General features: G+C 69.9%; 120 protein-coding genes, 4 tRNA genes and 1 pseudogene (1 of these 125 only partly in view). 36 read left to right on the forward strand and 89 right to left on the reverse strand.

Annotated elements, in window-relative coordinates; translation table 11 throughout:
- A protein-coding gene (locus ACGFRF_RS23080; protein ID WP_393742789.1) for a UDP-glucose dehydrogenase family protein crosses the window boundary here: on the forward strand, positions 1-111 show its end. Its footprint begins 1,233 nt before the window's first position; only the last 111 of its 1,344 coding nucleotides appear in the window; the start codon falls outside the window, past its left edge; it ends in the stop codon at positions 109-111.
- A 199-nt stretch (positions 112-310) separates the two neighbouring features.
- On the opposite strand, the gene ACGFRF_RS23085 is transcribed toward ACGFRF_RS23080, so the two are convergent.
- A complete protein-coding gene (locus ACGFRF_RS23085) occupies positions 311-817 on the reverse strand; it encodes a CGNR zinc finger domain-containing protein (RefSeq protein ID WP_393742791.1) in 507 nt (168 codons plus the stop codon).
- Between the two features lie 83 nt (positions 818-900).
- On the opposite strand from ACGFRF_RS23085, the gene ACGFRF_RS23090 reads away from it, so the two are divergent.
- Together ACGFRF_RS23090 and ACGFRF_RS23095 are read left to right on the forward strand one after the other, a co-directional pair.
- Positions 901-1,260: a VOC family protein gene (locus ACGFRF_RS23090; protein ID WP_393742793.1), complete on the forward strand. Its 360-nt coding sequence runs from the start codon at positions 901-903 to the stop codon at positions 1,258-1,260.
- 21 nt (positions 1,261-1,281) lie between these two features.
- Entirely contained in the window at positions 1,282-1,674 is a 393-nt protein-coding gene (locus ACGFRF_RS23095; RefSeq protein WP_393742795.1) for a VOC family protein, read from the forward strand.
- Between the two features lie 255 nt (positions 1,675-1,929).
- On the opposite strand, the gene ACGFRF_RS23100 is transcribed toward ACGFRF_RS23095, so the two are convergent.
- Entirely contained in the window at positions 1,930-2,289 is a 360-nt protein-coding gene (locus tag ACGFRF_RS23100) for a MerR family transcriptional regulator (RefSeq protein ID WP_393742797.1), read from the reverse strand.
- A 59-nt stretch (positions 2,290-2,348) separates the two neighbouring features.
- On the opposite strand from ACGFRF_RS23100, the gene ACGFRF_RS23105 reads away from it, so the two are divergent.
- The gene (locus ACGFRF_RS23105; protein ID WP_393742799.1) at positions 2,349-3,497 is read left to right on the forward strand and encodes an alkene reductase; all 1,149 of its coding nucleotides are present in this window, start codon (positions 2,349-2,351) and stop codon (positions 3,495-3,497) included.
- Here ACGFRF_RS23105 and ACGFRF_RS23110 read toward each other — a convergent pair.
- Genes ACGFRF_RS23110 through ACGFRF_RS23120 form a run of 3 tightly spaced genes read right to left on the reverse strand, consistent with a single transcriptional unit; the run spans position 3,437 to position 6,296 of the window.
- Positions 3,437-4,633: a dipeptidase gene (locus ACGFRF_RS23110; protein WP_393742801.1), complete on the reverse strand. Its 1,197-nt coding sequence runs from the start codon at positions 4,631-4,633 to the stop codon at positions 3,437-3,439. The two genes, ACGFRF_RS23105 and ACGFRF_RS23110, sit on opposite strands and share 61 nt — an antisense overlap.
- 5 nt (positions 4,634-4,638) lie before the next feature.
- On the reverse strand, positions 4,639-5,160 hold the full coding sequence (gene purE / locus ACGFRF_RS23115) for a 5-(carboxyamino)imidazole ribonucleotide mutase (RefSeq protein ID WP_393742803.1): 522 nt from the start codon (positions 5,158-5,160) through the stop codon (positions 4,639-4,641).
- Entirely contained in the window at positions 5,157-6,296 is a 1,140-nt protein-coding gene (locus ACGFRF_RS23120; protein WP_393742805.1) for a 5-(carboxyamino)imidazole ribonucleotide synthase, read from the reverse strand. The genes purE and ACGFRF_RS23120 overlap by 4 nt, the downstream gene beginning before the upstream one ends.
- A 183-nt stretch (positions 6,297-6,479) precedes the next feature.
- On the opposite strand from ACGFRF_RS23120, the gene ACGFRF_RS23125 reads away from it, so the two are divergent.
- Positions 6,480-6,989, forward strand: a complete 510-nt coding sequence (locus ACGFRF_RS23125) for a GtrA family protein (protein WP_393742807.1) — start codon at positions 6,480-6,482, stop codon at positions 6,987-6,989.
- 79 nt (positions 6,990-7,068) lie between these two features.
- Here ACGFRF_RS23125 and ACGFRF_RS23130 read toward each other — a convergent pair whose 3' ends face one another.
- Positions 7,069-8,340: an ATP-binding protein gene (locus ACGFRF_RS23130; protein WP_393742809.1), complete on the reverse strand. Its 1,272-nt coding sequence runs from the start codon at positions 8,338-8,340 to the stop codon at positions 7,069-7,071.
- Between the two features lie 54 nt (positions 8,341-8,394).
- Complete coding sequence (locus ACGFRF_RS23135) at positions 8,395-9,072, reverse strand: response regulator transcription factor (RefSeq protein ID WP_030653180.1); 678 nt, start codon at positions 9,070-9,072, stop codon at positions 8,395-8,397.
- Positions 9,073-9,564: 492 nt separating this feature from the next.
- On the opposite strand from ACGFRF_RS23135, the gene ACGFRF_RS23140 reads away from it, so the two are divergent.
- Complete coding sequence (locus tag ACGFRF_RS23140) at positions 9,565-11,103, forward strand: peptide MFS transporter (protein WP_393742811.1); 1,539 nt, start codon at positions 9,565-9,567, stop codon at positions 11,101-11,103.
- Positions 11,104-11,617: 514 nt separating this feature from the next.
- Here the strand turns inward: ACGFRF_RS23140 and ACGFRF_RS23145 are convergent.
- Positions 11,618-12,187, reverse strand: coding sequence for an ATP-binding protein (locus ACGFRF_RS23145; protein ID WP_393742813.1), 570 nt, complete (start codon positions 12,185-12,187; stop codon positions 11,618-11,620).
- Between the two features lie 321 nt (positions 12,188-12,508).
- Complete coding sequence (locus ACGFRF_RS23150; protein ID WP_393742815.1) at positions 12,509-12,886, reverse strand: STAS domain-containing protein; 378 nt, start codon at positions 12,884-12,886, stop codon at positions 12,509-12,511.
- 247 nt (positions 12,887-13,133) lie between these two features.
- Here ACGFRF_RS23150 and ACGFRF_RS23155 point away from each other — a divergent pair, with 247 nt between their 5' ends.
- The 4 genes and pseudogenes from ACGFRF_RS23155 to ACGFRF_RS23170 all read left to right on the forward strand — a co-directional run bounded on the left by ACGFRF_RS23155 (position 13,134) and on the right by ACGFRF_RS23170 (position 17,262).
- A complete protein-coding gene (locus ACGFRF_RS23155) occupies positions 13,134-14,030 on the forward strand; it encodes an RNA polymerase sigma factor SigF (RefSeq protein ID WP_393742817.1) in 897 nt (298 codons plus the stop codon).
- A gap of 250 nt (positions 14,031-14,280) precedes the next feature.
- Positions 14,281-15,813: a ricin-type beta-trefoil lectin domain protein gene (locus ACGFRF_RS23160; protein WP_393742819.1), complete on the forward strand. Its 1,533-nt coding sequence runs from the start codon at positions 14,281-14,283 to the stop codon at positions 15,811-15,813.
- Positions 15,814-16,070: 257 nt separating this feature from the next.
- Positions 16,071-16,211 (forward strand): annotated as a pseudogene (locus ACGFRF_RS23165) (2OG-Fe dioxygenase family protein); the annotation flags it as partial.
- Between the two features lie 82 nt (positions 16,212-16,293).
- Entirely contained in the window at positions 16,294-17,262 is a 969-nt protein-coding gene (locus ACGFRF_RS23170) for a DMT family transporter (protein ID WP_393742821.1), read from the forward strand.
- 121 nt (positions 17,263-17,383) lie between these two features.
- Here ACGFRF_RS23170 and hutI read toward each other — a convergent pair whose 3' ends face one another.
- The 4 genes from hutI to hutU all read right to left on the reverse strand — a co-directional run bounded on the left by hutI (position 17,384) and on the right by hutU (position 23,017).
- Entirely contained in the window at positions 17,384-18,559 is a 1,176-nt protein-coding gene (gene hutI / locus ACGFRF_RS23175; RefSeq protein ID WP_393742823.1) for an imidazolonepropionase, read from the reverse strand.
- Between the two features lie 38 nt (positions 18,560-18,597).
- A complete protein-coding gene (locus ACGFRF_RS23180) occupies positions 18,598-19,959 on the reverse strand; it encodes a formimidoylglutamate deiminase (RefSeq protein ID WP_393742825.1) in 1,362 nt (453 codons plus the stop codon).
- Entirely contained in the window at positions 19,956-21,158 is a 1,203-nt protein-coding gene (locus ACGFRF_RS23185; RefSeq protein ID WP_393743246.1) for an allantoate amidohydrolase, read from the reverse strand. Before ACGFRF_RS23185 ends, ACGFRF_RS23180 begins: the two co-directional genes overlap by 4 nt.
- Before the next feature lie 194 nt (positions 21,159-21,352).
- Positions 21,353-23,017 (reverse strand): urocanate hydratase, encoded by a 1,665-nt coding sequence (hutU, locus tag ACGFRF_RS23190; RefSeq protein ID WP_393742827.1) that lies wholly within the window; start codon positions 23,015-23,017, stop codon positions 21,353-21,355.
- Positions 23,018-23,157: 140 nt separating this feature from the next.
- Between hutU and ACGFRF_RS23195 the strand changes: the two genes are divergently transcribed.
- The 5 genes from ACGFRF_RS23195 (at position 23,158) to ACGFRF_RS23215 (ending at position 26,834) form a co-directional block, all read left to right on the forward strand.
- Positions 23,158-24,555: a diaminopimelate decarboxylase gene (locus ACGFRF_RS23195; protein WP_393742829.1), complete on the forward strand. Its 1,398-nt coding sequence runs from the start codon at positions 23,158-23,160 to the stop codon at positions 24,553-24,555.
- A gap of 178 nt (positions 24,556-24,733) precedes the next feature.
- On the forward strand, positions 24,734-25,117 hold the full coding sequence (locus ACGFRF_RS23200; RefSeq protein ID WP_393742831.1) for a hypothetical protein: 384 nt from the start codon (positions 24,734-24,736) through the stop codon (positions 25,115-25,117).
- A complete protein-coding gene (locus tag ACGFRF_RS23205; RefSeq protein ID WP_393742833.1) occupies positions 25,114-25,914 on the forward strand; it encodes a transcriptional regulator in 801 nt (266 codons plus the stop codon). The genes ACGFRF_RS23200 and ACGFRF_RS23205 overlap by 4 nt, the downstream gene beginning before the upstream one ends.
- Positions 25,915-25,945: 31 nt before the next feature.
- Positions 25,946-26,449 (forward strand): roadblock/LC7 domain-containing protein, encoded by a 504-nt coding sequence (locus ACGFRF_RS23210; protein WP_393742835.1) that lies wholly within the window; start codon positions 25,946-25,948, stop codon positions 26,447-26,449.
- A 10-nt stretch (positions 26,450-26,459) separates the two neighbouring features.
- On the forward strand, positions 26,460-26,834 hold the full coding sequence (locus tag ACGFRF_RS23215; protein ID WP_393742837.1) for a hypothetical protein: 375 nt from the start codon (positions 26,460-26,462) through the stop codon (positions 26,832-26,834).
- Here the strand turns inward: ACGFRF_RS23215 and ACGFRF_RS23220 are convergent, their stop codons facing one another.
- The 3 genes from ACGFRF_RS23220 to ACGFRF_RS23230 all read right to left on the reverse strand — a co-directional run bounded on the left by ACGFRF_RS23220 (position 26,835) and on the right by ACGFRF_RS23230 (position 30,126).
- Positions 26,835-27,419: a hypothetical protein gene (locus ACGFRF_RS23220; RefSeq protein ID WP_393742839.1), complete on the reverse strand. Its 585-nt coding sequence runs from the start codon at positions 27,417-27,419 to the stop codon at positions 26,835-26,837.
- Positions 27,420-27,508: 89 nt separating this feature from the next.
- Complete coding sequence (locus tag ACGFRF_RS23225) at positions 27,509-28,345, reverse strand: MurR/RpiR family transcriptional regulator (RefSeq protein ID WP_393742841.1); 837 nt, start codon at positions 28,343-28,345, stop codon at positions 27,509-27,511.
- A 272-nt stretch (positions 28,346-28,617) separates the two neighbouring features.
- Entirely contained in the window at positions 28,618-30,126 is a 1,509-nt protein-coding gene (locus tag ACGFRF_RS23230; RefSeq protein WP_393742843.1) for an aromatic amino acid ammonia-lyase, read from the reverse strand.
- 141 nt (positions 30,127-30,267) lie between these two features.
- Here ACGFRF_RS23230 and ACGFRF_RS23235 point away from each other — a divergent pair, with 141 nt between their 5' ends.
- From ACGFRF_RS23235 to ACGFRF_RS23260, 6 genes are read left to right on the forward strand one after another with little or no spacing between them, the layout of a single operon-like run.
- Positions 30,268-31,302, forward strand: a complete 1,035-nt coding sequence (locus ACGFRF_RS23235; RefSeq protein ID WP_393742845.1) for an ABC transporter ATP-binding protein — start codon at positions 30,268-30,270, stop codon at positions 31,300-31,302.
- Positions 31,299-31,940, forward strand: a complete 642-nt coding sequence (locus ACGFRF_RS23240) for an ABC transporter permease (protein ID WP_393742847.1) — start codon at positions 31,299-31,301, stop codon at positions 31,938-31,940. Before ACGFRF_RS23235 ends, ACGFRF_RS23240 begins: the two co-directional genes overlap by 4 nt.
- Before the next feature lies 1 nt (position 31,941).
- On the forward strand, positions 31,942-32,604 hold the full coding sequence (locus tag ACGFRF_RS23245) for an ABC transporter permease (protein ID WP_393742849.1): 663 nt from the start codon (positions 31,942-31,944) through the stop codon (positions 32,602-32,604).
- An 8-nt stretch (positions 32,605-32,612) separates the two neighbouring features.
- On the forward strand, positions 32,613-33,545 hold the full coding sequence (locus ACGFRF_RS23250; RefSeq protein WP_393742851.1) for an ABC transporter substrate-binding protein: 933 nt from the start codon (positions 32,613-32,615) through the stop codon (positions 33,543-33,545).
- On the forward strand, positions 33,546-34,961 hold the full coding sequence (locus tag ACGFRF_RS23255; protein WP_393742853.1) for a purine-cytosine permease family protein: 1,416 nt from the start codon (positions 33,546-33,548) through the stop codon (positions 34,959-34,961).
- A 10-nt stretch (positions 34,962-34,971) separates the two neighbouring features.
- Complete coding sequence (locus tag ACGFRF_RS23260) at positions 34,972-35,421, forward strand: hypothetical protein (RefSeq protein WP_393742855.1); 450 nt, start codon at positions 34,972-34,974, stop codon at positions 35,419-35,421.
- A 20-nt stretch (positions 35,422-35,441) separates the two neighbouring features.
- Here ACGFRF_RS23260 and ACGFRF_RS23265 read toward each other — a convergent pair whose 3' ends face one another.
- Complete coding sequence (locus ACGFRF_RS23265) at positions 35,442-36,203, reverse strand: SDR family oxidoreductase (protein ID WP_393742857.1); 762 nt, start codon at positions 36,201-36,203, stop codon at positions 35,442-35,444.
- Positions 36,204-36,354: 151 nt separating this feature from the next.
- On the opposite strand from ACGFRF_RS23265, the gene ACGFRF_RS23270 reads away from it, so the two are divergent.
- Positions 36,355-37,203, forward strand: coding sequence for a helix-turn-helix transcriptional regulator (locus ACGFRF_RS23270; RefSeq protein WP_393742859.1), 849 nt, complete (start codon positions 36,355-36,357; stop codon positions 37,201-37,203).
- A gap of 19 nt (positions 37,204-37,222) precedes the next feature.
- On the opposite strand, the gene glmS is transcribed toward ACGFRF_RS23270, so the two are convergent.
- Positions 37,223-39,070, reverse strand: a complete 1,848-nt coding sequence (gene glmS / locus ACGFRF_RS23275) for a glutamine--fructose-6-phosphate transaminase (isomerizing) (RefSeq protein ID WP_393742861.1) — start codon at positions 39,068-39,070, stop codon at positions 37,223-37,225.
- A 187-nt stretch (positions 39,071-39,257) separates the two neighbouring features.
- Here glmS and coaA point away from each other — a divergent pair, with 187 nt between their 5' ends.
- Both coaA and ACGFRF_RS23285 read left to right on the forward strand, forming a co-directional pair.
- Positions 39,258-40,226 carry a type I pantothenate kinase gene (coaA, locus tag ACGFRF_RS23280; protein ID WP_393743248.1) on the forward strand — a complete coding sequence of 323 codons (969 nt, stop codon included), beginning with the start codon at positions 39,258-39,260 and terminating at the stop codon, positions 40,224-40,226.
- Positions 40,227-40,257: 31 nt separating this feature from the next.
- Positions 40,258-41,205 (forward strand): DUF389 domain-containing protein, encoded by a 948-nt coding sequence (locus tag ACGFRF_RS23285; protein WP_393742863.1) that lies wholly within the window; start codon positions 40,258-40,260, stop codon positions 41,203-41,205.
- 88 nt (positions 41,206-41,293) lie between these two features.
- Here the strand turns inward: ACGFRF_RS23285 and glmM are convergent, their stop codons facing one another.
- The 3 genes from glmM to rplM form a co-directional block, all read right to left on the reverse strand.
- A complete protein-coding gene (glmM, locus tag ACGFRF_RS23290; protein WP_393742865.1) occupies positions 41,294-42,652 on the reverse strand; it encodes a phosphoglucosamine mutase in 1,359 nt (452 codons plus the stop codon).
- Positions 42,653-42,831: 179 nt separating this feature from the next.
- Positions 42,832-43,344, reverse strand: a complete 513-nt coding sequence (rpsI, locus tag ACGFRF_RS23295) for a 30S ribosomal protein S9 (RefSeq protein ID WP_103812805.1) — start codon at positions 43,342-43,344, stop codon at positions 42,832-42,834.
- Between the two features lie 42 nt (positions 43,345-43,386).
- The gene (gene rplM / locus ACGFRF_RS23300) at positions 43,387-43,830 is read right to left on the reverse strand and encodes a 50S ribosomal protein L13 (protein WP_014674395.1); all 444 of its coding nucleotides are present in this window, start codon (positions 43,828-43,830) and stop codon (positions 43,387-43,389) included.
- Positions 43,831-44,118: 288 nt separating this feature from the next.
- On the opposite strand from rplM, the gene ACGFRF_RS23305 reads away from it, so the two are divergent.
- A complete protein-coding gene (locus ACGFRF_RS23305; RefSeq protein ID WP_393742868.1) occupies positions 44,119-45,000 on the forward strand; it encodes a hypothetical protein in 882 nt (293 codons plus the stop codon).
- Between the two features lies 1 nt (position 45,001).
- On the opposite strand, the gene truA is transcribed toward ACGFRF_RS23305, so the two are convergent.
- The 33 genes from truA to ACGFRF_RS23470 form a co-directional block, all read right to left on the reverse strand.
- On the reverse strand, positions 45,002-45,853 hold the full coding sequence (gene truA, locus ACGFRF_RS23310) for a tRNA pseudouridine(38-40) synthase TruA (RefSeq protein WP_393742870.1): 852 nt from the start codon (positions 45,851-45,853) through the stop codon (positions 45,002-45,004).
- A gap of 107 nt (positions 45,854-45,960) precedes the next feature.
- The gene (gene rplQ, locus ACGFRF_RS23315) at positions 45,961-46,461 is read right to left on the reverse strand and encodes a 50S ribosomal protein L17 (protein WP_393742872.1); all 501 of its coding nucleotides are present in this window, start codon (positions 46,459-46,461) and stop codon (positions 45,961-45,963) included.
- A 174-nt stretch (positions 46,462-46,635) separates the two neighbouring features.
- Complete coding sequence (locus ACGFRF_RS23320) at positions 46,636-47,658, reverse strand: DNA-directed RNA polymerase subunit alpha (RefSeq protein ID WP_003966937.1); 1,023 nt, start codon at positions 47,656-47,658, stop codon at positions 46,636-46,638.
- A 153-nt stretch (positions 47,659-47,811) separates the two neighbouring features.
- A complete protein-coding gene (gene rpsK, locus ACGFRF_RS23325; protein ID WP_003956432.1) occupies positions 47,812-48,216 on the reverse strand; it encodes a 30S ribosomal protein S11 in 405 nt (134 codons plus the stop codon).
- A gap of 65 nt (positions 48,217-48,281) precedes the next feature.
- Entirely contained in the window at positions 48,282-48,662 is a 381-nt protein-coding gene (gene rpsM, locus ACGFRF_RS23330; RefSeq protein ID WP_023547369.1) for a 30S ribosomal protein S13, read from the reverse strand.
- A gap of 185 nt (positions 48,663-48,847) precedes the next feature.
- A complete protein-coding gene (gene rpmJ, locus ACGFRF_RS23335; RefSeq protein ID WP_003998809.1) occupies positions 48,848-48,961 on the reverse strand; it encodes a 50S ribosomal protein L36 in 114 nt (37 codons plus the stop codon).
- A 59-nt stretch (positions 48,962-49,020) separates the two neighbouring features.
- On the reverse strand, positions 49,021-49,242 hold the full coding sequence (gene infA / locus ACGFRF_RS23340) for a translation initiation factor IF-1 (RefSeq protein ID WP_003948620.1): 222 nt from the start codon (positions 49,240-49,242) through the stop codon (positions 49,021-49,023).
- Positions 49,243-49,404: 162 nt separating this feature from the next.
- A complete protein-coding gene (gene map / locus ACGFRF_RS23345; protein WP_393742874.1) occupies positions 49,405-50,241 on the reverse strand; it encodes a type I methionyl aminopeptidase in 837 nt (278 codons plus the stop codon).
- 123 nt (positions 50,242-50,364) lie between these two features.
- Positions 50,365-51,030, reverse strand: a complete 666-nt coding sequence (locus ACGFRF_RS23350; RefSeq protein ID WP_393742876.1) for an adenylate kinase — start codon at positions 51,028-51,030, stop codon at positions 50,365-50,367.
- Entirely contained in the window at positions 51,030-52,343 is a 1,314-nt protein-coding gene (gene secY / locus ACGFRF_RS23355; RefSeq protein WP_393742878.1) for a preprotein translocase subunit SecY, read from the reverse strand. Before secY ends, ACGFRF_RS23350 begins: the two co-directional genes overlap by 1 nt.
- Positions 52,344-52,577: 234 nt before the next feature.
- Positions 52,578-53,033: a 50S ribosomal protein L15 gene (gene rplO / locus ACGFRF_RS23360; RefSeq protein WP_014674382.1), complete on the reverse strand. Its 456-nt coding sequence runs from the start codon at positions 53,031-53,033 to the stop codon at positions 52,578-52,580.
- A gap of 2 nt (positions 53,034-53,035) precedes the next feature.
- Positions 53,036-53,218 carry a 50S ribosomal protein L30 gene (gene rpmD, locus ACGFRF_RS23365; RefSeq protein WP_003998814.1) on the reverse strand — a complete coding sequence of 61 codons (183 nt, stop codon included), beginning with the start codon at positions 53,216-53,218 and terminating at the stop codon, positions 53,036-53,038.
- A 2-nt stretch (positions 53,219-53,220) separates the two neighbouring features.
- The gene (gene rpsE / locus ACGFRF_RS23370; RefSeq protein WP_009190144.1) at positions 53,221-53,826 is read right to left on the reverse strand and encodes a 30S ribosomal protein S5; all 606 of its coding nucleotides are present in this window, start codon (positions 53,824-53,826) and stop codon (positions 53,221-53,223) included.
- Between the two features lie 41 nt (positions 53,827-53,867).
- Positions 53,868-54,251: a 50S ribosomal protein L18 gene (rplR, locus tag ACGFRF_RS23375; protein ID WP_324789181.1), complete on the reverse strand. Its 384-nt coding sequence runs from the start codon at positions 54,249-54,251 to the stop codon at positions 53,868-53,870.
- A 3-nt stretch (positions 54,252-54,254) separates the two neighbouring features.
- On the reverse strand, positions 54,255-54,794 hold the full coding sequence (gene rplF, locus ACGFRF_RS23380; RefSeq protein WP_393742881.1) for a 50S ribosomal protein L6: 540 nt from the start codon (positions 54,792-54,794) through the stop codon (positions 54,255-54,257).
- 24 nt (positions 54,795-54,818) lie between these two features.
- On the reverse strand, positions 54,819-55,217 hold the full coding sequence (gene rpsH / locus ACGFRF_RS23385) for a 30S ribosomal protein S8 (protein ID WP_014674378.1): 399 nt from the start codon (positions 55,215-55,217) through the stop codon (positions 54,819-54,821).
- 216 nt (positions 55,218-55,433) lie between these two features.
- Positions 55,434-55,619, reverse strand: coding sequence for a type Z 30S ribosomal protein S14 (locus ACGFRF_RS23390; RefSeq protein ID WP_003948630.1), 186 nt, complete (start codon positions 55,617-55,619; stop codon positions 55,434-55,436).
- 5 nt (positions 55,620-55,624) lie between these two features.
- Positions 55,625-56,182, reverse strand: coding sequence for a 50S ribosomal protein L5 (gene rplE / locus ACGFRF_RS23395; RefSeq protein ID WP_030345436.1), 558 nt, complete (start codon positions 56,180-56,182; stop codon positions 55,625-55,627).
- Positions 56,182-56,505 (reverse strand): 50S ribosomal protein L24, encoded by a 324-nt coding sequence (gene rplX / locus ACGFRF_RS23400; protein ID WP_061920721.1) that lies wholly within the window; start codon positions 56,503-56,505, stop codon positions 56,182-56,184. The genes rplE and rplX overlap by 1 nt, the downstream gene beginning before the upstream one ends.
- 2 nt (positions 56,506-56,507) lie before the next feature.
- Positions 56,508-56,876, reverse strand: coding sequence for a 50S ribosomal protein L14 (gene rplN, locus ACGFRF_RS23405; RefSeq protein WP_003998823.1), 369 nt, complete (start codon positions 56,874-56,876; stop codon positions 56,508-56,510).
- Positions 56,877-56,972: 96 nt separating this feature from the next.
- Entirely contained in the window at positions 56,973-57,260 is a 288-nt protein-coding gene (rpsQ, locus tag ACGFRF_RS23410; RefSeq protein WP_020941675.1) for a 30S ribosomal protein S17, read from the reverse strand.
- Positions 57,257-57,481, reverse strand: coding sequence for a 50S ribosomal protein L29 (gene rpmC / locus ACGFRF_RS23415; RefSeq protein ID WP_007494763.1), 225 nt, complete (start codon positions 57,479-57,481; stop codon positions 57,257-57,259). Before rpmC ends, rpsQ begins: the two co-directional genes overlap by 4 nt.
- The gene (rplP, locus tag ACGFRF_RS23420) at positions 57,481-57,900 is read right to left on the reverse strand and encodes a 50S ribosomal protein L16 (RefSeq protein WP_009190136.1); all 420 of its coding nucleotides are present in this window, start codon (positions 57,898-57,900) and stop codon (positions 57,481-57,483) included. Before rplP ends, rpmC begins: the two co-directional genes overlap by 1 nt.
- A gap of 5 nt (positions 57,901-57,905) precedes the next feature.
- Positions 57,906-58,727 (reverse strand): 30S ribosomal protein S3, encoded by an 822-nt coding sequence (rpsC, locus tag ACGFRF_RS23425; RefSeq protein WP_014674374.1) that lies wholly within the window; start codon positions 58,725-58,727, stop codon positions 57,906-57,908.
- Positions 58,727-59,074 (reverse strand): 50S ribosomal protein L22, encoded by a 348-nt coding sequence (rplV, locus tag ACGFRF_RS23430; protein ID WP_006130776.1) that lies wholly within the window; start codon positions 59,072-59,074, stop codon positions 58,727-58,729. The genes rpsC and rplV overlap by 1 nt, the downstream gene beginning before the upstream one ends.
- 43 nt (positions 59,075-59,117) lie before the next feature.
- Positions 59,118-59,399 (reverse strand): 30S ribosomal protein S19, encoded by a 282-nt coding sequence (gene rpsS, locus ACGFRF_RS23435; RefSeq protein ID WP_095748093.1) that lies wholly within the window; start codon positions 59,397-59,399, stop codon positions 59,118-59,120.
- A 12-nt stretch (positions 59,400-59,411) separates the two neighbouring features.
- A complete protein-coding gene (rplB, locus tag ACGFRF_RS23440) occupies positions 59,412-60,248 on the reverse strand; it encodes a 50S ribosomal protein L2 (protein WP_031167077.1) in 837 nt (278 codons plus the stop codon).
- A gap of 40 nt (positions 60,249-60,288) precedes the next feature.
- Entirely contained in the window at positions 60,289-60,708 is a 420-nt protein-coding gene (gene rplW, locus ACGFRF_RS23445) for a 50S ribosomal protein L23 (RefSeq protein WP_393742885.1), read from the reverse strand.
- A complete protein-coding gene (gene rplD / locus ACGFRF_RS23450) occupies positions 60,708-61,361 on the reverse strand; it encodes a 50S ribosomal protein L4 (RefSeq protein WP_393742887.1) in 654 nt (217 codons plus the stop codon). Before rplD ends, rplW begins: the two co-directional genes overlap by 1 nt.
- A gap of 8 nt (positions 61,362-61,369) precedes the next feature.
- Positions 61,370-62,014, reverse strand: a complete 645-nt coding sequence (gene rplC, locus ACGFRF_RS23455) for a 50S ribosomal protein L3 (protein WP_020135811.1) — start codon at positions 62,012-62,014, stop codon at positions 61,370-61,372.
- A gap of 17 nt (positions 62,015-62,031) precedes the next feature.
- Positions 62,032-62,340, reverse strand: a complete 309-nt coding sequence (gene rpsJ / locus ACGFRF_RS23460; RefSeq protein WP_003948644.1) for a 30S ribosomal protein S10 — start codon at positions 62,338-62,340, stop codon at positions 62,032-62,034.
- Positions 62,341-62,789: 449 nt separating this feature from the next.
- Positions 62,790-63,299, reverse strand: coding sequence for a hypothetical protein (locus tag ACGFRF_RS23465; RefSeq protein ID WP_393742889.1), 510 nt, complete (start codon positions 63,297-63,299; stop codon positions 62,790-62,792).
- Positions 63,299-63,565: a hypothetical protein gene (locus ACGFRF_RS23470; protein ID WP_393742891.1), complete on the reverse strand. Its 267-nt coding sequence runs from the start codon at positions 63,563-63,565 to the stop codon at positions 63,299-63,301. Before ACGFRF_RS23470 ends, ACGFRF_RS23465 begins: the two co-directional genes overlap by 1 nt.
- 369 nt (positions 63,566-63,934) lie before the next feature.
- On the opposite strand from ACGFRF_RS23470, the gene ACGFRF_RS23475 reads away from it, so the two are divergent.
- Positions 63,935-64,804 (forward strand): helix-turn-helix domain-containing protein, encoded by an 870-nt coding sequence (locus ACGFRF_RS23475; RefSeq protein WP_393742892.1) that lies wholly within the window; start codon positions 63,935-63,937, stop codon positions 64,802-64,804.
- Positions 64,805-65,016: 212 nt separating this feature from the next.
- A complete protein-coding gene (locus tag ACGFRF_RS23480) occupies positions 65,017-65,178 on the forward strand; it encodes a hypothetical protein (RefSeq protein WP_393742894.1) in 162 nt (53 codons plus the stop codon).
- Between the two features lie 24 nt (positions 65,179-65,202).
- On the opposite strand, the gene ACGFRF_RS23485 is transcribed toward ACGFRF_RS23480, so the two are convergent.
- The 18 genes from ACGFRF_RS23485 to ACGFRF_RS23570 all read right to left on the reverse strand — a co-directional run bounded on the left by ACGFRF_RS23485 (position 65,203) and on the right by ACGFRF_RS23570 (position 89,655).
- Complete coding sequence (locus tag ACGFRF_RS23485; protein WP_393742896.1) at positions 65,203-65,742, reverse strand: hypothetical protein; 540 nt, start codon at positions 65,740-65,742, stop codon at positions 65,203-65,205.
- A complete protein-coding gene (locus ACGFRF_RS23490) occupies positions 65,739-67,796 on the reverse strand; it encodes a hypothetical protein (protein WP_393742898.1) in 2,058 nt (685 codons plus the stop codon). The genes ACGFRF_RS23485 and ACGFRF_RS23490 overlap by 4 nt, the downstream gene beginning before the upstream one ends.
- 16 nt (positions 67,797-67,812) lie before the next feature.
- Positions 67,813-68,133, reverse strand: coding sequence for a hypothetical protein (locus tag ACGFRF_RS23495; RefSeq protein ID WP_393742900.1), 321 nt, complete (start codon positions 68,131-68,133; stop codon positions 67,813-67,815).
- Between the two features lie 65 nt (positions 68,134-68,198).
- On the reverse strand, positions 68,199-71,216 hold the full coding sequence (locus ACGFRF_RS23500; protein ID WP_393742902.1) for a glycosyl hydrolase 115 family protein: 3,018 nt from the start codon (positions 71,214-71,216) through the stop codon (positions 68,199-68,201).
- A 194-nt stretch (positions 71,217-71,410) separates the two neighbouring features.
- Positions 71,411-72,604 (reverse strand): elongation factor Tu, encoded by a 1,194-nt coding sequence (gene tuf / locus ACGFRF_RS23505; RefSeq protein WP_356940766.1) that lies wholly within the window; start codon positions 72,602-72,604, stop codon positions 71,411-71,413.
- A gap of 156 nt (positions 72,605-72,760) precedes the next feature.
- The gene (gene fusA / locus ACGFRF_RS23510) at positions 72,761-74,887 is read right to left on the reverse strand and encodes an elongation factor G (protein ID WP_393742904.1); all 2,127 of its coding nucleotides are present in this window, start codon (positions 74,885-74,887) and stop codon (positions 72,761-72,763) included.
- Between the two features lie 39 nt (positions 74,888-74,926).
- A complete protein-coding gene (gene rpsG / locus ACGFRF_RS23515; protein WP_003998848.1) occupies positions 74,927-75,397 on the reverse strand; it encodes a 30S ribosomal protein S7 in 471 nt (156 codons plus the stop codon).
- 2 nt (positions 75,398-75,399) lie between these two features.
- Positions 75,400-75,771: a 30S ribosomal protein S12 gene (rpsL, locus tag ACGFRF_RS23520; protein ID WP_003948652.1), complete on the reverse strand. Its 372-nt coding sequence runs from the start codon at positions 75,769-75,771 to the stop codon at positions 75,400-75,402.
- A 530-nt stretch (positions 75,772-76,301) separates the two neighbouring features.
- The gene (locus ACGFRF_RS23525) at positions 76,302-80,201 is read right to left on the reverse strand and encodes a DNA-directed RNA polymerase subunit beta' (protein WP_393742907.1); all 3,900 of its coding nucleotides are present in this window, start codon (positions 80,199-80,201) and stop codon (positions 76,302-76,304) included.
- 97 nt (positions 80,202-80,298) lie between these two features.
- Positions 80,299-83,784, reverse strand: a complete 3,486-nt coding sequence (gene rpoB, locus ACGFRF_RS23530; RefSeq protein ID WP_393742909.1) for a DNA-directed RNA polymerase subunit beta — start codon at positions 83,782-83,784, stop codon at positions 80,299-80,301.
- Positions 83,785-84,372: 588 nt separating this feature from the next.
- The gene (gene rplL, locus ACGFRF_RS23535; protein ID WP_351246405.1) at positions 84,373-84,762 is read right to left on the reverse strand and encodes a 50S ribosomal protein L7/L12; all 390 of its coding nucleotides are present in this window, start codon (positions 84,760-84,762) and stop codon (positions 84,373-84,375) included.
- Positions 84,763-84,878: 116 nt separating this feature from the next.
- On the reverse strand, positions 84,879-85,409 hold the full coding sequence (rplJ, locus tag ACGFRF_RS23540; RefSeq protein ID WP_356940777.1) for a 50S ribosomal protein L10: 531 nt from the start codon (positions 85,407-85,409) through the stop codon (positions 84,879-84,881).
- 348 nt (positions 85,410-85,757) lie between these two features.
- Positions 85,758-86,669 carry a hypothetical protein gene (locus ACGFRF_RS23545; protein WP_393742911.1) on the reverse strand — a complete coding sequence of 304 codons (912 nt, stop codon included), beginning with the start codon at positions 86,667-86,669 and terminating at the stop codon, positions 85,758-85,760.
- A 168-nt stretch (positions 86,670-86,837) separates the two neighbouring features.
- The gene (gene rplA / locus ACGFRF_RS23550) at positions 86,838-87,563 is read right to left on the reverse strand and encodes a 50S ribosomal protein L1 (protein WP_393742913.1); all 726 of its coding nucleotides are present in this window, start codon (positions 87,561-87,563) and stop codon (positions 86,838-86,840) included.
- 96 nt (positions 87,564-87,659) lie between these two features.
- Positions 87,660-88,094 carry a 50S ribosomal protein L11 gene (rplK, locus tag ACGFRF_RS23555; protein ID WP_003998857.1) on the reverse strand — a complete coding sequence of 145 codons (435 nt, stop codon included), beginning with the start codon at positions 88,092-88,094 and terminating at the stop codon, positions 87,660-87,662.
- Between the two features lie 168 nt (positions 88,095-88,262).
- Entirely contained in the window at positions 88,263-89,111 is an 849-nt protein-coding gene (nusG, locus tag ACGFRF_RS23560; protein ID WP_393742915.1) for a transcription termination/antitermination protein NusG, read from the reverse strand.
- 80 nt (positions 89,112-89,191) lie between these two features.
- Positions 89,192-89,476: a preprotein translocase subunit SecE gene (gene secE, locus ACGFRF_RS23565; RefSeq protein ID WP_393742917.1), complete on the reverse strand. Its 285-nt coding sequence runs from the start codon at positions 89,474-89,476 to the stop codon at positions 89,192-89,194.
- A 106-nt stretch (positions 89,477-89,582) separates the two neighbouring features.
- Positions 89,583-89,655 (reverse strand) — tRNA-Trp (locus ACGFRF_RS23570).
- A 262-nt stretch (positions 89,656-89,917) separates the two neighbouring features.
- Here ACGFRF_RS23570 and ACGFRF_RS23575 point away from each other — a divergent pair.
- Complete coding sequence (locus ACGFRF_RS23575) at positions 89,918-91,144, forward strand: pyridoxal phosphate-dependent aminotransferase (protein WP_393742919.1); 1,227 nt, start codon at positions 89,918-89,920, stop codon at positions 91,142-91,144.
- Between the two features lie 129 nt (positions 91,145-91,273).
- Positions 91,274-92,314 (forward strand): adenosine deaminase, encoded by a 1,041-nt coding sequence (locus ACGFRF_RS23580; RefSeq protein WP_393742921.1) that lies wholly within the window; start codon positions 91,274-91,276, stop codon positions 92,312-92,314.
- Here the strand turns inward: ACGFRF_RS23580 and ACGFRF_RS23585 are convergent.
- Together ACGFRF_RS23585 and ACGFRF_RS23590 are read right to left on the reverse strand one after the other, a co-directional pair.
- Entirely contained in the window at positions 92,259-92,969 is a 711-nt protein-coding gene (locus ACGFRF_RS23585) for a hypothetical protein (RefSeq protein ID WP_393742923.1), read from the reverse strand. The two genes, ACGFRF_RS23580 and ACGFRF_RS23585, sit on opposite strands and share 56 nt — an antisense overlap.
- Before the next feature lie 45 nt (positions 92,970-93,014).
- Positions 93,015-93,626: a TetR/AcrR family transcriptional regulator gene (locus ACGFRF_RS23590; protein ID WP_393742925.1), complete on the reverse strand. Its 612-nt coding sequence runs from the start codon at positions 93,624-93,626 to the stop codon at positions 93,015-93,017.
- 104 nt (positions 93,627-93,730) lie between these two features.
- On the opposite strand from ACGFRF_RS23590, the gene ACGFRF_RS23595 reads away from it, so the two are divergent.
- On the forward strand, positions 93,731-94,363 hold the full coding sequence (locus tag ACGFRF_RS23595; RefSeq protein ID WP_393742927.1) for an NAD(P)-dependent oxidoreductase: 633 nt from the start codon (positions 93,731-93,733) through the stop codon (positions 94,361-94,363).
- A 437-nt stretch (positions 94,364-94,800) separates the two neighbouring features.
- Here the strand turns inward: ACGFRF_RS23595 and ACGFRF_RS23600 are convergent, their stop codons facing one another.
- The 9 genes from ACGFRF_RS23600 to ACGFRF_RS23640 form a co-directional block, all read right to left on the reverse strand.
- On the reverse strand, positions 94,801-95,856 hold the full coding sequence (locus ACGFRF_RS23600; RefSeq protein WP_393742929.1) for a UDP-N-acetylmuramate dehydrogenase: 1,056 nt from the start codon (positions 95,854-95,856) through the stop codon (positions 94,801-94,803).
- A 241-nt stretch (positions 95,857-96,097) separates the two neighbouring features.
- The gene (locus ACGFRF_RS23605) at positions 96,098-96,478 is read right to left on the reverse strand and encodes a DUF3291 domain-containing protein (protein WP_393742931.1); all 381 of its coding nucleotides are present in this window, start codon (positions 96,476-96,478) and stop codon (positions 96,098-96,100) included.
- A 29-nt stretch (positions 96,479-96,507) separates the two neighbouring features.
- A complete protein-coding gene (locus ACGFRF_RS23610) occupies positions 96,508-97,965 on the reverse strand; it encodes a DHA2 family efflux MFS transporter permease subunit (protein WP_393742933.1) in 1,458 nt (485 codons plus the stop codon).
- 84 nt (positions 97,966-98,049) lie between these two features.
- The gene (locus ACGFRF_RS23615) at positions 98,050-98,619 is read right to left on the reverse strand and encodes a TetR/AcrR family transcriptional regulator (RefSeq protein ID WP_393742935.1); all 570 of its coding nucleotides are present in this window, start codon (positions 98,617-98,619) and stop codon (positions 98,050-98,052) included.
- Between the two features lie 115 nt (positions 98,620-98,734).
- On the reverse strand, positions 98,735-99,163 hold the full coding sequence (locus tag ACGFRF_RS23620) for a MaoC family dehydratase (RefSeq protein WP_393742938.1): 429 nt from the start codon (positions 99,161-99,163) through the stop codon (positions 98,735-98,737).
- A gap of 7 nt (positions 99,164-99,170) precedes the next feature.
- Positions 99,171-99,623, reverse strand: a complete 453-nt coding sequence (locus tag ACGFRF_RS23625; RefSeq protein WP_393742940.1) for a MaoC family dehydratase N-terminal domain-containing protein — start codon at positions 99,621-99,623, stop codon at positions 99,171-99,173.
- A gap of 158 nt (positions 99,624-99,781) precedes the next feature.
- Positions 99,782-99,946 carry a 50S ribosomal protein L33 gene (gene rpmG, locus ACGFRF_RS23630; protein WP_003948671.1) on the reverse strand — a complete coding sequence of 55 codons (165 nt, stop codon included), beginning with the start codon at positions 99,944-99,946 and terminating at the stop codon, positions 99,782-99,784.
- A 91-nt stretch (positions 99,947-100,037) separates the two neighbouring features.
- A tRNA-Met gene (locus ACGFRF_RS23635) sits at positions 100,038-100,110 on the reverse strand.
- Between the two features lie 46 nt (positions 100,111-100,156).
- Positions 100,157-100,229, reverse strand: a tRNA-Thr gene (locus ACGFRF_RS23640).
- A 417-nt stretch (positions 100,230-100,646) separates the two neighbouring features.
- Between ACGFRF_RS23640 and ACGFRF_RS23645 the strand changes: the two genes are divergently transcribed.
- Positions 100,647-101,912 carry an amidohydrolase family protein gene (locus ACGFRF_RS23645; protein ID WP_393742942.1) on the forward strand — a complete coding sequence of 422 codons (1,266 nt, stop codon included), beginning with the start codon at positions 100,647-100,649 and terminating at the stop codon, positions 101,910-101,912.
- A 357-nt stretch (positions 101,913-102,269) separates the two neighbouring features.
- Positions 102,270-102,926: an NAD(P)H-binding protein gene (locus ACGFRF_RS23650; protein WP_393742944.1), complete on the forward strand. Its 657-nt coding sequence runs from the start codon at positions 102,270-102,272 to the stop codon at positions 102,924-102,926.
- A gap of 58 nt (positions 102,927-102,984) precedes the next feature.
- On the opposite strand, the gene ACGFRF_RS23655 is transcribed toward ACGFRF_RS23650, so the two are convergent.
- The 4 genes from ACGFRF_RS23655 to ACGFRF_RS23670 form a co-directional block, all read right to left on the reverse strand.
- Positions 102,985-103,197, reverse strand: coding sequence for a hypothetical protein (locus ACGFRF_RS23655; protein WP_393742946.1), 213 nt, complete (start codon positions 103,195-103,197; stop codon positions 102,985-102,987).
- Between the two features lie 42 nt (positions 103,198-103,239).
- Positions 103,240-103,464 (reverse strand): hypothetical protein, encoded by a 225-nt coding sequence (locus ACGFRF_RS23660; RefSeq protein ID WP_356940795.1) that lies wholly within the window; start codon positions 103,462-103,464, stop codon positions 103,240-103,242.
- A 44-nt stretch (positions 103,465-103,508) separates the two neighbouring features.
- Positions 103,509-103,862: a DUF6233 domain-containing protein gene (locus ACGFRF_RS23665; protein WP_393742948.1), complete on the reverse strand. Its 354-nt coding sequence runs from the start codon at positions 103,860-103,862 to the stop codon at positions 103,509-103,511.
- Positions 103,863-103,998: 136 nt separating this feature from the next.
- Positions 103,999-104,080 (reverse strand) — tRNA-Tyr (locus ACGFRF_RS23670).
- A 225-nt stretch (positions 104,081-104,305) separates the two neighbouring features.
- On the opposite strand from ACGFRF_RS23670, the gene ACGFRF_RS23675 reads away from it, so the two are divergent.
- Positions 104,306-104,794, forward strand: coding sequence for a YajQ family cyclic di-GMP-binding protein (locus ACGFRF_RS23675; protein WP_073940588.1), 489 nt, complete (start codon positions 104,306-104,308; stop codon positions 104,792-104,794).
- A 121-nt stretch (positions 104,795-104,915) separates the two neighbouring features.
- Here ACGFRF_RS23675 and ACGFRF_RS23680 read toward each other — a convergent pair whose 3' ends face one another.
- Positions 104,916-105,182: a GlsB/YeaQ/YmgE family stress response membrane protein gene (locus ACGFRF_RS23680; protein ID WP_393742950.1), complete on the reverse strand. Its 267-nt coding sequence runs from the start codon at positions 105,180-105,182 to the stop codon at positions 104,916-104,918.
- A gap of 155 nt (positions 105,183-105,337) precedes the next feature.
- On the opposite strand from ACGFRF_RS23680, the gene ACGFRF_RS23685 reads away from it, so the two are divergent.
- Together ACGFRF_RS23685 and ACGFRF_RS23690 are read left to right on the forward strand one after the other, a co-directional pair.
- Positions 105,338-106,621, forward strand: a complete 1,284-nt coding sequence (locus tag ACGFRF_RS23685) for an APC family permease (protein ID WP_393742952.1) — start codon at positions 105,338-105,340, stop codon at positions 106,619-106,621.
- 104 nt (positions 106,622-106,725) lie between these two features.
- On the forward strand, positions 106,726-107,127 hold the full coding sequence (locus ACGFRF_RS23690) for a YccF domain-containing protein (RefSeq protein ID WP_393742954.1): 402 nt from the start codon (positions 106,726-106,728) through the stop codon (positions 107,125-107,127).
- Between the two features lie 81 nt (positions 107,128-107,208).
- On the opposite strand, the gene ACGFRF_RS23695 is transcribed toward ACGFRF_RS23690, so the two are convergent.
- Positions 107,209-107,742 carry a hypothetical protein gene (locus tag ACGFRF_RS23695; RefSeq protein WP_393742956.1) on the reverse strand — a complete coding sequence of 178 codons (534 nt, stop codon included), beginning with the start codon at positions 107,740-107,742 and terminating at the stop codon, positions 107,209-107,211.
- Between the two features lie 400 nt (positions 107,743-108,142).
- On the opposite strand from ACGFRF_RS23695, the gene ACGFRF_RS23700 reads away from it, so the two are divergent.
- Entirely contained in the window at positions 108,143-108,772 is a 630-nt protein-coding gene (locus ACGFRF_RS23700) for a LuxR C-terminal-related transcriptional regulator (protein WP_393742958.1), read from the forward strand.
- The last annotated feature ends 464 nt before the right edge of the window (positions 108,773-109,236 follow it).

Raw genomic sequence — 109,236 nt, forward strand, 5'->3', positions numbered from 1 at the left:
GGCGAGGCGGCGGCGGCCCGGGTGATCCTCGACGGGCGCAACGCCCTCGAGCCGGAGGTGTGGCGGCGGGCGGGCTGGACGTACCGGGCGATGGGCCGGCCGACCGCGTAGGGCTCGGCGGGGCGACGCCGTCCGGCACCGGGGGGCGCGGGTGGCTGCTCGGGCGGTTCTTCGCCCCCTTTCGGGGTCGCGGCCCCGCAGCGGACGTGATCGGTGCCGCTCGTTTCCCGGACGGAGGTGACGCCGGTTCGGCCGAGGCTCAGTCGGCCGAACCGGCGTCTTTCCGCATTCTGCACCAAGTCGCCGCCTGTCACGGCCCCTTCGCCCGGTACCGGCGCATCTTGGCGCGGGCCCCGCACACCTGCATCGAGCACCAGCGGCCGCGTCCGGCGGGGCTGCGGTCGTAGTACGCCCAGTGGCAGGTCCCGGCCTCGCAGGCCTTCAGCCGGGTCCAGGTGCCCGCGACCAGTGCCTCGGCGACGGCGGCGGCGACCCTGGAGAGCAGCGGGCCGTCGGCGGCGGGGGCGAGGACCGCGGAGCCGTCGCGGTCCTCGACGCGGACGTACAGCGGCGCGCGGGCCAGCAGGGTGCCGAGCGAGGTGACCGTACGGTGCGGCGGGTGCCCGGCGTGGGCGAGCAGCGCGGCCCGCAGCGACTCGCGCAACTCCCGGGCGTCGTCCAGGTGTGCCTCCGTGATCCCGAAGCGGTCGCGGCCCTCGGCCGAGTCCAGCGAGTCGGCGCCCGTCTCGATGTCCAGGGTGTTCACCAGGGACTCGATCAGGGCCAGGCCGCCGGGAGCGGCCGATCTCTCGCTCATGCTTGCGACGTTACCCCCTATGCGGGAGCATGCAGTAACCGTTACTGGTTACCCGGCTCTACAGGTAACAGAAGGAGGTAGTCATGGCTCTCGCCAAGCTCGGTGTCGTGGTCCTGGACTGTCCCGATCCCCGCGCGCTGGCCGGCTTCTACGCCGGGGTGCTGGGCGGAACGGTGGAAGGGGAAGGAGAGTGGGTGGACCTGAAGGTGCCCGGCGGGCCCGCGCTGGCCTTCCAGCAGGCGCCGGGGTTCGTGCCGCCGAAGTGGCCCGCCCCGGACGACTCGCAGCAGTTCCACCTGGACCTGGTCGTGGAGGACCTGGACGCGGCGGAGAAGGGGGTGCTGGAGCTGGGTGCGAAGCCGCTGGACGCGGAGGACCGCTCGCGCACCTTCCGTGTCTACGCCGACCCGGCGGGGCACCCGTTCTGCCTCTGCGCCTGCTGAACCGTCCCGAAGGAGGACACCATGGCGTCCGTCGCCCGTTTCCGTTCCGTCGTGCTCGACTGTCCCGACCCGCACGCGCTGGCCGCCTTCTACGCGGCGGTGGCCGGAGGCACTCCGCAGGCCGAGGACGACGACTGGGTGGTGCTGAAGGTCCCGGACGGGCCGCGGCTGGCCTTCCAGCGGGCCGAGGGGTACACGCCGCCGGAGTGGCCGCGCGCGGACCGCAACGGCCAGCAGTTCCACCTCGACTTCGACGCGGGACGGACCTGGGCGGAGGTCGACGCGGCGCACGAGCGGGTACTGGCGCTGGGCGCCCGCCCGCTGGATCTGGAGGACCGCGAGAAGAAGGACTTCCAGGTGTACGCCGACCCGGCGGGGCACCCGTTCTGCCTGTGCCGGATCGACCACCCGTGACGAGGGCCCGGCCCAGCCGACTCGGCGGCTGAGCCGGGCCGTCGACGCCTCCCGGCCGGGCTGTGCGGCCCGGGCCGTGAAGTCCGCGGTGCGCAGCACCCCCGGACGTTGCCCCAGGTCAGCCGGGGCGGCTCGGACTCGGCTCAGCCGCGCCGGAGCAGCTCGGGATCAGGTGCGGCTGACGGGAGGCGCGCGCCACGGTCGCCCGGAGGGCCGCGGAAGCCCCTGGTGAGTGGGGCGTTCGGGGTACGGCGGTCAGGCCTCGCGGGCCGTGCGGATCACCTCGTCCAGGGTCTCCCGGGACCGCTCGAGGTCCGCGATCATGCGGTCGATGCGGTCGCGTTCGGCGGTGAGGTCGGCGACCAGCCGGGGGGTGGCGACGGCCGAGGGCCCGCCGTCGCGGTCGCGCATGCAGGGCAGCAGCTGCCGGATCTTGTCGCTGTGCAGCCCGGCCGCGTACAGCTCCTGGATGCGGATGACCCGGTCGACGGCCGCCTCCGCGTAGTCCCGGTGTCCGCCGGGGGTGCGCTCGGCCGCGAGCAGCCCCTGGGTCTCGTAGTAGCGCAGCGACCGCTCGCTCACGCCCGTGCGCCGGGCCAGTTCACCGATCCGCATGCCGACCTCCGCCGTGCGGGCTTGAATCTGACATCAGTGTGAGGTTCTAGCGTACGGGCATGACGCAGACGACGGACTTCCTGGCCCCGGCCCGGCTCGGCCGGCTGGCGCTCCCCAACCATCTCGTGATGGCCCCGCTCACCCGCAACCGCGCGGAGGCCGACGGCACCCCGACCCCGCTCATGGTGGCGCACTACGCCCAGCGGGCCTCGGCCGGCCTGATCGTCGCCGAGGGGTCGACACCGAACGCGGTCGGGCAGACGTACCCGGACATCACCGCGATCCACACCGACCGGCACGTGGCCGGATGGCGGCAGGTCACCGACGCGGTACGCGCGGCCGGCGGACGGATGTTCCTCCAGCTCCAGCACGGCGGAAGGGTCAGCCATCCGGCGACCACCGGGCTGACCCCCGTCGCGCCGTCCCCGGTCCCGCTGCCGGAGACGATCTTCACGCCGGGCGGGCACCGGCCGGCCGCCGTCCCGCGGGAGATGACGGCGGACGACATCCGGGCCACGATCGCCGACTTCGCCGCCGCCGCCCGTCGGGCGGTCGAGGCGGGTTTCGAGGGGGTCGAGGTGCACTCGGCCAACGGGATGCTGCTGCACCAGTTCCTCGCCGGCAACACCAACCGCCGCACGGATGCCTACGGCGGCTCGGTCGAGCGGCGGGTGCGGTTCGCGGTGGAGGTGACCGAGGCGGTGGCCGACGCGATCGGCGCCGACCGGGTGGGCGTACGGATCTCTCCCGGCTCCACCGTCAACGGCGTCCTGGAGGACGACACCGACGACCTCTACGCCACGCTCCTGGCCCGTCTGAAGGGGCTGGACCCGGCCTATCTGCACCTGGTGCGCTCCGACCCGGGGACCGGCTGGTACCGGCGGATCCGCGCCGACTGGCCCGGCGTCCTGATCGGCAACCCGGACCTGACCGACCTCACCACCGAGGCCGTCACCCGGGCCGCCCGGGACATGCTGGCGGCCGGCGCCGACCTGGTGGCGCTCGGCAGGCCGTTCCTCGCCAACCCGGACCTGGTCGAGCGACTGCGCCTCGGCGCACCGCTCAACTCGGTCCGGGACCGGTACTTCATGTACGTGGGCGGGGCCGACGGCTACAACGACTACCCCACCCTCGGCGAGCTGCCCGCTCAGGCGGCGCCGCTGTCCAGCGACTCGATCGTGGCGTTGGACGGGGCGCGCGTGGCCTGAAGGTCACGGGCCACGTCCTCCGCCGCGCCCAGCACCCGCACCGCGTTCTGCCAGGTCAGCTTGGCCAGGTCGGCCGTGGACCAGCCGCGGTCCAGCAGCTCGGCGAGCAGGTTCGGGTAGCTGGAGACGTCGTCCAGGCCGTCCGGCGTGAACGCGGTGCCGTCGTAGTCGCCGCCGATGCCCAGGTGGTCGATGCCGGCCACCTCGCGCATGTGGTCCAGGTGGTCCGCGACCGTGGAGACCGTGGCGACCGGACGCGGGTTGCGCTCCTCGAAGGCGCGGTGGATCTTCATCGCCTCGGGGCTGGTCTCCAGGTGGTGCAGGCCGTGCGCGCGCATGTTCTCGTCGGCCGCGGCCGTCCAGTCCACGGCCGCCTGGAGGACGAACTTCGGCACGAAGGTCACCATCGCCACGCCGCCGTTGGCGGGCAGGCGCTCCAGGACGTCGTCGGGGATGTTGCGCGGGTGGTCGCACACCGCCCGCGAGGAGGAGTGCGAGAAGATCACCGGCGCGGACGTGGCGTCCAGCGCGTCCCGCATCGTCGTCGCCGCCACGTGCGAGAGGTCGACGAGCATGCCGAGCCGGTTCATCTCACCGACGACCTCGCGGCCGAAGGCGGACAGGCCGCCCACGTTCGGCTCGTCGGTCGCGGAGTCCGCCCAGTCCACGTTGTCGTTGTGGGTGAGCGTCATGTACCGCACGCCGAGGGCGTACAGGCCGCGCAGCGTGCCGAGGGAGTTGGCGATGGAGTGGCCGCCCTCGGCACCCATCAGGGAGGCGATACGGCCGTCCCGGCGGGCCTCCTCCATGTCGGCGGCCGTCAGCGCGGCCCGCAGCTCGCCGGGGTGCCGCTCGATCAGCTGCCGTACGCAGTCGATCTGCTCCAGCGTGGCCGGCACCGCGTCCGGCAGGTCCGAGCGCACGTACACCGACCAGTACTGCGCCCCGACCCCGCCCGCGCGCAGCCGCGGGATGTCGGTGTGCAGATGGGCGTCCTGGCGTACGGCGATGTCGCGGGCGCCGAGGTCGTAGCGGACCTGCTCGCGCAGCGCCCACGGCAGGTCGTTGTGGCCGTCGACGACCGGGAACTCACGCAGCAGCGCGCGGGCCGCGTCCAGCGAGGCCGGGGAGGTCATGGGCGTCACTTCCCGAAGCCGAAGCCGCTCGCGCCCTCGACCTTGGAGCGCAGTCGCTTGCCCTTCTCGGTGGCCTGGTCGTTGAGGTCCTGCTGGAACTCGCGCATCTTCTGCAGCAGCTCCTCGTCGTGCGCGGCGAGCATGCGGGCCGCGAGCAGACCGGCGTTGCGGGCACCGGCGACGGAGACCGTGGCGACCGGGACACCGGCCGGCATCTGCACGATCGACAGCAGGGAGTCCATGCCGTCCAGGTACTTCAGCGGGACCGGTACGCCGATGACCGGCAGCGGGGTCACGGAGGCGAGCATGCCCGGCAGGTGGGCGGCGCCGCCCGCACCGGCGATGATCGCCTTCAGGCCGCGGTCGGCGGCCTGCTCACCGTAGGTGATCATCTCGCGGGGCATGCGGTGCGCGGAGACGACGTCGACCTCGTAGGCGATCTCGAACTCGTCGAGTGCCTTGGCGGCGGCCTCCATCACGGGCCAGTCGGAGTCCGACCCCATGACAATGCCTACGACCGGGCTCATTCGGTGATCGTCCCTCTCAGGTAGCCGGCTGCGTGACGGGCGCGCTCCAGCACGTCGTCCAGGTCGTCGCCGTAGGTGTTGACGTGACCGACCTTGCGGCCGGGTTTCACGTCCTTGCCGTACATGTGGATCTTGAGCTTGGGGTCGCGGGCCATGCAGTGCAAGTACGCGGAGTACATGTCCGGGTAGTCGCCGCCCAGGACGTTGACCATGACCGTCCACGGCGCGCGCGGGCGCGGGTCGCCGAGCGGCAGGTCCAGGACCGCGCGGACGTGGTTGGCGAACTGCGAGGTGATCGCGCCGTCCATGGTCCAGTGGCCGGAGTTGTGCGGGCGCATCGCCAGCTCGTTGACGAGGATGCGGCCGTCGCGGGTCTGGAACAGCTCGACGGCGAGGTGCCCGACGACGCCGAGTTCCTTGGCGATGGTCAGGGCCAGTTGCTCGGCGCGCAGGGCCAGGTCCTCGTCCAGGTCGGGCGCAGGGGCTATGACGGTGTCGCACACGCCGTTGACCTGCTGCGACTCCACCACCGGGTAGGCGACGGCCTGCCCGTGCGGGGAGCGTACGACGTTGGCGGCCAGCTCGCGGAGGTAGTCGACCTTCTCCTCGGCGAGGACCGGGACGCCCGCCTTGAACGGGTCGGCGGCCTCCTCGACGGAGCCGACCACCCACACGCCCTTGCCGTCGTAGCCGCCGCGGACCGTCTTCAGGACGACCGGGAAGCCGTCGCCCTCGGCCGCGAAGGCGGCGACGTCCTGCGGATCGGCGACGATCCGGTGCCGTGGGCACGGGATGCCGATCGAGTCGAGCTTCGCGCGCATCACACCCTTGTCCTGGGCGTGCACCAGCGCGTCGGGCCCGGGGCGCACGGGGATGCCGTCCGCCTCCAGGGCCCTGAGGTGCTCGGTGGGTACATGTTCGTGATCGAAGGTGATCACATCACAACCGCGCGCGAACTCACGCAGCGTGTCCAGATCGCGATAGTCGCCGATGACGACATCGTTCACGACCTGCGCCGCGGAATCCTGAGGGGTGTCACTGAGGAGCTTGAACCTGATGCCCAACGGGATGCCCGCCTCGTGCGTCATACGCGCGAGCTGGCCCCCGCCGACCATGCCGACTACCGGGAACGTCACACCCCTAGCGTATCGGCCACGCCGGGGTGGACCGGATCGCGTCCCTCTCATGGCCTCTTACCCATTGCTTTCCCGTCTCTTTCCGACCTGTTTCCGCGCCTTGGCCCGGTCCACAGGCGTCGGCGGGCCCGGCTGGATAGCATGACTGGGTTGACGAAACCTACCGACGGGAGCTGCACAGCCATGGAACCTCGTTCCTCGGGGCTGCAACGGCTCGTACGCGAGGTGGCCAAGTTCGGCGCCGTCGGCGGCGCCGGCGTCCTTGTCAACCTCGGCGTGTTCAACCTGGTCCGGCACGTCTCCGACCTGCCGGTGGTGCGCGCCAGCATCATCGCGACCATCGTCGCGATCGTCTTCAACTACGTCGGCTTCCGCTACTGGACGTACCGGGACCGCGACAAGAGCGGCCGCACCAAGGAACTCACGCTGTTCCTGCTGTTCAGCGCCATCGGCCTGGTGATCGAGAACGGCGTGCTGTTCCTGGCGACCTACGGATTCGGCTGGGACAGCCCGCTGCAGAGCAACATCTTCAAGTTCGTCGGCATCGGCGTCGCGACGCTGTTCCGGTTCTGGTCCTACCGCACCTGGGTGTTCCGGGCGCTGCCGGCAGCCCGGGAGGCGGAGTCGATCCTGGCGGCCGAGGCGCACCACCCGGCGCCGAAGAAACCCACGTCGAAGCAGCACGTTCCGTAGGGGTTGCTCCGCGTCGGTGCCGCTGCGCCGCGCGCGGGGGGCCTGTGGCGCGTAGGGGCCTGCTGGGCGCGGGGGCCGGTCAGCGGACCGTCGGCTGGTTCTCGTCCGGCTTGCGGGCCGGGGGCGTGCGCGAGAGGAACAGACCGAACACGGGGGGCTGCGCCTGCAGCAGCTCCAGCCGCCCGCCGTCGGCCTCCGCGAGGTCACGGGCGACGGCTAGACCGATCCCCGTGGAGTTCCGCCCGCTGATCGTGCGCTCGAAGATCCGCGCGCCGAGGTCGGCCGGAACGCCGGGGCCCTCGTCGGTGACCTCGATCACGGCCTGGTTGCCGGTGACCCGGGTGCGCAGGGCGACGGTCCCGCCGCCGTGCATCAGCGAGTTCTCGATCAGTGCGGCCAGTACCTGGGCGACCGCGCCCGGCGTGCCGACGGCCCGCAGATGCCGCTTTCCCGAACTGACGACGGCCCGGCCGGCGCTGCGGTAGGCGGGCCGCCACTCGGCGAGCTGCTGCTGGATGACCTCGTCCAGGTCGAAGGTGACCGCGGAGCCGGTGCGCGGGTCGCGCGAGTTCGTCAGCAGCCGCTCCACCACGTCCGTCAGCCGCTCGACCTGCGTCAGCGCGATGGTCGCCTCCTCCTTCACCGTGCTCGGGTCGTCGGTGAGGGTGATCTCCTCGAGCCGCATGGACAGCGCGGTCAGCGGCGTACGGAGCTGGTGCGAGGCGTCCGCCGCGAGGCGTCGCTCGGCGGTCAGCATGCGCCCGATCCGCTCGGCCGAGGAGTCCAGCACATCGGCGACCCGGTCCAGCTCGGGGACGCCGTAGCGCTTGTGCCTCGGGCGCGGGTCGCCCGAGCCGAGGCGTTCGGCGGTCTCGGCGAGGTCGGTCAGCGGGGAGGCGAGCCGATTGGCCTGCCGTACGGCGAGCAGCACGGCCGCGACCACCGCGAGCAGCGCGACCAGGCCGATGATCAGCAGGGTCCGGCCGACCTCGCGGGTCACCGAGGAGCGGGGCTCCTGCACGATGACCGTCTCGCCCTCCTCGCCGCGCTGCGTGGCGTGGATGACGTCGCCCTGCGGCTTGGTGCCGATCTCGATCGGCGCCTTGCCGGGCATCCGGATCAGCACGTACTGGTCCTTGCTGACCGGGTTGCGCAGCACGTTCGCGTTGACGTTCTCCGCGGCGAGGATGCGGCTGTCCACGATGCTGGCCAGCCGCACCGCCTCGGACTCCACCCGCTCCTGGGCGCTGTTGCTGATCGTCCGCGTCTCGACGATCACGAGGGAGACACCGAAGACCGCGATCACCACGAGGACGACGGCGAGGGTGGACTGGATGAGACGACGACGCACTGGGCCCTCCGGGCAACGGCTTACGACGACCAGTGTGCCTCGTCCCGACGGCGTCTAACTCTTCTCGAACCGGAAGCCGACCCCGCGCACCGTCGCGATGTACCGGGGGTTCGCCGCGTCGTCCCCGAGCTTCTTGCGGAGCCAGGAGATGTGCATGTCGAGGGTCTTCGTCGAGGACCACCACGTGGTGTCCCAGACCTCGCGCATCAACTGGTCCCGTGTCACGACCCGGCCGGCGTCCCGCACGAGGACCCGCAGCAGGTCGAACTCCTTCGCCGTGAGCTGGAGTTCCTCGTCGCCCATCCACGCCCGGTGCGACTCGACGTCGATCCGCACGCCGTGCGTGGCCGGCGGCTGCTGCGGCTCTGCGGCGCCGCGCCGCAGCAGGGCCCGTACCCGGGCGAGCAGTTCGGCGAGCCGGAAGGGCTTGGTGACGTAGTCGTCGGCGCCCGCGTCGAGGCCGACGACGGTGTCCACCTCGTCGGCCCGCGCGGTCAGGATGAGGATCGGCACGGTGTGACCGTCGGCGCGCAGCCGGCGGGCGACCTCCAGGCCGTCCATGCCGGGCAGGCCCAGGTCCAGCACGACGAGGTCGACGCCGCCCTGCATTCCGGCGTCGAGCGCGGCGGGTCCGTCCTCGCGCACCTCGACCTCGTAACCTTCCCGGCGCAGGGCACGGGCCAGCGGCTCCGAGATGGACGCGTCGTCCTCGGCGAGCAGTACACGGGTCATGCAGTGATGGTAGACCGCCCGCATGCACTGCTGGGGTGTGATCGGTTCCAGGGATTCTTACCTTCGGACCCTGCTGGTACGAACCATTGACCTGGGGATGCGATCGTAGGAAGGACCTTCGAAACGGGCCCTTTGGTTCCCCCGACACCTGTGATCCGTGTCTCAAGTCCTTCCATATCAGGCGGTGTCCTGCCGTATGGTGACTTGAACGCCTGTAGTACACAGGGGACCTTTGGCGGGCACGTGACGCTGAAGGTCTTCTTTGTGTGCGGGCTGGTCCCCGCCAGCCTTGAAAGGAACGACCTCTGGCCGGGCTCCGGACGCGGTGACGCGTCCCGGGCGTGGATCCCGGTGGTCGCCGTCCGCCGCTCCGCGATCCGGAGCGGACTCCCTCTGGGCGTGGGGGTGGACGACCGACCCCGCCGGTGCCGGCCGACACCCCCACCGGGCGCGCAACGCTCCACCGCGCGTCCCGATCAGCAAGGAACGACCATGGCGTCCAGCCTGACGAAGGACTCGGTCCGCCCGGGCACCCCCGGTTCCGAGAAGACCTTCTTCGGCCACCCCCGCGGACTGGCCACTCTCTTCATGACCGAGATGTGGGAGCGCTTCAGCTTCTACGGCATGAGGGCCCTGCTCGTCGTGTACCTGCTCTCCGGCGGCCCCGACGCCAAGAAGGGCAGCATGGGCGGCGGGCTGGGCATGGACCTGGCCACCACCACGGCGATCTACTCGGTGTACCTGTCGATGGTGTACCTGCTCGCCATGCCCGGCGGCTGGCTCGGCGACCGAGTCTGGGGTCCCCGCAAGACCGTCGCCATCGCGGCCGTCACGATCATGGCCGGTCACGTGGTGCTGGCGCTGCCCGGCGGGCAGGCGCCCTTCTTCGCCGGTCTGGGACTGGTGGCGCTCGGCTCCGGTCTGCTGAAGGCCAACATCTCCACCATGGTCGGCCACCTGTACAACGGTCCGGACGACCCGCGCCGTGACGGTGGCTTCACGATCTTCTACATGGGCATCAACATGGGTGCCTTCTTCGCGCCGCTGATCATCGGCACGGTCGGCCAGGAGGTCAACTGGCACCTCGGCTTCGGCCTCGCCGCGGTCGGCATGGCCATCGGTCTCGCCGCGTTCCTGCTCGGCACCCGCAACCTGAGCCCGCAGAGCAACCTCGTCCCGAAGCCGCTGGCGGCCGAGGAGCGCGCCATGTGGCTGCGCAAGGGCCTGACCTGGCTGGCCGTCGCCGCCGTCTTCTACGGCATCGTCGGCTTCACCGGCCACTTCACCCTGAACTGGGCGATGATCCCGCTGACCGTGATCGGTCTGGTCATCCCGGCCGGTGTGCTGCTGCGCATCAAGCGCGACAAGGACCTCTCCTCCGTCGAGCAGTCCAAGATGACGGGCTACATCTGGTTCTTCGTGGCCGCCGCGGCCTTCTGGATGATCTACGACCAGGGCGGCTCCACCGTCCAGGCGTTCGGTGAGAACAAGGCCGCCGGTTCGCTGTTCGGCCTCGACTTCCCGTCCTCGTGGTACCAGTCGCTGAACCCGGTGTTCATCATGGCGCTGGCCCCGGTCTTCGCCTGGTTCTGGCTGTGGCTGAGCCGCAAGGGCAAGGAGCCGAGCACGGTCGCGAAGTTCGCCGCCGCCCTGTTCTTCATCGGCGTCTCCTTCTTCTTCTTCCTGCTGCCGCTGGGCATGGCGTCCGACGGCACGAAGGTCAGCCCGATGTGGCTGGTGGGCATCTACCTGATCCAGACCGTCGGTGAGCTGTGCCTGTCGCCGGTCGGCCTGTCGGTCACCACGAAGATGGCTCCGGCCAAGTACGCCAGCCAGATGATGGGTGTCTGGTTCCTCGCGGTCACCGCGGGCGACTCGGTCACCAGCCTGCTGTCCAACCCGGCCATCGCGGGCGTCGACCTCAGCGGGTCCGGCGCGGTCCTGGTGGAGGCGATCCTCGCCGCCGTCGCGGGTGCCGCGGTCTACATGTACCGCCGCAACGTGAAGTCCCTGATGGGCGACGTGCACTGACCTGGTCCCAGGCTCCGGGAGGGCCACCGCGCCATCGGGCGCGGTGGCCCTCTTCGCGTGCGGGCGGACCTACCGCATGTGCCGCCCCGGCAGGAACGTCGACCCGTCCACCACATGCATGCGAAGTTCCTTCACGGCCGGGTATGTGACGGCGCATCAGGTCTGTCCGCCGAGGTACGCCCGGGGCCGTGAGGAAGGAAGACGCGGCGCGCGCCGGAGTTGTGCCGATCCGGCGTGCGCGCGGTGAGGTGCCGGAGTGGAGTACGGGGACCCGGGAGGCGTGACGGACCCTGGGAAACCCCCGGCCGGCGCAGCGCCTCCGGCAGCTCTCGCCGCGCGGACAGGACTTGCAGGAGAACGAGTGACCCGGGGCCCGCGGGCAGAACGCGCGGACAGGAACTCGAACGTCGGGCGCGTACGCGGAGACCCTCGGCTAGGCCACCCTCGCCTACGCGGAACCCCCGACTCCGCCACCGCCCTCCTACGCGGGAGCGCCCGGTCCCACCGCCCGCTTTTACGCCGGAGCGCCCAGTTCCGCCCATACCGTCTTGCCGGGGCGGTCCGGTGCGCGGACGACGCCCCAGTCCAGGCACAGGCGCTGCACGATGAACATGCCGTGGCCGCCGGGGCGGCCGGCGCGGTGCGGGGTACGCGGGGCCGGCTGGCCGGCGCCGCGGTCGGAGACCTCCACCCGGATCACCTTGTTGTCGCAGGCGAGGAGGAGTTCGTCGGGGCCCTCGGCATGCAGGCAGGCGTTGGTGACCAGTTCGGACACGACGAGCAGCACATCCTCGGCGGCGGCCCGCTGATCGGCGGTCGCGGCGGGCAGCCAGCCCCACGCGTACAGCGCCTGGCGGGTGAAGTCGCGGGCGAGCGGGACGACCCCGCTCTCGCCTTCCAGGCCGAGCCGGCGGACCTGCCGGCCGCGCGCCCCCGCGGCGCCGCCGGGCGGCGCGGACGGCACGGACGGCGCGGCTGCCCCCGTGGCTGCGCCGACGGCCGGCGCCTCCCCCTCGGACACCCCGGAAGCGCCGCTGGGCTCCGGGCCGCGGTCGCCCGGCGAGTAAGGCCGGGTGGTGCTCATCAGCGCTTCACCTCACCGATTCACCAGTTCACGATTCATAAGTTGTCCGGCACTGTTCGGCGCCGGCCGCTCCGTACGTCGTCCGCCCGTCGTCCGCGCGGGGTCGATTGCCTGCCCGTGCGTCGCACACATGTCCCGTCCAAGTCGCCATCCAGGTCGTTCGCCGGTCCCGGGACGGTCCGGCGGCGGGCGGTCGGCAGGATGTCTCCTGCCTTCTCCTGCCCACTCCTGCCCGACGGATCCGGCGAAACACCCCCGTATTCGCCGTGACAGAGGCAACGCGGAGAGTGGCCGGGGCGCGGGAGGCCGCGGGACACGGGCTCAGTCGGCGCCGTCGGCCAGGGCCGCCTCCACGGAGTCATGGACGGTGAAGACCGCCTCGGCCCCGGTGATCTCGAACACACGAGCGACCACTGGCAGCATGCCCGCCAGATGGACCCCGCCACCGGCGGCCTCCGCCTTCAAGCGCGCCCCGAGGAGGACGTTCAAGCCCGTGGAGTCACAGAACTCCAGGCGTGAGCAGTCCACAACGAGGCGCGAGTAGCCCTTGTCCAGGAGGTCATCGAGGGGCTCACGCAAAAGATCGGCGGTGTGGTGATCGAGCTCACCCGCCGGTGTCACAACGGCGCTGGAGCCCTCTTCCCGCACCTCCACCAGAAGCCGGCCCGACTGTGCGCTGCCGACCGTCCCGTGGTCCATGCCGTCTCTCTCCCGAGGTCGTGGCTGCTGATGCCCTCGAACATTACGCCTTCCATGCGCACTCCGACACCCGAACAACCGCACACAATCGGACATACCACAACAGAACGCACTTGCGACCCGCTCGGTGAAGCGGGTAGGGCTAGTAAAGGACACACACCCCTACACGCCGGCTTCGGAGGCGCCGCACACCGCAGTGCACGTACTGGCTTCGGCAGCCATATGCCGAGAACGATGGAGGACACCCATGTCACCCCGGCTCGACGCATCGCATACCCCGATCGCGACGTCGACACCCCCACCGGAACAACTGGATCATCCCATCGATCCCGTCGACCCCTTCGAGGGGCTCCCGGAGATCCCCCCCTACGACGAGATCGGCCCGGTCGACGCGCGGGCCCTGTCCAAGACCCTCTTCGAACGGCTGGAGTCGCTGGAGGAAGGGACGCACGAGTACTCGTACGTCCGCAACACGCTCGTCGAGCTCAACCTCGCCCTCGTCAAGTTCGCCGCTGCCCGCTTCCGCTCCCGCAGCGAGCCGATGGAGGACATCATCCAGGTCGGCACCATCGGCCTGATCAAGGCGATCGACCGCTTCGAACTCTCCCGCGGTGTGGAGTTCCCCACCTTCGCGATGCCGACCATCATCGGCGAGATCAAGCGTTTCTTCCGTGACACCTCGTGGTCCGTGCGCGTCCCGCGCAGGCTGCAGGAGCTCCGGCTCGACCTCGCCAAGGCGGGGGACGAGCTGGCGCAGAAGCTGGACCGCGCCCCCACGGTCACGGAACTCGCCGAGCGGCTCGGCATCTCCAACGACGAGGTCGTCGAGGGCATGGCCGCCTCGAACGCCTACACCGCCTCCTCGCTGGACGCCCAGCCCGAGGAGGACGAGACCGAGGGCGCCCTCGCGAACCGCATCGGGTACGAGGACCACGGGCTCGAGGGCATCGAGTACATCGAGTCGCTCAAGCCCCTGATCGCCGAACTCCCGTCCCGGGACCGGAAGATCCTCTCCCTGCGGTTCGTGGCGAACATGACCCAGTCGGAGATCGGCGAGGAACTCGGCATCTCCCAGATGCACGTGTCCCGGCTGCTGTCGCGCACGCTGGTCCGGCTGCGCAAGGGGCTGACCCTGGAGGAGTGACCTGAGGGTCCGCCCCGAGCCGCCGAAGCACGGGAAGCGGTCCGGCCGGTTGCCGCCGGGCCGCTTCGGCGTATCCGCCCCACCCCTCCGGCTGGCCGGTACCCAGGCTCCCAACCGTTATGCGGTTACCGCCGGAAACCTCTTTCCCCGATCCGCCCCCTCCACCACTATGGGGCCCCCGAACCGGCCGGTATGCCGGAGCGGGGGCCGCAAGGGCGCGGCCACGCGCTGTCGCGAGGAGGCGGGACGAATGGCTCAGGGGGACCGGGCCGAGGCGGGCGGGGGCCAGGACGACGCGCCGGAGGCACGGTTGACCGCACTGCTGCGCTCCCCCACGCCGACGGCGTACCCGGCACTGCAGGAGCTGCGGCGACGGCACCACCCCGCGGTCCTGGCCTACGCCCGGTTGTGCGCCGCCAGCGAGTCCGCGGCCCGCCGGCTGGCGGCGGAGGCCTTCACCACGGCGGCCCGCGAGACGGCCCGCGGCGTCGAGCCGGCCCTCCCCGTGCGCCACCGGCTCCTGCTGCTGACCGTCCAGTCGGCGGTCGGCTGGGCGCTCGACGAGCGCTCCGCGGGCGTCGACCCGGGCCTGCTGCTCGTGCTGAACACGGCCGGCCTGCCCGACGGCCCGACCCCGCCCCTGCTGCCGGCGTTCCAGTCGCTGCCGTCCCGCACCCAGGGACTGCTCTGGTACGGCGTCCTGGAGGAGGAACCGCAGGAGCGCACCGCCGCCTTCCTCGGGCTGAGCCGCGCGGACGTGGCCTACGGCACCCCGCAGGCCCTCAAGGCCCTGGCCCAGGCCTGCCTCAGACACCGGCTGGCCGCCTCGGACGACCCGCGCTGCGCCGACTTCCGCCGGCTGATCGAGGGGGCGGTACGGCCGGACGGGCCGCGGCACAGCGCCGACCTGGACGCCCACATGGTCCGCTGCCCGCACTGCACGGCCGCCTTCGAGGACCTGCGGGCCCTGCGGGACGCCCCGCGGCAGACGCTGGCGGAGGGGTTGCTGCCGTGGAGCGGAACGGCGTACATCCGCGCGGAGGAACCACCGGCGACCGCGGTTCCCCTTTCCGGACAGCCGAGCTGGCCGCCCCGGCGCCGTGTCCTGCTGGCCTCGGCGGCCCTGAGCGTGGCCCTGGCCCCGCTCCTGGTGTTCCTGCTCTCCCCGGCCGACCGCTCCGGCCGGCAGCGGACGGCGGCGACACCCTCGCCTCCCCCGGTGACGGTGACGGCCACGGTCTCCGTCACCCCGTCCGCCTCCGCCTCCCCGTCCCACTCCGCCACCTCCAGAGCCCCCTCCCCCACCCCGACGTCGCACCGTCCGACCACGCCCCCGCCGCACCGGGACACGCCCAGGCCGACGCCCCCGCCCTCGCCGCCGGGCGCCTCCTCCGCCCAGGTGGTGAACCTCGCCACGGGACGCTGCCTGGACATCCGCGACGGCGACCTGGACCAGGGCAACGACGTCGTCACCGCTCCCTGCTCGTCCTCCCCGACCCAGCGCTGGCGGGTCGACCCCTCCCTGGGCGTGCTCCGCTCGGCGGCCGACGACGACTTCTGCCTGGACAGCCGGGGCTCGGTCGACCGGGGCGTGGGCATATGGAGCTGCGACTCCGTCTACGGCCGCAACGGCGACAACCTGCGCTTCACCGTCGACCCCGACGGCACGATCCGCCCGGCGATCGCCATCGAGACGGCGGCGACACCGGACGGCGGCGACGGGGTGGTGCTGGAGCCGTCGAACGGGGAGCCGACACAACGATGGCGGGCGGGGGCGGCATAGACGACGGGACGGGGTGAGCGGCGCAGGCCGCAGGGCCGGGTCGGCGGCGTGGGCCGTGCGGATGCGAGGGCGGCGCAGGCCACGGGGCGGGGGTTGGCGGGGGCGCAGGCCGCGGGGCGGGGCGGAGACCACGGTGACCAGGCGCCCGGCGCAGGCCGGCGGAGACCACGACCGAGGGCCGGCACCGGGAGACGGGGGCACCTTCATCACCTCGGTGCTGATCGGCCGCGCCAACGCCAGTGGCGGCGAGGGCGGGCGTGTACGCCGCCTCGGGCGCCCACCTGCTCGCCACTACGCTGTCCGAGCCCGGTGACCTGCTGCTGGGCGACGACCGCCGCACGCTGCACCCGGTGACCCCGGTGCGCCCGGTGGACCCCGCGCCGGCCGCCCACCGTGACGTCCTGCTGATCGCCTGCACGGCGCGCCGAGTGCCTGCCGCCGCCCTCGCCCGTCCTTCCGCACGTCCCCCGAGGAGTGTCCATGAGCGTCACCGCGGCCCGCAGCGGCCGGCTGACCGATCTTCCCGTCCTGCTGGTCGCGGCGGTATGGGGCTCCAGCTATCTGGCCGCCAAGGGCGTCACCACGGAGCGGACCGTGCTGGCCGTGCTGGTGCTGCGGTTCGCCGTGGCGCTGCCCGTGCTGGTCGCCACGGGATGGCGGCGGCTACGGGCGCTGAGCGCCGTCCAGATACGTGGCGCCGGGCTGCTGGGGCTGATCCTCGCCGGGATCTTCCTGTTGGAGACGTACGGCGTGGTGCACACCTCGGCGACGAACGCCGGGCTGATCATCAGCCTCACCATGGTGTTCACACCGCCGGCGGAGAGCCGGGTGCGCGGCACCCGGCTGCCGGGATCCTTCCTGGCGGCCGCCGGTCTGTCGGTGCTCGGCGTGGCGCTGCTCACCCAGGGCACCGGGTTCAGCGCCCCGACCGGGGGCGACCTGCTGATGCTGGGGGCCGCCGTCGCCCGTACGGTGCACGTCCTCGCCATGTCCCGCATGGAGTCGGTGCGCGGGGCGGACGCGCTGTCGCTGACCACCGTCCAGTTGGGCGGCGCGGTCGTCGTGTTCGCCGTGCTGGCGGCGGTGCCGGGCACCGGTGCCTCGCCGTGGGCGGCCGCGGCCGACTTCGGTGCCGGGGACTGGCTGGGGCTGCTGTACCTGTCCGCGTTCTGCACACTGTTCGCGTTCTTCGTGCAGATGTGGGCGATCCGCCGCACCTCCCCGTCCCGGGTGAGCCTGCTGCTGGGCACGGAGCCGGTGTGGGCGGCGGCGGTGGGCATCGCCGTGGGCGGGGACCGGCCGGGATGGCTGGGCCTGCTCGGCGCACTGCTGGTGCTCGCCGGTACGGCCTGGGGGCGGTCGGTGGCGGACCGGCAGCGGGACGCCGGTGCGCGGAAGACCACGGTGCCGGACGACCCGGCGGTTCCCGAGGGTGCGGCGGTCTCCTGAGCGCAGCGACAACCTCGGGGCGGCGGGGTCCTGACGGCGGCGCCCTTGCGACGGCGGTGGCGTTCTGCGGGCAGCGACGACCTGGCCGGCCGATGTGGCCTCCAGGCCGTGTGACGCCCGCTCAGACGACGCGTACGCCCCCGCGCCACACCCCGCTGACCAGCGGAACGCCCGGGCGGTAGGCCAGGTGGACGTGGCTGGGGGCGTCCAGGAGGGTCAGGTCGGCCCGCGCGCCGGGGGTGAGGCGGCCGATGTCCGTGCGGCGCAGGGCCGCCGCGCCGCCCGCCGTGGCCGACCAGACCGCCTCGTCGGGGGTCATCCGCATGTCGCGGACCGCCAGGGCGATGCAGAAGGGCACGGAGGAGGTGAAGGACGAGCCCGGGTTGCAGTCCGTGGACAGGGCGACCGTGACGCCCGCGTCCAGCAGCCGGCGCGCGTCCGGCCACTCAGCGCGGGTGGAGAACTCGGCGCCGGGCAGCAGGGTGGCGACCGTGCCGCTGTGCGCGAGGGCGTCGACGTCCGCGTCCGTGAGGTGGGTGCAGTGGTCGGCGCTGGCGGCGTCCAGTTCGACGGCCAGCTGGACCCCGGGGCCGTAGGAGAGCTGGTTGGCGTGGACGCGCGGGTGCAGGCCCTTCGCCTTGCCGGCGGTCAGGATCGCGCGGGCCTGGTCGCCGTCGAAGGCGCCCTTCTCGCAGAACACGTCGATCCAGCGGGCGTGCGGCGCGCAGGCGTCCAGCATCTCGCCGGTGACCAGGGCGACATAGGCCGCCGGGTCGTCGGCGTAGTCCGGGGAGACGATGTGGGCGCCGAGGTACGTCACCTCGTCGGTGTGCTCGGCCGCGATGCGCAGGGCGCGGGACTCGTCCTCGACGGTGAGGCCGTAGCCCGACTTGGTCTCGAGGGTGGTGGTGCCCTGGCGCAGCGCCTCCGCCAGGTAGTGGGTGAGGTTGGCCTGCAGTTCCGCGTCGGTCGCGGCGCGGGTGGCCGCGACCGTGGTGCGGATGCCGCCCGCCGTGTAGGGGCGGCCGGACATACGGGCGTTGAACTCCTGGGTGCGGTCGCCGGCGAAGACGAGGTGCGAGTGGGAGTCCACGAAGCCGGGCAGCACCGCCCGGCCGCCCGCGTCGACCCGGTTGTCAGTGGCGGGTGCTTTGCTGGATTCACCGGTCCACGCGATGCGGTCGCCGTCGATGACGACGGCCGCGTCCTGGATCAGGCCGAGGGGGGATCCGTCACCGTAGGAGGGGTCGTTGGTGACCAGCGTGGCGATGTTGGTGATGACGGTGCTGCTGCTCATGGTGTCCTCAGGGGTGGCCGGGTCGGGTTCGGCGGGGTTCAGCCGCGAAGGGCTTCGATCGCGTCGGCCAGCGCTGACGCCACGTCCGGTACGAGCGCGTGCGCGCCGTCCCGTACGACGTGCCGACCGCCCACGACCGTGTGGCGTACGTCCGCGGCGGAGGCGGCGAATACGGCGGTCTCGGCACCGAGTCGCGGCACCGGCCCCGCTGTCCTGACGGAGTCGAGGGCGATGGTCGTGAAGTCGGCGAGCGCCCCCGGCTCCAGGGTGCCCGCGTCCTGCCAGCCCAGGGCCGCGTGACCGTCCGCCGAGGCCGCGCGCAGCAGGGCCGCGGCCGTCCAGTGGCCCCGGGTGCGGGTGCGCAGCCGCTCGTTCAGCTCCATGGCCCGTGCCTCTTCGAGCAGGTCGATGACGGCGTGGCTGTCGGAGCCGAGGGAGAGCGGGGAGCCCGCCCGCTGCAGGGCGGCGGCCGGACCGATCCCGTCGGCCAGGTCGCGCTCGGTCGTCGGGCACATGCAGGTGCCGGTGCCCGAGCCGCCGAGCAGGGCGATGTCCTCGTCGGTGAGGTGGGTGTTGTGCACGCCGGTGGTGCGCGGCCCGAGGACGCCGTGGTCGGCGAGCAGCCGGGTGGGTGTGCGGCCGTGCGCGGCGAGGCACGCGTCGTTCTCCGCCGTCTGCTCCGACAGGTGTACGTGCAGCGGGGCCCGCCGCTCCCCGGCCCACCCCGCCACGGTCGCCAACTGCCCGGCGGGCACGGCCCGTACGGAGTGGACGGCCGCCCCGATCCGTGCGTGATCCCGCTCCTTGAGAACTGCACAGCGTTCGGCCCAGGCCTCCGCGCTGCCGTCGGAGAACCGCAGCTGGTGGCCGTTGGGCGGCTCGCCGAAGCCGGAGGAGAGGTAACAGGTGTCGAGGAGGGTGATCCGGATGCCGGCCTCGGCGGCGGCCGCGATCAGCGCCTCGCCCATCGCGTTGGGGTCGGCGTAGGGGGTGCCGCCGGGCGCGTGGTGGACGTAGTGGAACTCGCCGACGCAGGTGATGCCGGCCAGCGCCATCTCGGCGTACACCGCGCGGGCGAGGGCGTGGTAGGTCTCCGGGGTCAGGTGTTCCGCGACGGAGTACATCACCTCGCGCCAGGTCCAGAAGGTCCCGGAGCCGACCTGGACGGTGCCGCGCAGCGCCCGGTGGAAGGCATGGCTGTGGGCGTTCGCCAGGCCCGGGAGGGTGAGCCCGCGCAGGATCTCGGCTCCGGGCGGCGGGGCGGGCACGTCGGTACGGACGGCGCTGATCCGGCCGTTCGAGCCCGCGGCCGAGCCGCTGGTCGACACGGTGACGACGACTCCCGGTTCGACGTGGGTGTCGAGCCAGGCGTGCTCCAACCAGTAGGTCCGCTCGGTCACCTGCAGGCCAGCCCTTCCAGTACGTCGGCGAGCGCGCTCACCCCGGCCACGCAGTCGTCCTCGGCCGCGAACTCGGCCGGGGAGTGCGAGACACCGGTGGGGTTGCGCACGAACAGCATGGCGGTCGGGATGCTCCCGGAGAGGATTCCGGCGTCGTGTCCGGCGCCGGTCCCGAGGACGGGCACCGTCAGGCCGGTGTCCTTGCCCAGGATGCGGCCGAGTTCGTCGCGCAGGGCGTGGTCGAACTCCACGACCGGTGTGAAGGACTCCCGGACGACGTCCAGGTCGATGCCGTGGGCGTCCGCGTACTCCCGGGCCGCCTTCTCGATACCGCCGACCACGGTGTCCAGGGTCTCCTGGTCGGCGGCGCGGGAGTCGAGCCAGCCACGCACCAGCGAGGGGATCGCGTTGACGCCGTTGGGCTCCACCGCGATCTTGCCGAAGGTGGCGACGGCGCCGGCGAGTTCGGCCTCGCGGCGAGCGGCGAGGACGGTCTCGGCGTACGACAGCATCGGGTCGCGGCGGTCGACCAGCCGGGTGGTGCCGGCGTGGTTGGCCTCGCCCCGGAAGTCGAACCGCCAGCGGCCGTGCGGCCAGATGGCACTGGCGATGCCGACCCGGTCCCCGGACAGGTCCAGCGCGCGGCCCTGTTCGACGTGCAGCTCCACGAAGGCGCCGATCCGGCCCAGCCGTTCGGGGTCGGGCCCGATGGCGTCGGGGTCGTACCCGGCGGCCGCCATGGCCTGCGGCAGGCTGACCCCGTCGCCGTCGGTGAGCCGGTGGGCCTGCTCGACGGTCAGCTGCCCGGCGGTGAGCCGGGAGCCGACACAGGCGAGCCCGAAGCGGGCGCCCTCCTCGTCCCCGAAGTTGACGATCGCCAACGGCCTGGAGAGCCGGGCGTTCCTGCTGCGCAGCTCGTCCAGGGCGGCGAAGGAGGACACGACACCGAGGGGCCCGTCGAAGGCGCCGCCGTCCGGCACCGAGTCCAGATGCGAGCCGGTGACGACGGCGTCCCCGGCGGCCGGGTCCCCGAGCCAGGCCCACTGGTTGCCGTTCCGGTCGACCTCGTACGACAGCCCGCGCGCCTCGGCCTGCTCCAGGAACCAGGACCGGCACTCGGCATCGGCACCGGTCCAGGCGTACCGGCGGTAGCCACCGGAGTCGGAGTGCCGGCCGATGGGGCGCAGCTCGCGCCACATCTCGTGGAAGGAGCTACCGCCGGCAGGCCACGAGCCGTCGCCCCGTGCAGGCCGCGGCGCGTCGGCGCCCGCGGGCCGTACCGGCCGTGGGCGGTCGTTCCGCGCGGCGGAACGGGTGGGCACGGCCGGACCCGCACCCGGCGACGAGACCTCGGCCCCCGCCGGACCGTTGCCGTGCCCGCCCTGATCCCGACTCACGCCTCGTCACCCTCACGCATCGGCACCCGCACACCCCGGTCGGCCGCGACGGACTCGGCGATGTCGTACCCCGCGTCCACGTGCCGGATGACACCCATACCGGGGTCGTTGGTCAGGACCCGGCGGATCTTCTCGCCGCCGAGCTTCGTGCCGTCGGCCACCGTCACCTGCCCGGCGTGGATGGACCGCCCCATGCCCACACCGCCACCGTGGTGGATGGACACCCAGGACGCGCCCGAGGCCACGTTGACCATGGCGTTGAGCAGCGGCCAGTCGGCGATGGCGTCGGAGCCGTCGAGCATGGCCTCGGTCTCGCGGTACGGGGAGGCGACGGAGCCGCAGTCCAGGTGGTCGCGGCCGATGGCCAGCGGAGCCGCCAGCTCACCGGAGGCCACCATGTCGTTGAAGCGCTCGCCGGCCTTGTCGCGCTCGCCGTAGCCGAGCCAGCAGATCCGCGCGGGCAGGCCCTGGAAGTGGACGCGCTCGCGGGCCATCTTGATCCAGCGGGCCAGGGACTCGTTCTCGGGGAACAGCTCCAGGATCGCCTTGTCGGTCTTGGCGATGTCGGCGGGGTCGCCGGACAGCGCCGCCCAGCGGAAGGGGCCCTTGCCCTCGCAGAAGAGGGGGCGGATGTACGCGGGGACGAAGCCGGGGAAGGCGAACGCGCGGTCGTAGCCGGCCAGTCGCGCCTCGCCGCGGATCGAGTTGCCGTAGTCGAAGACCTCCGCGCCGGCGTCCAGGAAGCCGACCATGGCCTCCACGTGCTTCGCCATGGACTCGCGGGCACGGGTGGTGAAGCCGGCCGGGTCCTTGGCGGCGGCGTCGGCCATGTCCTCGAAGGCGATACCGACGGGCAGGTAGGACAGCGGGTCGTGGGCGGAGGTCTGGTCGGTGACGATGTCGATCGGCGCGTTCATCGCGAGCAGCTGCGGTACCAGCTCGGCCGCGTTGCCGAGGACGCCGATGGACAGCGGCTTGCGCTGATCGCGGGCCTCGACGGCCAGCTGGAGCGCGTGGTCGAGGGAGTCGGCCCTGACGTCCAGGTACCGGTGCTCGATGCGGCGGTCGATGGCGCGCGGGTCGCAGTCGATGCACAGGGCGACGCCGTCGTTCATGGTGACCGCGAGGGGCTGGGCGCCGCCCATGCCGCCGAGACCGGCGGTGAGGGTGATCGTCCCGGCCAGGGTGCCGCCGAACTTCTTCGCGGCGACGGCGGCGAAGGTCTCGTAGGTGCCCTGGAGGATGCCCTGGGTGCCGATGTAGATCCAGGAGCCGGCGGTCATCTGGCCGTACATGGTCAGGCCGAGGGCCTCCAGGCGGCGGAACTCCTCCCAGTTGGCCCAGTCGCCGACGAGGTTGGAGTTGGCGATGAGGACGCGTGGGGCCCACTCGTGGGTCTGCATCACGCCGACCGGTCGGCCGGACTGGACCAGCATGGTCTCGTCCTGCTTGAGGGTCCGCAGCGTGCGGACCATCGCGTCGAAGGAGCGCCAGTCACGGGCGGCCTTGCCGGTGCCGCCGTAGACGACGAGCTTGTCCGGGTGCTCGGCGACCTCGGGGTCGAGGTTGTTCTGCAGCATCCGCAGGGCGGCTTCCTGCTGCCATCCCAGGGCGCTCAGTTCCGTGCCGCGGGGTGCTCGTACGGGGCGGGGTCCCGACATCGTCTGCCTCCTCCTGTTACTGCGTCTATTCACATCCTGTCGGTCTGAATAGAGCTAGTCAATACACCGGGCCGGCCCCGTCCGCGCACGGTGGGTGTTTGGCTGGGAGCACCGGTAGCCGAGACAGGGCAGGGAAGGCCGTGGAGCACGAGCACGAGCACGAGGACGAGCACGACATCGAGAGCGGGGCCCGGGAGCGCGCCGGGCGGCGGGACGAGGCGGTACGGGCGGCGGTCGCGCAGGGACTGCTGGGGCCGGGCGCGGCCGTGGTGGGGCTGCTGGACGTCACCGGCATCCGGAGGTCGGCGGCGGCCCTGCGGGCGGCGTTCGACGCGGTCGCCGCACCCGGGACGCCGGTCCTGCACGCTTTCGCGGTGAAGGCGACCCCGCTGGTGCCGGTGCTGCGGCTGCTGCACGAAGCGGGCATCGGCGCCGAGGTGGCGAGCCCCGGGGAGCTGGCGCTGGCCCGGGCGGCCGGGGTGCCGGCCGCCCGGACGGTGCTGGACTCGCCCGCCAAGACACCGGCGGAGCTGCGCGAGGCACTGGCGCTGGGCGTCGCCGTGAACGCCGACAATCCGCAGGAGCTGGACCGGCTGGACGCCCTGGTGCGGTCCGCGCCCAGCCGGTCGCCGCTCGGCATCCGGATCAACCCGCAGGTCGGCGGCGGCACGATCGGGGCGACCTCCACGGCGACGGAGACCTCGAAGTTCGGGGTGGCGCTGCGCGACGAGGGGGCGCGCGAGTGGGTCGTACGGGCGTATCTGGAGCGGCCGTGGCTGACCCGGTTGCACGCGCACACCGGCTCGCAGGGCATCCCGCTGTCACTGATGGCGCGGGGGGTGGCGGAGACGTACGCGCTCGCGGAGGAGATCAACGCGCGTGCCGGACGCCACCGGATCGACACGCTCGACATCGGCGGCGGACTGCCGGTGAACTTCGCCTCCGAGGGGACGACACCGTCGTACGCGCAGTTCGCGCGGCTGCTGGCGGAGGAGGTACCGGGGCTGTTCGACGGGCGGTACGGGCTGGTGACCGAGTTCGGGCGGTCGCTGCTGGCCAAGCACGGGACGGTGGTGGCCCGGGTGGAGTACGCCAAGAGCGCGGGCGGACGGCGGATCGCGGTGACGCACGCGGGCGTGCAGGTGGCGACGCGGACGGTGTACGCGCCGGAGGCGTGGCCGCTGCGGATCGCCGCGTACGACGCCGAGGGGCGCCCCAAGGCGGGGCCGGAGGTGGTGCAGGACGTGGCCGGACCGGCCTGCTTCGCGGGCGACCTGCTGGCCGAGGGCCGCGCGCTGCCCCTTCTGGACCAGGGCGACTACGCGGCGGCGCTCGACACGGGCGCGTACTACTTCGCGCACCACTACGCCTACAACTCCCTCGCCCGCCCCGGCATCTACGGCTTCGCGCCGGACGGCTCGGGCGGCATCAGGTTCGCGACCGTACGGGAACCGCAGACGATCGCCGAAGTGGTGTCGGAGTCCGGTGGGGCGCACGCGTCGGCGCTCACCACCCTGTGCGCGCACGAGAGCCGTTGACACACACCGTGTCCGTTCGAACAAATGGATCAACTGAACGGGCACACACCCCAGTTGACCCACCTTAGTACGCCGGACGCACGTTCCACTGGAAAATGCCAAAGGCCTCACCCCCCGCACACACGTTGCGTAGTGTCTCTGTCACTCAGCCGGAGTCCCAGGCGGGAGGGGAGCCACGGTGCCCGGAATCGACGAGTGCCTGCTGGAAGCGATGCGGTTACCGGGTGCCCGGGGAGCCGCACTGGTGGACTGGACGAGCGGACTGGCCCTCGGCACGGTCGGGGAGGCCCCCGGCGGCGATCACGAGACGACCGCCGCCGAGGCCGCCGAACTGGCCCGGATGGCCGCCGAGCACGGCGCCTTCGCGGCCCCTGGGGATGAGCATCCGCCCATCGAGGACGTGATCGTCAGCAACCACGACAGCTACCACCTGCTGCGGTTCGTGGACACGACCTTCGACAGCAGCGTGTTCCTGCACCTGTGGCTCGGCCGCGAGGAGGGCAACCTCGCGCTCGCCCGCATCCGGCTCGGCGAGATGGCCGCCCGGCTGGTGCTGGGATGACCGCGGTCCGGACGCCTCCGCCGCCCCTGCCGGTGCGGGACAAGGCCGCCGCCCGCGCCCTGTCCCCGATGCTGACCCGGCTCGCCGAGGAGCGGGCCACCGGTGTCCTGCTCCGTGAGCACGGCACCCTGTACCTCGCCGAGGGCCGGGTGGTGCACGCCGAGAGCCCCCTCTCCCCGGGCCTCGACGTGCTCCTCACGGCCCACGGCACCCTCGCGGCCGCCGCCTGGCAGCGGGCCGCCGCCGAGGCCGCGGGCCCGCTGCAGGCCGCCGAACTCCTGCTGGAGTCCGGGCTGCTGCCCGCGGGCGCGCTGGAGCTGTGCCACCTGGACGCGCTGTACGACGCCGGGTACTTCGCCCTGGCACAGAGCAGCACCCCGGGCCGGTTCCGCTACGACAACACGCCCCGGACCGGCCCGCTGCCCTCGGTCCCGGTCGTCGCGCTGGAACGCGAGACACTGCGCCGCCGCCTGCTGCTGCACCGGCTGTGGCCCGACCCGGCCGCCGACAGCGCCCCGCTGATCCGCGCGGACCCGGCGACGGCCGCGCCGGTCACGCCCCGGCAGCGGGCGGTCCTGGACCGGGTGGACGGCGTCCGCACGGCCGTCGAGATCGCCCGGAACCTGGGCCGGCAGGCCTTCCACACGCTCGTCGACGTGCGCCGGCTCGCGGCCGCCGGCCACGTCACCCCGGTGGCCCCCGTCCACCCGGACCCCGCCCCGCCGCCCCCACCCCCGGTCACCGACCCCGACATCGCGCTGCTGAAGAGGCTCAGGGATGCGCTGGAGGCGCTTTGAACGGCATCGCCCCGCCGAGAGGAGAGAGCTGATGGTGTCCGAGGAGGACCGGCAGACGGTCCTGGACGAGCTGCACCGGCTGCGCAGCCGGGTGCCCCAGCTCACCGGCTCCCTCGCGGCCGGCGTCGACGGTCTCGTCGTCGCCCACGACACCCCCGGGGTCGACCCGGACGGCCTGTCGGCGCTCACCGCAGCCGCGCTCGGCGTCGCCGTACGGGTCGCCGACGCCACCGGACACGGCGGCTTCCGCGAGCTGCTGGTGCGCGGCGAGCGCGGCTACATCGCCACCTACGCGGCCGGCCGCACCGCCGTACTGACCCTGCTCGCACAGGACCGGGTCAACGTCGGCCGGCTCCACCTGGAGGGCCGCCGGGCCGGTGCGCGCGTCGGGGAACTGCTCGACGCCGCCGAGGCCGCGGCCCGGGCCGCCCGCCCGGCCGGCAGGCCGCTGGGCGCCGTCAGCACCGCACCCCCGGTCCGTACCCGTACGACCCGTACCACGAGCGCCGAAGCGCGCACCGCAACCGACAGCTGAGAGGACCACCATGGCCAACACCGAGACCGCACTGAAGGAAGCCCTCACCTCCATCGAGGGCGCCACCGGCGTCGCGCTCGTCGACTACACCAGCGGGATGGCGCTGGGCACGATGGGCGGCAGCAAGAGCTTCGACCTGAACGTGGCCGCCGCCGGCAACACCGACGTGATCCGCGCCAAGATGCGCACGATGGAGATGCTGGGCCTCAAGGGTGGCATCGAGGACATCCTGATCACCCTGTCGGACCAGTACCACCTGATCCGCCTGCTCAGCAGCCGCGGCGGCAACGGCCTGTTCCTCTACCTCGTCCTCGACGCGAGCCGGGCCAACCTGGCGATGGCCCGGCACCAGCTGAAGAAGATCGAGGCGGAGCTGGAGGTCTAGTCAGACCAGCGCCGCGGTACGGCGGCGGGCCCCGCCCGGGGCCGCGTCGCCGGCCGCGACGCCCGTACCGCGCAGGCCCGTCACGGCCTTGCCCGCCGGGCGCCCGCCGCGCTTGTCGAGCCAGTCGACGCGCACCCACAGCAGCATCTCCTCGGCCCGCTCGCGCCGGCCGAGCCAGGCGGCCTTCAGCCGGAGCCCGGTGCCGATCCCGGCGAGCAGCATGCCACCGGCCGCGGGCACCACGAAGGAGCCGCCGAGCGCGGCCAGGAACGCCAGCAGCAGCCACCAGCGGTGGCCCCGGCGCCAGTTGCGCACGGTCACCGCCCGGTCCTGCAGCACGTCGTACTTGCCCGCGCGGGCCGCCCCGCGGGCGAGGGCTGCGTACCGGCCCCGGCGCACCAGCACCACGACGGCCGCGCCGATGAGGAACAGCGCGGCCCCGGCCGGCACTCCGATCCGGCGCCCGGTCACCCCGGGTACCAGCACTCCGATCCCCGCGGCGAACACCCCGAGCCACCACATCGGCGCGGCCCCCGCCCGTACGACGACGGCCACCCGAGCCAGTCCCTGACCTCCGCGCGCCACGTCAGCCTCCCGTGTCACGTCTCCACAGCGCCTGCGTCTCGTACAGAAGCTAATAGCAGAACGTGAGACGAATCTGAGAGAGCGGCAGGTCATTCCACGAACAGGTTCCGCGCCGCCGCGTGCGCGTCGAACTCCTCCAGCCTGGCCTGTGCGTCCGGCAGGTCGTCGCAGAGCGCCTCCAGCAGCACCCGGCCCAGCAGCATCGGCGCACACGCGGTGTCGAAGGCGAGCCCGGTGCCGACGGCGGCGGGCAGCAGCAGGTCGGAGTGCTTGGCGACCGGCGCGAAGGCGGAGTCGGCGACCGTGACGACGGTCAGACCAGCCTCCTGGGCGTAGGCGAGGGTGTCGACGACCTCGCGCGGATGCCGGGGCAGCGCGAAGCAGAGCAGGGCCGTGGCGCCCGCGCGGACGGCCGCGTCGATGCGGTCCTGGATCATCGTGCCGCCCTCGTTGAGCAGCCGGACGTCCGGGTGGACCTTGGCGGCGAAGTACGCGAAGCCGTACGCCTGCGAGGCGGCGGCGCGCAGCCCGAGCACCGGCAACGGCCGCGAGGCGGCCAGGAGCCGGCCGGCCTTCTGCACCGGGCGGGGGTCGGCGAGCAGTTCGGCGAGGTGCCTGAGGTTCTCGATCTCGGCCTCGACGGCCTGCTGGTACTCGTTGTACGCACCCGCCTCGGCGGCCGGTTCGGCGGGCACGACGTCGCGCAGGTGCTTGCGCAGGGCGGGGTAGCCGTCGAAGCCGAGCGCGACCGCGAACCGGGTCACCGACGGCTGGCTGACACCCGCAAGCTCGGCCAGCTCCACGCTGGACAGGAAGGGCACGTCGGCGGCCCGCCGCACCATGCTGTGCGCGATGCGGCGCTGGGTCGGCGTGAGCCGGTGTCCCTCGAACAGCGCCTGCAGCCGCGAGGCCGGGCTGTCCGTCACACCGGACGACCCACCGGACGACCCACCAGCCGACCCGGCCGCTGGCCCTCCCGACGACCCGGCAGACGGTCCACCCGACGACCCACCGGACGACCCACCAGCCGACCCGGCCCCTGGCCCTCCCGACGACCCACCGGACGGCCCACCAGCCGACCCGGCCCCTGGCCCTCCCGACGACCCACCGGACGGCCCACCAGCCGACCCGGCGGACGGTCCACCAGCCGGCCCACCGGACGTCGCCCCGGGTGTCGCCCCGGTATCCCTGTCCACGCTCATGACGTGCTCCCCCTCCAGATGTCCGTGAACCGGTCGAGCAGTGCGGCCGCCGCCGTCACGTCGTCCGTGAGCGGCCGGTCGGCCGGGTCGGCGTCGAGGACCGACTCGGCGAGCGCCAACGCCCGTCCGGCCGGCAGCCCCGGGTCGGGCCGCAGACCGCGCTGACGCAGCGCCCGGACGGCGGCGACGAGTTCGCAGCCGACCACCAGACGGTACGCACCGCACGCGCGCAGGGTCTGCCGCGCGGCGAGCGAGGCGAAGCTCGCCTGTTCCTCGACGCCCCGGGAGAGTACAGCGTGGCCGAGCGAGGCGGGCGCCGAGAAGGCCCGCAGATCGCCGAGGGCCGCTCCGGCCGCGTACTCCAGGATCATCACGCCGGAGGAGGCCGGCTCGTGGTCGGCGAGGAAGGGGCGCAGGCGCGTGTAGGCGGGCTCGTTGAGCGTGGACAGGCGGGACGTCGACAGCCGGGCCACCTGGGTCACGGCCAGCCTGAAGTGATCCAGGGCGAGGGCGAGTTGGGCCTGGTAGAAGCCGCCGTGGTGGTAGGCGGCCAGATCCTCGGGGGCGATGAGCGGGTTCTCGGCCGCCGCGTTGATCTCCACGTCCAGGACCTGCTGCAGGGCGTCGGCCGCGTCGTGCGCGGGGCCGTGGATCTGGGGCAGGCAGCGGAAGCCGTACGGGTCCTGGATCCGGCCCAGCGGCGGCGTCGGCCGGTCCGCGGCGCCGATCAGCTCCCGCATCCGCCGGGCCACTTCGGTGCTTCCCCGATGCGGGCGGGCGGCGTGCACGGGCGCGGCGTACGCCTCGTGGGAACCGTCGACGGCGAGCAGGGACAGCGCCGCGACGACCTGGGTGGCGCCGATCAGCCCGTGCAGTTCGTGCAGGGCGAGCGCGGACTGGCCGAGGGTGAGGGCGTTGCTGCTGATCAGGGCGAGGGCGTCGTTGTTGTCGAGGGGCTGCGGCCCGGGGGCGCCGGCACCCCGCCACGGGTGCTCCCCGGCCAGCGCCAGCCCGACCTGGGCGAGCGCGGCGATGTCACCGGTGCCGACGGAGCCGAACTCGTTGACGACCGGATGGGCGCCCGTCCGGAGCGCCTCGCACAGAGCGGTGACCACACTGGGGCGCAGTCCGGCGCCCCCGGCCAGCAGCTGGTTGGCCCGGACGGCGAGCATCGCGCGCACCTGCCGGGCCGGGAGCTCCCCGCCTATGGCACCGGCGTGGCTGCGCAGCAGGCGCAGGCCGTGTCCGGCGGCGGCCTCGGTGGGCACGTCCTCGTTCCGGTTCGCGCCCACACCGGTGGAACGGCCGTAGACGCGTCCGGTGGCCGCGATCTGCCGGGCGGCGTTCCAGGACTCCTCCGCCCGCCGCATCGCGTCGGCCTCCGGGACCGGCAGGGCGACCCCGTCGGCGAGCCGTACGACGTCCTCGACGCCGAGTCCGTCCCCGGCGAGGACGACCGTCGCGGACCGCACGTACTTCGGCGCGTCCATGATGCGAGACGACATCAAGCCCAAACTCCCCTCAATCCGGACATCCGATCTTGCTGTGCGGTCATCGGTTACCTCGGATTAACGCCGGAGCATTGACAACCTATTCAGACACCAAGAACTCTGCATGACGTTATACAGCCGGGCAAGGGACATCTCATGATCCAGTTCGATGCGGTCCACAAGCGTTTCCCGAACGGCACCACAGCAGTCCACGACCTCGACCTGGAGATGCCGGAGGGCGGTATCACCGTCCTGGTCGGATCCTCCGGTTGCGGCAAGACGACCACCCTGCGGATGATCAACCGAATGGTCGAACCGACCTCCGGCACCATCCGCGTCGGCGGCAAGGACGTCACCCGTCAGGACGCGGCCGAGTTGCGCCGCTCCATCGGCTACGTCATCCAGCAGGCCGGCCTCTTCCCGCACCGCACGGTGCTCGACAACATCGCCACCGTCCCGCTGCTGCTCGGCTGGAACCGCAGGAAGGCCCGGGCCCGCGCCGCCGAACTGCTGGAGACCGTCGGCCTCGCCGCCGACGCCGGCAAGCGCTACCCGCACCAGCTGTCCGGCGGCCAGCAGCAGCGCGTCGGCGTCGCCCGCGCCCTCGCCGCCGACCCGCCGGTCCTGCTCATGGACGAACCCTTCGGCGCGGTCGACCCCGTCGTCCGCACCCAATTGCAGGACGAACTGCTCAGACTCCAGCAGGAGTTGAGCAAGACCATCGTCTTCGTCACCCACGACGTCGACGAGGCCGTCCGGCTCGGCGACCAGATCGCGATCTTCCGCACCGGCGGCCACCTCGTCCAGTGCGCCTCCCCCGCCGAACTGCTCGCCCGCCCGGCCGACGACTTCGTGGCCGGCTTCCTCGGCGCCGAGCGCGGACTGAAGCTCCTGTCGCTGAAGACCCTCGCCGACGTCCCCCAGGGCCCGGCCCCCGAGGGCGGGACCTGGACCCTCGTCCTGGACGCGGCGAACCGGCCCCTGCACTGGGCCTCCGAGGCCGCCGAACTCCCCGTCCGCCCGCTGCGGGACACCGATTCCCTGCTGTCGGCCCTCAACGAGTCGGTCGCCTCCCCCACCGGCCTGATCGCCCGCGTCGACACCGACGGCGTACTCACCGGCGTCTCGTCCCGGGACGACATCCACGAGCACGCCGGCCGCGCCCACGCCGAAGTGAGGGTGGCCGCATGACGATCGACTGGTCCTGGATATCGGCCCACACCGGCGACCTCACCACCCTCACGCTCTCCCACCTCCAGGCCGCGCTGACGGCCGTCCTGCTCGGCCTGCTGATCTCCCTTCCGCTGGCCGTGCTCGCCCATCGGATCCGCCCGCTGCGCGGATTCCTCCTCGGCGCCTCGAACGTGCTGTTCACGATCCCGTCGATCGCGATCTTCGTGCTTCTGCTGCCGGTCAGCGGCCTGACCCGCACCACCACCGTGACCGGCCTGACGGTCTACACCCTGGTCGTCCTGCTGCGGAACACGGTCGAGGGCCTCGACTCGGTCCCCGGGAAGGTGAAGGAGGCCGCGAAGGCGATGGGCACGCGCCCCCTGCGCACCCTCCTCACGGTCGAGCTCCCCCTCGCGCTCCCCGTGATCATGGCGGGCGTCCGCATCGCCACGGTCATGTCGATCTCCCTCGTCTCCGTGGCGACCTACATCGGCGACGGCGGCCTCGGCCAGCTCTTCACCGACGGCTTCCAGCGCGACTTCCCGACCCCGGTGATCGCCGGAGTGGTCCTCACCCTGCTCCTCGCCGTCGTCGCGGACGCGGCCCTGGTCGCCCTCCAGTACCTCCTCACCCCCTGGCAGAGGCGGCGAGCCTGACATGTACGAACTCTTCAGCGACCTCGGCAGCTGGCTGACCAGCGGCGCCCAGTGGACGGGCCCCGACGGCATCGCCCACCGCCTCGCCGAACACCTCCAGTACTCCCTGCTGGCCACGCTCATCGCGGCCGCCATCGGCCTCCCGCTCGGCCTGCTGATCGGCCACACCGGCAAGGGCGCGTTCGTCGCGATCAACCTCGCCTCCTTCGGCCGCGCCCTGCCGACCGTCGGCCTGGTCGTGCTGGTCTTCCTGGCGGGCGGCCTGTCGATGCTGCCGGTGTACGTGGCGCTGGTCGCCCTCGCGGTCCCGGCGATCGTCACCAACACCTACGCGGGCATGACCGCCGTGGACCCGGACGTGAAGGACGCGGCGCGCGGCCAGGGCATGCGCGGCCACCAGGTCCTGCTCCAGGTCGAGCTGCCGCTCGCCCTCCCGCTGATCATGACGGGCCTGCGCCTGGCCCTGATCCAGGTCGTCGCCACGGCGACCATCGCCGCGTACGTCTCCTTCGGCGGCCTGGGCCGCTACGTGTTCGACGGCCTCGCCCAGCGCGACCTGGTCCAGGTGCTCGGCGGCGCGGTCCTCGTCGCCGTCGTCGCCGTGGTCCTGGACATGGCCCTCGCCTCCCTCCAGCGCTTCCTCTTCCGCCACCGCACTGCCTAGGAACCCGAATGCATCGTCGTACTGTCCTCGGCGGCCTTTTCGCGGTCGCCACCGTCCCCGCCCTCTCCGCCTGCGCGAGCGGCGTCACGTCCCTCAAGGGCGGCGGCGGCAGCGCCGGCGGCGGTGGCTCCAGCAAGGGCGGAGTCACCATCGGCACCGCCAACTTCACCGAGAACCAGGTGCTGGGCTACCTCTACGCGGCCGCCCTGCGGGGAGCCGGCGTGAAGGTGACCGTCCGCCCCAACCTCGGCACCCGAGAGATCGTCATCCCGGCCCTCGAGGGCGGCGACATCGACCTCCTGCCCGAGTACCAGGGCGCCCTGCTCAACTACCTCGACCCGAAGGCCACGCCCACCGAGTCGGGCGCCATGCAGAACGCCCTCACCCTCGCCCTGCCGGCCGGGCTGCAGGTGCTGCCGTACGGGACGGCGGAGGACTCGGACGCCTTCGTCGTCACCCGCGAGACCGCGCGGAAGTACGGCCTGTCCTCGCTCGCCGATCTGCGGAAGCACAACGGCGAGCTGGTCGTCGGCGCCGCGCCCGAGGTGAAGAAGCGCCAGGTCGGCGCGGTCGGTCTGAAGGAGGTGTACGGCGTGGAGTTCAAGGAGTTCAAGTCGCTGGACTCCGACGGGCCGCTGGTCAAGGGAGCCCTGAAGAAGGGGGACGTGGACGTGGCGAACCTGTTCACCACCGACACCGACATCAAGGCCAACGACTGGGTGGTGCTCACCGACCCCGAGCACCTGATCCCCAGCCAGCACATCGTCCCGCTCATCGCCGACCGCAAGGCCGACGACACCGTCCGCAAGGCGCTCGCCCGGCTCGGCAACGTCCTGACCACCGCCCAGCTCACCGAGCTGAACCGCCAGGTGGACAAGGACAAGAAGGACCCGGAGGACGTGGCGAACGCCTACGCCCGGCAGCACGGAATGGTGAAGTAGATGAGCGGCCTGGTGGAACTGCGCTCCATCGACGTCGTCCCGGACGAGGAACGGCACGGCACGGCCTTCAGCCAGTTCACCCTGTGGCTGGGGGCCAACCTCCAGATCACCGCCGTCGTCACCGGCGCCCTCGCGGTCGTCTTCGGCGGGGACGTCGTCTGGTCGGTGATCGGGCTGCTGCTCGGCAACCTGCTCGGCGGCGCGGTGATGGCCCTGCACTCCGCCCAGGGCCCGCGCCTCGGTCTGCCCCAGATGATCCAGTCGCGGGCACAGTTCGGGGTGCGCGGCGCGGTCGTACCGCTGCTGCTGGTGATCGTGATGTACGTCGGGTTCTTCGCCTCCGGCAGTGTGCTCGCCGGGCAGGCGGTGGGCGAGCTGACGCACACGAACGACACGACCGGCATCGTCGTCTTCGCCGCCGTCACGGCGGTCACGGCGACCGTCGGCTACCGGGTCATCCACGCCCTCGGCCGTGTCGCCAGTACCATCTGCGCGCTCGCCTTCGTCTACCTCGGCATCCGCCTCCTGGACCGCGCCGACGTGACCGCCCTGCTGCACGACGCGCACTTCTCGCTGCCGATGTTCCTGCTGGCCATGTCCCTGTCGGCGTCCTGGCAGCTGGCGTTCGGCCCGTACGTGGCGGACTACTCGCGCTATCTGCCGCGCACGACGTCCACCAAGGCCACCTTCTGGTGGACGCTGTCCGGCTCGGCGCTGGGCTCCCAGTGGTCGATGACCTTCGGGGTGCTGGTCGCGGCCACGGCGGGCGAGAAGTTCCTGGCCGGCCAGGTCGGCTACGTCGTCGCACTCGGCGGCACCGGCCTGGTGGCGTCCTTCTTCTACTTCGTCATCGCGCTCGGCAAGCTCACCATCAACGTCCTCAACACCTACGGCGGCTTCATGTCGCTGGTGACGAGCGTGAGCGGCTTCCGCGGGCAGCGGCAGCTGTCCCGGGCCGGCCGGGCCACGTACATCGCGCTGATCATGGTCGCCGGCACGGCCGTGGCCCTGCTGGGCAAGGACACCTTCCTGTCGTCCTTCAAGGACTTCCTGCTGTTCCTGCTGACGTTCTTCACGCCCTGGTCGGCGATCAACCTGGTCGACTACTACCTGATCTCCAAGGAGCGCTACGACATCCCGGCCCTCTCCGACCCGCACGGCCGCTACGGCGCCTGGCGCTGGGACGCCCTGGGGATCTACGCGGTGGGCCTGCTCGCCCAGCTGCCGTTCCTCGCCACCGGCTTCTACACCGGCCCGCTGGTGGACCCGCTGGGCGGCGCGGACATCTCCTGGATCGTCGGCCTGGCCGTGCCGGCACTGCTGTACCGGCTCCTCGCACCGCGGTACGCGGCGCTCCCGCCCGGGGACACGAAGAGGGGGGTTGTCCCCAGTGCGGAGGACCTGAGCGCTCCCTAGGGTGAGCCGCATGAGCGCACCGGACCCGCGGAACGTCGACCTCAAGCAGGACCTGGAGCTGAGGAAGGACCTCGACGCCACCGTACGAGCACGCAGGGAACTGGGCGAGGAGTACGACTCCGCGCTGGTGGACTCCTTCCTGGAGAAGGTCGAGCAGCGGATCGACGACGTGGTGGACCGCCGGGTGCGGCGGCACCTGGCCGAGCAACAGATGGCGACGGCTCGCGGGACCCGGCGGCCGAAGCCGGCCGACTCCTGGGCCGACCGCTACGGCTTCGCCCTGATCACGCTGGTCCTCGCGATCCCGCTGTCCGCGATCGCCGGCGCCCTCGCCGGGATGGCCGGGATGGTGGCCACCTGGGTCGGCATCGTCGGCGTCAACACGGTCCAGGCCGTACGGCTGAACCCGGACCTGTTCACCGGCCGACCCGGCCGGGACCGGTCCGCCCAGGACGACTGACCGGTCCGGCGGCCGCGGCCTCAGGCCTGCCGGGTCGGCAGCACCATGATCTGGCGGAGGTTGACGTGCCGGGGCCGACTGGCGGCGTAGGCGACCACATCCGCGACCTCCGCCGCCGTGAGCGCTCCGATCGCCTCGAACATGCCGTCCAGCTGCCCGGACAGCTCGGCGCTGTCGACGTGCGTCTTCAGCTCGGTCTCGGTCAGCCCCGGCTCGATGTTGGTGACCCGCACGTCGCGCGGCCCGAACTCGGTGCGCAGGGACTGCGACAGATAGGTGACGGCCGCCTTGGTCGCCCCGTACACCGCGTAGTTGGGGAAGGGGACGTGGGCGCCGATGGAGGAGACGTTCACCAGGTCGGCGGTGCGGCCCTCGGCGCCGGCGGCCACCAGGTCGGCGGTGAAGGCGCGGATGATCCGCAGCACCCCGGTGACGTTGGTGTCGAGCATCCGCTGCCATTCGTCGAGCCGTCCCTCCTCGATGGGGTTGGGCTGCATGACCCCGGCGTTGTTGACGACCAGGTCGACGGCTCCGAACGCCTCGTGGACCAGGTCCCGGGCGGCCTCGACGGAGGGGTCGTCGGTGACGTCGGCGGCCACGGCGAGCGCCTGGCCCCCGTCGGCCCGGATCTTCTCCACCAGCGCCGCGAGCCGGTCCGCGCGCCGGGCGAGCAGGGCCACCCGGGCGCCCTCGGCGGCGAGCCGCAGGGCGACGGCCTCGCCGATGCCGCTGGCGGCTCCGGTGACGACGGCGGTGCGGCCGGACAGGTTCTCGTACGACATGGGTCTTCCCCCTGGTTCGCTGCCCCGCCGGGGCGTCTCCCCGGCGGCTGACACCACCCTCGCCGCAGCCCGCGGCCGTACCCAGGGATGCGCTTTTCCTGGGTCTGCCAGTACCAGGTTGGCGCGCCGCGGACGGCCTACGATCGGAGGCATGAACGGGGAATGGTGGGAAGGAGAGGTGGGGGACTTCCTGCGCTCGCGCCGCGCCCGCATCCGGCCCGAGGAAGTGGGGCTGCCCTCGCACGGGCGGCGCCGCGTGCCGGGCCTGCGCCGCGAGGAGGTGGCCCAGCTCGCCGGGGTGAGCGTGGACTACTACATCCGGCTGGAGCAGGGCCGGGGGACGAGTGTGAGCGACGCCGTCCTCGACGCCGTCGCGCGGGTGCTGCGGCTGGACGAGACGGAGCACGCCTACCTGCGGACGGTCGTCCGGCCGCCCCGCCGGCCGCGCGGGCGGCGGGCCCCCGCGCCGCGCGTCCGCCCCGGCATCCAGAACCTGCTGGACGGCATGGAGCGCAACCCGGCGTTCGTCCTGGGCCGCCGCATGGACGTCCTGGCGTGGAACGCGCTCGGCGACGCGGTGAGCGGCTTCAGCCGCCTGGCACCGGCCGAACGGAACGTCCCCCGGCAGGTCTTCCTCGACCCGGCGGGCCGGGACCTCTACCCGGAGTGGGCCGCGGTGGCCGCCCAGACGGTGGCCCACCTGCGCCTGAACGCGGGCCGGTACGCCGACGACACCGACCTGTGCGCGCTGGTGGGCGAACTGTCGCTGAAGAGCGAGGACTTCCGCCGGCTGTGGGCGGACCACGAGGTCAAGGAGTGCGCGTACGGCGCGAAGAAGATACGGCACCCGGTGGCCGGCCTGCTGACGCTGCCGTACGAGACCCTGACGGTCCCGGCGGACCCTGAACAGACGATCGTGGTGTACACGCCGGAGCCGGGCTCGGAGACCGCGGAACGCCTTGCCCTGCTGGGCAGTTGGGAGTCGAGCACCGCCCGCTGAGCGGTGCCCGGCACCACCCTCACTCCACCGTCACGGACTTCGCCAGGTTCCGCGGCTGGTCCACCTCGTTGCCCCGGGCGGTGGCCAGTTCGCAGGCGAAGACCTGCAGCGGCACCGTCGCCACCAGCGGCTGCAGCAGCGTCGGCGTCGCGGGGATGCGGATCAGATGGTCGGCGTACGGGACCACGGCCTCGTCCCCCTCCTCCGCGATCACGATCGTCCGCGCCCCGCGCGCCCGGATCTCCTGGATGTTGGAGACGATCTTGTCGTGCAGGACGGACCGGCCGCGCGGCGACGGTACGACCACCACCACCGGCAGGTCCTCCTCGATCAGCGCGATCGGCCCGTGCTTCAGCTCGCCCGCCGCGAAGCCCTCGGCGTGCATGTAGGCCAGTTCCTTGAGCTTCAGGGCGCCTTCGAGGGCGACCGGGTAGCCCACGTGCCGGCCCAGGAACAGCACGGTGTTCTTGCCGGCCAGGGTGCGGGCCAGGGCCCGGACCGGCTCCATCGTCTCCAGGACCCGCTCGACCTCCTCGGAGATCCGGGACAGGTCCCTGATGACGGCCTGGATCTCGTCGCCCCACTTGGTGCCCCGCACCTGGCCCAGGTACAGGGCCACCAGGTAGCAGGCCACCAGCTGGGTCAGGAACGCCTTCGTGGAGGCGACGGCGACCTCGGGACCGGCGTGCGTGTACAGCACCGCGTCCGACTCGCGCGGGATCGTCGAACCGTTGGTGTTGCAGATCGCCAGCACCTTGGAGCCCTGCTCGCGGGCGTGCCGGAGGGCCATGAGGGTGTCCATGGTCTCGCCGGACTGGGAGATGGCGATGACCAGGGAGCGCCCGTCCAGGATCGGGTCCCGGTAGCGGAACTCGCTCGCCAGCTCCACCTCGCACGGGATGCGCGTGAAGTGCTCGATGGCGTACTTGGCGATCAGACCGGCGTGGAAGGCCGTACCGCAGGCGACGATGACGACCTTGTCGAGCTCGCGCAGCTCGGACGGGCTGATGCGGACCTCGTCCAGGGTCAGCGAGCCGGACGGGTCGATGCGCCCGAGCAGCGTGTCGGCGACCGCCTTGGGCTGCTCGGCGATCTCCTTGAGCATGAAGTAGTCATAGCCGCCCTTTTCCGCGGCGGAGGCGTCCCAGTCCACGTGGTAGGAGCGGACCTCGGCCGGGCGGCCGTCGAAGCCGGTCACCGTGACGCCGTCGCGGCGCAGCTCCACCACCTGGTCCTGGCCCAGCTCGATCGCCGACCGCGTGTGGGCGATGAACGCGGCGACGTCGGAGGCCAGGAACGCCTCGCCTTCTCCCACGCCCACCACCAGCGGGGAGTTCCGGCGCGCGCCGACGACCACGTCCGGATCGTCGGCGTGCGCCGCGACCAGCGTGAACGCGCCCTCCAGCCGCCGGCACACCAGCCGCATCGCCTCCGCCAGGTCGGCGGTCACCGAGAACTCCTCGGCCAGCAGGTGGGCGACCACCTCCGTGTCCGTCTCGGACGTCAGCTCGTGCCCCCGCTCGGCCAGCTCCGCGCGCAGCACCGCGAAGTTCTCGATGATGCCGTTGTGGACCACGGCGACCCGGCCCGCGTTGTCCAGGTGCGGGTGCGCGTTCGCGTCCGTGGGGCCGCCGTGCGTGGCCCAGCGCGTGTGGCCGATGCCCGTCGTACCCGTCGGCAGCGGCCGCTCGACCAGTTCCTTCTCCAGGTTGACCAGCTTCCCGGCCTTCTTCGCGGCGGCCAGTCCGCCGTCCGCGAGCACGGCGACACCCGCCGAGTCGTACCCCCGGTACTCCAGCCGCTTGAGCCCGGCCATCACGACATCGAGCGCCGACTGCGGCCCTACGTATCCCACGATTCCGCACATGAGCGGCAGCCTAAGGCTCGGAACCGTCCCGAACGGGCCTCCTCCTGCCCGAAATCGGAAATTCCCACCGTCGTACGAAGGGCCCCCGCGGCCGAACGCACGAGCGGGTGCGGGTGCGTGACGGACCCCACCCGCCGCCCCGTTCAAACTCCGTTAACAATGGACTGTGATCTCACCGGTCTCCTCGATGCCCCGGAGCGCCCACCGGCACAAGCCGGAGGCGACTCCCTACGTCGACCTCACCCGTGCCGAGTGGAGCGCGCTGCGCGACAAGACTCCGCTGCCGCTGACCGCCGAGGAGGTGGAGAAGCTCCGCGGCCTCGGCGACGTCATCGACCTCGACGAGGTGCGGGACATCTACCTCCCGCTCTCCCGGCTCCTGAACCTCTACGTCGGCGCCACGGACGGTCTCAGGGGCGCGCTGAACACCTTCCTCGGCGAGCAGGGCTCCCAGTCCGGCACCCCCTTCGTCATAGGGGTCGCCGGCTCGGTGGCCGTGGGCAAGTCGACCGTGGCCCGCCTGCTCCAGGCCCTGCTCTCCCGCTGGCCCGAACACCCGCACGTGGAACTGGTCACCACGGACGGCTTCCTGCTTCCCACCAGGGAGCTGGAGGCCCGCGGCCTGATGTCGCGGAAAGGATTCCCCGAGTCCTACGACCGCCGAGCCCTCACCCGCTTCGTCGCCGACATCAAGGCCGGCAAGGACGAGGTGACGGCCCCCGTCTACTCCCACCTGATCTACGACATCGTCCCCGACCGGCGGCTCACCGTCCGCCGCCCGGACATCCTCATCGTCGAGGGCCTGAACGTCCTCCAGCCCGCCCTGCCCGGCAAGGACGGCCGCACCCGGGTCGGTCTCGCCGACTACTTCGACTTCAGCGTGTACGTCGACGCGAGCGCCGAGGACATCGAGCACTGGTACCTCAGCCGGTTCAAGAAGCTGCGCCGGACGGCCTTCCAGAACCCGGACTCGTACTTCCGCAAGTACACCCAGGTCTCCGAGGAAGAAGCCCTCGACTACGCCCGCATGCTGTGGCGGACGATCAACAAGCCCAACCTGGTGGAGAACATCGCCCCCACCCGCGGCCGCGCCACCCTGATCCTCCGCAAGGGCCCGGACCACAAGGTGCAGCGGCTGCGCCTGCGCAAGCTGTGACGTGTCCCTGGCGACCTGTTAAAAAGACGTCATGCTGCATCTGCGCCTGATCACCCCGGCCGAGACGACGGACGAGGTGGTGCGGCTGATCGAGAACACGGTCGGCACCGCCCACCTCGTTCTCCTGCCGGGAGCCGCCCGCGATCCCGCCGGGGACGTGGTGATGTGCGACGTGGCGCGCGAGGCGGGCGACGAACTCCTCACCTCGCTGCGCCGGCTGGGCCTGGACAGGACCGGGTCCATCGCGATGGAGACCATCGACCTCTCCCTGTCCCGGCGGGCGGACAAGGCGGAGGCGGAGGCCCCGGGCGAGGGTGCGGACGCGGTGCTGTGGGAGGGTCTGGCCGACGCGACCCACGAGGAGTCGACGCTGTCGGTCACCTATGTCGCCTTCATCACGCTGGCCACGATGATCGCGGCGTGCGGTGTGGTGCTGGACAACGCCATCCTCATCGTGGGCGCGATGGCGGTGGGACCGGAGTTCGGCCCGCTGGCCGGCATCTGCACGGCCCTGGTGCAGCGTCACCCGCGCCTGGCCTGGCGGTCCGTGGTCGCGCTGCTGGTGGGCTTCGCCGCGGCCATGGCGCTGACGTCCGCGTTCAGCCTGTTCATGGACGCGGTCGGCCTGTTCAGCAAGTCCCAGCTGGAGGCCGACCGGCCCAACACCGGCTTCATCTACGCCCCGGACTGGTTCTCGTTCGTCGTGGCCGTGCTCGCCGGGATCGCCGGCACTCTGTCGCTGACCTCCGCCAAGTCCGGCGCCCTGGTCGGCGTCGCCATCTCCGTGACGACCGTACCCGCCGCCGCCAACGCGGCCGTGGCCCTGGTCTACAGCGACACCAACCAGACGGTGCGCTCCTCGGAACAGCTGCTGCTGAACCTGCTGGGCATCATCCTCGCCGGGACGCTCACGCTGCTCACGCAGAAGTACGTGTGGACGCGGCAACGCCAGCGGGCCATGAGGGGCGCGGGAAGCTGACGACACGCGGCTCCGCCGCGGGGACGCGATCGGCCACGGCCGACCCGCGGCCCGCGGCCGGCGGTACCCGGCACCCCTTGCCCGGCCGTCAGCCCAACGCCGACTTCACCGCGTCGGCGAGCCGCCCGGCGACGGCCCGAGCCTGATCGATGTCCGCGGCTTCCACCATCACCCGCACCAACGGCTCGGTCCCCGAGGGCCGCAGCAGCACCCGGCCGGTCTCCCCCAGCTCCCGCTCGGCCTCGGACACCGCGGCGGCGAGGTCGGCCGACGTACGCACGCGCGACTTGTCGACGTCCGGCACATTGATCAGCACCTGCGGCAGCCGCTCCATGACGGAGGCCAGCTCCCGAAGGCTGCGGCCGGTCTCCGCGACCCGAGCGGCCAGCAGCAACCCGGTCAGCGTGCCGTCACCGGTCGTCGCGTGGTCGAGGATGATCACGTGCCCGGACTGCTCGCCGCCCAGGGCGAAGCCGTGCGCCTTCATCTCCTCCAGCACGTACCGGTCGCCGACGGCCGTCTGCACGAGCCGGATACCCGCACGCTCCATCGCCAGCTTGAAGCCCAGGTTGGACATCACCGTGGCGACCACCGTGTCTTCCCGCAGAGCGGAGTGCTCCCGCATCGCGAGCGCGAGCACGCAGAGGATCTGGTCCCCGTCGACCTCCTCGCCGGTGTGGTCCACGGCCAGGCACCGGTCGGCGTCCCCGTCGTGCGCGATGCCGAGGTGCGCGCCGTGCTCGAGGACGGCGGCCTTCAGCTTGTCCAGGTGGGTCGAGCCGCAGCCGTCGTTGATGTTGAGGCCGTCCGGCTCGGCACCGATCGTGACGACCTCGGCGCCCGCCCGGGAGAACGCCTCCGGCGAAACCCCCGAGGCCGCGCCGTGCGCTTCGTCCAGGACGATCTTCAGTCCGTCGAGCCGGTTGGGCAGCACCGACATCAGATGGGCGATGTACTGCTCGAAGCCCTCGTCGTACGAGCGCACGCGGCCGACCCCGGCGCCCGTCGGACGCTCCCAGGGCTCACCGTGCCGGTGCGACTCGTACACCGCCTCGATCCTGTCCTCCAGCTCGTCGGCGAGTTTGTGGCCGCCGCGGGCGAAGAACTTGATGCCGTTGTCCGGCATGGCGTTGTGGCTGGCGGAGAGCATCACACCCAGGTCGGCGCCGAGCGCGCCGGTGAGGTGCGCGACCGCCGGCGTCGGCAGGACACCGACGCGGAGCACGTCCACGCCCGCGCTGGCCAGGCCCGCGACCACGGCCGCCTCCAGGAACTCCCCAGACGCGCGCGGGTCCCGTCCGACCACCGCCGTCGGCCTGTGGCCCTCGAAGGTGCCCGCCTCGGCCAGCACATGCGCCGCCGCGACGGAGAGACCGAGCGCCATCTCGGCCGTCAGATCCGCGTTGGCGACACCGCGCACGCCGTCCGTGCCGAAGAGTCGTCCCACTTGTCCTCCAGAGGAAGCGTCATCGCTGCCGGGAATGATGGCAGGCGCCGTAACATCCGATCACATAAGCCTTTGAGCGTCTTGTGTCGTTATACGCCCTTGGCTGGGATAAACGAACGCCCCGACGGCACATGTGGCGTGCCGCCGGGGCGTTCGGAGTACGAGCAGGCAGCTCCTGTTTAGCGCTTGCTGTACTGCGGGGCCTTGCGGGCCTTCTTCAGACCGGCCTTCTTGCGCTCGACCGCACGGTCGTCGCGCTTGAGGAAGCCGGCCTTCTTCAGCGGGCCGCGGTTGTTGTCGACGTCGGCCTCGTTCAGCGCACGGGCGACACCGAGACGGAGCGCACCGGCCTGACCGGAGACACCGCCACCCGCGATGCGGGCGATGACGTCGTAACGGCCTTCCAGCTCGAGCACCTTGAAGGGCTCGTTGACTTCCTGCTGGTGCACCTTGTTCGGGAAGTAGTCCTCGAGGGTGCGACCGTTGATCTTCCACTTGCCGGTGCCCGGGACGATCCGGACGCGGGCGATGGCGTTCTTGCGGCGGCCCAGGCCGGCGGCCGGCTGCGGCTCGCCGAAGCGGGAGGCCAGGGACTCCGAGGTGTACTCGCCCTCGACGGGGACCTCGGACTCGGTGGTGTAGCTGTCGATGTCAAGCTCTTCGAGCGGCTGCTCGGCAGTGGTCTCGGCCACGATTCTCCTCAGATTCTGTTCAGTCTTAGGGGGTGGCCGGACTTACTGCGCGACCTGGGTGATCTCGAACGGCACCGGCTGCTGGGCAGCGTGCGGGTGCTGGTCACCCTTGTAGACCTTCAGCTTCGAGAGCATCTGACGGCCCAGGGAGTTCTTCGGGAGCATGCCCTTGACGGCCTTCTCGATGGCCTTCTCGGGGTTCTTGTCGAGCAGCTCGTCGTAGCGGACGGAGCGCAGACCGCCCGGGTAACCGGAGTGGCGGTAGGCCATCTTCTGGGTCCGCTTGTTGCCGGACAGGTGCACCTTGTCGGCGTTGATGATGATGACGAAGTCACCAGCGTCGACGTGGGGCGCGTAGATCGGCTTGTGCTTGCCCCGGAGAAGGGTCGCTGCGGTGGTGGCGAGACGGCCCAGGACAACGTCCTGAGCGTCGATGACGTGCCACTGGCGCGTCACATCGCCGGGCTTGGGGCTGTACGTACGCACGGTTCGTAGCCTTCGCTTCGAGTGAATGGTCCTAAACAAGGTCACCGAAACGATCACGACAGCCTTGACCGCACTGCGGTGACGCAAACCGCGTGCTGATCGCTGGTCATCGGCCCGGTGGACCGGTGTAAGGGCCCGTCCCGTGAGAATGAGCAAGCCAATACACAACGAAGAAGCAGGTTACCGGTAGGCCCCCGGACGGGTCAAAACGAGGCATGCCGACGGACAAACAAGGCATGCCGCCAGACGGACTCCGGCACCCCTCGCCCCCCGTCTAAGATGCGCCCCATGAGTTACGGGCAGGGGGAACCCCAGTCTCAGTGGGATCCCTGGAAACCGCATTCCCAGCAGCCTTGGAGCAGCAGCGGCGACGACGGGACTCCGGACTGGGCCGCGCTCGCGGAGGCCTCGGAGACCCGGAACAAGCGCCGCAGGCTGCTGTTCATCGGCGGTGGCGCGCTCGCCACGGTCGCGGTCGGCACCGCCGTCGCGATGGCCGTCGTCTCCGCGAACGGCGGCGACGACCCGCAGGGCGGCCCCTCCAACCTGCCCGCCAGCGCCTCCCTGCCCGGGTCGGACACCGCGACGCCGTCCTTCGCGCCCACCAGCGCGCCACCGCCGCTGGATCCGAAGGACTTCATATCCAGCGCCAAGAAGGACACCGCCCCGCTCAGCCCCGACACCCTCTTCCCTGGCACCCGGCTGACCATGGGCGAGACGGTGTACAAGAAGGGCACCACGGCCGACACCAAGAACTGCGCCAGTGCCGCCGGCGGCACACTGCCCAAGATCCTCACGGCCAACGGCTGCACCCGGCTGATACGGGTGAGCTACGCCAACGGCGGCATCGCCGTCACCGTCGGTGTCGCCGTGTTCGACACGGAGGCACAGGCCACGAAGGTCAAGGCGCAGGCGGTCGGCAAGAAGAACCTCGTGAACCCGCTGCCCGGCAAGGGCATCAAGAACTTCTGCGACGCCGCGATCTGCCGCACGACCACGAACGCCTACGGCCGCTACGCCTACTTCACGATCAGCGGCTTCACCAGCGGCAAGAACGTCACCACCAAGGACACCAAGGTCTTCGCGGCGGGGGACGACCTGCAGAACTTCACCTTCAACCAGATCCACCGCCGCGGTCAGGCCCAGGCCTCCGCGGCGGCGAACCAGTAGCTCAGCAGCACCCCGCCGACGGCAGCGAGCGCTTGTTCCGCGCCTCCTTGTTGCGCGCGGCCAGCAGCTCGTCGGCGGGGTAGCCGACCTCCTCCAGGGTCAGCCCGTGCGGCCGTACGACATGCACGGCGGAGTCCCGCACCCCGGCGGCCAGCACCTTCCCGGGCCACTCCGGGCCCCGGTGCCCGTCGCCGACGAACAACAGCGCGCCGATCAGCGAGCGCACCATGTTGTGACAGAACGCGTCCGCCCGGACCGTCGCCGTGACGACCCCGTCCGCGCCCCGCGCTAGCGTCAGTTCCTGCAGCGTGCGGATCGTGGTCGCGCCCTCCCGCTTCTTGCAGTACGCGGCGAAGTCGTGCTCGCCGACCAGCGCCTGCGCGGCCTCGTTCATGGCGTCGACGTCCAGCGGCCAGTCGTGCCACAGCACATGGCCGCGCAGCAGCGGATCGACGCCCCCGGGGTTGTCCGTCACCCGGTACGCGTACCGGCGCCAGATCGCCGAGAACCGGGCGTCGAACCCCGCCGGAGCCTCGGAGAGCCGCCAGATCCGCACGTCCTTCGACAGCCGCCCGGCGAGCCGCTTCAGCAGCTTCTCGCGGTGCTCCGCCCACACCTCGACCGGCAGATCGACGTGCGCCACCTGCCCGCGCGCGTGCACCCCTGCGTCCGTCCGCCCGGCCACGGTCAGCTCGTACGTCTCCTTGGACCGCGTCACCGTACGCAGGGCGTCCTCGATCTCCCCCTGCACGGTCCGCTTGCCGCCGGCCTGCTTGGCCCAGCCGTGGAAGCCGGCGCCGTCGTAGGAGAGATCGAGGCGGATGCGGACGAATCCAGGCTGTACTTCACTCACAGACAGATCCTTTCAAGCTCTGACTCCTCCCAGGGCAGAGCGTGGTGAAAAGCGCGAAAGCGGGCCCGCCCCGAAGGGCGAACCCGCTTCCAGCGTCAGGCAGAGCCTCAGGCGTCCTTCGACTCCTCGGCCGGAGCCTCGGTGGCCTCGGTCTCCTGGACCTTGGTCTCCTCGGCCTTGGCCTCGTCGGCCTCCTTGACCGCACGCTTGGTGGCGGCCTCGGCCTCACCCACGGCGTTCTGCTGCACCGTCAGCGCCTCGACCAACTCGATGACGGCCATGGGCGCGTTGTCGCCACGACGGTTACCGATCTTGGTGATGCGGGTGTAACCACCGGGACGGTTCTCGTACCGCGGGCCGATCTCGGTGAAGAGCGTGTGGACGACGCCCTTGTCCGTGATGACCTGGAGCACCTGGCGGCGGTTGTGAAGGTCGCCCTTCTTCGCCTTGGTGATCAGACGCTCGGCGTACGGGCGCAGGCGGCGGGCCTTCGCCTCGGTGGTGGTGATGCGGCCGTGCTCGAAGAGGCTCTTCGCGAGGTTCGCGAGGAGCAGCTTCTCGTGCGCGGCGCTGCCGCCCAGACGGGCACCCTTGGTGGGCTTCGGCATGGTTCTTCTCCTGTGTGTCTGCCCCGGCCGTATCAGGTACCGGGGTCAGTATCCGAGCGAGCGGTTGCCCGTCGGAGATCCAGGCCCCCCGAAGGGGGCCTGGAAGGGGCGCGGGGAACTGCGCGACCAGCCACAACCGGCCCGCAGACGCAGTACGGCCTCCCCGCCAAGCGCTTAGTACTGCTCGGTCTCCACGAAACCGGCGTCCGCGTCGTCGTCGGCGCCGAAGGCGTCGGCGGCGGCGGTCGGGTCGAATCCGGGCGGGCTGTCCTTCAGGGCCAGGCCCATGCCGGCCAGCTTCGCCTTGACCTCGTCGATGGACTTCGCACCGAAGTTGCGGATGTCCAGCAGGTCGGCCTCGGAACGCGCCACGAGCTCACCCACGGAGTGGATGCCCTCACGCTTGAGGCAGTTGTACGACCGGACGGTGAGCTCCAGCTCCTCGATCGGCAGGGCGAGATCAGCGGCAAGGGCGGCGTCCGTCGGGGACGGACCCATGTCGATGCCCTCGGCGTCGATGTTCAGCTCGCGGGCGAGACCGAACAGCTCGACCAGGGTCTTACCGGCCGACGCCATGGCGTCACGCGGACGCATGGCCTGCTTGGTCTCGACGTCGACGATCAGCTTGTCGAAGTCGGTGCGCTGCTCGACACGCGTGGCCTCGACCTTGTACGTGACCTTCAGAACCGGCGAGTAGATCGAGTCGACCGGGATACGGCCGATCTCCTGGCCCACCTGCTTGTTCTGCACGGCCGAGACGTAGCCGCGACCGCGCTCGACGGTCAGCTCCATCTCCAGCTTGCCCTTGCCGTTGAGCGTGGCGAGGACCAGGTCGGGGTTGTGCACCTCGACACCGGCCGGGGGCGCGATGTCGGCGGCGGTGACCAGACCCGGGCCCTGCTTGCGCAGGTACATCACGACCGGCTCGTCGTGCTCCGAGGAGACGACCAGCTGCTTGATGTTGAGGATCAGGTCGGTGACGTCCTCCTTGACGCCCGGCACGGTGGTGAACTCGTGCAGCACGCCGTCGATCCGGATGCTGGTGACAGCGGCACCCGGGATCGAGGACAGGAGGGTACGGCGCAGGGAGTTGCCGAGGGTGTAGCCGAAGCCCGGCTCCAGCGGCTCGATCACGAACCGGGAGCGGAACTCGTCGACGACCTCTTCGGTCAACGAGGGACGCTGAGCGATCAGCATGTGTGGATCAGATCCTTCATTCGTGGACGCCCGCTATTTGACGCCCGACGGAAACCGCACCCGTGAAAAGTGCGGGTACTGCAAGGGTACGGGCGGCACGACCCGAAGGAGCCGTACCGCCCGGAACCCGAAGCCGGTCGAAGCAGCCAGGCGTCAGACGCGGCGGCGCTTCGGCGGACGGCAGCCGTTGTGCGGGGTCGGGGTGACGTCCTGGATGGAGCCGACCTCGAGGCCCGTGGCCTGCAGGGAGCGGATCGCGGTCTCACGACCGGAACCCGGACCCTTGACGAACACGTCGACCTTGCGCATGCCGTGCTCCTGAGCGCGGCGGGCAGCCGACTCGGCGGCCATCTGCGCGGCGAACGGCGTCGACTTCCGGGAACCCTTGAAGCCGACGTGGCCGGCCGAGGCCCAGGAGATCACGTTGCCGGACGGGTCCGTGATCGAGACGATCGTGTTGTTGAACGTGCTCTTAATGTGCGCGTGGCCGTGAGCGACGTTCTTCTTTTCCTTGCGGCGCACCTTCTTGGCAGCGCCCTGACGTCCCTTGGGGGGCATCTACTAACTCCTACGGGAGGTGGTCGGTCCTACAGCGAAGACCGTGGACAGGTGTCCGCTGCGGACTACTTCTTGCCCGGCTTCTTCTTGCCGGCGATGGCGCGACGCGGGCCCTTGCGGGTGCGAGCGTTGGTGCTGGTGCGCTGACCGCGGACGGGCAGACCGCGACGGTGACGGAGACCCTGGTAGCAGCCGATCTCGACCTTGCGGCGGATGTCGGCCTGGATCTCGCGACGGAGGTCACCCTCGGTCTTGATGTTGTTGTCGACGTACTCGCGGATCGCGACCAGCTGCTCTTCGGTCAGGTCACGAACGCGGGTGTTCGGGTCGACGCCGGTCGCAGCCAGCGTCTCCTTCGAGAGGGTCCGGCCGATGCCGAACACATAGGTGAGGGCGACCTCCACGCGCTTTTCGCGCGGGATGTCAACACCGGAAACGCGTGCCATTCAATGGCTCCTGGTGATCGTCGGAGGTCTTCCGCAGGACCGGCTCCCAGCCGCCGTATCAGGTACGAACTGGGTCCCCGGCCTCCGAACCGGGGGTGTCAGGCATGCGCCTGGGCCCTGCGTATGAACAATTCAGCTTGCGTCGCGCGAATCTCTGCGATGGATGCAGAGGGATCGGTCGTGCGTCAGCCCTGGCGCTGCTTGTGGCGCGGGTTCTCGCAGATGACCATGACCCGGCCGTGACGGCGGATCACCCTGCACTTGTCGCAGATCTTCTTGACGCTCGGCTTGACCTTCATGGGGTGAGGTTCTCCGGGTCAGTGCCATCGCTCCGGGAGGCCCGGGGCGCGGGCAAGATCTACTTGTACCGGTAGACGATCCGGCCACGCGTCAGGTCGTACGGAGACAGCTCCACCACGACCCGGTCGTCAGGGAGGATGCGGATGTAGTGCATACGCATCTTGCCGCTGATGTGTGCCAGGACCTGGTGGCCGTTCTGGAGCTCGACCTTGAACATGGCGTTCGGCAGAGACTCGACGACAGTGCCCTCGATCTCGATGGCACCTTGCTTCTTGGCCACGCTTCGCCCTTCGAATCGACTACCTTGATCGACTCTCTCGCTCACCCCGAGGGGCGAGTGCGAGCGCATGAAGACATGCGGGTGCACGAGAGCCGACGAGTCAGTCTACGTCGGCGCACCCGGAAAGGCGAATCGAGAAAGCCTGCCCCGCCCGGAGCGTCACTATGCGAGCGGATCCGGCGCAGCCGTGACGCCGTGCTCGGCCAGCTTGGCCTTGCCGCCGTCCGGGGCCGTCAGGACCAGGGGGCCCTGTTCGGTGAGCGCGACCGAGTGCTCCCAGTGGGAGGACCAGGTCCCGTCCGTCGTGATGACCGTCCAGTCGTCCTGGAGTACCTCGGTCTTCGGGGTGCCGAGGGAGACCATCGGCTCGATCGCGAGGCAGAAGCCGGGGACCAGCTTGGGGCCCTTGCCGCGACGGCGGTCGACGTAGTTCAGCAGGTGCGGGTCCATGTGCATCTCGGTGCCGATGCCGTGGCCGCCGTAGTCCTCGATGATCCCGTACCGGCCGCCGCCGGGCTTGGGCTGGCGGCGGATGTACGTCTCGATGGCCCGGGAGACGTCGACGAGCCGGTTGCCCTGCTTCATGGCCGCGATGCCGGCCCACATCGACTCCTCCGTCACCCGGGAGAGCTCGATCAGCTCCGGGGCGTGACCGGAGCCGACGAAGGCCGTGTAGGCGGCATCCCCGTGCCAGCCGTCCACGATCGCGCCGCAGTCGATGGAGATGATGTCGCCGTCCTTGAGGACGACGTCCTCGGAGGGGATGCCGTGCACGACCACATCGTTGACCGAGGTGCAGATCGTCGCCGGGAAGCCGCCGTAGCCCAGGAAGTTCGACTTCGCGCCGTGCTCGGCGAGGACCTTGCGGGCGACCTCGTCCAGATCCTTGGTGGAGGCGCCGGGAACGGCGGCTTCGCGCGTGGCCGCGTGGACGGCGGCTACGACCAGGCCCGCCGCACGCATCTTGGCGATCTGCTCGGGGGTCTTGATCTGCACCATGGGGACCTGCGCCCTCCGTCACTCTCGTCGGCTGGGTTACCTACACAACAGTACGGCCGCGGCGCCCTGGGGGTCCGCCGGACCAGTTCCGGGGGAGGGCACCGCGGCCGGAAGAACCGCGATCTACTTGTTCTCGGCCTTCTCGCGCTTCAGCGCCTCCAGCGCCCGCTGGGTGATCTCGTCCACGGGGCCCAGGGCGGAGATCGTCACGACCAGGCCCTGCGCCTTGTAGTAGTCGATGATCGGCTCGGTCTGCGTGTGGTAGACCTCCAGCCGCTTGCGGACCGTGTCCTCGGAGTCGTCGTCGCGCTGGTACAGCTCGCCTCCGCAGACGTCGCACACGCCCTCCTGCTTCGGCGGGCTGTACGTCACGTGGAAGACGTGGGAGGAGTCGTTGCGGCAGATGCGCCGGCCGGCGATCCGCTTCACGACCTCGTCCTCGGGGACCTCCAGGTCCAGAACGGCGTCCAGCGTGATGCCCTCGGTCTCCAGCAGCTCGTCCAGCGCCTGGGCCTGCGAGACGTTCCGCGGGAAGCCGTCCAGCAGGAAGCCGTTCTCCGCGTCCGGCTGCTCCATGCGGTCCTTGGCCATCGCGATGGTGACCTCGTCGGGAACGAGGTTGCCGGCGTCCATGTAGGACTTCGCGAGCTTGCCCAGCTCGGTCTGCTGGCTGATGTTGGCCCGGAACAGGTCACCCGTGGAGATGTGCGGGACGGCCAGCTTCTCTGCGAGCCGGACGGCTTGCGTTCCCTTACCAGCACCCGGCGGCCCGACGAGGACGATACGCATCAGCGGAGGAACCCTTCGTAATTGCGCTGCTGGAGCTGGCTCTCGATCTGCTTCACCGTCTCGAGACCGACACCCACGATGATCAGGATGCTGGTCCCGCCGAACGGGAAGTTCTGGCTTGCCCCGAAGCCGACCAACGCCACTGTTGGTACGAGAGCGATCAGACCCAGATACAGCGAACCCGGCCAGGTGATCCGGTTGAGCACGTAGCTGAGGTACTCAGCGGTCGGTCGGCCAGCCCGGATGCCCGGGATGAAGCCACCATACTTCTTCATGTTGTCGGCGACTTCCTCGGGGTTGAAGGAGATCGCCACGTAGAAGAACGCGAAGAAAACGATGAGCAAGAAGTACATCGTGATGTAAATCGGGTGGTCGCCCTTGGTGAGGTTCTGCTCGATCCAGGTCTTCCAGCCCGATTTGCCCCCGGCGAACTGAGCGATCAACGCCGGGATGTAGAGCAGCGACGAGGCGAAGATGACAGGAATCACACCTGCCTGGTTCACCTTGAGCGGGATGTACGTGGACGTACCACCGTAGGAGCGCCGGCCGATCATGCGCTTGGCGTACTGCACCGGGATGCGGCGCTGGGCCTGCTCGACGAAGACGACGAGCCCGACCATGATCAGGCCGACCAGGATCACGGTGCCGAACTCGATCCAGCCGCCGGCCAGGGTGCCCTGCTTCTTGATGGCCCACAGCGCGGACGGGAAGGTGGCGGCGATCGAGATGAACATCAGGATCGACATGCCGTTGCCGATGCCGCGGTCGGTGACCAGCTCGCCGAGCCACATCACGACGGCCGTACCGGCGGTCATGCAGATCACCATGGTGATCGTGGTGAAGATCGCCTGGTCCGGGACGATGCTCGTGGCGACCGAACAGCCGTTGAACAGCGCGCCGCTGCGGGCGGTGGCGACCAGGCCGGTGCCCTGCAGGATGGCGAGCGCCACGGTCAGGTAGCGGGTGTACTGCGTGATCTTCGCCGTGCCGGCCTGGCCCTCCTTCTTCAGGGCTTCCAGGCGGGGGATGACCACGGTCAGCAGCTGAAGGATGATGCTGGCCGTGATGTACGGCATGATGCCGAGCGCGAAGACCGTGATCTGCAGCAGCGCACCACCGCTGAACATGTTCACGAGGCCGAACAGGCCCTGGTTGCCCTGTGCCTCGTTCACACAGGTCTGGACGGCCTTGTAGTTGACGCCGGGGATCGGGATGTGGGTACCGACCCGGTAGACCACGATGATGCCCAGCGTGAAGAGCAGCTTCTTGCGCAGGTCGGGCGTCTTGAACGCCCGGGCGAACGCGGTGAGCACGGTGCCTCCTGCGACCCCCGCGCAAGTGCGTCAAGGGTGACGGTCTTGAGGTTCGACGAATAGATAACGGTCAACTGCCGCTCAGGGTGCCCCATGGGAGGCACCCAGTGAAAGCAGGCAGTGCAGGCCACCTTACCGGCGAGAGCACCGCCCAAGGAACGACCAACCGGGGATACCCCTTTTGTGGGGTATCCCCGGTCGGGATCGCTCACGTCATCGAGGCGCCTGAGGGACTCAGACGAGCTCGGTGACCGTACCGCCGGCGGCGGTGATCTTCTCCTTGGCGGAACCGGAGACGGCGTCGACCGTCACCTGCAGCGCCACGGAGATCTCGCCCTGGCCGAGGACCTTGACGAGGCTGTTCTTGCGAACGGCACCCTTGGCCACCAGACCCTCGACCGTGACCTCGCCACCCTCGGGGTAGAGCGCGGCCAGCTTGTCGAGGTTCACGACCTGGTACTCGGTCTTGAACGGGTTCTTGAAGCCCTTCAGCTTCGGGAGGCGCATGTGCAGCGGCATCTGGCCGCCCTCGAAGCGCTCCGGAACCTGGTAACGGGCCTTGGTGCCCTTGGTACCACGACCGGCCGTCTTACCCTTCGACGCCTCACCACGACCGACACGGGTCTTGGCGGTCTTGGCGCCCGGGGCGGGACGGAGGTTGTGGATCTTGAGCGGGTTCTGCTCCGCCATGATCAGTCGACCTCCTCGACCGTCACGAGGTGGCGGACGGTGTGCACCATGCCGCGGAACTCGGGGCGGTCCTCCTTGACGACCACGGTGTTGATCCCCTTGAGACCAAGCGACCGCAGGGTGTCACGGTGGTTCTGCTTGCTGCCGATGTAGGACTTGACCTGCGTGATCTTGAGCTGCGCCATGATTACGCACCCGCCCCGGCACGCGCACGCAGCAGGGCCGCGGGAGCGACGTCCTCGAGCGGCAGACCACGGCGGGCCGCGATCTCCTCGGGACGCTGCAGACCCTTCAGGGCCTCCACGGTCGCGTGCACGATGTTGATCGCGTTGTCGGAGCCGAGCGACTTCGACAGCACGTCGTGGATACCGGCGCACTCGAGCACGGCACGCACCGGACCACCGGCGATAACACCGGTACCCGGGGACGCGGGCTTGAGCAGCACGACGCCGGCAGCCTTCTCACCCTGGATGGGGTGGGGGATGGTGCCCTGGATACGGGGGACCTTGAAGAAGTGCTTCTTGGCCTCCTCAACGCCCTTGGCGATGGCGGCCGGCACCTCCTTGGCCTTGCCGTACCCGACACCCACGGTGCCGTCACCGTCGCCCACCACGACCAGCGCGGTGAAGCTGAAGCGACGACCACCCTTCACAACCTTGGCGACGCGGTTGATCGCGACGACGCGCTCAACGTACGCGGTCTTCTCGGCGGCAGCTGCGCCGCCGTCACGGCCCTTCCGGTCCCGCCGCTCGCCGCCACCGGCACCGCCACCGCGGCGCTGGGGTCCAGCCATTGGAATTACCTCTCTCTGTCTCCGCTAGCTACGGAACCGACTCAGAACTTGAGTCCGGCCTCGCGGGCGGCGTCCGCCAGGGCGGCGATGCGCCCGGCGTACTGGTTACCACCACGGTCGAACACGACGGCCTCGACACCGGCGGCCTTGGCACGCTCGGCGACCAGGGCGCCGACCTGCTTGGCCTGCGCGGACTTGTCGCCCTCGCCACCGCGGATCGACGCGTCCAGCGTGGACGCCGACGCCACGGTGTGGCCCTTCAGGTCGTCGATCACCTGCGCCACGATGTGGCGGTTGGAGCGGGTCACGACCAGACGGGGACGCTCGGCGGTACCCGAGACCTTCTTGCGGATCCGGATGTGACGACGCTTGATAGCAGCACGCTTGTAGGCGTCGCCCTTGAGGATCTTCTGCCCGTATGCCATGGCTTACTTACCCGCCTTTCCGACCTTGCGGCGGATGACTTCGCCCTCGTACTTGACGCCCTTGGCCTTGTACGGGTCGGGCTTGCGCAGCTTGCGGATGTTGGCCGCAACCTCGCCGACCTTCTGCTTGTCGATGCCCTCGACCGAGAAACGGGTCGGGGACTCCACCTTGAAGGTGATGCCCTCGGGGGCCTCGACCACGATCGGGTGGCTGTAGCCGAGCGCGAACTCGAGGTTCGAACCCTTGGCGGTCACGCGGTAACCGACACCACTGATCTCGAGCTTCTTCACGTAACCCTGGGTCACGCCGGTGATCATGTTCGCCACCAGCGTGCGGGACAGGCCGTGCAGGGCCTTGCTCTGACGCTCGTCGTTGGGGCGGGTCACCTGCAGGGTGCCGTCCTCGCCCTTGGCGATGTCGATCGGCGCCACGACGGTGTGGGTCAGCGAGCCCTTGGGGCCCTTGACCGAAACCGTACGGCCGTCGATGGTGACGTCCACGCCGGCGGGAACCGCGATGGGGAGCTTGCCGATGCGCGACATAGCTGTTTCCTCCGTTCCCTTCTGCTACCAGACGTAGGCGAGGACTTCCCCACCCACGCCCTTCTTGCCGGCCTGCTTGTCGGTGAGGAGCCCGTGCGACGTGGAGATGATCGCCACGCCCAGGCCGCCGAGCACCTTCGGCAGGTTGGTGGACTTCGCGTACACCCGGAGACCGGGCTTGGAGATCCGCTTGATGCCCGCGATGGAGCGCTCACGGTTCGGGCCGAACTTCAGCTCGAGAACGAGGTTCTTGCCGACCTCGGCGTCCTCGACCTTCCAGCCCGTGATGAAGCCCTCCTGCTGGAGGATCTCCGCGATGTGCGACTTGATCTTGGAGTGCGGCATCGACACCGAGTCGTGGTAAGCCGAGTTCGCGTTCCGCAGACGCGTAAGCATGTCTGCGATCGGATCAGTCATGGTCATGAATTGGCCTGTGGCCTTTCTCGCCGGGGTTTCCTATATGCGCCATCCCTCTCCCCGTACTTCTGCAGACGGGACGGGTGCGGTGCGGGGACCTACGGCGTAGTAAGTCGATCCAGGGCGGCAGAGGCCCAACCCTCCTAGCCTAAGCCATGAGGGGATGGGCCTCTGCCGACCCAGTTGCTTACCGAGAGGTCCAGGAATCCCTAAAAGTGGGGATTACCAGGAGCTCTTGGTCACGCCCGGCAGCTCGCCACGGTGAGCCATCTCACGAAGGCACACGCGGCAGAGGCCGAACTTGCGGTACACGGAGTGGGGACGGCCGCAGCGCTGGCAGCGCGTGTAGCCACGCACGCCGAACTTGGGCTTGCGAGCAGCCTTCGCGATGAGAGCCTTCTTCGCCATCTCGCTCACGCCTCCTTGAACGGGAAGCCGAGGTGACGGAGAAGGGCGCGGCCCTCTTCGTCGTTGGTCGCCGTGGTCACCACGGTGATGTCCATACCCCGGACACGGTCGATCTTGTCCTGGTCGATCTCGTGGAACATGACCTGCTCCGTGAGACCGAAGGTGTAGTTGCCACGGCCGTCGAACTGCTTGGGGGACAGACCACGGAAGTCGCGGATGCGCGGGAGCGCGAGCGACAGGGTGCGGTCCAGGAACTCCCACATGCGGTCGCCACGGAGCGTGACGTGGGCACCGATCGGCTGACCCTCACGCAGCTTGAACTGCGCGATGGACTTGCGGGCCTTGGTGACGGCCGGCTTCTGACCGGTGATCGTGGTGAGGTCGCGGATGGCGCCCTCGATCAGCTTGGAGTCGCGGGCGGCGTCGCCCACACCCATGTTGACCACGATCTTGACGAGGCCGGGAACCTGCATGACGTTCTCGTACTTGAATTCGTCACGCAGCTTGCCCGCGATCTCCTCGCGGTACTTCTGCTTCAGACGCGGAGTGGTGGTGGTAGCCATCAGATGTCCTCACCCGTCCGCTTGGCAACGCGGATCTTGTTGCCCTCTTCGTCGAAGCGGTAACCGACACGCGTGACGACCTTGTTGCCGTCCTTCTCCACGACCAGCTGAACGTTGGACACGTGGATGGGGGCCTCGGTGGTCACGATGCCGCCGGCCTGCGAACCGCGAGCGGTCGGACCGGCCTTGGTGTGCTTCTTGACCCGGTTGACACCCTCGACCAGGACGCGGTCCTCGCGGGGGTAGGCCGCGATGACCTTGCCCTGCTTGCCCTTGTCCTTGCCGGTGATGACCTGGACCAGGTCGCCCTTCTTGATCTTCATGCTTACAGCACCTCCGGAGCCAGCGAGATGATCTTCATGAACTTCTTCTCGCGCAGCTCACGCCCGACCGGGCCGAAGATGCGGGTGCCGCGAGGGTCGCCGTCGTTCTTCAGAATGACGGCGGCGTTCTCGTCGAAGCGGATGTACGAGCCGTCCGGACGGCGGCGCTCCTTGACGGTGCGAACGATGACCGCCTTGACGACGTCACCCTTCTTCACGTTGCCACCGGGGATCGCGTCCTTGACGGTGGCGACGATGACGTCACCGATGCCCGCGTAGCGGCGACCGGAGCCACCGAGCACACGGATGCAAAGGATCTCCTTCGCACCAGTGTTGTCGGCGACACGCAGTCGCGACTCCTGCTGGATCACGTCTATCTCCTGATCGTCTGCCGGTTCCCCGGGGGCCGCCTCTCAGCGGCCCCCGGAGCCTGGCGGAACTGACCTGCGGGGTTTGCCCCGCAGGAATTACTTGGCCTTCTCGAGGATCTCGACGACGCGCCAGCGCTTCGTCGCGGACAGCGGCCGGGTCTCCATGAGGAGGACGCGGTCGCCGACACCCGCGGCGTTCTGCTCGTCGTGCGCCTTGAGCTTGTTCGTACGGCGGATGACCTTGCCGTACAGCGCGTGCTTGACGCGGTCCTCGACGGCGACGACGACGGTCTTGTCCATCTTGTCGCTGACGACGAGGCCCTCACGCGTCTTGCGGAAGCCGCGCGCCTCGGTGTTCTGCTCAGTCACGTTGTTCTCGCTCATGCGTTCTCCACCGTTTCGATGCCCAGCTCGCGCTCGCGCATCAGGGTGTAGATCCGCGCGATGTCCTTACGGACGGCCTTCAGCCGACCGTGGTTCTCGAGCTGGCCCGTCGCCGCCTGGAAGCGGAGGTTGAACAGCTCTTCCTTGGCCTCGCGGAGCTTCGCCAGAAGCTCCTCGTTGCCCAGCTCGCGCAGCTCGGACGCCTTGGTACCGGCCGACATCACGCTTCACCTGCCTCGCGCTTGACGATCCGGCACTTCATCGGCAGCTTGTGGGCCGCACGAGTCAGCGCCTCACGGGCGATCTTCTCGTTGGGGTACGACAGCTCGAACATGACGCGTCCGGGCTTGACGTTGGCGATCCACCACTCCGGAGAACCCTTACCGGAACCCATGCGGGTCTCGGCCGGCTTCTTGGTGAGGGGACGGTCCGGGTAGATGTTGATCCAGACCTTGCCGCCACGCTTGATGTGGCGGGTCATCGCGATACGAGCCGCCTCGATCTGGCGGTTCGTCACGTAGGCCGGGGTCAGCGCCTGGATGCCGTACTCGCCGAACGCAACCTGCGTTCCACCCTTGGACATTCCGTTGCGCTTCGGGTGGTGCTGCTTGCGGTGCTTGACCCTACGGGGGATCAGCATGACGGTCAGGCCTCCGTTCCGGTGCTCTCAGCCGGAGCGGCGGCGGGAGCCTCGGCCTTGGGGGCCTCGGCGCCGGCAGCCTGCTGCGGCTTGCGACCGCGCCGCTCGCCACCGCGGCCACCACGGGCCGGGCGGTCGGCACCGCCACGGGCCGGGCGGTTACCCGCACGGGCCGCAGCGTTCTCGGCGCGGACCTCGGCGATGTTCTTGACGTCGCCCTTGTAGATCCAGACCTTCACGCCGATGCGGCCGAAGGTCGTCTTGGCCTCGAAGAAGCCGTAGTCCACGTTCGCGCGGAGCGTGTGCAGGGGCACGCGGCCCTCGCGGTAGAACTCCGAGCGGGACATCTCGGCGCCGCCGAGGCGGCCACCGCACTGGATCTTGATGCCCTTGGCGCCGGCCTTCATCGCCGACTGCATGCTCTTGCGCATGGCACGGCGGAAGGAGACGCGGGAGGAGAGCTGCTCGGCGACGGCCTGGGCAACCAGCTGAGCGTCGGTCTCGGGGTTCTTGACCTCGAGGATGTTCAGCTGGACCTGCTTGCCCGTGAGCTTCTCGAGGTCACCGCGGATGCGGTCGGCCTCGGCGCCACGGCGGCCGATGACGATGCCGGGACGAGCGGTGTGGATGTCCACACGCACGCGGTCACGGGTGCGCTCGATCTCCACCTTGGAGATGCCGGCACGCTCCATGCCGGACGTCATCATCCGACGGATGGCGACGTCTTCCTTGACGTAGTCCTTGTAGAGCTTGTCGGCGTACCAACGCGACTTGAAGTCGGTCGTGACACCGAGCCGGAACCCGTGCGGGTTTACCTTCTGGCCCATTACCGGGTTCCTTCCTTGCTGCTGACGACCACGGTGATGTGGCTGGTCCGCTTGCGGATCCGGTAGGCACGGCCCTGGGCACGCGGACGGAACCGCTTCAGGGTCGGGCCCTCGTCGACGTAGGCCTCGGAGATGAAGAGGCTGTCGACATCGGTGTGGTCGTAGTTGTGCGCGGCGTTGGCGATGGCGCTGTCCAGCACCTTGCCGACCGGCACGGAGGCGGCCTGCGGAGCGAATCGCAGGACGGCCTGGGCCTCCGTGGCGTCCATGCCACGGATGAGGTCCACCACGCGGCGGGCCTTCATGGGCGTGACGCGGATGTACCGCGCCTGGGCCCTGGCTTCCATGGTTGTCCCTTCAGTTACTTACGTGTCTGAATGCGATCCGCTACTAGCGGCGCTTCGACTTCCGGTCTTCCTTGACGTGGCCCCGGAAGGTGCGGGTCGGCGAGAACTCGCCGAGCTTGTGGCCGACCATCGACTCGGTGACGAACACCGGGATGTGGGTCTTGCCGTTGTGCACCGCGATCGTGTGGCCGAGCATGGCCGGGACGATCATCGAGCGACGGGACCAGGTCTTGATGACGTTCTTAGAGCCCGCTTCGTTCTGGGCGTCCACCTTCTTGATCAGGTGGTCGTCGACGAAGGGTCCCTTCTTCAAGCTACGAGGCATCTCAACCCGTCCTTAGCGCTTCTTGTTCGTCTTGCGGCGGCGGACGATGTACTTGTTCGACGCCTTCTTGGGCGAACGAGTACGGCCTTCCTTCTTGCCCCACGGGGACACAGGGTGGCGACCACCGGAGGTCCGGCCCTCACCACCACCGTGCGGGTGGTCAACCGGGTTCATGACCACACCACGGACGGTCGGGCGAACGCCCAGCCACCGCTTGCGGCCCGCCTTGCCCCAGTTGATGTTGCTCTGCTCGGCGTTGCCGACCTCGCCGATGGTGGCGCGGCAGCGGACGTCGACCAGGCGGATCTCACCGGACGGCATGCGGAGGTGGGCCATCGAGCCCTCCTTCGCGAGCAGCTGCACGGAGGCACCGGCGGAGCGGGCGAACTTGGCACCGCCACCGGGACGGAGCTCGATCGCGTGGATCGTGGTACCGACCGGGATGTTGCGGAGGGCCAGGTTGTTGCCCGGCTTGATGTCGGCCCCGGGACCGTTCTCGACACGGTCACCCTGCTGCAGGTTGCGCGGGGCGAGGATGTAGCGCTTCTCGCCGTCGGCGTAGTGCAGCAGCGCGATGCGCGCGGTGCGGTTGGGGTCGTACTCGATGTGCGCGACCTTCGCCGGCACGCCGTCCTTGTCGTGACGACGGAAGTCGATCACGCGGTAGGCGCGCTTGTGTCCGCCACCCTGGTGGCGAACGGTCACACGACCGGCGTTGTTACGGCCGCCCTTGCTGTGCAGCGGGCGGACCAGCGACTTCTCCGGCGTGGACCGCGTGACCTCGACGAAGTCGGCGACGCTGGCGCCACGACGGCCCGGCGTAGTCGGCTTGTACTTGCGGATTCCCATTTCTCAGTCCTCGTCCGATATCGGACGATCCGGACCGCCCTTAGGCGGTCGGACCGCCGAAGATGTCGATACGGTCGCCCTCGGCGAGGGTCACGATCGCGCGCTTGGTGCCGGCACGCTGGCCGAAGCCCGTGCGGGTCCGCTTGCGCTTGCCCTGGCGGTTGATCGTGTTGACCCCGGTGACCTTGACCGAGAAGACCGCCTGGACGGCCTGCTTGATCTGGGTCTTGTTGGCGTTCGGGTCGACGATGAACGTGTACTTGTTCTCGTCGAGGAGCGCGTAGCTCTTCTCCGAGACGACCGGCTTCAGCAGGACGTCACGGGGGTCCGTGTACGACTTGCTCAGCGGGGTCTCGACGGTGTTCTTGCCCTCGGTGGCGTGGCGACGCGCCTTGGCGACGCGCGCGGCCTTGGCGGCCTTGGCGGCCTTCGAGGCGATGCTCGGGTGACGCGTAGCCATCAGGCCTCGCTCCCTTCGGTGTCGTTGGCCTTCGGGCCGGCGACGAAGGACTCGAAAGCGGCCTGGGTGAAGACCACGTCGTCCGAGACGAGAACGTCGTACGTGTTCAGCTGGCCCGGCTCCAGGATGTGGACCTGGGGCAGGTTGCGGGCGGACAGCCACGCGGCCTCGTCGGAGCGGTCGACGACCAGGAGCAGGTTCTTGCGCTCCGAGATCTTGCCGAACAGGCTCTTCGCGGCCTTCGTGGACGGGTTGTCGCCCTCGACCACGCCGGAGACGACGTGGATGCGGTTGTGACGCGCCCGGTCGGTGAGGGCACCGCGCAGGGCGGCGGCCTTCATCTTCTTCGGGGTCCGCTGCGAGTAGTCACGCGGCACGGGACCGTGCACGACGCCACCACCGGCGAACTGCGGCGCGCGGGTCGAACCCTGGCGGGCGCGACCGGTGCCCTTCTGGCGGTAAGGCTTCTTGCCACCGCCACGGACTTCACCGCGGGTCTTGGTCTTGTGCGTGCCCTGACGGGCAGCGGCCAGCTGCGCGACGACGACCTGGTGGATCAGCGGAACGCTGACCTTGGCGTCGAAGATCTCCGCGGGGAGCTCGACGGAACCGGCCTTGTCGCCCGCCGGCGAAAGGATGTCAACAGTGCTCATCGGTTACCTCAGGCCCCCTTGGCCGCGGTGCGGACCAGGACGAGGCCGCCGTTCGGACCGGGAACCGCGCCCTTGATGAGCAGCAGACCCTTCTCCGCGTCAACGGCGTGGACGGTCAGGTTCTGGGTGGTGACCCGCTCGTTGCCCATGCGACCCGCCATGCGGAGGCCCTTGAACACGCGGCCCGGGGTGGCGCAGCCACCGATGGAACCGGGCGAGCGGTGCTTGCGCTGGGTGCCGTGTCCGGCGCCGAGGCCCTTGAAGTTGTGACGCTTCATGACACCGGCGAAGCCCTTGCCCTTGCTCTTGCCGGTCACGTCGACCTTGATGCCGGCCTCGAACACCTCGGCGGTGATCTCCTGGCCGAGGGTGTACTCGCTGGCGTCAGCGGTACGGATCTCGACGAGGTGGCGGCGGGGAGTGACGTCGGCCTTGGCGAAGTGGCCCTTGAGGGGCTTGTTCACCTTGCGCGGGTCGATCTCGCCGAACGCGATCTGGACGGACTCGTAGCCGTCGACGTCATTCGTACGGACCTGGGTGACGACGTTGGGGCCGGCCTTGACGACGGTGACCGGAACAACACGGTTGTTCTCGTCCCACACCTGCGTCATGCCGAGCTTCTCGCCCAGGATGCCCTTGATCTGCTTAGCCATCTTTCAGATCACCGGCCTCAGAGCTTGATCTCGATGTCGACACCGGCCGGGAGGTCGAGTCGCATCAGAGAGTCAACGGTCTTGGGGGTCGGGTCGAGGATGTCGATCAGGCGCTTGTGCGTGCGCATCTCGAAGTGCTCGCGCGAGTCCTTGTACTTGTGCGGCGACTTGATGACGCAGTACACGTTCTTCTCAGTGGGCAGCGGCACCGGGCCCGCGACCGACGCACCAGTGCGGGTCACCGTCTCGACGATCTTCTTCGCCGAGGAGTCGATGACCTCGTGGTCGTAGGCCTTGAGCCGGATGCGGATCTTCTGTCCCGCCATGGCTACTCAGTAGTCCTGTCTCTCTTACGCTCCGGAACCCGGTGGTTCCGCCTTCGTTCTCCGACCCACGCGGTCGGGCGTGTCGCGCTCCCGCTGACACAGATGTCCCTTGTTCGAACATCCCTGCTGGGAATGCGCACGGCCCTTCCGGAACCGCAGACCGGGGGTCGGAAGGCCCACCGGGCGCCTGGTCGGTGCCGCGCCCACACTTCCCGGAAGATTCCCGTACGTCCGCCCCAGTGCTGCCCGAGGGCAGTTAGGACGACGAGTACTGTGGGACTCGCTTCCGGTCCTCCCGGCGGGAGGCGCGCAGCATCAACACTCGACCGAGCAACTCGGACAGTCTGCCATATGGGGCAGGGGCCTGGCCAATCGAGCCGAAGAGATTACCCCTAAGGTGACGTAGGTCAAACCGAAGGGATGCGTGCGGCGTGATCGCAGACCGGTGATCAGAGTTTGAACAGAACCCCTCGCCATACCCATCCCATACGGAGCACAGCTTCCTGCAGGGGTGTCTTCAGTTCCGCGGAGTCGAAGCGGAAGTCCTGCGTCATCCGGAGCCTGCCGTCGCTCCCCCGGTCCACCGTCCAGCGCCGCGAGACGGTCCTGACCTGCCCGCGGGACTGCTCCTTGGACAAGGCCAGCCTGGGCGTTCCGCCGACCCAGGTGACCTCCCACTCCCGGTCGAGGGCGCGGACCTCACGACGCTCCGGGACCAGACGCATCCGGATCTCAAGGGTCCGGCTCAGCTGTGTCCGGGTGAAGAAGGCGTGCCAGGCGGGATCCCGGACGCACCACTCCGCCACCAGCTCGGCGCCGTCGGCGGCGCCCTCTCGCACGGTGTACGGCACGTCCGGTCCGCCGACCGCCAGCAGCGCCGCCCGCACCTCCCCGGGCGGCCGTGCCGCGACCCCGCTGCCAGGGCGCCTGGTGCCGGTGAACAGATCGAAAAGCCCCATCAGAAGAACCGCCTGTGAATGGTCGACCACTGCTCGGTATGCGGGCGGACCGTCCGGACGAACGCCTGGAAATCCGCCAGGACGGCGTCGTGCTGTTCCGCGGTAGCGGTCAGGTACGCCCGGATCACCACCTGCTTGCGCTGATCCCTGGTGTCCAGCAGGCCCAGATACACCTGGGACTGCGTCAGATCGCGGCGCACCCCGCGCACGGGGGAGGGGGTGTCGGGGTTCTCGGAGTCGCGGATGTGGATGGTGGCCAGGAACACGCGGCCGTGACTTCCACTCGTCCTCGTAGCGGCCCTCGCCACCCGCTGGGCCGTCACCCAGGGGCGGCACCCGCGCAAGATCGTCTGGGCCGAGGTCGCTCTCACCGCACCGGAACCCGACACCCCATGCTCCGGCGCCATGGGCGGCTTTCCCCAAGGAACAACGAGGTGAAAGAACCCCGCCAAGCCCCACCCCTCCCACCCACGGCGCTGACTCACCCGCGAGGGTGAATACGTCCAACTCGGCCGGATTTCGGGCGGGTTGCCTGCCTTACGCTCGGCGCGACACGACCACACATGCGTCGGCCCTCGCCGGGACTAGCGATCCCGTGCGAGGGCCTGACCACCGAGGAAGGCTCCAACTTCCCGATGGATGTTGAAAACCCTAGCGCGCCCCCGTGCGCCTCGTCCCCTGTTACCGCCGACAACCACCCGAACCGGGCCCCTCACAGCGGCGGGCTCGTCCACGACCACACCCGCCACACCACCCGGTTCACGGTGATCGGCAACCACCTCGCCCAGCACCCGGACCTCTCGCTCCTCGCGATCGGGCTGGCCTGCCACATCCAGTCGCTGCCGCCCGGCGCCCGCGTCGACATCAAGAGCCTCGCCGCCCGCTTCCCCGAGGGCGCGACCCGTATCGCCGCCGCGCTGCGCGAGCTGGAGGCCCACGGCTACCTGCGCCGCGAACGCGCCCGCGTCCCCGGCGGCCGTATCGTCACCCGCACGGTCTCCTGCAACCAGCCGGGCCACCGGCGTGAGGCGTCCGAGGCCCCGCGAACGCGCCGGGCGGCCACCGCGGCGCAGCAGAAGCCCGCTCGCCGCGCGGCCCTCCCCGCCGTACCCAAGCCCGCGTGCCCCTCCCCCGCCCTCCTGCGGGCGGCCACCGGCGTCCTCGCGGACCTGCGTCGCACGGACCCCCGCCTGCTCCTGTCCGCCACCGAGACCGAGCACCTCGCCCCCGGTGTCGCGGCCTGGCTGGAGCGGGACCTCACCCCCACCGCCGTACGCCACGCCCTGACCACGGGCCTGCCGGAGGAACCCCTGATCCGTCCGGCCGCCCTGCTGGCCCACCGCTTGGCGGCCGGACTCCCGCCCCTTCCTCCATACCGCGCACCCGAGCCGCCCCCAGCCGTCCGGCACCCCCTCCAGACCTGCGAGAACTGCGACCGCGCCTTCCGCGCACCGGCGCCGGGCCGCTGCCGCGACTGCCGAACCGGCCTCCAGGAGTCCGCCTAGCATGAAAGCGACGATCCTTGCCCCTGGGCACAGGCGACGAGGAGCGAGCGCCATGACCATCGCACCGGGCAGCGAGCGGCAGGGCCCCTCCCGCGCCTGTCGAGCCATGCGGAACTCGTGCGAAGAGCAGCACCGGATATGAAGCCACTGGACACCGGAGATCCGATCCGCCTCGGGCTCTACCGGCTCCTCGGCGAGGGCGGCATGGGCAGGTGCTGCACCACCACCTCGCGGACGACCCCGAACTGGGCCGCGTCCCGCCCGCCTGCCAGGCCCTGATCGGCCCCTGCCTGGCCAGCCGCTCCTGGCTCACCGCCGCCAACCGCGTCTTCCTCCTGGACGGCAACGCACTCACGGCACTACCGGTGTTCTGACCCACCCCGACCGAGATACGCGGCTCACGCACACCCCATCGTCCTGAGAGTCGCAGGAAAGTAGGCCCGCATGAACGCCTCGATGTCCTTGCGATGGGACTGGTCCGTCGGCTTGATCCGGGGGAGCTGGAGAGTGAGGGTGAAGTAGTTTCCGCCCTTGGTTCTGCATCGAGTGGTCGCAATGGCTCCGTCGGTTCCCGCGATCGCCTTCATCCCGAAATCTGCCTTGCGAGGCTGATTCACCCGCGAGACGGTGCCGTTGCCTGTCGCCAGATACATGAGGTCCGTGGCAGTTTCGTCCCAGGAGAACTGAAACTCGAGTACGGGCTGACGCCCCGATAGAAGCACGCAAGGCGCCGTGATCGCCTCGTCGCGATCGACCCGGGTGAACTCATGCAGGTCCTCGAGGGAGGGTAGGAGCAAACGAGTCAGAGCAGGGTCGATGCGAGTGCCGCAGATGGCTTCAGGTACAGAGTGATCAGCGCCTCTGCTGCACGAGGTCAAGAACAGGGAGAGAAACAAGGCCACCAACCCGAGCGCGCTAACACGGCAGAGCTTGTTCACGCGGGTCGTTCCCCTGACATCCCAGCCGCGTGAGCGACTCCGTCGCGGGCGGACCTATTGATCTCCTCTTTTGGATGGAAATACGAACGCTCATCCACCTTGTGCGTCTTCATCCATTCTTGGGCGAGTGCCATCAACTGGCCGTTCCTCTTGGAGTAGGCCCGAACATTGTCATCAGCCTGTTTGTCATCCAGCCTCTTCTGCTCATCCGCAAGCCACTGATCCGTCACATAGTCGAACCCAGCCTGTACATCACCGCTCGCGACCGGGAGGTAACCGATCGCCGTGTCGAAGATCGGCTTCGCTTCGAACTCCGCGGTCTTGGGCTCCCCCTCCGCCTGGATGCGGGCCTCTTCCAGGAAGCCCACCGTGCGGCCGGCTCGGGTCAGGGATTCCGCGGAGTGGGAGTGGTCGCCATGCATGTGCGAGACCATCGCCTGGTTCAGCCCCCCGTTCAGCGTGCCGTAGGCCTCCTTGTCCTTGGAGATCTGCTTCGCCACCTCGAAGAGCTGGTCCTGCTTCAGCGGGGAGTGGGCGATGTCGATCTCGCTCATGGAGGCGTGGACGGCGGCACCGTGGTTGACCAGGACGTTGGCCATGGGGCGTCGCAGGGACGGCGGAAAGTCGTCGCCCCGGTCCGCCAGACAGCCCAGCGCCGAACGGAGAACCGCCTCGTTCTGCTTGCTGTGGGCGACGTAGTGCGCGTTCCTGTCCGCCGGGTCCATCCCCGTCGCCGCCGCCTGCAGCGCCGCCCCGAAGCCGGTGCGATCGTCTGTGTCCGTGCCCGGCGCGTAGGTGCTGTCCTTCGGCCCCTCGTGCTCGTGAAGGACGACGTTCCAGTCGCGTTCCTTCATCAGGTACGTCATGCGGGCCTCGGAACTCAGGTAGTCCGCAGCCGTGTGGGGGTCCCGGCTCATGATGGCCAGCGCGCCGTCCACCGGGTCGTTGGCGAACCAGCCGTCGTCCTTGCCGCTGTAGTCGCCCTTCGACCGCCAGATGCCCGGATGGCTCTTCTCTGCCGCGATCATGTCGTCCGTGAGGTCCTCGAGCATCCGCGGCGCGTATCCGTGCCCCTGGCTCATCAGGGTGACGAGCGACTGGTAGCCCACCGCCTTGTCAAGCCGCGCACCCTGCGCGTCCGTGGCGTAGTGCTCGAGGCCGGCCTGCCGCATGTCTGCGCGCCACCGCTTGTACCAGGGCGAGTCCGTGTCCCTCGTGGCCGTCGCCAGGGTGTGCGCCAGGCCCTTCTCAAGGGTCGAGTAGTCGCCGGTTCGGTCGCCGCCCCGCACATGGATCAGGTCGCTCAGCTCGTTCGTCAGCCGGAGCGTGCCCTTCGGCCCCAAGTCGTCCAGCAGCGTCCGCGAGAACCCCTCGTCGTCGGCGTTGTCGCGGAACGCCCGCTCCAGTTCGGCCAGTTCACGCCGTGACAGGTGCCCGCCCTGGCTCAGTTCCTCCAGCGCCCGTTCCGCCGCCCGCGCCTCGTACTTCTCGACGTCCCCCATGGCCCTGCCGTTGAAGCCCCGGCCCCCGGCCGGCAGGTCGGGGTCGACGACCGCCGCCGCCAGCGCGAGCTGGACTCCCGTGTCCGCGTCCGTGACGTCCCGTACCGCCTTGTCGATGCGGTCCTGCCAGGCACGTACGGCCGTTTCGGGGTGGGTCCCGGAGCCGTGCTCGCCGTCCTTCACCCGTTCGGGATCCGCACTGACCAGGCCGCCGTCCGAGACGCGCATCCCGGCCGCCACCGCCTCCCGCCGCGCGGCCGTCAGCCGGCCCTTCAGCTCCACGAACTGGGCGTGTGCGTCCCGCAGCAGGGAGGCGATCGCCTTCGCCTCCGTCTGCGCGTACTGGAACTCCTTGAGCGTGACGGCGAAGCGCCCGTGCGCCGCCTCCGCGCTCATGCCCACCCAGTGCGCGCCCCCCGCCGACACGCCGTACACATCCCGCCGGTAGGCCTGCTCCTGCTTGGCGAACTGTCCCGCCATGCCCTCCCAGCGCTCGGCCGCGGTGGTCAGCGTGCCGAGGTCGGCGGTCATGATCTCGTGGTACGTCGGCATCCGCGGCCGCCCCCCGTCAGTACCGATCCAGCGCGGACAACTGCCGGGCCCGCGCTCCGACGGCCAGGTCCGCGCTGGTCAGCACCGTGTTCGCGGCGCGCAGCGCGTCCTTGTCCGCCCCCAGCCGGTCCATCAGGTTCTTCACCTGCCCGGTCCAGGTCCGGTGGGCCGCGCGCAGCGCGCCCGAGGTCAGCCAGCCGTCCCCGTCCCGCGCGCCGAAGGCCTTCACCGCCGCCCCGGTCTCGTCGTCCGCCCAGGCTCCCGCCCTGCGGGTGTCCTTCTCGATGCGGTCCTCGACGGCCTTCGCCGCCGCCCGCTTCTCCGCGGGTGAGGACACCAAGCCCTTCGGCCCGTGGCCACCGCTCAGACCGCCCACCGTCCACCCCTCGCCGTATCGCCGTACTACAGCCGCCGACTCTCCAGCGGACCCAGGTACAGCGCCGGCAGCCCTCCCGTGTCGATCAGGAGCCGCTGCAGCACCACCGTCGGATCCACCATCCAGAACTTCAACCGTTGGACGCCGATCTTCGTCACGGTGTGTCGCGTGACCGTCGCGTTGACGTTGTCCGAGGTGTTCCTCGCCCAGATCGCGTTGAGGAGCCCGTCGTCGGCGCCCGCCGTGATGTCCACCGACTGGGGGTCGGCGTCGTCGAAGGACACCGCGTAGCGCAGGCCGGCGGTGGGCAGGGCCGGGTTGCGGGGGGACAGGTACGCCCAGACCGTCACCTCGCCCGGCCCCGTCAGCAGGCTCACCTCGTACTCCAGCCGAGGGGACGACGGCCCGCCGGGCGTTTGGCGTGGTGACGTGACCGGCCACGGGGTCATCCCCGCGCCCGTGCGGCCGATGCCGTCCAGTCGCCGCCACTCCCCCACCGCGCGGTCGTAGTGCTCCGCGTCGATCGCCAGGTACCCGCCGGCCTCGACGAACCCGTGCAGGCCCCTGGGTGACGGCTGCTGCGCCACGCACCCGACCGTCACCGACGTGCCCGCGCCGCTGACCGTCAGCGACCCCTCCGAGCGGCCCGCCGGTGCCCGGGACCAGTCCACCCTGATCTCCACCCGGACCTGTTGCTCCACCCGCCCCCGCGGCCGGTCCACCACGAGCCACGGCGCCGAGGTCTCCACCTCGTAGTCGAAGGGGGTCCGGCCCCGGTTGAAGAGCTCCACGTACTGCTGGGGGCGGGTCTGGTACGGGCTGAAGGGCGGCAGGGACGCCTCGTCCGTCGCGCCTCCGGGCCACCACGTGCCCGCGTCCTCCGTGCCGTCGACCGACACCCCCAGCTCCGCGGCCACCGGCGGGTCGATCCGGCGCACCGCCGGGAAGAGCACGTCGGGCAGGGCCACGTTGTCCTTCTCGGGCTGCTGCCAGCCCGCGTCGGGGCCGTACCGGTCGGCGTCCCCGTAGTCGATGTGCGGCTGGGTCTGGAAGCCCCGCCATTTGCCGCCCGCCACCGAGTCGAAACGGTCCGCGAGGGCGAGGTCCCGGGCCAGAGCGGCCTCCGCGGCGGCCGCGCGGTCGTTCGTCGCCGCACGGCCCTGGCGGGCGTAGAGGAGGTTGGTGAACTCGGCCTCGCGCAGGGCGTAGAGGTTCGCGGTCGCCGTCACCTCGTAGCCGACCAGCTCGAACCAGGCGTCCTGCCGTTCGGCGGGCAGCCGCCGGGCGATCCGTTCCGCCCGCCTGCCCAGCCGCCGCCACTCCCACGTGACCCGCTCCAGTTCGCGGTGTGCGAAGTAGTAGGGGGTCTGCTGGTCGTCGAGGACCACCTGGTCACCGGTACGTGTGATCCGGCGGTTCAGCAACTCGGGTTTGCGGCGTGCCTGGAGGCGGCCGTATGCCGACAGCACCGAGGCGATCTCCTTCGCCGGAGCCTCGCCGAAGTTCTGCCGGGCGTAGCGCTCCTCCCACTCGCCGAGTCGTTCGAGCGGCCAACCAGAGGGGTTCCAGGCGTAGCCGAGGAAGAACTCCGTGGGCAGTTCGTTGCCCTTCAGGTCACCCACGTTCGCCACCCACAGGCCGTGGTTGCCGTACGCGTGCGCCTGGTGGAGCTGGTCCCAGACGTTGCGCAGGTTGGCCGTGTCGACCCACTTGTAGTTGCGGCCGGCTCCGACGTAGTCGAAGTGGTAGTAGAGGCCGTAGCCGCCGGGGCGGGGGCCGTCCGGGTGTTTGCGGATGTTGCCCCAGTTGTCGTCCGTGAGGACCACGGTGACGTCGTCCGGTGCGCGCAGGCCTCGGTCCCAGTACCGCTGCACCTCCTTGTACAGCGTCCACGCCTGCGGTGTCTGCGCCGCCGGCCGTCCCGTCACCTCCTCGATGATCCGGCGCTGTTCCGCGATGATCTCCTGCATCAGCTCGATGCCGTCGCCGTCGGGGAGGCTGGTGTCGCCGTTGCCGCGCATGCCGAGCGTCACGACGCCCTCGAAGCCCTGGTCCACCATGCGCTGGATGCCCGCCCGCCAGTACTTCTTGATCGACTCCGCGTTGCGGCGGTACGACCACTCGCCCGTGCCCCCGTAGGGGTCGTGGCCGGAGCCCGCGTGCCGGTTCCACTCCTCGATGCCCCGCATCATCGGCGCCTCGTGAGACGTGCCCATGACAACTCCGTACTCCGCGGCCCGCCGGTGGTTGTCCGGGTCGTCCTCAGCGAAGGCCCGACCCCAGACCGCCGGCCACAGGTAGTTCCCCTTCAGCCGCAGCAGGACCTCGAAGACCTTCGCGTAGAAGTCGGCGGTGAAGCCACCGGGGTGGCCGGGGGCCTTCCCCGGGCCGAAGTACGCCGGTGCCCAGGTGCCGAGGGCCGGGTTCTCGTCGTTGATGAAGATGCCCCGGTACCTCACCGCCGGCGTGCCCTGGCTGAACCGGCCCGGCCGGACCCACACCGCGTCGCGCCGCACCGGCGGCACGTCGTCCCACCAGTGCCAGGGTGAGACGCCGATGCCGTACGAGACGTCGTACGCCCCGAAGATCGTGCCCCGCGGATCGCTGCCCGCGATGACGAACGCCCGCTCCACGCCCGGCATCGGGTGCTCCACGACCGTCTGCAGCGAGGTCTCCCACCGCCCGCGCACGCCCGTCACATCGAGCTTCCCGGAGCGCACCAGGCCGTCGATCAGCGGACTGCGGCCGATCGTGCCGAGCAGCACCGGCAGACGGGTGAGGGTGGCGCCCGGGCGGACGCCGGTGACGCGTTCGAGGTCGTCCCGCAGGTCGCCCGCGACCCGTACGACTCCGGGATGATCCTGGGGACTGACCACCACCGGCGCCCCGACCAGGGAGAACGCCCCTCCCGTGAAGGAGATGTACGCCCCCGGGTCCGTCACCCGCGGCCCTCCCCCGGCGGCGAGTGCGGTTCCGGAGGCCAGCACCGGCACCGCGGCCATACCGGCGCCCAACACGGTCCTGCGGCTGACGTGTGCGGACATGCGTCTCCCCTCCACCCGAACCCTGATTTGCTCAGCGGCATGACAAATAGTGGAGGGCGGGGAACGCGGTGCGGAACGGGTCGTGCGCGACGAATACTTTCGGAGCGACCCGGCAAAAAGCAGAGGAGGCCCGTACGACCGGAGTCGTACGGGCCTCCCCTCAGATCAGCTGGTGATCCTCAAGCAAGCGGAACTTACTTGACGATCTTGGTGACCTGGCCGGCGCCCACGGTGCGGCCACCCTCACGGATGGCGAACTTCAGGCCCTCCTCCATGGCGACGGGCTGGATGAGCGCCACCGTCATCTCGGTGTTGTCACCCGGCATGACCATCTCGGTGCCCTCGGGGAGGGTCACCACGCCGGTCACGTCCGTCGTACGGAAGTAGAACTGCGGGCGGTAGTTGTTGAAGAACGGCGTGTGGCGGCCACCCTCGTCCTTGGACAGGATGTAGGCCTGAGCCTCGAAGTCGGTGTGCGGGGTCACCGTGTTCGGCTTGATGATGACCTGGCCGCGCTCGACGTCCTCGCGCTTGATACCGCGGAGCAGCAGACCGACGTTCTCACCGGCCTGACCCTCGTCCAGCAGCTTACGGAACATCTCGATGCCCGTAACCGTGGTCTTGGTCTTCTCTTCCTTGATGCCGATGATCTCGACTTCCTCGTTCACCTTGAGGACACCGCGCTCGATACGGCCGGTGACGACCGTACCGCGACCGGTGATGGTGAAGACGTCCTCGATCGGCATGAGGAACGGCTTGTCGACGTCGCGCTCCGGCTGCGGGATCGACTCGTCGACGGCCTTCATCAGGTTGAGGACGGAGTCCACCCACTCCTGCTCGCCCTCGAGGGCCTTGAGCGCGGAGACCTTGACGACCGGAACGTCGTCGCCGGGGAACTCGTACTCGGTGAGGAGCTCACGGACCTCGAGCTCGACGAGCTCCAGGATCTCCTCGTCGTCCACCATGTCGGCCTTGTTCAGGGCGACGACGATGTACGGAACGCCGACCTGGCGGGCCAGGAGCACGTGCTCCTTGGTCTGCGGCATCGGGCCGTCGGTGGCGGCGACCACCAGGATCGCGCCGTCCATCTGCGCGGCACCGGTGATCATGTTCTTGATGTAGTCCGCGTGACCCGGGCAGTCGACGTGGGCGTAGTGACGCGCCTCGGTCTGGTACTCGACGTGCGCGATGGAGATGGTGATACCGCGCTGGCGCTCCTCGGGCGCCTTGTCGATGTTGTCGAACGGGGTGGCCTCGTTCAGGTCCGGGTACGCGTCGTGCAGCACCTTGGTAATGGCGGCCGTGAGGGTCGTCTTACCGTGGTCGATGTGACCGATGGTGCCGATGTTGACGTGCGGCTTAGTCCGCTCGAACTTCGCCTTCGCCACTGGGGTCCTCCTGTGGAGTGGTTCTGTACGCCTTACTTCATCGGCGCCAGGTGATCTTTGCTGTAAAGGCCCGGAACCCGGGGCAAACGCTCACGATTGCGGACGTTTGCCCCTGGAGGCTCCGGAGTCAAGCCTACGGCGTGTGAACGCGGTGCGTTACTCGCCCTTGGCCTTCGCGATGATCTCCTCGGCGACGTTCCGCGGAACCTCGGCGTAGGAGTCGAACTGCATCGAGTAGCTTGCGCGACCCGACGTCTTGCTGCGGAGGTCGCCGACGTAGCCGAACATCTCCGACAGGGGCACGAGGCCCTTCACGACGCGGGCACCAGCCCGCTCCTCCATGGCCTGGATCTGGCCACGGCGGGAGTTGATGTCGCCGATGACCTCACCCATGTAGTCCTCGGGCGTGGTGACCTCGACGGCCATCATCGGCTCAAGGAGCACAGGGCTGGCCTTGCGCGCGGCCTCCTTGAAGGCCTGCGAACCGGCGATCTTGAAGGCCAGCTCGGAGGAGTCGACCTCGTGGTAGGCACCGTCGTGCAGGATCACGCGGACACCGGTCATCTCGTAACCGGCGAGGATGCCGAACTGCATGGCCTCCTGCGCACCGGCGTCGACCGAAGGGATGTACTCCTTCGGGATACGACCACCGGTCACCTTGTTCACGAACTCGTACGAGGTGTCGCCACCCTCGAGCGGCTCGATGCCGATCTGCACCTTCGCGAACTGACCGGTACCACCGGTCTGCTTCTTGTGGGTGTAGTCGACGCGCTCGACGGCCTTGCGGATCGTCTCGCGGTACGCCACCTGCGGCTTGCCGACGTTGGCCTCGACCTTGAACTCACGGCGCATACGGTCGACCAGCACCTCGAGGTGCAGCTCGCCCATACCACCGATGATGGTCTGGCCGGTCTCCTCGTCCGAGTGGACCTGGAAGGACGGGTCCTCCTCGGCCAGGCGCTGGATCGCGACGCCCAGCTTCTCCTGGTCACCCTTCGACTTGGGCTCGATGGCGACCTGGATGACCGGCGCCGGGAAGTCCATGGACTCCAGGATCACCGGCTGCTTGTCGTCGGACAGCGTCTCACCGGTGGTGGTCTGCTTCAGGCCCATGACGGCGACGATGTCGCCGGCGCCCACCGACTCGATCTCCTCACGCTTGTTGGCGTGCATGCGGTAGATCTTGCCGATGCGCTCCTTCTTGCCCTTGACGGAGTTCAGCACCTGCGTGCCGGACTCCAGGCGGCCCGAGTAGACCCGGACGAAGGTGAGCTTGCCGAGGTGCGGGTCGCTCATGATCTTGAACGCCAGCGCCGACAGCGGCTCGTCGTCGGACGGCTTGCGGCGGACGACCTCCTCCGGGTCGTTGACCGCGTGGCCCTCGATGGCCTCGATGTCAACGGGGGAGGGCAGGTAGCGCACGACCGCGTCGAGCAGGGGCTGGACGCCCTTGTTCTTGAACGCGGTACCGCAGAACACCGGGGTCACGGTGGTGCCGGTGCCCTTGCCGGACGCGATGGTGATACGACGGATCGCGGCGTACAGCTGCTCCTCGGAAGGCTCCTCGCCCTCCAGGTACAGCTCCATGATCTCTTCGTCGTTCTCCGCGACGGCCTCGAGCAGCTTGCCGCGCCACTCCTCGGCGGCCTCGGTGTGCGTGGCCGGGATGTCGACGACGTCGTACATCTCGCCCTTGGTGGCCTCGGCGGACCACACGAGCGCCTTCATGCGGACCAGGTCCACGACGCCCTTGAAGTCGGCCTCGGCACCGATCGGGAGCTGCATGACGATCGGCTGCGCGCCCAGGCGGTCGCTGATCATGTCGACGCAGCGGTGGAACTCGGCACCGGTCCGGTCGAGCTTGTTGACGAAGCAGATGCGCGGGACGCCGTAGCGGTCCGCCTGACGCCACACCGTCTCGGACTGGGGCTCCACGCCGGCGACGCCGTCGAACACCGTCACGGCACCGTCGAGCACGCGCAGGGAGCGCTCCACCTCGACGGTGAAGTCGACGTGGCCCGGGGTGTCGATGATGTTGATGGTGTGGTCGACGTTCTCCAGCGGCCAGTGACAGGTGGTGGCAGCAGAGGTGATCGTGATGCCACGCTCCTGCTCCTGCTCCATCCAGTCCATGGTGGCAGCGCCGTCGTGGACCTCACCGATCTTGTAAGACACACCGGTGTAGAACAGGATCCGCTCGGTGGTGGTCGTCTTGCCCGCGTCGATGTGGGCCATGATGCCGATGTTGCGCACCTTGGCCAGGTCAAGTGAAGTGGTAGCCATAAGGCTTCAGTCTTCTCTCGGTCTCGATGTGGGTAGCGACTACCAGCGGTAGTGCGCGAAGGCCTTGTTGGACTCGGCCATCTTGTGGGTGTCCTCGCGCTTCTTCACGGCCGCACCGAGGCCGTTGGAGGCGTCGAGAAGCTCGTTGAGGAGACGCTCGGTCATGGTCTTCTCGCGACGGGCGCGGGAGTAACCGACCAGCCAGCGCAGCGCCAGGGTGTTGGCGCGGCCGGGCTTGACCTCGACCGGGACCTGGTAGGTGGCGCCACCGACACGGCGGGACTTGACCTCGAGGGTCGGCTTGATGTTCTCGAGAGCGCGCTTCAGCGTGATGACCGGGTCGTTGCCGGTCTTCTCGCGCAGGCCCTCCATGGCGCCGTAGACGATGCGCTCGGCGGTGGAGCGCTTGCCGTTCAGCAGCACCTTGTTGATCAGGGAGGTCACCAGAGGAGAACCGTAGACCGGGTCGATGATGACCGGGCGCTTCGGGGCGGGGCCCTTACGAGGCATTCTTACTTCTCCTTCTTGGCGCCGTAACGGCTGCGAGCCTGCTTGCGGTTCTTGACACCCTGGGTGTCGAGCGAGCCACGGATGATCTTGTAGCGAACACCCGGCAGGTCCTTCACACGGCCGCCGCGCACGAGCACGATGGAGTGCTCCTGCAGGTTGTGTCCCTCACCCGGAATGTAAGCAGTGACCTCGATGCCGCTGGTCAGACGCACACGCGCGACCTTACGCAGGGCCGAGTTCGGCTTCTTCGGGGTGGTCGTGAACACACGCGTGCAGACGCCGCGACGCTGAGGGGAACCCTCGAGTGCGGGCGTCTTGTTCTTCTCGACCTTGTCCTGCCGGCCCTTGCGGACCAGCTGCTGGATCGTAGGCACTACTTCTCCGGTTTCTGTGTGCCGATAGGTAAAGCTAACCTGGAACTTCGCCGACCCACGCGGTCGGGTGTGTCGAATCCCGCAGACTTCCGCCGCAAGGCGAAAAGGGCGCAGATTACGGTGGCCGGTGACGGCTCGCTATGCGGTTGAAGGCACGCACGAGAGCCAGGGCACACCCCAGGCACAAGGTATGAGCGTACCTACCTCATTCGCTGTGGTCAAAACAAATGCGACCCACCCGCCTCGCCCTGCGGGGCATGTCAAGCCCCTGTACGCTACGTGATCTTCGAATCGACGGTTGTCGATCTTCGAGCACGCCGTTCGGGACGACCCCGCCTCCCCGCTCTCGTGCGAGCCGCTCCCGCACCCACCGGCGCCCGCAGGACGCCCCAGCGGCCGGCGCACCCCTGGGCCCCGGCCGCGGACGCCCTCCGAGGCCCTCTGACGGCTCTCCGCGTCGCCGGCCACCGCACAACGCCGAAGGGCGGCCACCCCAGTGGAGTGGTCGCCCTTCGGTTCATGCTGCTCGCTTACTGGTTGTACGGACCGTAGTCGTAGTCCTCCAGCGGAACGGCCTGACCGGAGCCGGTGCCGAACGGCGAGTAGTCGATGTCGTCGTAGCCGACGGCCGAGTACATCGCGGCCTTGGCCTCCTCGGTCGGCTCGACCCGGATGTTGCGGTAGCGGGACAGACCCGTACCGGCCGGGATGAGCTTACCGATGATGACGTTCTCCTTGAGGCCGATGAGGCTGTCGGACTTGGCGTTGATCGCCGCGTCCGTCAGGACTCGGGTCGTCTCCTGGAAGGAGGCGGCCGACAGCCAGGACTCCGTCGCCAGCGAGGCCTTGGTGATACCCATCAGCTGCGGACGACCGGAGGCCGGGTGACCGCCCTCCTGGACCACACGACGGTTCTCGGTCTCGAACTTCGAGCGCTCGACCAGCTCACCGGGCAGCAGCTCGGCGTCGCCGGACTCGATGATCGTCACGCGGCGGAGCATCTGCCGGATGATGATCTCGATGTGCTTGTCGTGGATCGACACACCCTGCGAGTTGTACACCTTCTGGACCTCGCCGACCAGGTGGACCTGGACGGCACGCTGACCCAGGATGCGCAGCACGTCGTGCGGGTTGGTGGCACCCACGGTGAGCTGCTGGCCCACCTCGACGTGGTCGCCCTCGCGGACCAGGACCTTGGCACGCTTCGAGATCGGGTACGCCGTCTCGTCGCTGCCGTCGTCCGGGGTGACGACGATCTTCTTGGTCTTCTCGGTCTCCTCGATCCGCACGCGGCCGGAGGCCTCGGAGATCGGGGCGACACCCTTCGGGGTGCGGGCCTCGAAGAGCTCGACGACACGGGGCAGACCCTGGGTGATGTCGTCACCGGCCACACCACCGGTGTGGAAGGTACGCATCGTCAGCTGGGTACCGGGCTCACCGATGGACTGGGCGGCGATGATGCCGACCGCCTCACCGATGTCGACCAGCTTGCCGGTGGCGAGCGAACGGCCGTAGCACATCGCGCAGGTACCGACGGCGGACTCGCAGGTCAGGACCGAGCGGGTCTTGACCTCCTCGACGCCACGGCCGACCAGCTCCTCGATGAGGACGTCGCCCAGGTCGGTGCCGGCCGGGGCCAGCACCTGGCCGTCGACCACGATGTCCTCGGCGAGGCAGCGCGCGTACACGGACGTCTCGACGTCGTCCGCCTTGCGCAGCACGCCGTCCGCGCCCCGCTCCGCGATCTTGAGCTTGAGGCCGCGGTCGGTGCCGCAGTCCTCCTCGCGGATGATGACGTCCTGGGAGACGTCGACCAGACGACGGGTGAGGTAACCCGAGTCGGCGGTACGCAGAGCGGTGTCCGCCAGACCCTTACGGGCACCGTGCGTGGAGATGAAGTACTCCAGCACGGACAGACCCTCACGGAAGGACGCCTTGATCGGACGCGGGATGGTCTCGTTCTTCGCGTTCGACACCAGACCACGCATACCGGCAATCTGACGCATCTGCATCATGTTGCCTCGTGCACCCGAGTTCACCATCATGAAGATCGGGTTGGTCTTCGGGAAGTTCTCGTTCATCGCCTCGGCGACCTCGTTGGTCGCCTTGGTCCAGATCGCGATGAGTTCCTGCGTGCGCTCGTCCTTGGTGATCAGACCGCGCTCGTACTGCTTCTGGACCTTCTCGTCCTGCGCCTCGTAGCCGCGGACGATCTCCTTCTTCGCCTCGGGAACGACGACGTCGGAGATGGCGACGGTGACACCGGAACGGGTGGCCCAGTAGAAGCCGGACGCCTTCAGGTTGTCGAGCGTCGCCGCCACGATGACCTTCGGGTACCGCTCGGCGAGGTCGTTGACGATCTCGGAGAGCTGCTTCTTGCCGACCTCGTAGTCGACGAACGGGTAGTCCTCGGGCAGCAGCTCGTTGAAGAGCGCGCGGCCCAGGGTGGTGTTCAGCCGGAAGCTGTCACCCTGCTGCCACTCCGGCTCGCCCTCCTCGCGGGCCGGCGGGGTCCAGCCGCGCGGCGGGATGGTGCCCACCGGGAAGCGGATGTCCACGCGCGACTGCAGCGACAGCTCGCCGGCGTCGAACGCCATGATCGCCTCGGCCACGGACGCGAACGAACGGCCCTCGCCCTTGACGTCACGCATCTCGCCGTCGGTGGTGAGGAAGAACAGACCGAGGACCATGTCCTGGGTCGGCATCGTCACCGGACGGCCGTCGGCCGGCTTGAGGATGTTGTTCGAGGACAGCATCAGGATGCGGGCCTCGGCCTGCGCCTCCGCGGACAGCGGCAGGTGCACGGCCATCTGGTCACCGTCGAAGTCCGCGTTGAACGCGGTGCAGACGAGCGGGTGGATCTGGATGGCCTTGCCCTCGACCAGCTGCGGCTCGAAGGCCTGGATGCCGAGGCGGTGCAGGGTGGGAGCACGGTTCAGCAGAACCGGGTGCTCGGCGATGACCTCTTCGAGGACGTCGTACACGACCGTGCGGCCGCGCTCCACCATGCGCTTGGCGCTCTTGATGTTCTGCGCGTGGTTCAGGTCGACCAGGCGCTTCATCACGAACGGCTTGAACAGCTCCAGCGCCATGGCCTTGGGCAGACCGCACTGGTGCAGCTTCAGCTGCGGGCCGACGACGATGACGGAACGCGCCGAGTAGTCGACTCGCTTACCGAGCAGGTTCTGACGGAAACGGCCCTGCTTGCCCTTCAGCATGTCGCTGAGGGACTTCAGCGGGCGGTTGCCCGGACCGGTGACCGGACGGCCGCGACGACCGTTGTCGAAGAGGGCGTCAACAGCCTCCTGAAGCATGCGCTTCTCGTTGTTGACGATGATCTCCGGGGCACCGAGGTCCAGGAGCCTCTTCAGACGGTTGTTGCGGTTGATCACACGGCGGTACAGGTCGTTCAGGTCGGAGGTCGCGAAGCGGCCACCGTCCAGCTGCACCATCGGACGCAGGTCCGGCGGGATGACCGGCACGCAGTCCAGCACCATGCCCTTGGGGCTGTTGCTGGTCTGCAGGAACGCGGAGACGACCTTCAGGCGCTTGAGCGCACGGGTCTTCTTCTGGCCCTTGCCGGTACGGATGATCTCGCGGAGGCGCTCGGCCTCCTCCTCCAGGTCGAAGGACTCCAGGCGCTTCTGCAGCGCCGCGGCACCCATCGAACCGTCGAAGTACGTGCCGAAGCGGTCACGCAGCTCGCGGTAGAGCAGCTCGTCGCCCTCGAGGTCCTGGACCTTGAGGTTCTTGAACCGGGTCCACACCTCGTCGAGGCGGTCGATCTCGCGCTGCGCACGGTCACGCAGCTGCTTCATCTCGCGCTCGGCACCCTCGCGCACCTTGCGGCGCACGTCGGCCTTGGCGCCCTCGGCCTCCAGCTCGGCCAGGTCGGACTCGAGCTTCTTGGCGCGGGCCTCCAGGTCGGCGTCGCGGCGGTTCTCGATCTGCTGGCGCTCGACCGAGACGTGCGCCTCCAGGGAGGGCAGGTCGCGGGTACGGCGCTCCTCGTCGACGTACGTGATCATGTACGCCGCGAAGTAAATGACCTTCTCGAGGTCCTTCGGCGCCAGGTCCAGCAGGTAGCCGAGGCGCGAGGGGACACCCTTGAAGTACCAGATGTGGGTGACGGGCGCGGCCAGCTCGATGTGGCCCATCCGCTCACGGCGCACCTTGGCGCGCGTGACCTCGACGCCACAGCGCTCGCAGATGATGCCCTTGAAGCGGACGCGCTTGTACTTGCCGCAGTAGCACTCCCAGTCCCGGGTCGGACCGAAGATCTTCTCGCAGAAGAGTCCGTCCTTTTCGGGCTTCAGGGTGCGGTAGTTGATGGTCTCGGGCTTCTTGACCTCGCCGTGGCTCCACTGACGGATGTCGTCAGCGGTGGCCAGGCCGATCCGGAGCTCGTCGAAGAAGTTGACGTCGAGCACTATGCGTCAATCCCTCTCAGGGTCGAAAGTCTGTGGTCTGAAACGGGGGCCTGGGGGTCGGCGGGGCCCTGTGGGTGAGGGCCCCGCCGGACTCCCGTCAGACCTCTTCGACGCTGCTCGGCTCGCGCCGGGACAGGTCGATACCGAGCTCCTCCGCAGCGCGGAAGACGTCCTCGTCGGTGTCGCGCATCTCGATGGACATGCCGTCCGAGGACAGCACCTCCACGTTGAGGCACAGGGACTGCATTTCCTTGATGAGCACCTTGAAGGACTCGGGAATGCCGGGCTCAGGGATGTTCTCGCCCTTGACGATGGCCTCGTAGACCTTCACGCGGCCGGTGACGTCGTCGGACTTGATGGTCAGCAGCTCCTGGAGGGCGTACGCGGCGCCGTAGGCCTCGAGGGCCCACACCTCCATCTCACCGAACCGCTGGCCACCGAACTGGGCCTTACCACCCAGCGGCTGCTGGGTGATCATCGAGTACGGACCGGTCGAGCGGGCGTGCAGCTTGTCGTCGACCAGGTGGTGCAGCTTCAGGATGTACATGTAGCCGACCGAGATCGGGTCCGGGAACGGCTCACCGCTACGGCCGTCGAACAGCCGCGCCTTGCCGGACGGGAGCACCATGCGCTCGCCGTCGCGGTTCGGGATGGTGTGCTGCAGCAGACCCGCCAGCTCGTCCTCACGGGCACCGTCGAAGACCGGGGTGGCGACGTTGGTGCCGGGGTCGACCTGGTCGGCGCCGATGGCCTGCAGGCGCTGGGCCCACTCGTCGGCGAGACCGGAGACGTCCCAGCCGCGGCTGGCGAGCCAGCCGAGGTGGATCTCCAGGACCTGTCCCGGGTTCATTCGGGACGGGACGCCGAGCGGGTTGAGGATGATGTCGACCGGAGTTCCGTCCTCGAGGAACGGCATGTCCTCGATGGGCAGGATCTTCGAGATGACACCCTTGTTGCCGTGACGGCCGGCGAGCTTGTCACCGTCGGTGATCTTGCGCTTCTGCGCGACGTACACGCGCACGAGCTGGTTCACACCGGGGGGAAGCTCGTCGCCCTCCTCGCGGTCGAAGACGCGCACGCCGATGACCTTGCCGGTCTCGCCGTGCGGCACCTTCAGCGAGGTGTCACGGACCTCACGGGCCTTCTCACCGAAGATCGCGCGCAGCAGGCGCTCCTCGGGGGTCAGCTCGGTCTCACCCTTCGGGGTCACCTTGCCGACGAGGATGTCGCCGGCGATGACCTCGGCACCGATGCGGATGATGCCGCGCTCGTCGAGGTCGGCGAGGACCTCCTCGGAGACGTTCGGGATGTCCCGGGTGATCTCCTCGGGGCCGAGCTTGGTGTCACGGGCGTCGACCTCGTGCTCCTCGATGTGGATCGAGGAGAGGACGTCGTCCTGCACGAGGCGCTGCGACAGGATGATCGCGTCCTCGTAGTTGTGACCCTCCCACGGCATGAACGCCACGAGCAGGTTCTTGCCGAGGGCCATCTCGCCGTTCTGGGTGGCCGGACCGTCGGCGAGGACCTGACCGGTGATGATCCGGTCGCCCTCGTTGACGATGACCTTCTGGTTGACCGAGGTGCCCTGGTTGGACCGGGAGAACTTGGCCAGGCGGTACGTGATGTACGTGCCGTCGTCGTTGGCCGTGGTGATGTAGTCCGCGGAGACCTCCTGGACCACACCGTCCTTCTCGGCCTTGACCACGTCGCCGGCGTCGACGGCGGAGCGGTACTCCATGCCGGTACCGACGAGCGGGGACTCCGACTTAATCAGCGGAACGGCCTGGCGCATCATGTTCGCGCCCATGAGGGCACGGTTGGCGTCGTCGTGCTCGAGGAAGGGGATCATGGCGGTCGCGACCGACACCATCTGGCGCGGCGAGACGTCCATGTAGTCCACGTCCTCGGGGCCGACGTAGTCGACCTCGCCGCCACGGCGGCGGACCAGCACGCGGGACTCGGCGAACCGCATCTCGTCGTTGAGCGGCGCGTTGGCCTGCGCGATGACGAAGCGGTCCTCCTCGTCGGCGGTCAGGTAGTCGACCTCGTCGGTGACCTGGCCGTCGACGACCTTGCGGTACGGCGTCTCGATGAAACCGAACGCGTTGACCCGGCCGTAGGAGGCCAGCGAGCCGATCAGACCGATGTTCGGGCCTTCCGGCGTCTCGATCGGGCACATACGGCCGTAGTGCGACGGGTGGACGTCACGGACCTCGAAGCCGGCCCGCTCACGGGAGAGACCACCCGGGCCGAGCGCGTTGAGACGACGCTTGTGCGTCAGACCCGACAGCGGGTTGTTCTGGTCCATGAACTGGGACAGCTGGCTGGTGCCGAAGAACTCCTTGATGGAGGCGACGACCGGCCGGATGTTGATCAGGGTCTGCGGCGTGATCGCCTCGACGTCCTGGGTCGTCATGCGCTCGCGCACGACGCGCTCCATACGGGCGAGACCCGTACGGACCTGGTTCTGGATCAGCTCGCCGACGCTGCGGATGCGGCGGTTGCCGAAGTGGTCGATGTCGTCGGTCTCGACCATGATGGAGCGACCGGACTCGCCGATCGTCTCGGTCTCACCGGCGTGCAGCTTCACCAGGTACTTGATGGTGGCGATGATGTCGTCGGTGGTCAGCACGCCGGCGTCCAGCGGCTCGTCCGCACCGAGCTTCTTGTTCACCTTGTAGCGGCCGACCTTCGCCAGGTCGTAGCGCTTGGGGTTGAAGTAGAGGTTCTCAAGAAGCGTCTGCGCGGCCTCACGCGTGGGGGGCTCGCCCGGACGCAGCTTGCGGTAGATGTCGAGCAGCGCGTCGTCCTGGCCCTGGGTGTGGTCCTTCTCCAGGGTGGCGCGCATCGACTCGTAGTCGCCGAACTCCTCGAGGATCTGCTCGGTGGTCCAGCCGAGCGCCTTCAGCAGCACGGTGACCGACTGCTTGCGCTTGCGGTCGATACGGACACCGACCATGTCGCGCTTGTCGATCTCCATCTCCAGCCAGGCACCCCGGGACGGGATGATCTTGGCGGAGAAGATGTCCTTGTCGGACGTCTTGTCGATGGTGGAGTCGAAGTAGACACCGGGGGAACGGACCAGCTGAGACACAACGACACGCTCGGTGCCGTTGATGACGAAGGTGCCCTTGTTCGTCATGAGCGGGAAGTCGCCCATGAAGACCGTCTGGGACTTGATCTCACCGGTCTCGTTGTTGGTGAACTCGGCGGTGACGAAGAGCGGGGCCGCGTACGTGAAGTCGCGCTCCTTGCACTCGTCGATCGAGTTCTTCGGCGGCTCGAAGCGGTGGTCCCGGAACGTCAGCGACATCGACCCGGAGAAGTCCTCGATCGGAGAGATCTCCTCGAAGATCTCCTCCAGACCGGACTTGGTGGGGACGTCCTGACCGTTCTCCAGAGCCTCCTCGACCCGACTCTGCCAGGCGGTGTTGCCGAGCAGCCAGTCGAAGCTCTCGGTCTGCAGCGCGAGCAGGTTCGGAACCTCGAGAGGCTCCTTGATCTTTGCAAAGGAGATGCGCAGCGGGGCGGTGCTGGCGCCGTTGTTCGTATTCGCGGTCGAGGCATTGCGCGAGGCGGCCAAGAGGGGGTCCTTCCGAGGGCTCGGACTCACTACGCGCGTACCGGCCCCTCTCCCGTACACAGAGACAGAAACCCCAGGTCGAGGGGCTTGTGTCATCAATGCTCGAGTGAGGGCAGACCCCTGGTGACGGGCAGGGGACAGCTAACAGGCAGCGCAAAGGGTCAGTGTAGCCACTTGGCACACTGATGTCCAGCGCGGGTTTTTCGAGACCCTCGTTGTGCTCACCGCTCTTCTCAACGCCCTCGGCATGTCTGCCCTCAACGCACGTTGATACTGCCCTCTTCGTCGCCGATCCATGCCTCGGATTCGGATCCTTGTGACGACGCGTCCTGAGAATTGCGCGCTGCGTGCGGTTCGTCAAGGCCCCTCAGTCCAAACGAGACTGGCCGGAGACACGACGAAGATCACCATACCCCTCGACGTCGCGAGTGCAAGGCAACCGAGGGCGCCCCTCCCATACGCCGAAGAGCGACCACCCGGATGGATGATCGCTCTTCGGTGCGTTCGCGTTACAGCCCTACGGGGCGCCTTCTACCGCGCTCCGGGCCGCACTCGCCGTGCAGCCGGGTTCGGGGAACCCGGAAGGTCTTACTTGACCTCGACGGAGGCGCCGGCGCCCTTGAGGGCCTCGGCAGCCTTGTCGGCGGCCTCCTTGTTGACCTTCTCGAGGACCGGCTTCGGGGTGCCGTCGACGAGGTCCTTGGCCTCCTTCAGACCCAGCGAGGTCAGCTCACGCACGACCTTGATGACCTGGATCTTCTTGTCGCCGGCGCCGGTGAGGATGACGTCGAACTCGTCCTTCTCCTCCTCGGCCTCGGCGGCGGCGCCACCAGCGGCACCACCGGCGACGACGACCGGCGCGGCAGCGGCGGCGGTGACGTCGAACTTCTCCTCGAAGGCCTTCACGAACTCGGAGAGCTCGATGAGGGTCATCTCCTCGAACTGGGCAAGCAGCTCGTCCTGGGTGAGCTTCGCCATGATGGCGGTCCTTCCACTCAATCGGCAGGTGCCGGATGTACTGGGTGAGGCGGGCGTACGTCGGCCCGCTGAGACCCTCGCCGCGTCATGCGGCCAGGGTCAGAAAGCGAGCCGAATTACTCGGCACCGCCCTGCTCGGCCTGCTTGGCACGGAGCGCGTCCACGGTGCGGACGAGCTTCGACGGCAGCGCCTGGAAGACGGAGGCAGCCTGGGACTGCTTCGCCTTGAAGGCACCGGCCAGCTTGCTGAGCAGAACCTCGCGGGACTCGAGGTCCGCAAGCTTCTTGATCTCGTCGGCGGACAGCGCCTTGCCATCAAGGACACCGCCCTTGATGACGAGATTCGGGTTGTCCTTGGCGAAGTCACGGAGACCCTTCGCCGACTCCACCGGGTCACCGGTGACGAAGGCGACAGCCGTCGGACCGTTGAACAGGTCGTCCAGCGTCGTGATCCCGGCCTCGTTGGCCGCAATCTTGGTCAGCGTGTTCTTCACCACGGCGTACTGGGCGTTCTCACCGAGCGACCGGCGCAGCGTCTTGAGCTGCGCCACGGTGAGACCGCGGTACTCGGTCAGCACGGCAGCGTTGGAGTTGCGGAACTGCTCCGTCAACTCGGCCACTGCGGCAGCCTTGTCGGGCCTCGCCATAGAGCCTCGGCCTCCTTCCGGGTGATTCTGACCGCGCGGACCCGAAGGAGGACTGGGGAAACGAAACGCCCCGGCGCAGGCGCACGGGGCGGACTCGACCGGCCGCACACACGAGAGCGCGTGCGTTCCGGGAGTACTTCCACTGTCACCTGCGCGGGTCGTCCACTTTTCAGCGGATCCTTCGGCCACCGCGCCCTCGTACGAGCACGCGGCAACGACCAGCGGTCTTTGGCTTCTGTAGGAGAGTACGGGACCGGGGCGCTGTCGAGCAAATCGGCCCGTAAGGCCCGCCCCGGTCCTTCCGTGGCGGGCCTTGCCGGCCGCCACGGTCGGTGCGTGTCGCCGGGGTCAGGAGCTGGTGCCGGTGCCGCCCGCGACGGTGCCGCCGGACTTGAGCAGGTCGGCGAAGTCCTTCGTGTCGCCGGCCGGCGGCGCCTCGGCGCTGACCTTCACGCCGTAGTCGCTGTAGTACGTGGTGTTGGTCATGGTGCCGTTGGCGGTGTCCGCCTTCTCGGTCTTCTTGACCAGCAGGTTGTCGTCGTTGATCCAGATGTCGACGGTGTCGGTGGTGACGCCCGCCTGGCTGAGCTGCTTCTTCAGGGCCGCCATCTGGTCCGCGCCGAGGTTGCTGGTCTTGTCCGCGAGGTCGGCGACGTCCACCGTGCCCGAGTAGTGCGTGGTGCGGGCGCCGGCGACGGTCTCCTCACCGACCTTCTTGACGTCGCCGGAGGCCAGCAGCATCTTCACGGACTGGTTCGGCGTGGCGGTCTGGATCTGGTCCTTCATGTACGAACCGGAGGCGCCGCCGAGCTTGGCGAGGTCGTCGTACGAGTACTTCAGCCAGTGCTTGCCGCCCGTCTGCTGGGCGTAGGCGTCGCTCATGTGCGCGTAGTAGGCGTCCGGCAGATACCGGGCCTCCATCGACGACGTGCCCGCCTTGCGCATCATCTCGGCGAGCCGGCCGCCGGTGTAGGTGATGGTGAGATTGCCCTTGAGGCCGTCGCCCCAGGTGAGGGCGCCGTCGGCCTTCATGGACATCAGGTCGCCCATGGCCGTGGTGGAGCGCACCTTGGCCGAGTCCGCGTTGTCGGTGGACTTCTCGACGGAGCGCAGGGCCGCGATGGGGCTGAGGTGTATCGAGCCCCCGCCGGCCGCCTTGCCGCCCTTGTCGCCGTCCGAGGAGCCACAGGCGGCCACCCCCGTGAGCGCGGCGACCACCGCGATCGAGAGGCCCGTCCGGCGCGCGGTCGTGCTCTTCATCTAGTCCCACCCCTATTGCGAGTCCTGTGCCTGCACCGTAGCCCAGGCCACCGACAGTCGTACGAAGGTCGCACAAAGAAAGGACGGGCCCCGCACCTGGAAGGTTCCAGGGGAGGCCCGCCCTCTGCCGACGCGTACCTGACGCGGCTACCGGGGTGAGCGGAAGGCTCAGACGGCGGCCGGGTCCTCCTCGACGAGGAGGTTGCGGGTGCGGTTCGGGTCGACCGGGATGCCGGGGCCCATCGTGGTGGTGATGGCGGCCTTCTTGATGTAACGGCCCTTGGCGGCGGACGGCTTCAGACGGAGGATCTCCTCCAGCGCGGCGCCGTAGTTCTCCACCAGCTTGCTGTCGTCGAACGACGCCTTGCCGATGATGAAGTGCAGGTTCGAGTGCTTGTCGACGCGGAACTCGATCTTGCCGCCCTTGATGTCGGTGACGGCCTTGGCCACGTCGGGGGTGACGGTGCCGGTCTTCGGGTTCGGCATCAGACCACGCGGGCCGAGGACGCGGCCGAGGCGGCCGACCTTGCCCATGAGGTCCGGGGTGGCGACGACGGCGTCGAAGTCCAGACGGCCCTTCGACACCTCGTCGATCAGCTCGTCGGCGCCGACGATGTCGGCGCCCGCGGCACGCGCGGCCTCGGCACGGTCACCGGTCGCGAAGACCAGGACCCGGGCGGTCTTACCGGTGCCGTGCGGAAGGTTCACGGTGCCACGGACCATCTGGTCGGCCTTGCGCGGGTCGACACCCAGGCGGAAGGCGACCTCGACGGTGCCGTCGAACTTGGTCGTGGAGGTCTCCTTGGCGAGACGGACGGCCTCGAGCGGGGCGTACAGCTTCTCCCGGTCGACCTTGGCGTCCGCAGCGCGGAGAGCCTTGCTGCGCTTGCTCACAACTGCTCCTGTGTGTTCTGAAAGGAGTCGTGGTACGGGCCGAGCAGGCCCTGCCACGTGCGACCGGCTATGGCCGCATGACTGCTAGGGGTGGGTTCAGCCCTCGACCGTGACGCCCATGGAGCGCGCGGTGCCGGCGATGATCTTCGCGGCCGCGTCCAGGTCGTTGGCGTTGAGGTCGGGCAGCTTCGTCTGGGCGATCTCGCGGACCTGCGCCTCGGTGATCTTGGCGACCTTGGTCTTGTGCGGCTCGCCGGAGCCCTTCTCGATGCCCGCGGCCTTGAGGATCATCTTGGCGGCCGGCGGCGTCTTGGTGATGAAGGTGAAGGAACGGTCCTCGTAGACCGTGATCTCCACCGGGATGACCCAACCGCGCTGCGACTCGGTCGCGGCGTTGTAGGCCTTGCAGAACTCCATGATGTTGACACCGTGCTGACCCAGCGCGGGGCCGACCGGCGGGGCCGGGTTGGCGGCGCCGGCCTGGATCTGGAGCTTGATGAGCCCCGTGACCTTCTTCTTCTTGGGAGGCATAGCTCTCCGGGTCCTTTCGATTCGGGTCCTGCCGGCATCCGGGGACCACCCGGGCGCAGGCATACCGCACAACGATAACGGGTATAGATGCGCGGCCAAAAACCGTGCAGGTCAGACAGGCTGTGGCAGCCCGCCTGACCTGCACGGAAGGTGTACGTCCAGAGAGAACTAGTTCTTCTGGATCTGGTCGAAGGAGAGCTCGACCGGCGTCTCGCGGCCGAAGATCTCCACCAGGCCCTTGACCTTCTTCGAGTCGGGGTTGATCTCGTTGATGGTCGCCTGCAGCGTGGCGAACGGGCCGTCGGTGACGGTGACCGAGTCGCCGACCTCGAAGTCCAGCACCTGGACCTCGACCTTGCGCTGCGGAGCGGGCTTGCCCTCGGCCTCGGCGGCCTCGCGGGCGGCCTTCTCCTCGGCCTCCGGGGCGAGCATCTTGACGATCTCGTCCAGGGTCAGCGGGTACGGGTCGTAGGCGTTGCCGACGAAGCCGGTGACGCCGGGGGTGTTGCGGACGACACCCCAGGACTCGTTGGTCAGGTCCATGCGGACCAGGACGTAACCCGGCAGCTTGTTCTGCTTGATGGTCTTGCGGTCGCCGTTCTTGATCTGGACGACCTCTTCCTGCGGCACCTCGGCCTGGAAGATGTAGTCCTCGACGTTCAGCGAGACGGCGCGCTGCTCCAGGTTCGTCTTCACGCGGTTCTCGTAACCGGCGTAGGTGTGGATGACGTACCACTCGCCGGGCAGGGAGCGCAGTTCCTCGCGCAGGGCCTCGATCGGGTCGACCGGCGCGGCCGGCTCCTCCTCGACCGCCTCCGCGACGGCGGCTTCCTCGTCGCCCTCTTCGGCGTCGTCTTCCTCGTCCTCGACGTGCAGGGCGGCCTCTTCGGCCGGCTCGCCCGACTCGGCCTCGGCAGCCTCGAACTCGTCCTGCTCATCCGCGCCTTCGACGATGTCGAGCTCGTCGTCCACCGTCTCGTCCGGCTCGATGGCGTCGTTCAGGTTCGGGTCAGACACGATGGCTGCTTCTTCCTGGATACATAGGGGTGGAACATGCGAAAACGGGCGCCGGTACCACGGCGCCCTTCGCTCTTGGCTCAGCCGAAAACGTACTTGGCCGCGTGGTTGAGCCCATAGTCAATCACGGTCACCAGGGCGATCATGATGGCGACGAAGAAGATCACCACCGTGGTGTACGACGTCAGCTGGTTGCGTGACGGCCAGACGACCTTGCGGAGTTCCGCGATGATCTGGCGGTAGAAGGTGGCGAGGCGCTTGAGCGGGCCCTTCTTGGCACGCTTGCCGCCCTTGCGGGCCCTCTTCGTGGATTCAGGCACCTCATCGGCATCAGGCGTGTCGATGGAGCCCACGGCGTCCGTCATAATCCTCACCTGATCCCGGGTCGTGGCCGTGCCGCGCCCGGTTTCTGAGCCGCACGGCGGTGCATTGCTGTACGTACATGCGCACACATCCTGGCGGTGTGTGTAGCAGGGCCGGAGGGACTTGAACCCCCAACCGCCGGTTTTGGAGACCGGTGCTCTACCAATTGAGCTACGACCCTTCGTGTGTCCCCCAACGTACCGCATCCGACCGGATGCTCGGTGTGCACCGGTTGGGGCGGTGGCTGCTGAAGGCCAACGAGGTGAGAGTGTACGTGGTCCGCGGCCCGGCGTCGAACAGAAAGTGGCCGTCCGGGGCCCCCTGACCAAAGATCGTCCTGGCCGACGGCCGGATTCGGACCCCTGTTCACGCCTCGACCCCTTGCTGTTCAGTCTGTGAAACCCGTGTGCCGGGGGTATTTCCGGTCTGGAACGATGGGCCTCATGAGCGCTGCAACCCCTCCCACCGAGCGCCGGGTCTCCGCCCGAGTCGGCGCGATCTCCGAGTCCGCCACCCTCGCCGTGGACGCCAAGGCCAAGGCCCTGAAGGCCGCCGGGCGTCCGGTGATCGGCTTCGGCGCCGGTGAGCCCGACTTCCCGACCCCGGACTACATCGTCGAGGCGGCCGTCGAGGCCTGCAAGAACCCCAAGTACCACCGCTACACCCCGGCCGGCGGCCTGCCCGAGCTGAAGGCCGCGATCGCCGCGAAGACGCTGCGCGACTCCGGCTGGGAGCCGGACGTCTCGCAGATCCTCGTCACCAACGGCGGCAAGCAGGCCATCTACGAGGCGTTCGCCGCGATCCTCGACCCGGGCGACGAGGTCATCGTCCCGGCGCCGTACTGGACGACGTACCCGGAGTCGATCCGCCTGGCCGGCGGCGTCCCGGTGGAGGTCGTGGCCGACGAGACCACCGGCTACCGCGTCACCGTGGAGCAGCTGGAGGCGGCGCGCACGGAGAAGACCAAGGTGGTCCTCTTCGTCTCCCCGTCCAACCCGACCGGCGCGGTGTACTCCGAGCCCGAGACCGAGGCGATCGGCCGCTGGGCCGTCGAGCACGGCCTGTGGGTGCTGACCGACGAGATCTACGAGCACCTGGTCTACGGCGACGCGGTCTCCGTGTCCCTGCCGGCCCTGCTGCCCGAGCTGCGCGACAAGTGCATCGTGGTCAACGGCGTCGCCAAGACGTACGCCATGACGGGCTGGCGCGTGGGCTGGGTCATCGGCCCGAAGGACGTGGTCAAGGCCGCGACGAACCTGCAGTCGCACGCCACCTCGAACGTCTCCAACGTGGCCCAGGTGGCCGCCCTGGCCGCCGTCTCCGGCGACCTGAAGGCCGTGGCGACGATGCGCGAGGCGTTCGACCGGCGCCGCAAGACCATCGTGCGGATGCTCAACGAGATCGAGGGTGTGCTCTGCCCGGAGCCCGAGGGCGCCTTCTACGCCTACCCGTCGGTGAAGGCCCTGCTCGGCAAGGAGATCCGCGGCAAGCGCCCGCAGAACACCGTCGAGCTGGCCGCGCTGATCCTGGAGGAGGCCGAGGTCGCGGTCGTCCCGGGCGAGGCCTTCGGCACGCCGGGCTATCTGCGGCTGTCGTACGCGCTCGGTGACGAGGACCTCGTCGAGGGCGTGAGCCGGATGCAGAAGCTGCTGGCGGAGGCCAGGGACTGAACCTGCTCATCATGACCAGGTCGTGCGGGCCGTTTCCCTCCGGGGAGGCGGCCCGCTTCTGTGTGCGAGCAAGACCACGTACGGGGAAACGGCTACCGGGACGGCGGTGGCGTACGGCAGGATCTGGGAATGGAGCGTGTACGTGATCTCTCTGAGCTGCCGAAAGCCCATCTGCACCTGCACTTCACCGGCTCGATGCGGCCGGGGACCGTCCTGGAACTGGCCGACAAGCACGGCGTGCGCCTGCCCGAGACGCTGACGGAAGCGCTGACCAGCGGCGAACCGCCCAAGCTGCGGGCCACGGACGAACGGGGCTGGTTCCGTTTCCAGCGGCTGTACGACGCAGCGCGCTCCTGCCTACGCGAGCCGGAGGACATCCAGCGGCTGGTCCGGGAGGCCGCCGAGGAGGACCTGAAGGACGGCTCGGGCTGGCTGGAGATCCAGGTCGACCCGACGTCGTACGCGCCCCGCCTGGGCGGCCTGATCCCGGCCCTGGAGATCATCCTGGACGCCGTCGACACGACGTCCCGGGAGACCGGCCTCGGCATGCGCGTCCTGGTGGCCGCCAACCGCATGAAGCACCCGCTGGACGCGCGCACCCTGGCCCGCCTGGCGGTGCGCTACGCCGACCGCGGTGTGGTCGGCTTCGGACTGTCCAACGACGAGCGCCGGGGCATGGCGCGGGACTTCGACCGGGCCTTCCACATCGCGCGCGAGGGCGGTCTGCTGTCGGCCCCGCACGGCGGCGAGCTGACCGGTCCGGCGTCGGTGCGGGACTGCCTGGACGACCTGCACGCCTCCCGGATCGGGCACGGGGTGCGCGCGGCGGAGGACCCGCGTCTGCTGAAGCGGCTGGCCGACCGGGGCGTGACCTGCGAGGTGTGCCCGGCCTCCAACGTGGCGCTCGGCGTGTACGAGAAGCCGGAGGACGTCCCGCTGCGCACCCTCTTCGAGGCGGGCGTCCCGCTGGCCCTCGGCGCCGACGACCCGCTGCTGTTCGGCTCCCGGCTGGCCGCCCAGTACGAGATCGCCCGGGACGCCCACGACTTCACGGACGCCGAACTCGCGGAGCTGGCCCGGCAGTCGGTACGGGGCTCGGCCGCCCCGGAGGACGTCAGGGCGCGGTTGCTGGCCGGCGTGGACGACTGGCTGACTCGCCCGGCCGCCTGAAGTGGGCGTAGGGCGGATAGGCCTGGAAGCAGATCAGCAGCTCCGGGCCGCGCCGGGTGCCGGGCTCGTCCTTCAGTCCCCGGACGCACTCCATCAGCGCGGAGCCACCCTTGACGATCCGTTTCTGCCGGGGGCCCCAGCCCGCCGCGTAGGCGCAGGACATGGCGGCGTCGGCGAAGACGTCACGGCTGCCGACGAGGAAGAGCGTCCGTGCGTGGGTCGTGTGCCCCAGCTCGTCCCGGAAGCCCGCGCGGTGGCGGCGCCGCTCCCAGGCCGCCGCGTCCCGCGCGGTCCGGGCCTCGTCGGTCCGGACCGTGAGCGGACTGCCCCGGACGAGCCCGCGGCGCAGCACGGGCCACTGGCTGGGCCGCAGTCCGTAGGTGTGGTGGACCAGCACCAGGTCGACCCGCTCTCCGTTGCCTGCGTGGTGCGCGGTGACCGTGTCGCGCAACGGGACATGGACGATCGTGTGCCGGGAGCAGGCGGCGAAGGAGAACAGACCGGCCAGCCGGTTCAGCCCGTCGTGGTCGCCGGTCAGGACGCCGTACGGCGCGGGGGCGCGCAGCGACGTGTGCCGCAGGGGCTCCCGGGGCTGGACGACACGGTGCCGGCGGGGCCCGGTCCCGAGCCGGAACTCGCGCAGCCTCAGCCGCATACGGGCTTGATCCCGAAGGTGCCTGTCATGCCCCCAGCGTGAGGCTCACGCGGAGGGCTCCGCAACGGAGATTCCGCCCAGCAGGGTCTTCGCGAGCCGAGCGGCGAACTCGTCCACGGGCGGACGCTCGCCGCTCTCGGTGGCGTCGTAGGCGAACGCACGCTGGGCGCAGGCGCCGAGGAGGAGGGAGGCGGCCGCGAAGGTGTCGGCGTCGGCGCGGACGCGGCCGGCGGCCTGTTCGGCGCGGAGGTAGGCGTCCAGGCCCTGGATGGGCATGTGCGGGCCCGAGCCGATCTTGCGCAGGGCCTCGTCGTGGCGCCGCTTGAGCTGGGTCTCGGCGTACAGGGAGGCGGCGATCGGGAAGCTCTGCTCGTAGAACAGGGCGGCCTGGCGGGCGATGTGGGTGAGGTTCTCCCGCAGGGTGCCCTGTCCGGGCTGCGCGGCGAGGCTGCCGAGCAGGGGCGTGAGCCGGGGCAGACGCTCGGAGAGCACGCCGACGAACAGGTCTTCCTTGCTGCCGAAGTACTTGTAGAGGGCTGCTTCGGAGCAGCCGGCCGCCTTGGCGATCTCCTTGGTGGTGGTGCGGGCGAGTCCGACGGTGAGCATCAGCTCATGGGCCGCGTCGAGGATGCGGACACGCGCCGGCTTCGTCTCCATGGGATCTCCGATCGGGCTTGACGGGTGGGTGAGTACTTACCCACCCTAGGGGGAAATGAGGTAAGTAAACACTCACCCACCCCTTCCCGAGTACGGGAGCAGTCATGAACCTCACCGTTTTCGGCGCCACCGGCGGGATCGGCCGGGAGATCGTCCGGCAGGCGCTCGACGCCGGACACCAGGTCACGGCCGTGGTCCGCGATCCCTCGCGGCTGGACCTCAGGGGGGACGCGCTGGAGGTGTTCCCCGCCGACCTGACCGATCCGCAGCGACTGGGCGGCGCCGTCGCGGGCCGGGACGCCGTCCTGTCCGGCCTGGGCGCACGCGGCCGCAAGAACGCCGGGGACGCCACCCGGCTGACCCGTACGGTCCTGCGCGCGATGGAGGCCGAGGGCGTACGACGGCTGCTGGTGGTCAGCGCCGCGCCCGTCGGCCCCGCTCCGCAGGACGACGGCGCCGTGGACCGCGGCATGCGGGGCCTGGTGTCGGCGATCCTCAAGGACATCTACGCCGATCTGCGCGAGATGGAGGCCGAGCTGGCCCGCAGCAGCACCGACTGGACGTCCGTACGGCCGCCGCGCCTGCAGGACAAGCCTCTCACCGGGCGCTACCGCACCGTCGTCGGCGGCTTCCCGACGAAGGGCCGCTTCATCGCGCGCGCGGACGTCGCCCACGCGATGCTGTCGATGATTGACGACGAGGGGACGGTGAAGCAGGGGGTCGGGGTGGCCTACTGAGCCGGTGGCGCGGCGGGGGCGCACACCGAGCCGACGGGGCTGAAGGGGCGGGCGAGTCGCGCACGACGCTGAAGCGCAGGCCGACCGGTTGCGGGGCTCGGGGCTCAGAGTCCGGGCGGGCCGGTGCGGTTGCAGGCTGTGCGGCCAAAGCGCGGGCGAGCCTGTGCCGGGGTCAAAGGCTCAGGGTTCACCGAGCCGGTGCGGGCTGAAAGCTCGCGCCGTGCCGGTGCCGGGGTCAAAGGCTCAGGGTTCACCGAGCCGGTGCGGGCTGAAAGCTCGCGCCGTGCCGGTGCCGGGGTCAAAGGCTCAGGGCTCCCCGAGCCGGTGCGGGCTGAAAGCTCGCGCCGTGCCGGTGCGGCGAGCGGCTCGCGGGAGTCTGTACGGGCAAGGGTCAGGCGAGCTCGTGCAAGGCGCCCGGGCCCCCGCGGGCCGGTGCGTTACAGGCTCACGCCCACTGTGACCGGTTCGTTGACCAGGGTGATGCCGAAGGCCTCGCGGACTCCGGCGACCACCTCGCGGGCCAGGGCGAGCAGGTCCTCGGTGGTGGCGCCGCCCCGGTTGGTGAGGGCGAGGGTGTGCTTGCCGGAGATGCGGGCGGGCCCGGTGCCGTAGCCCTTGGTGAAGCCCGCCTTGTCGATCAGCCAGGCCGCGGAGGTCTTCCTGCGGCCCTCCCCCGCCGGATAGGCGGGCGGCTCGACGCCCTCCCCCAGCCGCTCGTGCACGCGCGCGTGGAACGCGGCGAACTGCTCGTCGGTGAGGATCGGGTTGGTGAAGAAGGACCCGGCCGACCAGGTGTCGTGGTCCTCGGGGTCGAGGACCATGCCCTTGCCGGCGCGCAGCTTCAGCACGGTCTCACGGGCGTCGGCCAGCGGCACCCGGTCGCCCGGCCCCACGCCGAGCGCACGGGCGGCCTCCGCGTACTTGACCGGCGCGGACAGCCCGCCCGCGTCCTCCAGCTCGAAGCGGACGCGGAGCACGACGTAGCGCTCCGGGTCGGCCTTGAAGCGGCTGTGCCGGTACGAGAAGGCGCACTCCTCGTTGGTCAGCGTGACGGTCTCGCCGGCCCTCCGGTCGTAGGCGATCACCTCGGTGATGGTGGCGGAGACCTCCTGGCCGTAGGCGCCCACGTTCTGGATCGGCGTGGCGCCCGCGGAGCCCGGGATGCCGGCCAGGCACTCGATCCCGGCGAGTCCGGCCTCGACGGTGCGGGCGACGGCGTCCGTCCACACCTCGCCGGCGGCCAGCTCCAGCGTCGTACCGCGTAGTTCGACTCCGCGCGTGGCGATGCGCAGGGCGGTGCCGTCGAAGCCCTTGTCGCCGATGACCAGGTTCGATCCGCCGCCGATGACCAGCAGCGGCGTACCGCTGTCGTCGGCCTCGCGGACGGCCGCGATCACCTCGGCGTCGGTCCCGGCGGTGACCAGCCGCGTCGCGGGACCGCCCAGCCGGAAGGTGGTCAGCGGAGCAAGGGGGGCGTCGTGGAGTACCTGCACGGGCCCAAGACTACGAGACACCTCCAGCAGCCGAGGTCCTCGCCCAGGTCAGGCGGGCGGGGCCGGGGCGTCCTGCCGACCTCCGTCCTCCACGCGTGTCTTCGCCGCCCGGACGTGCGCCCTGTCGCCTCGATCTGCCACCGGCTCGCCACGACCCGGCCGTCCCGGCGCAGCCGCACGCGCGCGTGGTCCTCTCTCGAGGTCCACGCGCGCGTGCGGTCAGGTGCTGTCGGCCGCCGCTCTACGTCAGCCGCCGTATCGTCTCCCGCCAGTTCACCGGCAGCCGGTCGCTGGAGGTCTGCCAGGTGGCGAACGCGACGTCGCGCATCTGGGAGGCCAGGTGGCGTGAGGTGGGCCGGTGGGCGCCGGAGTGGGCGAAGGCCTTGAGCGCATCCGCCGACTCCCAGGCGGACAGCGTCCAGAAGACCCGCCGCAGAGGCTGCGCCCTGAGGGAGGCGCCGTAGGCACCGGGCGCGTGGGCGACCTGCCGCCACACGGCCGGGGTACGGACGAGGAAGCGGAGGGCGCCCCACAGGGTGCGGGTCTCGAAGCGGGAGGCGAAGACGTGGACCTCGGTGTCCTGCGGCGGGGTGTTCGGCACGGTCCAGGGAAGCGTGGGCATCGCGGTCTCCTTGCCGGGAGGGTTCCGGGTCAGCGGGTGGTGGTCTCCAGGACCGGGGCGGGCGCCTGCTCGAGCGCGGGAGCCCCTTGGCCGGCGCCCTTGCGGCGGGCCGGGATCAGCAGGGCCGCGACACCGGCGAGCACGACCACCGCGGAGCCGGTGACCAGGGCGGGCCGCAGGCCGTCCACGAAGCTCTGCGCGCTCTCGTAGCCGCCCTGCGCGGAGAAGATCGACGACATGACCGCGATGCCGAGCGCGCCGCCCACCTCGCGCAGCGCGTTGTTGGCGCCGGAGGCGATGCCCTGTTCCTGCGGCCGGACGCTGGACATCACCAGGTTGGCCGCCGGGGCGAAGAACAGGGCCATGCCGATGCCGCTGATGATCAGGGCGGGCAGCTGGACGGCGTAGGAGGCATCGGCGGTGGCGACGGAGGCCATGTAGCCGAGGCCGGCCGCCTGCAGGAACAGGCCCGCGGCGACGACCGGCCGGCCGCCGATGCGGTCGGACAGCATCCCGGCGATCGGCGCGACGAGCATCGGCATGCCGGTCCACGGCAGCATCCTGAGGCCCGCCTCGGTGGGCGAGTAGCCGAGCACGCCCTGCATGTACTGGCTGAGCAGGAATATCGAGCCGAACATCCCGACGAACATCAGCAGGCTGGCCGCGTTGATCCCGGAGAAGGCGCGGGAGCGGAACAGCCGCATCGGCAGCATCGGGGCGGCCGCGCGGGAGCTGTAGAGGACGAAGCCCGCCAGCAGGGCTCCGCCCCCGATGAGCGCGGTCAGCACCACGGAGTCGGTCCAGCCGTCGGCGGGCCCGCGGACCAGGCCGTACACGATCCCGAAGAGTCCGCCACTGGCGAGCAGCGTGCCGGGGGCGTCGAGCCGGGCGCCGACGCCGTGGGACTCGGCCAGCCGCAGACGCGCGAGCGGCAGCAGGGCCAGGCCGAGCGGGACGTTCAGCCAGAAGATCCAGTGCCAGGAGACGTGCTCGGTGAGGCTGCCGCCGATGAGCGGTCCGGAGGCGACGGCGAGCCCGTTGACGGCGCCCCAGATGCCGTACATGGTCCCGCGCTTGGCGGCGGGCACGGCCGCGGTCAGCAGGGTCAGCGTGAGCGGCATCATCACGGCCGCGCCGACGCCCTGGACCGCGCGGGCGGCGATCAGGGAGCCGATGCCGGGTGCCATGGCCGCGGCGGCGGAGGCGCCGGTGAAGACGGCGAGTCCGGCGATGAAGAGCCGACGGCGGCCGAAGCGGTCGCCGAGCGCGGCACCGAACATCAGCAGGACGGCGAAGGTGAGCGTGTATGCGCTCACGGTCCACTCCAGGTCGTCCAGCGCGCCCCCGAGGTCCCTGCGGATGGAGGGGAGGGCGGTGGTGACGACGAGGTTGTCGAGGGCCGCCATGAATCCGGCGACGCTCGTGATCACTAGGGCCCATACGGCGCGCCCGCGCGGTGCGCTGTCCTGTGCGCTCTGCTGTGACATCTCTCCCCCTGAGAGTGATCTAGTTAGTTATTGATGACTAACTTTCGTGGCCCAGAAAAAGCGGCACCGCCGTCGCCGGTTGCGCTACTTCTCCAGGCGACCCGTCAGCCGCGCCGACGGGTAGAGCCCTTCCCACACCCGGTGCTCGGGCGGAAAGCCCATGGCCACCAGGCAGTTGATGAGCATGCCGTACGCCAGGAAGACGGTCGTGTCGTTGACGTCCGCACCGAGCGCCAGGCGCACGGTGTCCCACAGCCGCATCCAGCCGGCCCGTACGCTCTCGCCGAACTCGCGGTCGCCCTCCTGCTCCGCGGCCGCCACGGCCACGTACATCTGCATCTGCATCATCAGCCGCTCGGGCCGTTCCGCGATGAGCTGGGTGTACGCGTTCGCCATGGCGTGCAGGGCCTCTTCGCCCCGCAGCCCCTCGGCGGCCTCCTCGAAGGTCCGGATGGTGTCCTCCACGCAGCGTTCCGCCGCCGCCAGGAAGATCGCCTTCTTGCCCGGGAAGAGCCGGAAGAGATACGGCTGCGAGACCTCGACCCGCCTGGCGATGGCCTCGGTGGAGGTGCCGTGGTAGCCGCCGCGCGCGAACTCGGCGGTCGCCGCGCGAATGACGCTCTCGCGTCGCTCATCTGCGCTCATCCTGGGCATGCAGCTAAGTTAGTGCTCAATCACTAACTTGGTCAACCCCGCCCCGGCCCCCGGGTACGCGTAAGGGGCGCCTCGCCTTGAGGGCGCCCCTTACGCCGAGAGCTCTCCCGGCCGGTCAGGCCAGGCGTACGACCGCCCGGGACATCCCCAGCACCTTCTGGCCGGCGCTCATGGCCGTGAGGTCCACGCGCACGGTGTTGTCGTCCAGCTTGGCCGCCACCTTGCCGCTGACCTCGATGAGGGCGCCCTGGTCGTCGTTCGGCACGACGACGGGCTTGGTGAAGCGGACGCCGTACTCCACGACCGCGCCGGGGTCGCCGAGCCAGTCGGTGACCACCCGGATCGCCTCGGCCATCGTGAACATGCCGTGCGCGATGACGTCCGGGAGGCCGACCTCCTTGGCGAACTTCTCGTTCCAGTGGATCGGGTTGAAGTCCCCCGAGGCACCCGCGTAGCGCACGAGCGTGGCACGGGTCACGGGGAAGGTCTGCGCCGGCAGCTCCGTGCCGACCTCGACGTCGTCGTACGCGATCTTCGCCGCCATCAGGTCCTCACACCTCCTCGGCCGCGCGGGCCACGAGCTTGGTCCAGGCGGTCACGACGTGCTCGCCCGCCTCGTCGTGCACCTCGCCGCGGATGTCCAGGATGTCGTTGCCCGCGAGGGACTTGATCGCCTCGATGGTGGAGGTGACCGTGAGCCGGTCGCCGGCCCGGACCGGGCGGCGGTACGCGAACTTCTGGTCCCCGTGCACCACGCGGCTGTAGTCCAGCCCGAGCTGCGGGTCCTCGACGACCTGCCCAGCGGCACGGAAAGTGATGGAGAACACGAAGGTCGGCGGGGCGATCACATCGGAGTGACCGAACGCCTTTGCGGCCTCCGGGTCCGTGTACACCGGGTTGGCCTCTCCCACCGCCTCGGCGAACTCGCGGATCTTCTCCCGGCCCACCTCATAGGGCGCGGTGGGCGGGTAGGTCCGTCCCACGAAGGACTGGTCGAGCGCCATGGCCCGGCACCTCCTGACGTCTGCTGTGATGGCCCCAAATTAGCCGGAAACCAGCCGGGGATGGTGTGCGGGGGCGCGTGCCGAGCGGGTCGCCGAGCACGGGAAAACGCCGTGAGGCCGCCCCCTCGGAAGGGGACGGCCTCACGGACGAGCCTGTTTTATCGCGTTTCGCGGTGCGCGGTGTGCGCGTTGCAACGCGGGCAGTGCTTCTTCATCTCAAGACGATCCGGGTTGTTACGCCGGTTCTTCTTGGTGATGTAGTTCCGCTCCTTGCACTCCACGCAGGCCAGCGTGATCTTCGGGCGGACGTCGGTGGCAGCCACGTGAGTGCTCCTAAGACGAACGGGTGGACTAACTTCAACGCAAGAAAGAGTAGCCGATCGAAGGACCGACCCCGCAATCGGCTACTGTCAGTAGCGGTGACCGGACTTGAACCGGTGACACAGCGATTATGAGCCGCTTGCTCTACCGACTGAGCTACACCGCTGCGATGCGATCGGACCCCGCCTTTCGGCGGGAACCTCTCACATCAGAGCCCCAAAACGGAATCGAACCGTTGACCTTCTCCTTACCATGGAGACGCTCTGCCGACTGAGCTATTGGGGCGAGCGATGAAGACATTACACGGTCCGCCGCCGTTCGCCCAAATCCGTATCCGGCCGCCCGCCATGACCCGCTTCCCAGCCCTCCCTGCCGCCTCCTGAGCCCCCAGGGAGCGGCACCTGCGGGGCACACGCGGGCAGAGCTTCGCGGGGCGACGACCGTCACACACGCGTGGGGGGCCGGGCACGCGCGCGTACGGATCGCGAGCGCAGGTGGCCGTCGCCGGAATCGGCGCGCGCCACGCGCGTGGGCGACACGTGTACCGCCAAGGGTGGACCACGCCGGTACGACTATTGCGCTCCTGCGCGTCACGCACGGTTCGCGACCCTAGGCTCGACTCACTCTGTGTGATCTTGGAGTCCCGGCCTCCAAGCCCTCACGCCGGCCGCCCCGAGCCCCCGGCCCCGACCCTGGAGCGCGATGCCCGACAGCCAGCCGCAGCCCCATCCGCCGTCGAACTCGTCGGGGTCCTCCGGACCGGCCGACCCCGGCGCCCTGCTGCTGTGCGGGGCACGGCTCACCGACGGCCGGACCGTGGACGTACGGCTGAGCGGCGGACGCATCGAGGCGGTGGGCACGGCCGGCAGCCTCGCTCCGGGCCCGGCCCGGACGACGGCCACGCGCGTGGACCTGAGCGGTTACCTGCTCCTCCCGGCACCCGCCGAACCGCACGCCCACGGCGACACCGCCCTGTCCGCCGAACGCCCCGGCCCGATGTCGTACTCCCCCGAGGACGTCCAACGCCGGGCGACGGAGGCGGCCCTGCTGCAACTCGGGCACGGGGCGACGGCGGCACGCGCGCACGTGCGCGTGGGCGACGTGCAGGGGCTCGGCGCGCTGGGCGCGGTCCTGCAGGCCCGGCGGTCGCTGCGGGGGCTCGCGGAACTGACGACCGTGGCGATGCCGCGGCTGCTGACCGGGGTGGCCGGGGCCGACGGGCTGGCGATGCTGCGGGACGCGGTGAAGATGGGCGCTTCCGTGGTCGGCGGCAGCCCGGACCTGGACCCGGATCCCACGGGCTACGTCGAGGCGGTCCTGGAGGTGGCCTCCGAACACGGCTGCCCGGTGGACCTCCACACGGACGCCGCCGACCCGGCTCGGCTGTCCCGGCTCGCGGCCATGGCGGGGGGCCTGCGCCCCGGCGTGGCGATCGGGCCTTGCGCCGGTCTCGCGCGCCTGCCCACCGACGCCGCCTCCCGGGCCGCGGACCAACTCGCGGCGGCGGGCGTGACGGTGGTGTGTCTGCCCCAGGGCGGCTGCGGTGGCGCCGACCGGCAGGGCACGGCTCCGGTACGGCTGTTGCGCTCGGCCGGGGTCCGGGTGGCGGCCGGGAGCGGCGCGCTGCGCGACGTCTCCAACCCCGTCGGCCGCGGCGACCCGCTGGAGGCCGCCTACCTCCTCGCCTCCGCCCACGGCCTGCGTCCGCAGGACGCCTACGACGCCGTGTGCGCCTCGGCCCGCGCGGTGCTGGGGCTGCCGGACGTACGCGTGGAGGCGGGCTTCCCGGCGGAACTCCTCGCCGTACGCGGAGAGCATCTGGCCGGCGCCCTCTCCCTGGCCTACAGCCGGATCGTGGTGCACCGGGGCCGGGTCGTGGCACGCACCAGCGCGGTCCGGGAGTACTGCGACTCGGCGGCCACGGCGGAACTCGGGTTGCCCCGGCAGGGGCGGGGAGCACTGTCCTGAGGGGGTGCCGAGCCGGCGGCGTACGGCACCCCCTCATGAGGCGGGGTAGGGCGCCCGGCGGGGTGCGCGGTTCGGTATACGCCCCGGCGGCCCGAGCGCGGCGGCGGCGCACGGCGCGGGGTGGACCGTCGCTGATCTCGGCGCACGGCGCGGGATGGGCCGTCGAGCGTGTGACCGGCCACTACGCGCTGGGCGTGTGATCGGCCGGTGCGCCGGGCGCATGGCAGCCGCCGCACGCTGGGCGCTCGCCTGTCCGCTTGAGCCGGGCGCTCGCCTGTCCATGTGAGCCGGGCGCACTCCGGCCGCGCCGGTTAACTCGTGCGGCGGATGCGCCCCTTCGGGCGTACGGTCGGAATCATGCGCATTGTCATCGCTGGTGGTCACGGTCAGATCGCGCTGCGGCTGGAGCGTCTGCTCGCCGCGCGCGGGGACGAGGTGGCGGGAATCATCCGCAAGGCCGAGCAGGGCGACGATCTGCGGGCGGCCGGTGCCGAACCGGTCCTCCTCGACCTGGAGTCCGTCTCGGTGGAGGAGGTCGCGGCGCACCTGCAGGGCGCGGACGCGGCGGTCTTCGCGGCGGGCGCGGGCCCGGGCAGCGGTACGGCCCGCAAGGAGACGGTGGACAAGGGTGCGGCGGTGCTGTTCGCGGACGCGGCCGTCCGCGCGCGCGTACGCCGCTTCGTGGTGGTGTCCTCGATGGGTGCGGACCCCGCGCACCAGGGAGACGGGGTCTTCGACGTCTACCTGCGCGCCAAGGGCGAGGCGGATGCGTACGTCACCCGGCAGGAGGCGCTGGACTGGACGATCCTGCGCCCCGGTTCGCTGACGGACGACGCGGGCACCGGCCAGGTCCGGCTGGAGGCGCACACCGGGCCCGGCACGATCCCGCGGGACGACGTGGCGGCCGTCCTCGCGGAGCTGGTGGACACGTCGGCGACGGCCGGTCTGACGCTGGAGCTGATCAGCGGGTCGACGCCGGTGTCGGTCGCGGTGAAGTCGGTGGCCGGGAACTGAGGGCGGCCGCCCGGCCGTTGAACGGTCACCCCCTCGCCGTCCGCTGCCCCGCCGGCACTCAGAACAGAGGCAGCTGCCCGGGAAAGTCCGGCACGACATACCCGTCCAACGACGGCTGGACGGCCCCGAGTTGTGCTTGCCGTCGCGATCCGGCGCAGGAGACGAGATACCCGCTCTCCCGCGCCCCCGGCGGGTCGTGGCGCGCGAAGCGGCCTGCGACGACGGCGATTTCGCGGTGGCACACGGGACAGGTTCTGCGTCGGGAGGGCATGCCGTCAGTGTGCCCGTAGCAGTGCGGAGGGCGACACCGCCGTCAGGTCCTGGTCTCCGCCTCCCACCGGTCCGGGCCCACCCCACGCCAGTCGATCAGCGGCGAATCGGCCACCTGCTCCGGCTCGATCTCCAGCCCGGCCCGGCGCAGGAACTCCACCAGGTCCCGCACGTTGTGCGCGAGGCCCAGGATCTCGCCGTCCACCCGGACCCGGCGGCCACCGGTAGGGGACGGCAGGTGCACGATGATGGGACGTTTCCCGGCCATGGCTCCAGCATCGTCCGGACCGCCCGGTCCCGCACCCGGGCCGGTCATTCGACAATTCCCAGCACGGTGTCCGGCCGGCACAGCGGGCATGCCATGACCCCTCCTTCGGTGAGCGCGTGTACCGCCTGCTCCCGGCCGACTCCCTTTGAGCGGCCACCGGCGCTCGAACAGCCGCCGACGTGGACGTAGACCGCGTTCCGGCCGTTGAGGCCGCGCTCGATCAGCCAGTCCGGAGCGGTCCGCCGGACCTCGAGGCGGCGTCGCCGTTCGGCTTCCCGGCGCTCTTCGTCCGCGATCCACCGGTCCATGAGCGCGAGCTGCCTGGCAGCCTGATGTTCGACGACGCGGCGCGCGAAGCGCAGCATGTCGAGACGCGTCAGCGGACGGTCATCGTTCACACGTTCGATTCTAGTGAGGTCGACCGGGAAAGCGCGACCAGCGGGACCGGGCCATGAGCAGAACCGCGTTCAGGCAACGCGAACGACAAGGGCCCCGTGATCCGCTCTCGCGGATCACGGGGCCCTTGTTCCCGTGTGGCGGCGCCAGGATTCGAACCTGGGAAGGCTGAGCCGGCAGATTTACAGTCTGCTCCCTTTGGCCGCTCGGGCACACCGCCGGGGTGCGCTGCCCACCGAGCCCGCTTTCGGCGGTGCTCCGTGGCAACGACGTAAACAATACCCGATGCACAGGGGTGCTTCGCCACCCGATTGATCTCCGCCCCGGGGTCGCGGGATGGCTAGGCTGGTGCGGATGCGGCCCGGTACGACGCCGGGCCCGGCGGCCGCCGCCGCGCACGCCGGCACGCACCCGACAAGCACCCCGATACAAGGAGCCACAGGACATGGCCGACTCCAGTTTCGACATCGTCTCGAAGGTCGAGCGGCAGGAGGTCGACAACGCCCTCAACCAGGCCGCCAAGGAGATCTCGCAGCGCTACGACTTCAAGGGCGTGGGCGCCTCCATCTCGTGGTCCGGTGACAAGATCCTGATGGAGGCGAACTCCGAGGACCGGGTGAAGGCTGTCCTCGACGTCTTCCAGTCCAAGCTGATCAAGCGCGGTATCTCGCTGAAGGCGCTCGACGCGGGCGAGCCGCAGCTGTCCGGCAAGGAGTACAAGATCTTCGCGTCGATCGAGGAGGGCATCTCCCAGGAGAACGCGAAGAAGGTGGCGAAGATCATCCGCGACGAGGGCCCCAAGGGCGTGAAGGCCCAGGTCCAGGGTGACGAGCTGCGGGTCACCTCCAAGAGCCGCGACGACCTGCAGGCCGTGATCGCCCTGCTCAAGGGCAAGGACTTCGACTTCGCGCTGCAGTTCGTGAACTACCGGTAGGACTCCCGGGACTCCGGCAGGACTTCCAGGACTTCGGCAGAACCCCTGGACTTCGGCAGGACCTGAACAGGAGGGGTGGGCGCCCGGCGGTGCCCACCCCTCGGTCAGTCGCGGGAGTCGGTCAGTCGCGGGAGTCGCCGAACAGGATGCGGTAGACGATCAGCAGCACCAGGGAGCCGCCGATGGCCGCGGCCCAGGTGGCGCCGTCGAAGAAGTCCTTGGTGATCGGGTGGTCCAGCCAGCGCGCCGAGATCCAGCCGCCGATGAACGCGCCCGCGACACCGATGAGGGTCGTGCCGATGAAGCCGCCGGGGTCGCGGCCCGGCAGCAGGACCTTGGCGATGGCTCCCGCCAGCAGGCCCAGGATGATCCAACCGATGATGCTCATGCCGTGAACCTGCCCTTCCGCGCTGTGTCCGCACTGTCCGGTCCCTGATGTTCGGGTGAGGAACCGCTGTCCGTCGCGCGCGTGTTCATGATGTGTCGATGAAGGGGACGCCACGGGTCCACCACCCGGTTGCGGTGGTCAGTAGGGTGCGGCGCATGACACCTGCCGCCGGTACCGTCCTGCGCCGCAGCCTCGGGGTGCGGGAAGCGGTGATCATCGGCCTCGGCTCGATGGTCGGAGCCGGTGTCTTCTCGGCCCTGGGGCCCGCCGCGCGCGCGGCGGGGACGGGGCTGCTGCCCGGGCTCGGCGTCGCGGCCGTCGTGGCCTACTGCAACGCCATGTCCTCGGCCCGTCTCGCCGCCCGCTATCCGGCCTCGGGCGGCACGTACGTGTACGGGCGGGAGCGGCTCGGCGCCTTCTGGGGATATCTCGCCGGCTGGGCGTTCGTGGTCGGCAAGACGGCCTCCTGTGCGGCCATGGCGCTCACCGTGGGCGCGTACGTCTGGCCGGAGCAGGCACACGCGGTGGCGGTCGCGGCCGTGGTGGCGCTGACCGCCGTCAACTACGGCGGGATCCAGAAGTCGGCGTGGCTGACGCGGGTGATCGTGGCGGTGGTTCTGGCCGTGCTGGCCTGCGTGGTGGTGGTCTGCCTGGCCTCCGGCCGGGCGGACGCCGGGCGGCTCGGCATCGGGCTGTCGTCGGGTACCGGTGGGGTACTTCAGGCGGCCGGACTGCTGTTCTTCGCGTTCGCCGGGTACGCGCGCATCGCGACCCTCGGCGAGGAGGTGCGCGATCCCGGGCGCACCATTCCCCGCGCGATCCCGCTCGCCCTCGGGATCGCGCTGGTGGTGTACGTCGCCGTGGCCGTGTCCGCGCTGAGCGTGCTCGGCGCCGGCCGGCTGGGGCAGGCGCCGGCGTCGCTGGCCGAGGCGGTACGGGCGGCCGGGGTGCCGGGGCTGGTGCCGGTGGTGCGCGTGGGGGCCGCGGTGGCCGCGCTGGGGTCGCTGCTGTCGCTCATCCTCGGGGTGTCCCGGACGACGCTCGCCATGGCCCGCGACCGCCATCTGCCCGAGTCGCTGGCCGCCGTGCACCCGCGCTCCCAGGTCCCGCACCGGGCCGAACTGGCCGTGGGCGCGGTGGTCGCCGTGCTGGCCGCGACGGTGGACGTACGCGGCGCGATCGGCTTCTCGTCCTTCGGCGTGCTCGCGTACTACGCCGTGGCCAATGCCTCCGCCTGGACCCTGAACCCCGTCCTCCGGGCACGCGTGGTGCCCACGCTGGGCCTCGTGGGCTGCGCGACGCTGGCCTTCGCCCTCCCGGCCGCCTCGGTCGCGACGGGGGCGGCCGTGCTGGCCGTGGGCGTGGCGCTCTACGGCGTACGACGGTGGCGGGCGGCGCGTGCCGCGGGCGGGACGGGGCCGAGGGGCCGGCAGGGCTGACGGGGCCTCGGCGGCCTGGGGTCTGCGGTTCCGCCTGCAGGCGTCACCGGCCGATACTTGCATGAGCAGGAGTGCCCCTGGAGCGACCTGGAGAGGTGCCGGTCATGAAGGTGTTCAACCTGGTGCTCAACATCCTGTGGCTCGTCCTCTGCGGCTTCTGGATGGCGATCGGATACCTGATCGCAGCGCTGATCTGCTTCATCCTGATCGTCACGATCCCGTTCGGCATCGCGTCGCTGCGCATCGCCGGCTTCGTCCTGTGGCCGTTCGGCCGCACCACTGTGGACCGGCCGGGCGCCGGGGCGGGGTCCTTCCTCGGCAATGTGATCTGGGTGATCTTCGCCGGGTGGTGGCTGGCGCTGGGGCACGTGATCACGAGCATCCCTCTGTTCCTGTCGCTCATCGGGATCCCCTTCGGGTGGGCGAACCTCAAGCTCATCCCCATCTCGCTCATGCCTCTGGGGCGCGAGGTCGTCCCGACGGACGAGGCGTTCGGCGGCCGCTGACACCGACGAGGCCCACCGGGGCGCTGAGAGTCTCATCTCTCGACGCCGCAGTGGGCCTCATCCGTCACGGCAGCGGCATCGTCACCCGAGGAGGCCGCTGATCAGTTTGAGCGTGCTCGTCGTGAGCCCCGTTGCCGCTTCGGCAACGCCTTGCGTGCCGCCCTGGGTGTTGTTGGTGCCGCTCTGCGTCCCGCCCTGGGTGTTCTTGGTGCCGCTCTGCGTGCCGCCCTGGGTGTTGTTGGTACCACCCTGGGTTCCGCCCTGGGTCTGGGTGTTCTTGGTACCACCCTGCGTGCCGCCCTGGACGTTGTTGGTGCCGCCTTGGGCGCCGCCCTGGGTGTTGCCGGTACCGCCCTGAGAGGCGCTCTGGACGTTCCCGCTGCCGCCCTGCGTGGTACCGATGCCGCCCTGCGTTCCGCCCTGGACGTTACCGTTCTGTACGTTATTGCTGTTTCCATCCCCCTTGCTGAAAATATTACCGTAGTACCCACTGTTGAAAACGAGGGTAATTCCACCGAGAGGCGTAGGATCCGCGGAAGCCTGGCCCGCTGTTACGCCCGTCAGTGCCACGGCAGCGGCAAAAGACAGACTTGCATAGATTCCGACCCGTTTCACAGTGGCCCTTTCTCGCGGTAGGCAGGAGATAGGAGTTCTGCGGATCAAAATGTCGCAAAACCCGACTCCACAACTACAGCGACACGGGCCATGTCACCCGTACAGCGTGGCGGCGGACCGCACCGTGATCGCGGCGTGGTGACCGGTAGGGGCGGGTGTTCGGCGCGGTGCGGCGTCGGGCCGGGCGAGGGCGAGTGGGGCGGGTGGCGGCAGGACGGCCCAGGTGAGCGTGTTCAGGAGCCGGCGGATGCCTCAACCGCCCCATACGGCTCAGTTGGGGTGCTGCCTTCCCGGGGAAGGGCTGAGTCTGGGATCAGACGGCGGGAGGCGCCGGCCGTCTGCTCCGCTGCCCATGCGACCGGCGGCCCCCATCTGCACTGGAGCATTGATGCGACCGTCTGTGACATCTGTGGCCGTTATCTGCGACTGGTCGCTGCTTGAACCGGGCCTCACGCAGACAATCAATTCTCAGCCGGATCTGCGCGTTTCGGCTTTTGTCAAGAGCATCGACGACCTGGCCGGTGAGTTGAATGAGTCAGAAATCGTAGTGCTCATCAACATGCACGCATCCGATCAGGTGGCGTCCGAACAGGTCGGGCGGTTGTACCAGCAAGGCTACGCGGTCATCGTGCTGTCGACCTCGGGAGCGCAGTCCGACGCCGTCCTGTGCATCAAGGCCGGCGCTCGCGGATATCTGAGCTGGCAAGCCGACGATTCCGAGCTGGTGTCGGCTGTCCGCGCCGCCGCCTCGGGAAGAAGTTACTTCGGCGCCAGCCTCGCCGGCCAGAGTCTGCCCGCACCGCCTCCGCACATCACGAGCCGCGAGAGGCAGATCCTGCAGCTTGTCGCTAACGGGGCGACGGATCGCGAGATCGCCGCCAAGTTGAACATCACCGAAAATACGGTTCACACGCACCTGGACAGACTGCGCAGAAAGAGCGGCTTTCGCCGGAGGGCCGACCTCACCCGTCTGGCCCTGAAGTATGGCGTGCTGGAAAGCTACTCCACGGAGGATACGGACGGTTCTTGATTCGGGGAGCTGCCGTTGGGGTGAATGTCGTCCAGGCTGTTGACGATTGTCACGGACGGCGGATTTGAAGGCGCGGGCACTTGGACGAGGATGGGGACGTAGACAATGTCTCCGTGCCGGTACTCAGCCTTCGCCGAGAATCGGTAGCACACGATGTCCGTCGGATTGTTCCGCGTCGCATAGCACCGAAGCGCCGACTTCTCGGTCGCGGCCCGCGATATGTGCGGTGCGCTGCTTCCCTCGCTCTGTGGTGCGCCCCATACACCGAACGCCAGAAAGACGGAAAGCGCAGCGGCAAGACCGCTGCTCGACAGAGCTGTCTTCCTCACTTGTCATCACCCACCGGACGTTCGGGATTGATTCTGCGGAAGTCGACATCACCTCGCAGAGGTTTTCCTCCGCGAGGTGATGAACTGAATTCAGCGATCAGCCCTGGACACCGCCCTGGGTCGCACCGCCACCGC

This window comes from Streptomyces sp. NPDC048521, from assembly GCF_043199855.1.
Taxonomy (GTDB): domain Bacteria; phylum Actinomycetota; class Actinomycetes; order Streptomycetales; family Streptomycetaceae; genus Streptomyces.

What these genes read in the sequence shown, in the direction of transcription:
- ACGFRF_RS23240 (WP_393742847.1), top strand. Translation starts at nt 31,299, where the DNA reads ATGACGATCGACTGGTCCTGGATATCGGCCCACACCGGCGACCTCACC.
- rplE (WP_030345436.1), bottom strand. Translation starts at nt 56,182, where the DNA reads ATGGCTACCACCACCACTCCGCGTCTGAAGCAGAAGTACCGCGAGGAG.
- ACGFRF_RS23155 (WP_393742817.1), top strand. Translation starts at nt 13,134, where the DNA reads ATGTCACCCCGGCTCGACGCATCGCATACCCCGATCGCGACGTCGACA.
- ACGFRF_RS23645 (WP_393742942.1), top strand. Translation starts at nt 100,647, where the DNA reads ATGCCCGACAGCCAGCCGCAGCCCCATCCGCCGTCGAACTCGTCGGGG.
- ACGFRF_RS23250 (WP_393742851.1), top strand. Translation starts at nt 32,613, where the DNA reads ATGCATCGTCGTACTGTCCTCGGCGGCCTTTTCGCGGTCGCCACCGTC.
- ACGFRF_RS23590 (WP_393742925.1), bottom strand. Translation starts at nt 93,626, where the DNA reads ATGGAGACGAAGCCGGCGCGTGTCCGCATCCTCGACGCGGCCCATGAG.
- coaA (WP_393743248.1), top strand. Translation starts at nt 39,258, where the DNA reads ATGCCCCGGAGCGCCCACCGGCACAAGCCGGAGGCGACTCCCTACGTC.
- ACGFRF_RS23095 (WP_393742795.1), top strand. Translation starts at nt 1,282, where the DNA reads ATGGCGTCCGTCGCCCGTTTCCGTTCCGTCGTGCTCGACTGTCCCGAC.
- ACGFRF_RS23660 (WP_356940795.1), bottom strand. Translation starts at nt 103,464, where the DNA reads ATGGCCGGGAAACGTCCCATCATCGTGCACCTGCCGTCCCCTACCGGT.
- rplF (WP_393742881.1), bottom strand. Translation starts at nt 54,794, where the DNA reads ATGTCGCGCATCGGCAAGCTCCCCATCGCGGTTCCCGCCGGCGTGGAC.
- ACGFRF_RS23605 (WP_393742931.1), bottom strand. Translation starts at nt 96,478, where the DNA reads ATGCCCACGCTTCCCTGGACCGTGCCGAACACCCCGCCGCAGGACACC.
- ACGFRF_RS23205 (WP_393742833.1), top strand. Translation starts at nt 25,114, where the DNA reads ATGACCGCGGTCCGGACGCCTCCGCCGCCCCTGCCGGTGCGGGACAAG.
- ACGFRF_RS23090 (WP_393742793.1), top strand. Translation starts at nt 901, where the DNA reads ATGGCTCTCGCCAAGCTCGGTGTCGTGGTCCTGGACTGTCCCGATCCC.
- rpsJ (WP_003948644.1), bottom strand. Translation starts at nt 62,340, where the DNA reads ATGGCGGGACAGAAGATCCGCATCCGGCTCAAGGCCTACGACCACGAG.
- ACGFRF_RS23235 (WP_393742845.1), top strand. Translation starts at nt 30,268, where the DNA reads ATGATCCAGTTCGATGCGGTCCACAAGCGTTTCCCGAACGGCACCACA.
- ACGFRF_RS23145 (WP_393742813.1), bottom strand. Translation starts at nt 12,187, where the DNA reads ATGAGCACCACCCGGCCTTACTCGCCGGGCGACCGCGGCCCGGAGCCC.
- ACGFRF_RS23545 (WP_393742911.1), bottom strand. Translation starts at nt 86,669, where the DNA reads ATGAAGAGCACGACCGCGCGCCGGACGGGCCTCTCGATCGCGGTGGTC.
- ACGFRF_RS23490 (WP_393742898.1), bottom strand. Translation starts at nt 67,796, where the DNA reads ATGCCGACGTACCACGAGATCATGACCGCCGACCTCGGCACGCTGACC.
- rplW (WP_393742885.1), bottom strand. Translation starts at nt 60,708, where the DNA reads ATGGCTACGCGTCACCCGAGCATCGCCTCGAAGGCCGCCAAGGCCGCC.
- ACGFRF_RS23620 (WP_393742938.1), bottom strand. Translation starts at nt 99,163, where the DNA reads ATGGCGGCGAAGATCGCGTACGACGACGTCGAGGTCGGCACGGAGCTG.
- ACGFRF_RS23350 (WP_393742876.1), bottom strand. Translation starts at nt 51,030, where the DNA reads ATGCGTATCGTCCTCGTCGGGCCGCCGGGTGCTGGTAAGGGAACGCAA.
- ACGFRF_RS23170 (WP_393742821.1), top strand. Translation starts at nt 16,294, where the DNA reads ATGAGCGTCACCGCGGCCCGCAGCGGCCGGCTGACCGATCTTCCCGTC.
- purE (WP_393742803.1), bottom strand. Translation starts at nt 5,160, where the DNA reads ATGAGCCCGGTCGTAGGCATTGTCATGGGGTCGGACTCCGACTGGCCC.
- ACGFRF_RS23685 (WP_393742952.1), top strand. Translation starts at nt 105,338, where the DNA reads ATGACACCTGCCGCCGGTACCGTCCTGCGCCGCAGCCTCGGGGTGCGG.
- ACGFRF_RS23575 (WP_393742919.1), top strand. Translation starts at nt 89,918, where the DNA reads ATGAGCGCTGCAACCCCTCCCACCGAGCGCCGGGTCTCCGCCCGAGTC.
- glmS (WP_393742861.1), bottom strand. Translation starts at nt 39,070, where the DNA reads ATGTGCGGAATCGTGGGATACGTAGGGCCGCAGTCGGCGCTCGATGTC.
- ACGFRF_RS23610 (WP_393742933.1), bottom strand. Translation starts at nt 97,965, where the DNA reads ATGTCACAGCAGAGCGCACAGGACAGCGCACCGCGCGGGCGCGCCGTA.
- rplK (WP_003998857.1), bottom strand. Translation starts at nt 88,094, where the DNA reads ATGCCTCCCAAGAAGAAGAAGGTCACGGGGCTCATCAAGCTCCAGATC.
- rpsG (WP_003998848.1), bottom strand. Translation starts at nt 75,397, where the DNA reads ATGCCTCGTAAGGGCCCCGCCCCGAAGCGCCCGGTCATCATCGACCCG.
- ACGFRF_RS23135 (WP_030653180.1), bottom strand. Translation starts at nt 9,072, where the DNA reads ATGACCCGTGTACTGCTCGCCGAGGACGACGCGTCCATCTCGGAGCCG.
- ACGFRF_RS23230 (WP_393742843.1), bottom strand. Translation starts at nt 30,126, where the DNA reads ATGTCGTCTCGCATCATGGACGCGCCGAAGTACGTGCGGTCCGCGACG.
- rpsS (WP_095748093.1), bottom strand. Translation starts at nt 59,399, where the DNA reads ATGCCTCGTAGCTTGAAGAAGGGACCCTTCGTCGACGACCACCTGATC.
- ACGFRF_RS23320 (WP_003966937.1), bottom strand. Translation starts at nt 47,658, where the DNA reads ATGCTGATCGCTCAGCGTCCCTCGTTGACCGAAGAGGTCGTCGACGAG.
- ACGFRF_RS23215 (WP_393742837.1), top strand. Translation starts at nt 26,460, where the DNA reads ATGGCCAACACCGAGACCGCACTGAAGGAAGCCCTCACCTCCATCGAG.
- ACGFRF_RS23615 (WP_393742935.1), bottom strand. Translation starts at nt 98,619, where the DNA reads ATGCCCAGGATGAGCGCAGATGAGCGACGCGAGAGCGTCATTCGCGCG.
- ACGFRF_RS23580 (WP_393742921.1), top strand. Translation starts at nt 91,274, where the DNA reads ATGGAGCGTGTACGTGATCTCTCTGAGCTGCCGAAAGCCCATCTGCAC.
- rpsC (WP_014674374.1), bottom strand. Translation starts at nt 58,727, where the DNA reads ATGGGCCAGAAGGTAAACCCGCACGGGTTCCGGCTCGGTGTCACGACC.
- rplD (WP_393742887.1), bottom strand. Translation starts at nt 61,361, where the DNA reads ATGAGCACTGTTGACATCCTTTCGCCGGCGGGCGACAAGGCCGGTTCC.
- ACGFRF_RS23625 (WP_393742940.1), bottom strand. Translation starts at nt 99,623, where the DNA reads ATGGCGCTCGACCAGTCCTTCGTGGGACGGACCTACCCGCCCACCGCG.
- rplV (WP_006130776.1), bottom strand. Translation starts at nt 59,074, where the DNA reads ATGGAAGCCAGGGCCCAGGCGCGGTACATCCGCGTCACGCCCATGAAG.
- ACGFRF_RS23675 (WP_073940588.1), top strand. Translation starts at nt 104,306, where the DNA reads ATGGCCGACTCCAGTTTCGACATCGTCTCGAAGGTCGAGCGGCAGGAG.
- rpsM (WP_023547369.1), bottom strand. Translation starts at nt 48,662, where the DNA reads ATGGCACGCGTTTCCGGTGTTGACATCCCGCGCGAAAAGCGCGTGGAG.
- ACGFRF_RS23265 (WP_393742857.1), bottom strand. Translation starts at nt 36,203, where the DNA reads ATGTCGTACGAGAACCTGTCCGGCCGCACCGCCGTCGTCACCGGAGCC.
- ACGFRF_RS23585 (WP_393742923.1), bottom strand. Translation starts at nt 92,969, where the DNA reads ATGCGGCTGAGGCTGCGCGAGTTCCGGCTCGGGACCGGGCCCCGCCGG.
- ACGFRF_RS23085 (WP_393742791.1), bottom strand. Translation starts at nt 817, where the DNA reads ATGAGCGAGAGATCGGCCGCTCCCGGCGGCCTGGCCCTGATCGAGTCC.
- ACGFRF_RS23390 (WP_003948630.1), bottom strand. Translation starts at nt 55,619, where the DNA reads ATGGCGAAGAAGGCTCTCATCGCGAAGGCTGCTCGCAAGCCCAAGTTC.
- fusA (WP_393742904.1), bottom strand. Translation starts at nt 74,887, where the DNA reads ATGGCTACCACTTCACTTGACCTGGCCAAGGTGCGCAACATCGGCATC.
- ACGFRF_RS23105 (WP_393742799.1), top strand. Translation starts at nt 2,349, where the DNA reads ATGACGCAGACGACGGACTTCCTGGCCCCGGCCCGGCTCGGCCGGCTG.
- rpmJ (WP_003998809.1), bottom strand. Translation starts at nt 48,961, where the DNA reads ATGAAGGTCAAGCCGAGCGTCAAGAAGATCTGCGACAAGTGCAGGGTG.
- rplQ (WP_393742872.1), bottom strand. Translation starts at nt 46,461, where the DNA reads ATGCCGAAGCCCACCAAGGGTGCCCGTCTGGGCGGCAGCGCCGCGCAC.
- hutI (WP_393742823.1), bottom strand. Translation starts at nt 18,559, where the DNA reads ATGAGCAGCAGCACCGTCATCACCAACATCGCCACGCTGGTCACCAAC.
- rpsQ (WP_020941675.1), bottom strand. Translation starts at nt 57,260, where the DNA reads ATGAGCGAGAACAACGTGACTGAGCAGAACACCGAGGCGCGCGGCTTC.
- rplR (WP_324789181.1), bottom strand. Translation starts at nt 54,251, where the DNA reads ATGGCATACGGGCAGAAGATCCTCAAGGGCGACGCCTACAAGCGTGCT.
- rpsH (WP_014674378.1), bottom strand. Translation starts at nt 55,217, where the DNA reads ATGACCATGACTGATCCGATCGCAGACATGCTTACGCGTCTGCGGAAC.
- ACGFRF_RS23125 (WP_393742807.1), top strand. Translation starts at nt 6,480, where the DNA reads ATGGAACCTCGTTCCTCGGGGCTGCAACGGCTCGTACGCGAGGTGGCC.
- rplO (WP_014674382.1), bottom strand. Translation starts at nt 53,033, where the DNA reads ATGGCGGAGCAGAACCCGCTCAAGATCCACAACCTCCGTCCCGCCCCG.
- ACGFRF_RS23210 (WP_393742835.1), top strand. Translation starts at nt 25,946, where the DNA reads ATGGTGTCCGAGGAGGACCGGCAGACGGTCCTGGACGAGCTGCACCGG.
- ACGFRF_RS23140 (WP_393742811.1), top strand. Translation starts at nt 9,565, where the DNA reads ATGGCGTCCAGCCTGACGAAGGACTCGGTCCGCCCGGGCACCCCCGGT.
- rpsK (WP_003956432.1), bottom strand. Translation starts at nt 48,216, where the DNA reads ATGCCCCCCAAGGGACGTCAGGGCGCTGCCAAGAAGGTGCGCCGCAAG.
- rpmC (WP_007494763.1), bottom strand. Translation starts at nt 57,481, where the DNA reads ATGTCGGCCGGTACCAAGGCGTCCGAGCTGCGCGAGCTGGGCAACGAG.
- ACGFRF_RS23680 (WP_393742950.1), bottom strand. Translation starts at nt 105,182, where the DNA reads ATGAGCATCATCGGTTGGATCATCCTGGGCCTGCTGGCGGGAGCCATC.
- ACGFRF_RS23595 (WP_393742927.1), top strand. Translation starts at nt 93,731, where the DNA reads ATGAACCTCACCGTTTTCGGCGCCACCGGCGGGATCGGCCGGGAGATC.
- ACGFRF_RS23245 (WP_393742849.1), top strand. Translation starts at nt 31,942, where the DNA reads ATGTACGAACTCTTCAGCGACCTCGGCAGCTGGCTGACCAGCGGCGCC.
- ACGFRF_RS23465 (WP_393742889.1), bottom strand. Translation starts at nt 63,299, where the DNA reads ATGGGGCTTTTCGATCTGTTCACCGGCACCAGGCGCCCTGGCAGCGGG.
- secE (WP_393742917.1), bottom strand. Translation starts at nt 89,476, where the DNA reads ATGACGGACGCCGTGGGCTCCATCGACACGCCTGATGCCGATGAGGTG.
- ACGFRF_RS23500 (WP_393742902.1), bottom strand. Translation starts at nt 71,216, where the DNA reads ATGTCCGCACACGTCAGCCGCAGGACCGTGTTGGGCGCCGGTATGGCC.
- ACGFRF_RS23185 (WP_393743246.1), bottom strand. Translation starts at nt 21,158, where the DNA reads ATGTGGCGCGAGCTGCGCCCCATCGGCCGGCACTCCGACTCCGGTGGC.
- ACGFRF_RS23260 (WP_393742855.1), top strand. Translation starts at nt 34,972, where the DNA reads ATGAGCGCACCGGACCCGCGGAACGTCGACCTCAAGCAGGACCTGGAG.
- ACGFRF_RS23270 (WP_393742859.1), top strand. Translation starts at nt 36,355, where the DNA reads ATGAACGGGGAATGGTGGGAAGGAGAGGTGGGGGACTTCCTGCGCTCG.
- ACGFRF_RS23110 (WP_393742801.1), bottom strand. Translation starts at nt 4,633, where the DNA reads ATGACCTCCCCGGCCTCGCTGGACGCGGCCCGCGCGCTGCTGCGTGAG.
- ACGFRF_RS23305 (WP_393742868.1), top strand. Translation starts at nt 44,119, where the DNA reads ATGAGTTACGGGCAGGGGGAACCCCAGTCTCAGTGGGATCCCTGGAAA.
- ACGFRF_RS23650 (WP_393742944.1), top strand. Translation starts at nt 102,270, where the DNA reads ATGCGCATTGTCATCGCTGGTGGTCACGGTCAGATCGCGCTGCGGCTG.
- map (WP_393742874.1), bottom strand. Translation starts at nt 50,241, where the DNA reads ATGGTGCAGATCAAGACCCCCGAGCAGATCGCCAAGATGCGTGCGGCG.
- ACGFRF_RS23655 (WP_393742946.1), bottom strand. Translation starts at nt 103,197, where the DNA reads ATGCCCTCCCGACGCAGAACCTGTCCCGTGTGCCACCGCGAAATCGCC.
- rplX (WP_061920721.1), bottom strand. Translation starts at nt 56,505, where the DNA reads ATGAAGATCAAGAAGGGCGACCTGGTCCAGGTCATCACCGGCAAGGAC.
- rplP (WP_009190136.1), bottom strand. Translation starts at nt 57,900, where the DNA reads ATGCTGATCCCCCGTAGGGTCAAGCACCGCAAGCAGCACCACCCGAAG.
- ACGFRF_RS23160 (WP_393742819.1), top strand. Translation starts at nt 14,281, where the DNA reads ATGGCTCAGGGGGACCGGGCCGAGGCGGGCGGGGGCCAGGACGACGCG.
- hutU (WP_393742827.1), bottom strand. Translation starts at nt 23,017, where the DNA reads ATGTCGGGACCCCGCCCCGTACGAGCACCCCGCGGCACGGAACTGAGC.
- ACGFRF_RS23255 (WP_393742853.1), top strand. Translation starts at nt 33,546, where the DNA reads ATGAGCGGCCTGGTGGAACTGCGCTCCATCGACGTCGTCCCGGACGAG.
- rpsE (WP_009190144.1), bottom strand. Translation starts at nt 53,826, where the DNA reads ATGGCTGGACCCCAGCGCCGCGGTGGCGGTGCCGGTGGCGGCGAGCGG.
- ACGFRF_RS23690 (WP_393742954.1), top strand. Translation starts at nt 106,726, where the DNA reads ATGAAGGTGTTCAACCTGGTGCTCAACATCCTGTGGCTCGTCCTCTGC.
- rplC (WP_020135811.1), bottom strand. Translation starts at nt 62,014, where the DNA reads ATGGCTAAGCAGATCAAGGGCATCCTGGGCGAGAAGCTCGGCATGACG.
- ACGFRF_RS23100 (WP_393742797.1), bottom strand. Translation starts at nt 2,289, where the DNA reads ATGCGGATCGGTGAACTGGCCCGGCGCACGGGCGTGAGCGAGCGGTCG.
- rplB (WP_031167077.1), bottom strand. Translation starts at nt 60,248, where the DNA reads ATGGGAATCCGCAAGTACAAGCCGACTACGCCGGGCCGTCGTGGCGCC.
- rplJ (WP_356940777.1), bottom strand. Translation starts at nt 85,409, where the DNA reads ATGGCGAGGCCCGACAAGGCTGCCGCAGTGGCCGAGTTGACGGAGCAG.
- ACGFRF_RS23475 (WP_393742892.1), top strand. Translation starts at nt 63,935, where the DNA reads ATGGATGTTGAAAACCCTAGCGCGCCCCCGTGCGCCTCGTCCCCTGTT.
- rplL (WP_351246405.1), bottom strand. Translation starts at nt 84,762, where the DNA reads ATGGCGAAGCTCACCCAGGACGAGCTGCTTGCCCAGTTCGAGGAGATG.
- ACGFRF_RS23285 (WP_393742863.1), top strand. Translation starts at nt 40,258, where the DNA reads ATGCTGCATCTGCGCCTGATCACCCCGGCCGAGACGACGGACGAGGTG.
- ACGFRF_RS23150 (WP_393742815.1), bottom strand. Translation starts at nt 12,886, where the DNA reads ATGGACCACGGGACGGTCGGCAGCGCACAGTCGGGCCGGCTTCTGGTG.
- rpmD (WP_003998814.1), bottom strand. Translation starts at nt 53,218, where the DNA reads ATGGCGCAGCTCAAGATCACGCAGGTCAAGTCCTACATCGGCAGCAAG.